This is a genomic window from Micromonospora sp. NBC_01392, from assembly GCF_045040125.1.
GTDB lineage: Bacteria > Actinomycetota > Actinomycetes > Mycobacteriales > Micromonosporaceae > Micromonospora.
The window spans coordinates 2,572,491-2,684,588 of record NZ_CP109549.1; the positions used below are offsets into that span (position 1 = coordinate 2,572,491).

The 112,098-nt window shown below is 73.4% G+C and carries 107 protein-coding genes (2 of these 107 running past the window's edge); 49 read left to right on the plus strand and 58 right to left on the minus strand.

Annotated elements, in window-relative coordinates:
• Both OG767_RS11770 and OG767_RS11775 read right to left on the minus strand, forming a co-directional pair.
• On the minus strand, positions 1-1,481 hold the 5' portion of the coding sequence (locus OG767_RS11770; protein ID WP_405093437.1) for a maltotransferase domain-containing protein. It extends 616 nt beyond the left edge of the window; only the first 1,481 of its 2,097 coding nucleotides appear in the window; it begins with the start codon at positions 1,479-1,481; the stop codon falls past the left edge of the window.
• 227 nt (positions 1,482-1,708) lie between these two features.
• A complete protein-coding gene (locus OG767_RS11775) occupies positions 1,709-1,843 on the minus strand; it encodes a GntR family transcriptional regulator (protein WP_405094196.1) in 135 nt (44 codons plus the stop codon).
• Between the two features lie 425 nt (positions 1,844-2,268).
• Between OG767_RS11775 and OG767_RS11780 the strand changes: the two genes are divergently transcribed.
• Positions 2,269-2,406 (plus strand): hypothetical protein, encoded by a 138-nt coding sequence (locus tag OG767_RS11780; protein ID WP_405093438.1) that lies wholly within the window; start codon positions 2,269-2,271, stop codon positions 2,404-2,406.
• Here the strand turns inward: OG767_RS11780 and OG767_RS11785 are convergent.
• Together OG767_RS11785 and glgA are read right to left on the minus strand one after the other, a co-directional pair.
• The gene (locus OG767_RS11785; protein ID WP_405093439.1) at positions 2,403-3,176 is read right to left on the minus strand and encodes a phosphotransferase family protein; all 774 of its coding nucleotides are present in this window, start codon (positions 3,174-3,176) and stop codon (positions 2,403-2,405) included. The two genes, OG767_RS11780 and OG767_RS11785, sit on opposite strands and share 4 nt — an antisense overlap.
• Positions 3,177-3,270: 94 nt before the next feature.
• Positions 3,271-4,476, minus strand: coding sequence for a glycogen synthase (gene glgA / locus OG767_RS11790; RefSeq protein ID WP_405093440.1), 1,206 nt, complete (start codon positions 4,474-4,476; stop codon positions 3,271-3,273).
• 94 nt (positions 4,477-4,570) lie between these two features.
• Between glgA and glgC the strand changes: the two genes are divergently transcribed.
• Together glgC and pgm are read left to right on the plus strand one after the other, a co-directional pair.
• Entirely contained in the window at positions 4,571-5,803 is a 1,233-nt protein-coding gene (glgC, locus tag OG767_RS11795; protein ID WP_405093441.1) for a glucose-1-phosphate adenylyltransferase, read from the plus strand.
• A 32-nt stretch (positions 5,804-5,835) separates the two neighbouring features.
• The gene (gene pgm, locus OG767_RS11800) at positions 5,836-7,479 is read left to right on the plus strand and encodes a phosphoglucomutase (alpha-D-glucose-1,6-bisphosphate-dependent) (RefSeq protein WP_405093442.1); all 1,644 of its coding nucleotides are present in this window, start codon (positions 5,836-5,838) and stop codon (positions 7,477-7,479) included.
• Between the two features lie 3 nt (positions 7,480-7,482).
• Here the strand turns inward: pgm and OG767_RS11805 are convergent, their stop codons facing one another.
• The gene (locus OG767_RS11805) at positions 7,483-8,349 is read right to left on the minus strand and encodes an NAD(+)/NADH kinase (protein WP_405094197.1); all 867 of its coding nucleotides are present in this window, start codon (positions 8,347-8,349) and stop codon (positions 7,483-7,485) included.
• 122 nt (positions 8,350-8,471) lie between these two features.
• Entirely contained in the window at positions 8,472-9,197 is a 726-nt protein-coding gene (locus OG767_RS11810; RefSeq protein WP_405093443.1) for a class I SAM-dependent methyltransferase, read from the minus strand.
• 377 nt (positions 9,198-9,574) lie between these two features.
• Between OG767_RS11810 and OG767_RS11815 the strand changes: the two genes are divergently transcribed.
• Genes OG767_RS11815 through OG767_RS11825 form a run of 3 tightly spaced genes read left to right on the plus strand, consistent with a single transcriptional unit; the run spans position 9,575 to position 12,280 of the window.
• Positions 9,575-10,276: a sugar transferase gene (locus OG767_RS11815; protein WP_405093444.1), complete on the plus strand. Its 702-nt coding sequence runs from the start codon at positions 9,575-9,577 to the stop codon at positions 10,274-10,276.
• A gap of 21 nt (positions 10,277-10,297) precedes the next feature.
• A complete protein-coding gene (locus tag OG767_RS11820; protein WP_405093445.1) occupies positions 10,298-11,236 on the plus strand; it encodes an NAD-dependent epimerase/dehydratase family protein in 939 nt (312 codons plus the stop codon).
• Positions 11,237-11,269: 33 nt separating this feature from the next.
• Positions 11,270-12,280 carry an NAD-dependent epimerase/dehydratase family protein gene (locus OG767_RS11825; protein WP_405093446.1) on the plus strand — a complete coding sequence of 337 codons (1,011 nt, stop codon included), beginning with the start codon at positions 11,270-11,272 and terminating at the stop codon, positions 12,278-12,280.
• Here the strand turns inward: OG767_RS11825 and OG767_RS11830 are convergent.
• Entirely contained in the window at positions 12,229-13,428 is a 1,200-nt protein-coding gene (locus tag OG767_RS11830; RefSeq protein WP_405093447.1) for a glycosyltransferase, read from the minus strand. The two genes, OG767_RS11825 and OG767_RS11830, sit on opposite strands and share 52 nt — an antisense overlap.
• Positions 13,429-13,500: 72 nt before the next feature.
• On the opposite strand from OG767_RS11830, the gene OG767_RS11835 reads away from it, so the two are divergent.
• The gene (locus OG767_RS11835) at positions 13,501-15,090 is read left to right on the plus strand and encodes a lipopolysaccharide biosynthesis protein (RefSeq protein WP_405093448.1); all 1,590 of its coding nucleotides are present in this window, start codon (positions 13,501-13,503) and stop codon (positions 15,088-15,090) included.
• On the opposite strand, the gene OG767_RS11840 is transcribed toward OG767_RS11835, so the two are convergent.
• The 4 genes from OG767_RS11840 to OG767_RS11855 all read right to left on the minus strand — a co-directional run bounded on the left by OG767_RS11840 (position 15,022) and on the right by OG767_RS11855 (position 20,439).
• On the minus strand, positions 15,022-16,275 hold the full coding sequence (locus OG767_RS11840; RefSeq protein ID WP_405093449.1) for a glycosyltransferase: 1,254 nt from the start codon (positions 16,273-16,275) through the stop codon (positions 15,022-15,024). The genes OG767_RS11835 and OG767_RS11840 overlap by 69 nt on opposite strands.
• Positions 16,272-17,507 (minus strand): glycosyltransferase family 4 protein, encoded by a 1,236-nt coding sequence (locus OG767_RS11845; protein WP_405093450.1) that lies wholly within the window; start codon positions 17,505-17,507, stop codon positions 16,272-16,274. Before OG767_RS11845 ends, OG767_RS11840 begins: the two co-directional genes overlap by 4 nt.
• 73 nt (positions 17,508-17,580) lie before the next feature.
• Positions 17,581-18,711: a DegT/DnrJ/EryC1/StrS family aminotransferase gene (locus OG767_RS11850; RefSeq protein WP_405093451.1), complete on the minus strand. Its 1,131-nt coding sequence runs from the start codon at positions 18,709-18,711 to the stop codon at positions 17,581-17,583.
• Between the two features lie 171 nt (positions 18,712-18,882).
• Positions 18,883-20,439 carry a hypothetical protein gene (locus tag OG767_RS11855; RefSeq protein ID WP_405093452.1) on the minus strand — a complete coding sequence of 519 codons (1,557 nt, stop codon included), beginning with the start codon at positions 20,437-20,439 and terminating at the stop codon, positions 18,883-18,885.
• A gap of 203 nt (positions 20,440-20,642) precedes the next feature.
• Here OG767_RS11855 and OG767_RS11860 point away from each other — a divergent pair, with 203 nt between their 5' ends.
• On the plus strand, positions 20,643-21,782 hold the full coding sequence (locus tag OG767_RS11860) for a glycosyltransferase (protein ID WP_405093453.1): 1,140 nt from the start codon (positions 20,643-20,645) through the stop codon (positions 21,780-21,782).
• Between the two features lie 64 nt (positions 21,783-21,846).
• A complete protein-coding gene (locus tag OG767_RS11865) occupies positions 21,847-22,854 on the plus strand; it encodes a DUF389 domain-containing protein (RefSeq protein ID WP_405093454.1) in 1,008 nt (335 codons plus the stop codon).
• Here the strand turns inward: OG767_RS11865 and OG767_RS11870 are convergent.
• The gene (locus OG767_RS11870; RefSeq protein ID WP_405094198.1) at positions 22,817-23,203 is read right to left on the minus strand and encodes a hypothetical protein; all 387 of its coding nucleotides are present in this window, start codon (positions 23,201-23,203) and stop codon (positions 22,817-22,819) included. The genes OG767_RS11865 and OG767_RS11870 overlap by 38 nt on opposite strands.
• Before the next feature lie 231 nt (positions 23,204-23,434).
• Positions 23,435-25,966, minus strand: coding sequence for a Tex family protein (locus OG767_RS11875; protein WP_405093455.1), 2,532 nt, complete (start codon positions 25,964-25,966; stop codon positions 23,435-23,437).
• Positions 25,967-26,137: 171 nt separating this feature from the next.
• Between OG767_RS11875 and OG767_RS11880 the strand changes: the two genes are divergently transcribed.
• Together OG767_RS11880 and OG767_RS11885 are read left to right on the plus strand one after the other, a co-directional pair.
• Positions 26,138-27,400, plus strand: a complete 1,263-nt coding sequence (locus tag OG767_RS11880; RefSeq protein WP_405093456.1) for a nucleotide sugar dehydrogenase — start codon at positions 26,138-26,140, stop codon at positions 27,398-27,400.
• 45 nt (positions 27,401-27,445) lie between these two features.
• Positions 27,446-28,957 carry a deoxyguanosinetriphosphate triphosphohydrolase family protein gene (locus OG767_RS11885; RefSeq protein ID WP_405093457.1) on the plus strand — a complete coding sequence of 504 codons (1,512 nt, stop codon included), beginning with the start codon at positions 27,446-27,448 and terminating at the stop codon, positions 28,955-28,957.
• Between the two features lie 7 nt (positions 28,958-28,964).
• Here OG767_RS11885 and OG767_RS11890 read toward each other — a convergent pair whose 3' ends face one another.
• The 8 genes from OG767_RS11890 to OG767_RS11925 all read right to left on the minus strand — a co-directional run bounded on the left by OG767_RS11890 (position 28,965) and on the right by OG767_RS11925 (position 37,853).
• Positions 28,965-29,609 (minus strand): NeuD/PglB/VioB family sugar acetyltransferase, encoded by a 645-nt coding sequence (locus tag OG767_RS11890; RefSeq protein WP_405093458.1) that lies wholly within the window; start codon positions 29,607-29,609, stop codon positions 28,965-28,967.
• A gap of 5 nt (positions 29,610-29,614) precedes the next feature.
• On the minus strand, positions 29,615-30,283 hold the full coding sequence (locus OG767_RS11895) for a sugar transferase (RefSeq protein ID WP_405093459.1): 669 nt from the start codon (positions 30,281-30,283) through the stop codon (positions 29,615-29,617).
• A gap of 108 nt (positions 30,284-30,391) precedes the next feature.
• On the minus strand, positions 30,392-31,537 hold the full coding sequence (locus OG767_RS11900) for an MBL fold metallo-hydrolase (RefSeq protein ID WP_405093460.1): 1,146 nt from the start codon (positions 31,535-31,537) through the stop codon (positions 30,392-30,394).
• An 83-nt stretch (positions 31,538-31,620) separates the two neighbouring features.
• Positions 31,621-32,568, minus strand: coding sequence for an SDR family NAD(P)-dependent oxidoreductase (locus OG767_RS11905; RefSeq protein WP_405093461.1), 948 nt, complete (start codon positions 32,566-32,568; stop codon positions 31,621-31,623).
• On the minus strand, positions 32,565-33,749 hold the full coding sequence (locus OG767_RS11910; RefSeq protein WP_281939415.1) for a zinc-dependent alcohol dehydrogenase: 1,185 nt from the start codon (positions 33,747-33,749) through the stop codon (positions 32,565-32,567). Before OG767_RS11910 ends, OG767_RS11905 begins: the two co-directional genes overlap by 4 nt.
• Before the next feature lie 678 nt (positions 33,750-34,427).
• Positions 34,428-35,189, minus strand: coding sequence for a succinate dehydrogenase/fumarate reductase iron-sulfur subunit (locus OG767_RS11915; protein WP_281939416.1), 762 nt, complete (start codon positions 35,187-35,189; stop codon positions 34,428-34,430).
• Positions 35,186-37,120, minus strand: a complete 1,935-nt coding sequence (locus OG767_RS11920; RefSeq protein ID WP_405093462.1) for a fumarate reductase/succinate dehydrogenase flavoprotein subunit — start codon at positions 37,118-37,120, stop codon at positions 35,186-35,188. Before OG767_RS11920 ends, OG767_RS11915 begins: the two co-directional genes overlap by 4 nt.
• A gap of 1 nt (position 37,121) precedes the next feature.
• The gene (locus tag OG767_RS11925) at positions 37,122-37,853 is read right to left on the minus strand and encodes a succinate dehydrogenase cytochrome b subunit (protein ID WP_405093463.1); all 732 of its coding nucleotides are present in this window, start codon (positions 37,851-37,853) and stop codon (positions 37,122-37,124) included.
• Positions 37,854-37,882: 29 nt separating this feature from the next.
• Between OG767_RS11925 and OG767_RS11930 the strand changes: the two genes are divergently transcribed.
• Positions 37,883-38,821 carry a LysR family transcriptional regulator gene (locus tag OG767_RS11930; protein ID WP_405094199.1) on the plus strand — a complete coding sequence of 313 codons (939 nt, stop codon included), beginning with the start codon at positions 37,883-37,885 and terminating at the stop codon, positions 38,819-38,821.
• Here the strand turns inward: OG767_RS11930 and OG767_RS11935 are convergent.
• Positions 38,818-39,396: a TetR/AcrR family transcriptional regulator gene (locus tag OG767_RS11935; RefSeq protein ID WP_405093464.1), complete on the minus strand. Its 579-nt coding sequence runs from the start codon at positions 39,394-39,396 to the stop codon at positions 38,818-38,820. The genes OG767_RS11930 and OG767_RS11935 overlap by 4 nt on opposite strands.
• Before the next feature lie 67 nt (positions 39,397-39,463).
• Between OG767_RS11935 and OG767_RS11940 the strand changes: the two genes are divergently transcribed.
• A complete protein-coding gene (locus OG767_RS11940; protein ID WP_107162663.1) occupies positions 39,464-39,955 on the plus strand; it encodes an FBP domain-containing protein in 492 nt (163 codons plus the stop codon).
• A 28-nt stretch (positions 39,956-39,983) separates the two neighbouring features.
• Here OG767_RS11940 and hrpA read toward each other — a convergent pair whose 3' ends face one another.
• Positions 39,984-43,979 carry an ATP-dependent RNA helicase HrpA gene (hrpA, locus tag OG767_RS11945; RefSeq protein WP_405093465.1) on the minus strand — a complete coding sequence of 1,332 codons (3,996 nt, stop codon included), beginning with the start codon at positions 43,977-43,979 and terminating at the stop codon, positions 39,984-39,986.
• A 127-nt stretch (positions 43,980-44,106) separates the two neighbouring features.
• Between hrpA and OG767_RS11950 the strand changes: the two genes are divergently transcribed.
• Together OG767_RS11950 and OG767_RS11955 are read left to right on the plus strand one after the other, a co-directional pair.
• Complete coding sequence (locus tag OG767_RS11950) at positions 44,107-44,580, plus strand: cytidine deaminase family protein (protein WP_405093466.1); 474 nt, start codon at positions 44,107-44,109, stop codon at positions 44,578-44,580.
• 62 nt (positions 44,581-44,642) lie between these two features.
• A complete protein-coding gene (locus OG767_RS11955; protein WP_405093467.1) occupies positions 44,643-45,476 on the plus strand; it encodes a phytanoyl-CoA dioxygenase family protein in 834 nt (277 codons plus the stop codon).
• A 10-nt stretch (positions 45,477-45,486) separates the two neighbouring features.
• Here OG767_RS11955 and OG767_RS11960 read toward each other — a convergent pair whose 3' ends face one another.
• Positions 45,487-46,419: a MerR family transcriptional regulator gene (locus tag OG767_RS11960; protein WP_405093468.1), complete on the minus strand. Its 933-nt coding sequence runs from the start codon at positions 46,417-46,419 to the stop codon at positions 45,487-45,489.
• A 119-nt stretch (positions 46,420-46,538) separates the two neighbouring features.
• Here OG767_RS11960 and OG767_RS11965 point away from each other — a divergent pair, with 119 nt between their 5' ends.
• Genes OG767_RS11965 through OG767_RS11980 form a run of 4 tightly spaced genes read left to right on the plus strand, consistent with a single transcriptional unit; the run spans position 46,539 to position 50,641 of the window.
• Positions 46,539-47,585, plus strand: coding sequence for a FecCD family ABC transporter permease (locus tag OG767_RS11965; RefSeq protein WP_405093469.1), 1,047 nt, complete (start codon positions 46,539-46,541; stop codon positions 47,583-47,585).
• A complete protein-coding gene (locus OG767_RS11970) occupies positions 47,582-48,727 on the plus strand; it encodes a FecCD family ABC transporter permease (RefSeq protein WP_405093470.1) in 1,146 nt (381 codons plus the stop codon). The genes OG767_RS11965 and OG767_RS11970 overlap by 4 nt, the downstream gene beginning before the upstream one ends.
• On the plus strand, positions 48,724-49,659 hold the full coding sequence (locus OG767_RS11975) for an ABC transporter ATP-binding protein (protein ID WP_405093471.1): 936 nt from the start codon (positions 48,724-48,726) through the stop codon (positions 49,657-49,659). Before OG767_RS11970 ends, OG767_RS11975 begins: the two co-directional genes overlap by 4 nt.
• Positions 49,660-49,696: 37 nt before the next feature.
• Positions 49,697-50,641, plus strand: coding sequence for an ABC transporter substrate-binding protein (locus tag OG767_RS11980; protein WP_281939437.1), 945 nt, complete (start codon positions 49,697-49,699; stop codon positions 50,639-50,641).
• A 99-nt stretch (positions 50,642-50,740) separates the two neighbouring features.
• Here OG767_RS11980 and OG767_RS11985 read toward each other — a convergent pair whose 3' ends face one another.
• Both OG767_RS11985 and OG767_RS11990 read right to left on the minus strand, forming a co-directional pair.
• Positions 50,741-51,637, minus strand: coding sequence for an endonuclease domain-containing protein (locus tag OG767_RS11985; RefSeq protein WP_405093472.1), 897 nt, complete (start codon positions 51,635-51,637; stop codon positions 50,741-50,743).
• A gap of 170 nt (positions 51,638-51,807) precedes the next feature.
• The gene (locus OG767_RS11990) at positions 51,808-52,455 is read right to left on the minus strand and encodes a hypothetical protein (protein ID WP_107160752.1); all 648 of its coding nucleotides are present in this window, start codon (positions 52,453-52,455) and stop codon (positions 51,808-51,810) included.
• Positions 52,456-52,912: 457 nt separating this feature from the next.
• On the opposite strand from OG767_RS11990, the gene abc-f reads away from it, so the two are divergent.
• Positions 52,913-54,553, plus strand: coding sequence for a ribosomal protection-like ABC-F family protein (gene abc-f / locus OG767_RS11995; protein WP_405093473.1), 1,641 nt, complete (start codon positions 52,913-52,915; stop codon positions 54,551-54,553).
• On the opposite strand, the gene OG767_RS12000 is transcribed toward abc-f, so the two are convergent.
• Both OG767_RS12000 and trmB read right to left on the minus strand, forming a co-directional pair.
• Complete coding sequence (locus tag OG767_RS12000; protein ID WP_405093474.1) at positions 54,531-57,035, minus strand: DEAD/DEAH box helicase; 2,505 nt, start codon at positions 57,033-57,035, stop codon at positions 54,531-54,533. The genes abc-f and OG767_RS12000 overlap by 23 nt on opposite strands.
• A 100-nt stretch (positions 57,036-57,135) precedes the next feature.
• Positions 57,136-57,762 (minus strand): tRNA (guanosine(46)-N7)-methyltransferase TrmB, encoded by a 627-nt coding sequence (gene trmB / locus OG767_RS12005; protein ID WP_405094200.1) that lies wholly within the window; start codon positions 57,760-57,762, stop codon positions 57,136-57,138.
• Positions 57,763-57,913: 151 nt separating this feature from the next.
• Here trmB and OG767_RS12010 point away from each other — a divergent pair, with 151 nt between their 5' ends.
• Together OG767_RS12010 and OG767_RS12015 are read left to right on the plus strand one after the other, a co-directional pair.
• A complete protein-coding gene (locus OG767_RS12010) occupies positions 57,914-58,471 on the plus strand; it encodes a hypothetical protein (RefSeq protein ID WP_405093475.1) in 558 nt (185 codons plus the stop codon).
• Between the two features lie 281 nt (positions 58,472-58,752).
• Complete coding sequence (locus tag OG767_RS12015; protein WP_405094201.1) at positions 58,753-59,397, plus strand: class F sortase; 645 nt, start codon at positions 58,753-58,755, stop codon at positions 59,395-59,397.
• 134 nt (positions 59,398-59,531) lie between these two features.
• Here the strand turns inward: OG767_RS12015 and OG767_RS12020 are convergent, their stop codons facing one another.
• The 4 genes from OG767_RS12020 to OG767_RS12035 form a co-directional block, all read right to left on the minus strand.
• On the minus strand, positions 59,532-59,756 hold the full coding sequence (locus tag OG767_RS12020; protein ID WP_405093476.1) for a GntR family transcriptional regulator: 225 nt from the start codon (positions 59,754-59,756) through the stop codon (positions 59,532-59,534).
• Positions 59,757-60,380: 624 nt separating this feature from the next.
• A complete protein-coding gene (locus OG767_RS12025) occupies positions 60,381-60,701 on the minus strand; it encodes an antibiotic biosynthesis monooxygenase family protein (protein ID WP_396770830.1) in 321 nt (106 codons plus the stop codon).
• Between the two features lie 20 nt (positions 60,702-60,721).
• The gene (locus tag OG767_RS12030) at positions 60,722-61,519 is read right to left on the minus strand and encodes an exodeoxyribonuclease III (protein WP_405093477.1); all 798 of its coding nucleotides are present in this window, start codon (positions 61,517-61,519) and stop codon (positions 60,722-60,724) included.
• A gap of 37 nt (positions 61,520-61,556) precedes the next feature.
• Positions 61,557-62,480: a proteasome assembly chaperone family protein gene (locus tag OG767_RS12035; RefSeq protein ID WP_281939447.1), complete on the minus strand. Its 924-nt coding sequence runs from the start codon at positions 62,478-62,480 to the stop codon at positions 61,557-61,559.
• A 389-nt stretch (positions 62,481-62,869) separates the two neighbouring features.
• Here OG767_RS12035 and OG767_RS12040 point away from each other — a divergent pair, with 389 nt between their 5' ends.
• The 3 genes from OG767_RS12040 to OG767_RS12050 all read left to right on the plus strand — a co-directional run bounded on the left by OG767_RS12040 (position 62,870) and on the right by OG767_RS12050 (position 64,748).
• Complete coding sequence (locus OG767_RS12040; RefSeq protein WP_405093478.1) at positions 62,870-63,724, plus strand: peptidase M23; 855 nt, start codon at positions 62,870-62,872, stop codon at positions 63,722-63,724.
• A gap of 92 nt (positions 63,725-63,816) precedes the next feature.
• Positions 63,817-63,966 carry a hypothetical protein gene (locus tag OG767_RS12045; RefSeq protein ID WP_199199904.1) on the plus strand — a complete coding sequence of 50 codons (150 nt, stop codon included), beginning with the start codon at positions 63,817-63,819 and terminating at the stop codon, positions 63,964-63,966.
• Positions 63,967-64,004: 38 nt separating this feature from the next.
• Positions 64,005-64,748 carry an EcsC family protein gene (locus OG767_RS12050; RefSeq protein WP_405093479.1) on the plus strand — a complete coding sequence of 248 codons (744 nt, stop codon included), beginning with the start codon at positions 64,005-64,007 and terminating at the stop codon, positions 64,746-64,748.
• Between the two features lie 15 nt (positions 64,749-64,763).
• On the opposite strand, the gene OG767_RS12055 is transcribed toward OG767_RS12050, so the two are convergent.
• Both OG767_RS12055 and OG767_RS12060 read right to left on the minus strand, forming a co-directional pair.
• The gene (locus OG767_RS12055) at positions 64,764-65,609 is read right to left on the minus strand and encodes a GDSL-type esterase/lipase family protein (protein ID WP_405093480.1); all 846 of its coding nucleotides are present in this window, start codon (positions 65,607-65,609) and stop codon (positions 64,764-64,766) included.
• A gap of 116 nt (positions 65,610-65,725) precedes the next feature.
• A complete protein-coding gene (locus tag OG767_RS12060; protein WP_405093481.1) occupies positions 65,726-66,325 on the minus strand; it encodes an antibiotic biosynthesis monooxygenase in 600 nt (199 codons plus the stop codon).
• A 161-nt stretch (positions 66,326-66,486) separates the two neighbouring features.
• Between OG767_RS12060 and OG767_RS12065 the strand changes: the two genes are divergently transcribed.
• Genes OG767_RS12065 through OG767_RS12085 form a run of 5 tightly spaced genes read left to right on the plus strand, consistent with a single transcriptional unit; the run spans position 66,487 to position 71,054 of the window.
• Positions 66,487-66,750, plus strand: coding sequence for a DUF6343 family protein (locus OG767_RS12065; RefSeq protein WP_107160622.1), 264 nt, complete (start codon positions 66,487-66,489; stop codon positions 66,748-66,750).
• Between the two features lie 11 nt (positions 66,751-66,761).
• Entirely contained in the window at positions 66,762-68,174 is a 1,413-nt protein-coding gene (locus OG767_RS12070; RefSeq protein WP_405093482.1) for an NADP-dependent succinic semialdehyde dehydrogenase, read from the plus strand.
• Between the two features lie 42 nt (positions 68,175-68,216).
• Positions 68,217-69,182: a TIGR03885 family FMN-dependent LLM class oxidoreductase gene (locus OG767_RS12075; protein WP_405093483.1), complete on the plus strand. Its 966-nt coding sequence runs from the start codon at positions 68,217-68,219 to the stop codon at positions 69,180-69,182.
• Positions 69,183-69,219: 37 nt separating this feature from the next.
• On the plus strand, positions 69,220-70,800 hold the full coding sequence (locus tag OG767_RS12080) for a Na+/H+ antiporter (protein WP_405093484.1): 1,581 nt from the start codon (positions 69,220-69,222) through the stop codon (positions 70,798-70,800).
• Positions 70,797-71,054, plus strand: coding sequence for a UBP-type zinc finger domain-containing protein (locus OG767_RS12085; RefSeq protein ID WP_405093485.1), 258 nt, complete (start codon positions 70,797-70,799; stop codon positions 71,052-71,054). The genes OG767_RS12080 and OG767_RS12085 overlap by 4 nt, the downstream gene beginning before the upstream one ends.
• A 1-nt stretch (position 71,055) precedes the next feature.
• Here the strand turns inward: OG767_RS12085 and OG767_RS12090 are convergent, their stop codons facing one another.
• The 3 genes from OG767_RS12090 to OG767_RS12100 all read right to left on the minus strand — a co-directional run bounded on the left by OG767_RS12090 (position 71,056) and on the right by OG767_RS12100 (position 73,818).
• Positions 71,056-71,589 carry a GNAT family N-acetyltransferase gene (locus OG767_RS12090; RefSeq protein WP_405093486.1) on the minus strand — a complete coding sequence of 178 codons (534 nt, stop codon included), beginning with the start codon at positions 71,587-71,589 and terminating at the stop codon, positions 71,056-71,058.
• Between the two features lie 12 nt (positions 71,590-71,601).
• Positions 71,602-72,909, minus strand: coding sequence for an MFS transporter (locus OG767_RS12095; RefSeq protein ID WP_405094202.1), 1,308 nt, complete (start codon positions 72,907-72,909; stop codon positions 71,602-71,604).
• A gap of 306 nt (positions 72,910-73,215) precedes the next feature.
• Entirely contained in the window at positions 73,216-73,818 is a 603-nt protein-coding gene (locus OG767_RS12100; RefSeq protein ID WP_405093487.1) for an HAD family hydrolase, read from the minus strand.
• Positions 73,819-73,879: 61 nt separating this feature from the next.
• On the opposite strand from OG767_RS12100, the gene OG767_RS12105 reads away from it, so the two are divergent.
• Together OG767_RS12105 and OG767_RS12110 are read left to right on the plus strand one after the other, a co-directional pair.
• Complete coding sequence (locus OG767_RS12105; RefSeq protein ID WP_405093488.1) at positions 73,880-74,395, plus strand: GNAT family N-acetyltransferase; 516 nt, start codon at positions 73,880-73,882, stop codon at positions 74,393-74,395.
• 104 nt (positions 74,396-74,499) lie between these two features.
• A complete protein-coding gene (locus OG767_RS12110; protein WP_405093489.1) occupies positions 74,500-75,030 on the plus strand; it encodes a DinB family protein in 531 nt (176 codons plus the stop codon).
• Between the two features lie 10 nt (positions 75,031-75,040).
• On the opposite strand, the gene OG767_RS12115 is transcribed toward OG767_RS12110, so the two are convergent.
• On the minus strand, positions 75,041-75,361 hold the full coding sequence (locus OG767_RS12115) for a multidrug efflux SMR transporter (protein WP_091067592.1): 321 nt from the start codon (positions 75,359-75,361) through the stop codon (positions 75,041-75,043).
• A gap of 89 nt (positions 75,362-75,450) precedes the next feature.
• On the minus strand, positions 75,451-78,060 hold the full coding sequence (locus OG767_RS12120; protein ID WP_405093490.1) for a glycoside hydrolase family 9 protein: 2,610 nt from the start codon (positions 78,058-78,060) through the stop codon (positions 75,451-75,453).
• 218 nt (positions 78,061-78,278) lie between these two features.
• On the opposite strand from OG767_RS12120, the gene OG767_RS12125 reads away from it, so the two are divergent.
• Complete coding sequence (locus tag OG767_RS12125; RefSeq protein ID WP_405093491.1) at positions 78,279-79,004, plus strand: PP2C family protein-serine/threonine phosphatase; 726 nt, start codon at positions 78,279-78,281, stop codon at positions 79,002-79,004.
• 6 nt (positions 79,005-79,010) lie between these two features.
• Here the strand turns inward: OG767_RS12125 and OG767_RS12130 are convergent, their stop codons facing one another.
• A complete protein-coding gene (locus tag OG767_RS12130; RefSeq protein WP_405093492.1) occupies positions 79,011-81,650 on the minus strand; it encodes an ATP-dependent RNA helicase in 2,640 nt (879 codons plus the stop codon).
• A gap of 259 nt (positions 81,651-81,909) precedes the next feature.
• Entirely contained in the window at positions 81,910-82,710 is an 801-nt protein-coding gene (locus OG767_RS12135) for a SigB/SigF/SigG family RNA polymerase sigma factor (protein ID WP_405093493.1), read from the minus strand.
• Between the two features lie 256 nt (positions 82,711-82,966).
• On the opposite strand from OG767_RS12135, the gene OG767_RS12140 reads away from it, so the two are divergent.
• Positions 82,967-83,701, plus strand: a complete 735-nt coding sequence (locus tag OG767_RS12140; protein WP_405093494.1) for a hypothetical protein — start codon at positions 82,967-82,969, stop codon at positions 83,699-83,701.
• On the opposite strand, the gene OG767_RS12145 is transcribed toward OG767_RS12140, so the two are convergent.
• On the minus strand, positions 83,650-85,239 hold the full coding sequence (locus tag OG767_RS12145; protein WP_405093495.1) for a phospholipase D family protein: 1,590 nt from the start codon (positions 85,237-85,239) through the stop codon (positions 83,650-83,652). The genes OG767_RS12140 and OG767_RS12145 overlap by 52 nt on opposite strands.
• 142 nt (positions 85,240-85,381) lie before the next feature.
• On the opposite strand from OG767_RS12145, the gene OG767_RS12150 reads away from it, so the two are divergent.
• A complete protein-coding gene (locus OG767_RS12150; RefSeq protein ID WP_405093496.1) occupies positions 85,382-85,510 on the plus strand; it encodes a hypothetical protein in 129 nt (42 codons plus the stop codon).
• Positions 85,511-85,572: 62 nt separating this feature from the next.
• Here the strand turns inward: OG767_RS12150 and OG767_RS12155 are convergent, their stop codons facing one another.
• Together OG767_RS12155 and OG767_RS12160 are read right to left on the minus strand one after the other, a co-directional pair.
• Complete coding sequence (locus OG767_RS12155) at positions 85,573-86,559, minus strand: pirin family protein (RefSeq protein ID WP_281939484.1); 987 nt, start codon at positions 86,557-86,559, stop codon at positions 85,573-85,575.
• An 11-nt stretch (positions 86,560-86,570) separates the two neighbouring features.
• A complete protein-coding gene (locus OG767_RS12160) occupies positions 86,571-87,053 on the minus strand; it encodes a MarR family winged helix-turn-helix transcriptional regulator (RefSeq protein WP_405093497.1) in 483 nt (160 codons plus the stop codon).
• A gap of 122 nt (positions 87,054-87,175) precedes the next feature.
• On the opposite strand from OG767_RS12160, the gene OG767_RS12165 reads away from it, so the two are divergent.
• The gene (locus OG767_RS12165; protein ID WP_405093498.1) at positions 87,176-87,763 is read left to right on the plus strand and encodes a DUF1684 domain-containing protein; all 588 of its coding nucleotides are present in this window, start codon (positions 87,176-87,178) and stop codon (positions 87,761-87,763) included.
• A gap of 54 nt (positions 87,764-87,817) precedes the next feature.
• On the opposite strand, the gene OG767_RS12170 is transcribed toward OG767_RS12165, so the two are convergent.
• A complete protein-coding gene (locus OG767_RS12170) occupies positions 87,818-88,405 on the minus strand; it encodes a general stress protein (protein WP_405093499.1) in 588 nt (195 codons plus the stop codon).
• A gap of 112 nt (positions 88,406-88,517) precedes the next feature.
• On the opposite strand from OG767_RS12170, the gene OG767_RS12175 reads away from it, so the two are divergent.
• The 3 genes from OG767_RS12175 to OG767_RS12185 are packed head-to-tail and all read left to right on the plus strand — an operon-like array spanning position 88,518 to position 91,666.
• Complete coding sequence (locus tag OG767_RS12175; protein WP_405094203.1) at positions 88,518-90,353, plus strand: glycoside hydrolase family 15 protein; 1,836 nt, start codon at positions 88,518-88,520, stop codon at positions 90,351-90,353.
• On the plus strand, positions 90,350-91,129 hold the full coding sequence (locus OG767_RS12180; protein ID WP_405093500.1) for an SDR family oxidoreductase: 780 nt from the start codon (positions 90,350-90,352) through the stop codon (positions 91,127-91,129). Before OG767_RS12175 ends, OG767_RS12180 begins: the two co-directional genes overlap by 4 nt.
• Positions 91,130-91,165: 36 nt before the next feature.
• Positions 91,166-91,666 carry a metallophosphoesterase family protein gene (locus tag OG767_RS12185; protein ID WP_405093501.1) on the plus strand — a complete coding sequence of 167 codons (501 nt, stop codon included), beginning with the start codon at positions 91,166-91,168 and terminating at the stop codon, positions 91,664-91,666.
• Positions 91,667-91,675: 9 nt separating this feature from the next.
• On the opposite strand, the gene OG767_RS12190 is transcribed toward OG767_RS12185, so the two are convergent.
• Entirely contained in the window at positions 91,676-91,903 is a 228-nt protein-coding gene (locus OG767_RS12190; RefSeq protein WP_405093502.1) for a DUF3072 domain-containing protein, read from the minus strand.
• 101 nt (positions 91,904-92,004) lie between these two features.
• On the opposite strand from OG767_RS12190, the gene OG767_RS12195 reads away from it, so the two are divergent.
• Positions 92,005-92,949 (plus strand): NAD(P)/FAD-dependent oxidoreductase, encoded by a 945-nt coding sequence (locus OG767_RS12195; RefSeq protein ID WP_405094204.1) that lies wholly within the window; start codon positions 92,005-92,007, stop codon positions 92,947-92,949.
• Between the two features lie 31 nt (positions 92,950-92,980).
• Here OG767_RS12195 and OG767_RS12200 read toward each other — a convergent pair whose 3' ends face one another.
• The 3 genes from OG767_RS12200 to OG767_RS12210 form a co-directional block, all read right to left on the minus strand.
• Positions 92,981-94,267 carry a cation:proton antiporter gene (locus OG767_RS12200; RefSeq protein ID WP_405093503.1) on the minus strand — a complete coding sequence of 429 codons (1,287 nt, stop codon included), beginning with the start codon at positions 94,265-94,267 and terminating at the stop codon, positions 92,981-92,983.
• 66 nt (positions 94,268-94,333) lie between these two features.
• Entirely contained in the window at positions 94,334-95,047 is a 714-nt protein-coding gene (locus tag OG767_RS12205; protein ID WP_405093504.1) for an HAD family hydrolase, read from the minus strand.
• A gap of 41 nt (positions 95,048-95,088) precedes the next feature.
• A complete protein-coding gene (locus OG767_RS12210) occupies positions 95,089-97,185 on the minus strand; it encodes a SpoIIE family protein phosphatase (RefSeq protein ID WP_405093506.1) in 2,097 nt (698 codons plus the stop codon).
• 201 nt (positions 97,186-97,386) lie between these two features.
• Between OG767_RS12210 and OG767_RS12215 the strand changes: the two genes are divergently transcribed.
• Positions 97,387-98,247, plus strand: a complete 861-nt coding sequence (locus OG767_RS12215; protein WP_281939506.1) for a mechanosensitive ion channel family protein — start codon at positions 97,387-97,389, stop codon at positions 98,245-98,247.
• 59 nt (positions 98,248-98,306) lie between these two features.
• Here the strand turns inward: OG767_RS12215 and OG767_RS12220 are convergent, their stop codons facing one another.
• Positions 98,307-98,669, minus strand: coding sequence for a DUF6401 family natural product biosynthesis protein (locus OG767_RS12220; RefSeq protein WP_396770893.1), 363 nt, complete (start codon positions 98,667-98,669; stop codon positions 98,307-98,309).
• A gap of 165 nt (positions 98,670-98,834) precedes the next feature.
• Between OG767_RS12220 and OG767_RS12225 the strand changes: the two genes are divergently transcribed.
• The gene (locus OG767_RS12225) at positions 98,835-99,281 is read left to right on the plus strand and encodes a hypothetical protein (protein ID WP_405093507.1); all 447 of its coding nucleotides are present in this window, start codon (positions 98,835-98,837) and stop codon (positions 99,279-99,281) included.
• On the opposite strand, the gene OG767_RS12230 is transcribed toward OG767_RS12225, so the two are convergent.
• From OG767_RS12230 to OG767_RS12250, 5 genes are all read right to left on the minus strand, one after another.
• The gene (locus tag OG767_RS12230) at positions 99,282-99,497 is read right to left on the minus strand and encodes a hypothetical protein (protein WP_405093508.1); all 216 of its coding nucleotides are present in this window, start codon (positions 99,495-99,497) and stop codon (positions 99,282-99,284) included.
• 159 nt (positions 99,498-99,656) lie between these two features.
• Positions 99,657-99,917, minus strand: a complete 261-nt coding sequence (locus OG767_RS12235) for a hypothetical protein (protein WP_107160680.1) — start codon at positions 99,915-99,917, stop codon at positions 99,657-99,659.
• Positions 99,918-100,018: 101 nt separating this feature from the next.
• Positions 100,019-100,480, minus strand: a complete 462-nt coding sequence (locus tag OG767_RS12240; protein WP_405093509.1) for an SRPBCC family protein — start codon at positions 100,478-100,480, stop codon at positions 100,019-100,021.
• A gap of 55 nt (positions 100,481-100,535) precedes the next feature.
• Positions 100,536-100,952, minus strand: a complete 417-nt coding sequence (locus OG767_RS12245) for a DUF2795 domain-containing protein (RefSeq protein ID WP_405093510.1) — start codon at positions 100,950-100,952, stop codon at positions 100,536-100,538.
• Positions 100,953-101,038: 86 nt separating this feature from the next.
• The gene (locus tag OG767_RS12250; RefSeq protein ID WP_405093511.1) at positions 101,039-102,016 is read right to left on the minus strand and encodes a YihY/virulence factor BrkB family protein; all 978 of its coding nucleotides are present in this window, start codon (positions 102,014-102,016) and stop codon (positions 101,039-101,041) included.
• Positions 102,017-102,159: 143 nt separating this feature from the next.
• Between OG767_RS12250 and OG767_RS12255 the strand changes: the two genes are divergently transcribed.
• Positions 102,160-102,564: a ChaB family protein gene (locus OG767_RS12255; protein ID WP_405093512.1), complete on the plus strand. Its 405-nt coding sequence runs from the start codon at positions 102,160-102,162 to the stop codon at positions 102,562-102,564.
• A 63-nt stretch (positions 102,565-102,627) separates the two neighbouring features.
• Here OG767_RS12255 and OG767_RS12260 read toward each other — a convergent pair whose 3' ends face one another.
• Positions 102,628-104,061, minus strand: coding sequence for an aldehyde dehydrogenase family protein (locus OG767_RS12260; protein WP_405093513.1), 1,434 nt, complete (start codon positions 104,059-104,061; stop codon positions 102,628-102,630).
• 70 nt (positions 104,062-104,131) lie between these two features.
• Between OG767_RS12260 and OG767_RS12265 the strand changes: the two genes are divergently transcribed.
• Positions 104,132-105,724: a phytoene desaturase family protein gene (locus OG767_RS12265; RefSeq protein WP_405093514.1), complete on the plus strand. Its 1,593-nt coding sequence runs from the start codon at positions 104,132-104,134 to the stop codon at positions 105,722-105,724.
• Positions 105,725-105,828: 104 nt separating this feature from the next.
• Here the strand turns inward: OG767_RS12265 and OG767_RS12270 are convergent, their stop codons facing one another.
• Both OG767_RS12270 and OG767_RS12275 read right to left on the minus strand, forming a co-directional pair.
• A complete protein-coding gene (locus OG767_RS12270) occupies positions 105,829-106,596 on the minus strand; it encodes a polyprenol monophosphomannose synthase (protein WP_281939525.1) in 768 nt (255 codons plus the stop codon).
• A 90-nt stretch (positions 106,597-106,686) separates the two neighbouring features.
• The gene (locus tag OG767_RS12275; RefSeq protein ID WP_405093515.1) at positions 106,687-107,133 is read right to left on the minus strand and encodes an SRPBCC family protein; all 447 of its coding nucleotides are present in this window, start codon (positions 107,131-107,133) and stop codon (positions 106,687-106,689) included.
• A 114-nt stretch (positions 107,134-107,247) separates the two neighbouring features.
• Here OG767_RS12275 and OG767_RS12280 point away from each other — a divergent pair, with 114 nt between their 5' ends.
• The 5 genes in view from OG767_RS12280 to OG767_RS12300 are tightly spaced (at most 11 nt apart) and all read left to right on the plus strand, a layout consistent with a single transcriptional unit that may run on beyond the window.
• A complete protein-coding gene (locus tag OG767_RS12280) occupies positions 107,248-108,888 on the plus strand; it encodes an HAD-IIIA family hydrolase (RefSeq protein ID WP_405093516.1) in 1,641 nt (546 codons plus the stop codon).
• A complete protein-coding gene (locus OG767_RS12285; protein WP_405093517.1) occupies positions 108,885-109,859 on the plus strand; it encodes a glycosyltransferase in 975 nt (324 codons plus the stop codon). Before OG767_RS12280 ends, OG767_RS12285 begins: the two co-directional genes overlap by 4 nt.
• Positions 109,844-111,061 (plus strand): glycosyltransferase, encoded by a 1,218-nt coding sequence (locus OG767_RS12290; protein ID WP_405093518.1) that lies wholly within the window; start codon positions 109,844-109,846, stop codon positions 111,059-111,061. Before OG767_RS12285 ends, OG767_RS12290 begins: the two co-directional genes overlap by 16 nt.
• Complete coding sequence (locus tag OG767_RS12295; RefSeq protein WP_405093519.1) at positions 111,061-111,735, plus strand: SIS domain-containing protein; 675 nt, start codon at positions 111,061-111,063, stop codon at positions 111,733-111,735. Before OG767_RS12290 ends, OG767_RS12295 begins: the two co-directional genes overlap by 1 nt.
• Before the next feature lie 11 nt (positions 111,736-111,746).
• Positions 111,747-112,098, plus strand: the 5' portion of a protein-coding gene (locus OG767_RS12300) for a PfkB family carbohydrate kinase (protein ID WP_405093520.1). The gene runs 1,139 nt beyond the window's last position; 352 of the gene's 1,491 nt are visible here — the first part of the coding sequence; its start codon is at positions 111,747-111,749; its stop codon lies beyond the right edge, outside the window.

A 112,098-nucleotide genomic window follows, 5' to 3' on the forward strand; every position in this document is an offset into this window, starting at 1 on the left:
CTGAGCAGCGCGGCCAGCACCGCCCGGATCTTGAACATCGGCGGCCCGCCATGCTGCAACGACTCGTGCAGGATGTCGGGCGTGTTGGGCCAGAAGTTCGGCCGCATCCAGTCCGCCGAGGCGACCAGCTCCTCGCAGTACTCCCGCATCTCGGCCGCCGTCGTGCGCCAGGTGAAATAGGTGTACGACTGGGTGAAGCCGACCTTGCCCAGCCCGTGCATGATCGCCGGGCGGGTGAACGCCTCGGCCAGGAACAGCACGTCCGGGTCGACGCGCTTCACCTCGGCGATCAGCCAGTGCCAGAAGTCGAACGGCTTGGTGTGCGGGTTGTCGACCCGGAAGATCTTCACGCCCTCGCCGACCCAGTGCCGGACCACCCGCAGCACCCCGGCCCGGATGCCCTCCGGGTCGTTGTCGAAGTTCACCGGGTAGATGTCCTGGTACTTCTTCGGCGGGTTCTCCGCGTACGCGATGCTGCCGTCGGCCCGGGTGGTGAACCACTCCGGGTGCTCGGTGACCCACGGGTGGTCCGGCGCGCACTGCAACGCCAGGTCCATCGCCACCTCCAGGCCCTGCTCGGCGGCGGCGGCGACGAAGTCGCGGAAGTCCTCCGGCGTACCCAGGTCGGGGTGGATGGCGTCGTGGCCGCCCTCGGCCGCGCCGATCGCCCACGGCGAGCCCACGTCGTCCGGCCCGGCGGTGAGCGCGTTGTTGCGGCCCTTGCGGTTGACCCGGCCGATCGGGTGGATCGGCGGCAGGTAGAGCACGTCGAAGCCCATCGCGGCCACGCCGGGCAGCCGGTCGAGCGCGGTGACGAACGTGCCGGAGCGGGCCGGCGCGTCCACGGTGGCCGGGATCGCGCCCTCGGAACGGGGGAAGAACTCGTACCAGGCGGAGAACAGCGCGCGCGGCCGGTCCACCCACAGCGTCCGCTCGTCGCCGGTGGTGACCAGCTCACGGACCGGGTACGCCCAGAGCAGCGGCGCGAGGTCCAGCGCCGCGCTCACCCGGTGGGGCAGGCTCTTGGCGTCGTCGGTCAACGCCTTGACGGCTGCCCGCACGCGCTCCTGGTCAGCCTTCGGCACCACGTCGAGCGCGGCCGTCAGCACCCGCGCGCCCTCGGCCAGGTCGTTGGCCAGCTCGGCCGGCCCCTGCCCGGCGGCCAGCTTCTTGGTCACCGCGTTCTGCCAGGTGAGGTATGGATCTCCGAACGCCTCGACGGCGAACCGCCACTCGCCGACCGCGTCCGGGCAGATGGTGGCGTGCCAGCGGTCCTGCCCCGGCTCGCCGGGACGCATCCGGGTGAACGGGCGAGCCGCGCCGTCCGGGCCGAGCCAGACCACGTTGCAGCCGAGCGCGTCGTGGCCCTCGCGGTAGGCGCGGGCCGACACCGGCACGACCTCGCCGACCACCGCCTTGGCCGGGTAGCGACCGCAGGCGACGACGGGGGAGACGTCTTCGATCGGGAACCGTCCAGTCACCCGCTCAACCTACTGCGCGAGATCGTCTCGCGCTCGGCAGCGTCCCCGATGCCCCCGTCGGTGCCCCACCGCCGCGCGATGGGCGTCTCCGGCGCGCGCGGGCACCCATCGCGTGCCGGCCTACCAACTTGATGGCGTGGACGGTTCGCCTCGTGACTCGTCCACGCCATCAAGTTGGTAGCGCTGCGCGCACACCCATTGCGCCGCTACGGCGTCTCGCACCCGGCTCAGGCGGGTGGTTTCGGGGCCACGAACGAGCCCTTGCCCTGGTGCGTGATGATCCAGCCCCGCTCGTCGAGGATTCGCAGTGCGTATCGGACCGGCCAGGCACTCGACTGGTACCGCTCACGCAGTTCGGCGATGACGGCGACTTGTCGCCGGGATGCAGGGTGCCCGCACGGATCGAGGCCGTGACATCGGCGATGATCTGCTCATACAGCGGTGTCTGCGGCATGGGGGCACCACCTCTCGTCAGCGATCCGATCTTCGCACTCGGAGTGACGCGCCGTAACCGGGTGCCCGGGTCACTCCGAACCGAACGCGCGGCGCTGACCCGGCGGCAGTACGCCTACGGCGGGACGGTCGCGTTGCTCGTACTCGCTCTGCTCCTGCTGGGTTTGTTCCGGTGAGCGGGACGGGCCGGCGGTGAACGCGCTGCCGGTGGGTCGCCGCGTCGCCCAGGCTCGCCGCCGCCCAGGGGAACGGGGCCTCCGCCCGCGATCTGCTCGACCGCGCGGAGCGGGCCGGCGACAAGGAAAACAGCCGGGCGGCGATCGAGGCCGCGCGGGTGGTCGCCGAGGCGGCGCTCGGCGAGGTCACGGCGGCGACGGTACGCCACGAGCGGCTGACCGCCGACGACGAGTGGCGGTGGTTGCCGGCCGCCCCGCCCGGCCTGCCCCGTCCCGCCGCAGGCCGGCCCGCCTAGGGTTCCCGCATCCGGGCCCGGAGCACGTCGAACTCGCATCCCGGCGCGTCCGGGTCGAAGCCGTGCTCGATCAGCCAGCGCGACGCCACCAGGCTGCGCAGCGACCACCAGGCGCGGATCGCCTCCCGGTCCGCGCCGGCGCCGTAGCCCGCGAGCAGGTCGTCCAGGCGTTCCTCGTGCCCGAGCGTCAGCGTCGCGAGGTCGGCCATGGCGTCCCCGGGAGCGGCCTCGGACCAGTCGATGACGCCGGTGACCTCGTCGCCGTCGACGAACACGTGGGTGATCTGGAGGTCGCCGTGGACGAACACCGGTTTCCGCGGCCGGAGCGCGGCCCCGGCGATCTCCCGGTTACGCCGGATCACCTCGGCGGGCAGGACGGCATTGGCGAGCAGCCACGCGCACTCGCGGTCGAGTTCCGCCGCCACGTCGTCGAGCCGGCGGCCCGGCCACGGCGGCAACGGCGCGTCGTGCAGCCGCCGGACGGCGGCGCCCGTGGCGGCCCACGCCGTCGGCGACGCGGCCGACGGTTCGCCGAGGAGGCCGAGCGCCGTGCCGGGCACGGCGGCGATCGCGAGTACGGGCGGCTCGTGCCAGCGGACCGCCGGGGTCGGTATCGGCGCGAGGGCCATCGCCCGCACCTCGATGTCGGCGTGCGACGGGTCACCGTCGATCTTCAGGAACACGTCGCCGACGCGCAGCGTCACGCGCTGGCGGTGGGCGACGACGACCTCGACGTCCTGCGTACCGGACGTCCCGGCGGGCTCTGCCATGTCGGCCATCCTGACCCGGACGGCCGCCGATGTCGCCGGAGTTTGCCGGCCGGTCGACACCTGTCAACAAGGGGCCCCGCCTCTACCGGAGGCGTTAAGAAGGGGCCCCTCCTTTCACGGAGTGATAGAGGGCGAGGGTTTGGGTGGCGATTGCGGGCCAGGAGAAGTGGTCGACGGCGCGCTGTCGGCCTGCCGCGCCGAATGCCGCGATCCGCGCCGGGTCGGCCAGCAGTTCGTTCATCCGGGCGGCCAGGTCGGCCACGAAGCGTTCCGGGTCCCGTGGCGTGCCGGAGCCGTCGGTGGCCTGCTCGATCGGCACCAGCAGCCCGGTCTCGCCGTCGGCGACGACCTCCGGGATGCCGCCGGTGGCGGTGGCCACCACGGCCGTCTCGCAGGCCATCGCCTCCAGGTTGACGATGCCCATCGGCTCGTAGACGGACGGGCAGACGAAGATCGTGGCGTGCGTGAGCACCTGGATCACCTCGTGCTTGGGCAGCATCGCCGCCACCCAGACCACGCCGGAGCGCTTCGCCCGCAGCTCGGCGGCCAGCTCCTCGACCTCGGCGCCGATCTCGGGGGTGTCCGGCGCGCCGGCCAGCAGCACGAGCTGGGTGTCGGTGGGCAGCTCCCGGGCCGCGCGCAGCAGGTACGGCAGGCCCTTCTGCCGGGTGATCCGCCCGACGTAGACCACGCTGGGTCGGGCCGGGTCGATGCCGAGCCGGTCGAGCACGTCGGTGTTCCGGTCCGGGGCGTACTGCGCGGTGTCGATGCCGTTGTAGACCACCCGGACCCGGTCCGGGTCCACCGCCGGGTACGCGGTGAGCACGTCGCGCCGCATGCCCTCGCTCACCGCGATGATCGCGTCGGCGCTCTCGTACGCGGTCCGCTCGCACCAGGAGGAGAGCGCGTACCCGCCGCCGAGCTGTTCGGCCTTCCACGGGCGCAGCGGCTCCAGGCTGTGCGCGCTCACCACGTGCGGCACCCCGTGCAGCAGCTTCGCGGTGTGCCCGGCCAGGTTGGCGTACCAGGTGTGGCTGTGCACCACGTCGGTGCCGGCGGTGCCGGCGGCCATCTCCAGGTCGACGCCCATGACGCGCAGCGCGGCGTTCGCGCCGGCCAGCCCGGCCGGCTCGGGGTACGCGGTGACGCCCGGCTCGTCGCGCGGCGCGCCGAAGCAGTGCACCCGCACGTCGGCGAGGCGGCGCAGCTCGCGGGCCAGGTACTCCACGTGCACCCCGGCCCCGCCGTAGACCTCCGGCGGGTATTCACGGGTGAGCAGGTCGACGCGCATCGGTGCCATGCCCGCACCCTAGTGCAGACCGCCGGATCGCACCGGGTACGCAAGTGTGGCCGTCCGAGTGGTGAAGTCGCGTCCGGGTGGATAGCGTCTGACCATGGCTGCCAAGGTGCTCGCGATCGTCCTGGCCGGCGGGGAGGGCAAGCGCCTGATGCCCCTGACCACCGACCGGGCGAAGCCGGCCGTCCCCTTCGGCGGGATGTACCGCATGGTCGACTTCGTCCTCTCCAACCTGGCGAACGCCGGCTTTCTCAAGATCGTCGTGCTGACCCAGTACAAGTCCCACTCGCTGGACCGTCACATCACCAAGACCTGGCGGATGTCGACGCTGCTCGGCAACTACGTCACGCCGGTGCCGGCGCAGCAGCGCCGCGGCCCGTGGTGGTTCGCCGGCTCGGCCGACGCGATCTACCAGAGCTTCAACCTGATCAACGACGAGCAGCCCGACTACGTGATCGTCTTCGGCGCCGACCACATCTACCGGATGGACCCCCGGCAGATGGTGGAGGACCACATCGCCTCCGGCGCCGGGGTGACCGTGGCCGGCATCCGCCAGCCGCTGAGCATGGCCGACCAGTTCGGCGTGATCGAGGTCGGCGAGGACGGCAAACGGATCCGGGCGTTCCGGGAGAAGCCCACCGACGCGGTGGGGCTGCCCGACGCGCCCGACCAGATCTACGCCTCGATGGGCAACTACGTGTTCTCCACGGGCGCGCTCTGCGAGGCGGTCGAGCGCGACGCGGAGGACAAGACGAGCAAGCACGACATGGGCGGCAGCATCATCCCGATGCTGGTCGAGCGCGGCGAGGCCAACGTCTACGACTTCAAGGACAACGAGGTGCCGGGCAGCACCGACCGGGACCGCGGCTACTGGCGCGACGTGGGGACGCTCGACTCCTTCTACGACGCGCACATGGATCTGATCAACGTGCACCCGGTGTTCAACCTCTACAACTTCGACTGGCCGATCTACACCGACCAGCCGCCGTACCCGCCGGCCAAGTTCGTCCACCAGTGGGGCGAGCGGGTCGGCCGGGCGGTCGGCTCGATGGTCTCGCCCGGCGCGGTGGTCTCCGGCTCGCTGGTGGAGAACTCGGTCGTCTCGCCGAAGGCCAAGGTGCACTCCTGGGCGCACGTCGACGGCGCGGTGCTGATGGAGGGCGTGGAGATCGGCCGGCACGCGGTCGTCCGCCGCGCGATCCTGGACAAGAACGTCTACGTTCCGGAGGGCGCCGAGATCGGCGTCGACCTGGAGAAGGACCGCCAGCGCTACACCGTCTCCGACAACGGCATCGTCGTCATCGGCAAGGGCCAGCGCGTCGAGCCCTGACCGGCCCCATCCAACCCGAGGAGGATCCCGCAGTGGCCCACCCCCGTGCCGGGCAGCCCGCCGAGCCCGCCGACCTGGTCGACGTGCCCCGGCTGGTCACCGCCTACTACGCCGAGCACCCGGACCCGGACGACCCGGCGCAGCAGGTCTCCTTCGGCACCTCCGGGCACCGCGGGTCGAGCCTGCGCAACGCGTTCAACTCCGACCACATTCTCGCCGTGACCCAGGCGCTCTGCGACTACCGGCGGGAGCACGGCGTGGACGGGCCGCTGTTCCTGGCCCGGGACACCCACGCGCTCTCCGCGCCGGCCGAGGTCGACGCGCTGGAGGTGCTGGCCGCGAACGACGTCACCGTGCTGCGCGACAGCCGGGACGGCTACACCCCCACCCCGGCGGCGTCGCACGCCATCCTCACCCACAACCGGGGCCGCACCAGCGGGCTCGCCGACGGCATCGTGATCACGCCGTCGCACAACCCGCCGTCCGACGGCGGGTTCAAGTACAACCCCACCAACGGCGGGCCGGCCGACACCGACGTCACGAAGTGGATCCAGGACCGCGCGAACGCCATCCTCGCCGCCGGGCTCAAGGAGGTGAAGCGCATCCCGTACGCCCGGGCCCGCGCCGCCGACACCACCGGGGAGTACGACTTCCTCGCCCGGTACGTCGACGACCTGCCCGCCGTGCTGGACATCGACGCGATCCGGGACGCCGGGGTGCGCGTCGGGGCCGACCCGATGGGCGGGGCGAGCGTCGCGTACTGGGGGGAGATCGCCGAGCGGCACCGCCTCGACCTCACGGTGATCAACCCGGAGGTGGACCCGACCTGGCGGTTCATGACGCTCGACGGCGACGGCAAGATCCGGATGGACTGCTCCTCGCCGAACGCGATGGCCTCGCTGATCGCCGCCCGGGACCGCTTCGCGGTCTCCACCGGCAACGACGCCGACGCCGACCGCCACGGCATCGTCACGCCCGACGGCGGGCTGATGAACCCCAACCACTACCTGGCGGTGGCGATCGGCCACCTGTTCCGTACCCGGGAGCGGTGGAGCCCGGCCGCGGCGGTGGGCAAGACGCTGGTCTCCTCCTCGATGATCGACCGGGTCGCGGCCGACCTGGGCCGGCCGCTGCTGGAGGTGCCGGTCGGCTTCAAGTGGTTCGTGCCCGGCCTGCTCGACGGCACGGTCGGCTTCGGCGGCGAGGAGAGCGCCGGCGCGTCCTTCCTGCGCCGCGACGGCAGCACCTGGACCACCGACAAGGACGGCATCCTGCTCTGCCTGCTGGCCGCCGAGATCATCGCGGTGACCGGGCGCACGCCCAGCGAACACTGGGCCGAGCTGGCCGAGCGGTTCGGCGCGCCCGCCTACGCCCGGATCGACGCCCCGGCCAGCCGGGAGCAGAAGGCCGTCCTCGGCAAGCTCTCGCCGGAGCAGGTGACCGCCACCGAACTGGCCGGCGAGCCGATCACCGCCACGCTCACCAGCGCCCCGGGCAACGGCGCGTCGATCGGCGGGCTGAAGGTGACCACCGAGTCGGGCTGGTTCGCGGCCCGGCCGTCGGGCACCGAGGACGTCTACAAGATCTATGCCGAGTCGTTCCAGGGGCCGGAGCACCTGGCCCGCATCCAGGACGAGGCGAAGTCACTGGTCGACGGCGTGCTCGGCACGGCCTGACGGTCAGCGGTCCGGGGGCAGCTCACGGCGGTTGAGCTGCTCCCGCAGCCCGTCCGGCAGCAGCTCGCGGAGCTGGTCGGGCAGCAGCGGCAGGTCCAGCAGGCTCAGCTTGAGCTGGTTGCGTTCCTGGTAGCGGCGCGGGTCGAGGCGGACCACCCGGCCGGCGTCGCGGACGTACCGGACGTGCACCGACCCGCCGGTCGCGGCCTCGCGGATCAGTAGCCCGTCCATCTCCACCGCCACCGGCGCCGAGTCCGGGCGCAGCTCCAGGTGGACGCTCTCGTGCGGGGAGAGCAGCACCGACCGGGAGATCCCGGCCATCGGCGCCGACGGCGTCACCACCAGCGCCTCCGTGGCCGGCGAGACCAGCGGGCCGCCGGCGGCGTAGCTGTACGCGGTCGAGCCGGTCGGCGTGCTCACCACGATCGCGTCGCACCGGTAGTAGCCGTACCGCTGACCGTCCACCGCGAGCGTGGCGGTGACGAAGCCGGCCCCCGGCTGCCGGACCAGCGCGATGTCGTTGAACGCCACCACGTCGTCGCCGCACACGTCACAGGCCAGGCAGGCGTGCGACTCGATGGTGAAGTCGTGCGCCACCAGCCGTTCCAGCGCCCGGGGCAGATCGGGCGGCTGCACCTCGACCAGGAAACCGACCCGGCCCAGGTGCACTCCGAGCACCGGCTTCGGGTCCCGCACGGCCAGCCGCAACGCGCCGAGCATGGTGCCGTCCCCGCCGATGCTGATCAGCGCGTCGCTCTGCGCGGCCAGCGCGTGGGCGGGCACCGCCGCCACCGAGGGCGGCACGCGGTGCCGGTCCTCGACGCGTACGGCAAGCGTCTTGCCGTGCCGGGTGGCCCAGCCCACGATCATCTCCACCACCTCGGAGACGTCCCGAGTCGGGTGCAGCACCAGCCCGAACACATACCCCGCCACCGATACAGCTCACCACACCGGCGGGCGGCCCGCCGGGTGTACGGCCGCGACCGCGCGACTCAGCGGGAGGTGACGAAGACGAGCTGCTCACCGGGCCAGGGCTCGGTGATGCCGTGGCGGTCCAGGAGCGTCATGCCGCGGGCCTCGATCGCCTTCACCAGGTCGTCGGTCTCTTTCCAGGCGGTGGCGGCCCACGCGTCGAAGGCCGCGTCGGCGACGCCCTGCTGCGCGTCCACGATCAACCGACCGTCGGGCCGGAGCACCCGCCGGATCTCGTCGACCGTGCGGTCCAGGTCGAGCGCGTGGTCGAGGGCGTTGCAATAGACGGCGTCCACGCACCGGTTGGGGAAGACCAGATGGTGGAAGTCGCCGTGCAGCACCCACGGGTTCTCCTCGCCGGGGTTCAGGTCGATGCCGACGGCGAAGGCGCCCACGTCGTGGAACGCCTTGACCTCGGTGCCGAGCCGGGCAGCGAGGCAGAGCACCGATCGGCCCGTCCAGTCCTCCCCGGCCAGCCTCGCGGCCAACGCGGCGCGGAACCTCCGGTCGTACTCCGACAGGTCCAGCAGCGCGAGCTTGCTGCGTTGGTGGGCCACGTACGACTTGTACGAGCGGTAGCGGCGACTGGTCACGAGCTGGTCGGCGTCCGCTGGTTGCCAGGACCGCGCGTCGCGGACGAACCAGGCCAGGCCGGCCCAGGCCCGGCGGTCCAGCAGGACCCGGGTGGTACGCACGGGGCGTCGGACGGCCTTGGTGACGGTCCTGGCGAGGGTGCGCGCGCTCATCGTGCTCCTTCCGGGTGATCGCGATGCGGAGCGTGGATCACCATCCGACCTGCGGGTGGCGTTCGACCCGCTCCTGTCGTCCTACCAACGGTCGTCGTCCGGTCCGGTGATGGGCGGCCGGAGGATTTGTCCCTTTAGCGAGGTTGCGCCGCCTCGGCCGCTCGCACCGACGGACGTGACCTCCTGCCGCGGTGGTCGTTAGGTGGTGGGTCGGGTGGGAACGGATGAGCGTTCTTGGGGACCAAACTCCCGCTTTGCCCCACTTGGTGGCGGTCAATCGCACAGAATGTCCACGGTGTGCATCGCAGGAGACGACAAGGAGAGTCCACGTGCCAGGTGACGGTGGGTCGCTGCGGGATCAGCCGCCGACGCGGCCGATGACTGCACACGCTCGCCCCCCGGAGCGGCGGTCCCGCCCGTACGACACGGTCAAGCGGGTGATGGACGTCGCGCTGGCCGTCGTCCTGCTCGTCCTCGCGGCCCCGCTCATGCTGCTGGTGGCGGGCGTGATCCTGGCGACGCACGGGCGTCCGGTGCTGTTCCGGCACACCCGGCCGGGCTTGGACGGCGCGTTGTTCGACGTCGTCAAGTTCCGCACCATGCTGCCGTTGGATCCCCGCCGTGGCCTGGTCACCGACGCCGACCGGCTGACCCGGCTCGGGGCCTGGCTCCGCGCCAGCAGCCTGGACGAGCTGCCGGAGCTGTGGAACGTGCTCCGCGGCGAGATGAGCCTGGTGGGCCCCCGCCCGCACCTGGTCAGCTACCTGGAGCGTTACACCCCGGAACAGGCCCGCCGCCACGAGGTCCGCCCCGGTCTGACCGGTCTCGCGCAGGTGCGCGGGCGCAACGCGTTGAGCTGGGAGAAGAAGTTCGAGTACGACCTGGAGTACGTCGACCGGCGGTCCCTCGCCCTGGACCTGCGGATCCTCGCCGAGACCGTCAAGGTGGTGCTGCGTCGGGAGGGCATCTCGGCACCCGGCACCGTCACCTGGCACGAGTTCATGGGCACCCCGAGCGAGCGTGACGCCAGTGACCGTCGCTCGTCCCCGGCGGCGACATCGGCACGTTCGTCCGGCTGATCTCGACACGACGGGAGCCCCATGGTCAGGATCCTGCTCTTCGGCGCGTCCGGCTTCATCGGCCGTGCGGTCCGGGTCGTCCTCGCGGAGCACTTCACGGTCGTCGCGCCGAGCCGGCGGGAATGCGACCTCGTCGCGCTGGACCGGGCGGACCTGATCGCGTTCATGCGACGGGTACGACCCGACGCGGTGGTCAACTGCGCCGGGCGGATCGTCGGCACCGCCGCCCAGTTCATCGAGGCGCACACGCTGGTCACCGCCAAGCTGATCGAGGGGGTCGAGGCGGTCTCGCCGCGGACCCGGCTGGTCCGGATCGGCTCGGCGGCCGAGTACGGGATCATCCCGTACGGCGGCGACGCGGCCGAGACGGATCCGGCCCACCCGGTGAGCGAGTACGGGATCAGTCAGCTCGCCGCGACCGACCTGGTGCGACTGGCCGCCGGTCGTCCCCAGGTCGACGCCGTGGTGCTGCGGGTCTTCAACCCCGTCGGACCGGGTTCGCCCCACGGCACGGTGCTGGGGCGAGCCGCCGACCTGCTGAAAGCCGCGTCGGCCAGCGGAGCCGGACAGATCGAGCTGGGGCTCAGCGACGCACACCGCGATTTCGTCGACGTCCGCGACGTGGCGGGGGCGGTGCTGGCGGCGCTGCGGGCCGATCGTCTGCCGGCGCCCGTCTTCAACGTGGGCAGCGGCCGGGCGGTCGCCGTCCGGGAGGCCGTCGAGATGCTCGCCCGCCAGGCCGGGTTCACCGGGCACATCGTCGACGGGCTGCGATCACCGGCCGCCGAGCGGTCCGCGGCGGTGCCCTGGACCCGGGCCGACATCAGCCGGGCCGCCGACGCGCTGGGGTGGTCTCCCCGGCACTCGCTGGCCGACTCCCTGGCCGGACTGTGGGCCGGACGGCTGGGTGCCCCGGCCGCGCCGAACGACACCCTCGCGTTCGAGTCGGTCACCTCCTGACACCGACTTCCACCTCGACGAAGGAGGACATTGTTGAGTACGACCCGCGTACTGGTCACCGGCGGTGGTGGCTTCGTCGGAAGCAACCTCGTCCGGGCCGCCCTGGCCCGGGGTGCGTTCGCCGACATCCGGGTGATCGACGACTTCTCCGTCGGCCTGGAGAGCAACCTGGACGGTTGCGACGTGGAGGTGATCCGCGGCTCGATCCTCGACCCGTCGGCGCTCCACCTGGCGATGGCCGACCGGGACGCCGTCGTGCACCTGGCCGCCCTGCCGAGCGTACCGCGCTCGCTGCGCGACCCGATGGCCTCGCACGCCGCCAACGCCACCGGCACGCTGGCGGTCCTCGATGCCGCCCGGCACGCCCAGGTGGGCCACGTGATCGTCGCCTCCTCGTCGTCGGTGTACGGCAGCAATCCGGCGCTGCCCAAGAGCGAGACGGACTGGACCCGACCGCTGAGCCCGTACAGCGCCAGCAAGCTCGCCACCGAGGCGTACGCCTTGGCGTTCCAGTCCAGCTTCGGCCTGCCGGCCCTGGCCTTCCGCTTCTTCAACATCTACGGCCCCGGCCAACGTCACGACCACGCCTACGCCGCGGTGATCCCCCGGTTCGCGTACGCGGCACTCGTCGGTGAGCCGCTCACCGTGCACGGTGACGGCGGCCAGTCCCGGGACTTCACCTACGTGGAGACGGTCTGCCAGGTGCTGATCGACGCGGTGCTCCGTCGGGTCGCGCATCCGCAGCCGGTGAACCTCGCCTTCGGCACCCGCACCGACCTGCGCACCGTGCTGGACGAACTCCGCCTGCTCGTGGACCGGCCGCTCACCGTTCGGCACGAGCCGCCCCGGCCCGGGGACGTGCGGCACTCCCAGGCTGACAACCTGTTGCTGCGAGAGCTGTTCCCCGGCATCCGCCCGGCGCCCTTCGCCGACGGCCTGCGCCACACGGTGGAGTGGCTGCGGTCCCGGCTCGGCCCGCTCACCGCCCGGGTTCACGGCGAGGTGGCCCCCAGCGGCTCGCTCAGCGCGCGTACCGTGCGGTAGAAGTCGGACCGGCGGGTGTCGAGCACGTCGGCGCGGTAGTCCTGGGCGCGCCGCAGGTTCCGCCGCGACGCCTCGGTCAGCCGCGCCGGATCGGCCACCAGCGCCCGGATGCGCTCCGCCAGCGCCGCCGGGTCGTCCGGCCGGACCAGGACGTCCTCGGCCAGCAGCTCGGGGATGCCCCCGGCGGTCGAGCCGATCGCCGGCAGGCCCCGCGCCATCGCCTCGATCAACGCCCGGGGCAGCCCCTCGGTGCGCGACGGCATCACGAACACGTCCGCCCGGTCCAGCACCTCGCGCAGGGCCCTGGGGGAGGACACCCAACCGGCGAACGTGACCTGCTCGGCCACTCCTCGTTCGTCGGCGTACCGGCGCAGCTGGTCGGCGAACCGCCCCACGCCGACATGGGTCAGTTCGTGCCGTTCGCCGGTGCGGTTCAGCTCGACGAGCGCGTCGATCAGCGTGTCGACGCCCTTGTACATCTGGTCGAGCGAGCCGACGCAGAGCAGCCGGGCCGCCGGCAGGGCCGCGGTGTGCACCCGCGGTTCGTCGACGTACGCCTCCGCGGGCAGGTCCACCGACGAGATGCTGACCGAGGGCGCGCCGGCGGCGGGCGGATACCGTCGTTGGAGCGTGTGCTCGGTCTCGTAGGAGACGGCGGCGGCGGAGCGGCACTGCTGCTGCATGGTGGTGGTGGCCCAGTAGCGCAGGGCCGGCCGCGCCGGGTGCTGCACCCCGCCGGGGGCGAACAGGTCGTAGGGATCCCCGATGACCTCGACGGCATATGGCCGACCCCGCCGTCGCAACCGACTGCTGGCGACCGCGGCGATCGGTGAGGGCACCCGGAGGATGACCGAGTCGGCGTCCACCACCGCCCGGGCGATCGCCTGCCGGATCGCCACGTTGTGCCGGGCGAACTGTGCCGGACCCTCGTAGTACGGAACCGCCCACACCTCGACGCCGGGTCCGTCCACCCGGCCGGCGTCGGGCGGCGCGGCGTCGACATGGCGTACCCGGGACACCAGCCGGACCTCGTCGAAGGCGGCCAGATAACGGGACCAGATCGAATGGTCGGGTCCGGCCTCGATCCAGGTGCGGCCGTCGGGCGTTCGCAGCAGCCGGTACTCCGACGTGACGACGACTTTGGACATCAGTTCTCCCGTCGAGAGTCGGACCGGCTTGTCACCGGGCGCCATCAGCGTTCTATCAGAAGAGTCAGGCGGTTGTTGTCGCTTCCTCGAAACAGGACGGACATTCACGCGCCTGGACGATTGCTGCGGTTCTGCCCGTCACTTTCCACCCGACAAGATCGTTGCACCGGACGGTGCGGCAGGCTGGGCGTGGCCGTTCCATTTCGGGGGTTCAAGGGGGAATTCGGTGTTCTCGTTCGTCGGACTGCCAGGAAGGCCGTGAACCGGGGCTATGTCGGCGCGCACGCCGCCGCCGAGGCGGCCACGCCGCGGGACCGCGCCGGTCAGCGGGCCGACGGAGCCCGGATAGCTGACCCGGGCAAGGTGCTCTGGGCCATGCTCGGCCTGGGCGTGGCGTCGGTGGCCCAGTGGGCGGTCATCACGCTGCTCGCCCGCTTCGGCACCCCGCACATGGTGGGGCAGTACGCCTTCGGCCTCGCGGTCAGCGCGCCGGTGATGCTGGTGGCCGGCCTCGGCCTGCGTACCGTCCTGGTCACCGAGACGCAGGGGCGCTTCGACTTCGACGACTACCTGCGGCTGGGTGTCGTCGCGGCGCTGGTCGGGCTCGTGCCGCTCACCCTCATCGCCGGTGTGCGAGGGTCCGCCGACGGCGTGATCATCATGCTCGTCGGGCTCGCCAAGGCGATCGACGGGATCGGTGAGATCTACTTCGGGTTCTTCCAGCGGCGGCTGCTCATTCGAACGATCAGTGTCGCGATGATGGTCAACAGCTTTCTCACGCTGCTGTTGATGGGATGCCTGCTGCTGCTCACCGGCAATGCGGCGTGGGCGACGCTCGGCTCGGTCATCGGGTCGACCATCGGGTCGATCGCCTACTCCCGCCGGGCGGCCCGTCGACTGACCGGACCCTCGGTGCCGGGCGTCGGCGGAAAGGCGTGGCGGCACTCTCGACTGCTGCTGGTGATCGCCTTTCCGGTGGGGCTGTCCGTGGGGCTCAACTCGTTCACCACAAACATTCCTCGATACATTCTGGAGCGGCAGCAGGGTACCGCCGCACTCGGCATCTTCGCTGCGCTCAGCTACGTGGTGCTGGCCGCCAACACGTTCTTCTCGGCGGTCTCGCAGACGGTGTTGCCCCGGATGGCTCAGCTCCACCAGGCCGGTCACCACCGCCGGCTGGCAGCGCTGACCGGGCGGCTGGTTCTCGCCTGCCTGGTTCTCGGCGCCTGCGCCTGTCTCGTTGCCGCGGTGGTCGGTGGGCCGGCGCTGAGGTTGCTGTACGGAGCCGAGTATGCCGACTACACCGGCGTCCTCGTCGTCCTCACCGTCGCGGTTGCGTTCAGCGGGACGCTGTTCTTCATCAACACCGCGTTGCTCGCCGCCCGACGATTCGGCACCCAGCTGACGGCGAGTGTCGCGATGCTGGGGCTCAACATGGCCGTCAGCCTCCTGCTGGTTCCGGCGTACGGCCTCGTCGGCGCCGCGTGGACGGTGGTGGTCGCCCTCGTCGTCGAGACCCTGATCAAGGTCGTGATGCTGATCCGGTCGCTCTCGATCCGCCCCGGGTCGAGGGCTCCGGGTGCCGGCCGACGGTCAGGTCTGAATCCTGGCGGGACCCGGCACGTCGGCCCGCAGCATCGGCGGGGACGGATCCGCGCCTGAGGACGGCCGGGACATCGCGTCCCGCACCATCTGGTAGAAGCCGTTGCGTCGAGGCTCCAGGGTCTCCCGGGAGAACTGACGGGCCCGGGCCAGGTTCCGTGCCGAGGCCGCATCCATGCGAGCGGGATCGTCGAGCATCAGGGCAATGGCCGTGGCCAGGGCCGAAGGATCCCCCGGAAGCACCGTGTCAGCCGCGGGCAGGAGTTCGGGGATGCCACCGACCCGCGTGCCGATGGCCGGCAGAGCGCGTGCCATGGCCTCGATCAGCGCGCGCGGCAACCCTTCCGTCCGCGACGGCATCACGAACAGGTCCGCGCGGTCGAGCTGTTCCCGGAGCGGGGTGCCGGGGGCGACCCATCCGGCGAGCGTCACCCGGTCGGCCACGCCGTGCTCGGTGATCAGACGATGCAGCCGGTTCCGGTACTGACCCTCACCGAGGTGCACGAGTCGCACACGCACCCCCCGGGCGGCGAGCTGCGCCACCGCGAGGACGAGCGTGTCGACCCCCTTGTACATCTGCTCGAGCGTGCCCACCGCGACGATGGTGGGTACGACACCGACCTGCCTGACGAACCGTCGAGGACGAGCCACGAATGCCTCGGCCGGCAGATCGATGCTGGACACGGCGACGGTCGGCACGCCCGGCGCGCTGGGATACCGGGCCTGGAGGTGCGACTCCGTCACGTACGACACGGCTGCCGCGGCGCGGCACTCCCGCCGCAGCCGCCCTGTTGCCCGGCGCCGCAACAGCGGGCGGAGGGGATGCCGGATGACGCCCTTGGCGAAGACGTCCCAGGGATCACCCACGACCTCCACGGCGAACGGTAGTCCCTGCCGGACGCGGGCCGCGCACAGCAGCGTTCCGAGGACGGACGGGACCCGGAGGATCACGGCGTCGTCCGCGGTGGCGGCGGCCCCGACCGCGCGGCGTACCAGGTGACGTCGACGGAGATACTGCCAGGGACCGAGGTAGTAGGGCACCGCGTGGACCTCGACGCCCTCGCCGTCGACCCGTCGTCGGTCGGCCGGAGGCTCCCGCTGGTCCCGGACCCGGGCCACGACACGGACCTGGTCGAAGGCGCTGAGGTAGCGTCGCCAGAAGCGGTGGTCGGCTGTGGTGGACGTCCACACACTGCCGTCCGGGGTCCGGATGAGCCTGCTCTCCGTGGTGACCACGACCCTCACTCGGCGGTCTCCAAGGAAGAACGTCGAGTGCCGGCCACCGGGCGTCGCGGGCGATCGGGCGCATGTCGCTCGACGGCCTCTTCGATGAGGTCGACCATCCGGTGTTCCGCCCGCTGCCTGTCGAAATGCTGCTCGGCGTATCGGCGGGCATGGTCGCCACGGGTGTCCAGCCGCCCGGCCGCGTACTCGCGGTACGCCACCTCCAGGCCTTCGGCCAGTGCGTCGACGTCGTCTCGTGGCACCACCCAGCCGGACCGCCCGTCCACGGTCTCCGGCAGTCCACCCGCATCGCTGACCACACTCGGCACCGACATGGCGCTGGCCTCCACCGGGGCCCCGTGCCCCTCGGACAGGGACGGGCTGACGCTGAGGTTCGCCGCTCGGTAGGCCGGGCGCACATCCTCGACCGAGTTCAGCCACGTCACGCTCGGATCGGCGATGACGTCGAACCGCCGGATCAGCTCGTCCCGATGCGCCACCCCGATCCGGTTGGTGCCGCCGCCGACCAGCAGGAGGTGCGCGTCGGGCCGGCGGGCCCGGAACGACCGCCATGCCGCCAGCAGCACGTCGTGGCCCTTGATGCCGCGCCGACTCGTGCCCAACCACCGTGGTGGATAGACGAAGGCGACCATGATGACCACGAAGCCCGACAGCGGCAGGCCGAGGTCGGCCCGGGCCTTTGCCCGCTCCCGGTCCCGGTGTGACGGGGGCCGGTAGCGGGAGATGTCGACCCCCACCGTCACCGCGGGACGGCGCTCGCTCGACAGGCCGAGCTCTCCGTACAGTCGGGAGGTGTAGGCGGTGCCGCAGATCACGAGATGGTCCAGGCGGCAGAGCACCCGTTCCACCGCGCGGATCACGGGCGACTCGAGGAACAGCGGGCCGACCACCGTGTGCACCCGGCAGAACCCGAGCCCCAGGGAGGCGATTCGGGCGGCGAGGGCGGCGGCGTACAGGTGATGGTTCACCACGTCGGGCCGCAGCTCACGCAGGAGCCGGCGGAGCTGCCACAGTTGGCGCACCGTGGAGGGGGTCGGACGGAAGCGGAAGCTGAAGGGGGACGGCACGGTCCGTACGCCGATCTCGTGCAGGCGTTCGGTGAGTCGGCCGGGGCCGGCCGGAAGGACGACGATGGGCTCGTGCCCACGGTCGCGCAGGGTGGCCGCCTGCGTGGCGACCCAGGCGCCGCCCACATTGGTCTTGACGATGATGGCGATGCGCAGACCGCTCATGGCGTACCTCCTCGGGCGAGGGCTGCGGAACGTCCGACGGGCACGGCGCCAGGCTCGGCTGGAGCCGCCACGGTCACCCACGCTCCAGGAACCGCTCGATGGTCCGGAAGACGTGTGCCTCCTGTGAGTCGTCCATGGCCGAGCCGCTCGGTAGCGCGAGACCGTGGGCGAAGAGTCGGTCCGACACCCCGTTCAACGCTGCTCGGGCGCCTGCGTAGACCGGCTGGCGGTGCATCGGCTTCCACAGCGGGCGGGTCTCGATGTCGGCGCGGGAGAGTGCCGCCGCGAGGTCGGCGGCGGGCCAACTCGACCGTTCGGGATCGACCACGACACAGGTCAGCCAACAGTTGCTCTCGACGTCACCTTCGCCGAGCAGTCGCACTCCGGGTATGGCAGCGAAGAACTTGGCGTACCGCTCGCGCAGTTGCCGGCGGCGTGACCTCATCTCGTCGAGCCGGGTCAGTTGGGCCCGGCCGAGAGCGGCCAGCAGGTTGCTCAGCCGGTAGTTGTAGCCGACCTCGTGGTGCTCGTAGTGCACGACCGGCTGCCGGGACTGGGTGGCCAGATACCGGCACCGCTCCACCAACTCGCCGTCGTCGGAGACCAGCATCCCGCCACCGGAGGTGGTGATTATCTTGTTGCCGTTGAAGGAGAAGACTCCGGCACGTCCGAACGAACCGGCCGGGCGCCCGCCGTGGGCCGCACCCAACGACTCGGCGGCATCCTCCAGCAACGGAACCCCGGCCGCGTCGCACACCGGGACCAGGCGGGTGTAGTCGGCGCAGGCGCCGAAGAGGTCGACCGCCATGACCGCCGCTACGCTTCGGCCCTCAGCCCGCAGCGTCTCCAGCAGCGCGGCGAGAAGCGCGGGATCGATGTTGCCGGTGTTGGGCTCGCTGTCGACGAAGACGGGCTCGGCACCGGTGTAGACCACCGCGTTCGCGCTGGCCACAAACGTCATGGTGGGTACGACGACGACCTGGCCCGGGCGGACGCCGAGGGCGAGCAGCGCGAGATGCAGCGCAGCGGTGCCCGAGCTGACGGCCACGGCGTGGGCGCAGCCGGCTCGCTCCGCGATGTCCCGCTCGAAAGCGGTCACCTCGGGACCTACCGGCGCGATCCAACCGGACCGCAGGGCGTTGATGAGATAGGACTCCTCGAGCTGCCCCACGTCGGGCGGGGACAGATGGACCCGGCCGCTCATGCAGTCTCCCGTCACGATGGTGGACACCCTCGGGGGTTCATAGCAAGGATGAACAGATCTTATCCGACATATACCTTGAAACCGGTCATAATTCGCTCAACGGGTAGCCGAAAGATGATCGGCCCACTTCCGTGGCGGCCCGACACTCGCGACGGCATCAGGCCCCTGCGGCTAGACGACCGACGTGACCGGTGCTCGCCGGTGCCGGCCCGCCAGTTCGTCGCGAACGGGCCCCGGTAGGGATGGCGAGACGCGAGCGAGCTCGTGGGGAGCGGTGTGGGTTCGGCGGGAGAAGAAGACGACAGTGACCAGCGGCAGCGCGATCTTCACGAGGTACCAGAGCAGATTGTCGAGGTCGCTGCCGAGGGCAAGGATCACGATCACCCCGGCGATGCCACTCATGACCGCCACCCCGGATTCTCTGCTCAACCGGGCGCCGAGGTAACGGCGGCGGGCTGTCCGGACCACGGCGGCCAGCACGGCGAACGAAGCTACCGAGCCGGCCGGACCGAAGTTCAGCAGCGCCTCCCCGGCAAGGCCGTAGATGCGGGACGATCGCCAGCCGGAGTCGAAGGCGCCTGTGCCCATCAGCATGTCGGTCCCGGCCTGCACCTTGTCGCGCATCCACTCCGGACGTGAGGCGTCGGGAATCATGAACGCCGCGGCGCCGACGTAGGTGAGGCCGTAGCTCAACGGCGCGTATCCGGCCTGTTCATGGTGAAGAAGAACCGCTTGGATATCGGACCGGCCGAGGTCGCCGAGCAGCATGGTCGGCATGGTCCGCCCCGTCTCGTCGCCGAGTTCGGTGACCGAGGTGGCTCCTCTGGTGGCGAACAGGATCTCGCTACCGGCGCTCTTGTAGACGCCATAGGCGTACATGAAGACCAGGAACGAGATGCCCATCGCGGCAAGTGCGCGTCGAGTGACCGGCCGCACCGCCAGGTGCACGACGATCAGTCCGATGAGCAGAGGCCAGATCGTGTTACTGCGTGAGCCCCGCAGACCGCCGACGGCGAACTGCGTGATCGTGAACACCAGGAACAGTGCGGACAAGGCGGCCGGCCGCCCCGTCAGTGCCACCCGGAAGCGCACCACCGCCACGACGAATCCGACAAGCGGGAACGACTCGCCGATGAGGAGCAACCACCCGTAGCCGATGAAGGAATCGCGATCGTCGGCTGCTGCCGACACGTAACCGCTCAGGCCGCCGAAATGGATGATGACGGCGATGAAGCCGGCCAGGCCGACCGCGAACGCCAGCCACCCGAGCTGGACGAACACCCGATCGTTCAGCTTCCGTGCGACGCGCGGGCTCCGTGTCGACGGCACCCGGAGGTTCAGGACCACGCGGTAGACACACAGGCCCAACGCGTTCAGCGTCGCCATCGCGCCGAGCCCGGCCTTCCAGTCGGGAAGCGGTTCGATGAACCTGGGCCAGTAATCGAGCATGACGTGCAAGATCGGCGCCAGATAGAAGAAGTGGAATCCGAACAGGCCGACCAGCGCCCGAGGGTCGAATGTGTCCAGGCGCCGCGCCGCCCAGTCCACCACGTCCGGCGCGATCAGCATGCCGCAGATGGTGACCGGGATCATGTACCAGTGCAGGAGTCGTGCATCGAATGCCATGAGGAGCAGGCTGATCAGGGTGGGCAGGATGACGGCGAAGAGCCACGGGTCACCGCCCCTGGTGGTCCCCTTCATGCCGTTGTTGCCGATCATCAGCGCCATCCCCGTATGCGTCCTGCCGCCTTCCCGCACCGACGACCGTGATCGCAGACGCGGCCTGCCGTATGGCTAACGGAACCAGGCGTGGAAAGTTGTGAGGGAATCTGCGACGAACTGAAATCGTGAAAAGGGCCTTGTGCCCGCACCTCTCCCTCTACCCTCCAGCCAGGTCGAGTCGTACGTGACGATCAGCAGGGAGGGCCGAGATGGCCACCGTCATCCCGACCGGGGCCGCGGCGGCGACGCCCCCGACCGCTGGCCGACCCGCCACTCGCACGGTCGTCTTCGTGGCGGGCGTCGGCATGACGCTCACCAACATCGTCGCGCCCGTCGCGCGGTCGCTCGCCGACCGTGGCATCCGGCGGGTGGCGGTGGCCGGGCGTGGTTCCGTCGGCCCCGAACTGCTGGCTTCCTTCGACGACGTCCGCGAGGTGACGCCGTTCCGCCGGGGGCGACCGTCGGAGATCGTACGGGCGGCCGGAGACCTGCGTCGCATCGTCCGCGAGGAACGGGCGGCCCTGCTGCACCTGCACTCGCCGTTCGGCATCGCGGTGGGCCGGCTCGTCGCCCGCAGCAGCCGGACCCGCCATCTGGCGGTGGTGAGCGGTACCCTCTTCGGCGTCCCGGGGTTGTCCGGCCGCCTCTTCACCGTGGCCGAGGCGGCGTCCGCGTGGTGCACGCCCACCTACGTCACCCTTAACCCGGAGGACGAGCGCAGCTACCGTCGTCTCGCGCCCTGGAGCCGGGTCCACCGGGCGCCGTGCGGCGCGGCCGGTGTGGACCCGACGCAACTGCGCCTCGATGACGCCGGGGACGCGGCGCCGAGGGACCGCCCACCCCGGGTGCTGGTGCTCGGCCGCCTCACCCCGGACAAGAACCTCGACCTGGCGGTCGCGGCGTGGCGCCGGGCCCGGTCCCACCGGCCCGGTCTCGAACTACGCATCGTGGGGTCGTCGCCGCCCGGCGAGAGGGCGTGGACGCCACCGGCCGAGCCGGGGGTGAGTGTCGGTACGTGGACCTCCCGGCCGGGTACGGAACTCGCCCGGGCCGACGTGCTGCTCTCCACCAGTGGCCGGGAGGGTCTGCCGATGACCCAGGTGGAGGCGCTCAGCCTCGGCACGCCGGTGGTGGCGGTGCAGAACCGGGGCAGCCGCGCGCTGGCCGAGCAGGTGGAGGCGGGGTTCACGTTGGTGCCGGCCCGCGCCGAGGCGGTGGCGGACGCGCTGCTGGACCAGCTGCGGGCCAAGCGGGTGGTGGTTCCGGCCCAGGTGCTGCGGAACTGGGAACGGCAGTCCGTGGTCGACTTCCACGTCCGGCTGATCCTGCGGGAACTCGGGGTCGGGTGAGGTCCGGCGGCGCGGTGTAGGGTGCGACGACCTGTGTCCCGACCGGCCGTCCTGGAGTTTGCCCGTGCTGCACCTGAGGGTGATCGCGCCCGGCGACCGGTCGTCGGCCGTCGTCGACCTGTTGGCCGCCGACCCCGGCGTGACGCACCTCGTGGTGCTCCCCGGCGCCGCCCGTGAACCGGCCGGCGACTACGTCACCTGCGACGTGGTCCGGGAGAGCGCGGACGGGGTGCTGCACAAGCTGCGGGAACTCGGCGTCGAGGCGCACGGGGCGATCGCCGCCGAGGACGTGGAGCTGACGCTCTCCGCGGCGGCCGACCGGGCCGCCGACGAGGCGCCGGGGCACGGCGAGGACGCGGTGGTCTGGGACGAGATCGCGGCGAAGACCGGCGAGCAGACGGTGCTCACCGGCACCTTCCTCGCCCTGATCACCGTGGCCACCATGATCGCCGGCATCGGCGTGCTGCTCGACCAGCCCATCCTGATCGTCGGCGCGATGGTGGTCGGCCCCGAGTTCGGCCCGCTCGCCGCGCTCTGCGTGGCGCTGCTGCGCCGTCAGCCCGGCGTCGTCGGCCGCTCGGTGCAGGCCCTGACCGTCGGCTTCCTCGTCGCCATGGTGGCCACCGTGTTGAGCACCTGGGCGCTCACCGCGGCCGGTCTGGTCAGCCGGGACATGCTGCTCGACGAGCGCCCGCTCACCGACTTCATCTGGCGGCCGGACGCGCTCTCCTGGGTGGTCGGGCTGCTCGCCGGTGTCGCCGGCATGCTGTCCCTGACCTCGAAGAAGTCCGGCTCGCTCGTCGGCGTGCTGATCTCGGTGACCACCGTCCCGGCGGCCGCGAACGTGGCGGTCGCGGCCGGCTACGGGGTGTGGCACGAGGCGGCCGGCTCCGCTCTCCAACTGGTGATCAACCTGGCCGCCATCGTGCTGGCCGGGCTGCTCACGCTGGTCGTGCAGTTGTGCTGGTGGCGGCGGGTGGCACGGCGGGCCGGGCGGGGGGTGCCGCGGCAGCGGGCCGACCGGCCGACGCCGGTCACCGCCAGTCGTCGCCCGCCTCGAGACGCCGGCTGAGCAGCGTCGCCAGCGGAACGGACTCGCCGTCCCGGCCACCCCGGCCCACCACCAGCGGGGGCGCGCTCGGCGGCGGCTCGGCCCCGAACAGCCGCGCCCCCAGCCTCGGCGGCACGCTGAGCAGGTAGAAACGCCCGTCGGTGTCCACGGCCCGGCTGCGCGCCCGGTCCACGTACCAGCCGGTGATCCGGGTGCGGTAGCGACCGCGGCCGTCGTGGGCGGTCGCTACCAGCCGGTCGGTCGCCAGGCCGCGCCGCCGCGCCTCGGCGGCGAACGCGGCCACCAGCTTCGCGGCCTCCGCCTGCTCCGCGGCGCGTTCGCGGGCGTCGGCCGCCGCGTGGGCCGCCATCGCCCGGCGCTGCCGCTCCCGCCACTGCGCGTCGTCGTCCACACCCACGCCCGCGAGGGTACGCCCGCGCGCCCCACGACCGCCGGGTCGGGCGGTCCCCGCCCGCGTGGACCGCGCCCGCTCGGGTCTGGCGGCACTACCCGTCTCGCGGCGCTGTCGAGCTGAGTCGTTCGTGACATCACCGCTGAGTCGTTCGTGCTCTCAGCTCGACAGCGCCGCGACCGGCGACGGTCAGGCCAGTCCGGCGCGGCGCAACGCCTCCGCCATGGCGTCGTTGACCGGCGCGGAGGCGCCACCGCCGCGCCCCTGACGCGGCTGCGAGCCGCCCCGGTCCGCACGCTGGCGGCCGCCGCCTCCGCCTTGCCCGCCGCCCTGCCCACGGTCCTGGCCACCCTGCCCGCCGCGCTGGCCGCCGCCCTGCCCACGGTCCTGCCCGCCGGCCTGTCCGCCCCGTTGGCCGCCGGCCTGCCCGCGACCCGGACGGCCACCGCCCACACCGCCTCGGCTGCCGTCCGCACCGCCTCGGCCGTCGCGGTCCCGCCGGCCCTCGCCGCCGGCCGGGCGTCCGCCGCCGGTCGGCGCCTCGTCGTCCAGGCGCAGCGTCAACGAGATCCGCTTGCGCGGCACGTCCACGTCGAGCACCCGCACCCGGACCACGTCGCCGGACTTCACCACGTCGCGCGGGTCCTTGACGAACGTGTGCGACATGGCGGAGACGTGCACCAGGCCGTCCTGGTGCACGCCCACGTCGACGAACGCGCCGAACGCGGCCACGTTGGTGACCACACCCTCCAGCACCATGCCGGGCGTCAGGTCGCCGATCTTCTCGACGCCCTCGACGAACGTCGCGGTGCGGAACTCCGGCCGCGGGTCGCGACCGGGCTTCTCCAGCTCGGCCAGGATGTCGGTGACGGTGGGCAGGCCGAACGTGTCGTCCACGAAGTCGGTCGCCCGCAGGCCGCGCAGGATGGCGGACCTGCCGATCAGCGCGCGCAGGTCCTGCCCGGTGGAGGCGAGGATGCGGCGCACCACCGGGTACGACTCGGGGTGCACGCTGGACGAGTCGAGCGGGTCGTCGCCGCCCGGGATGCGCAGGAAGCCGGCGCACTGCTCGAACGCCTTCGGGCCGAGCCGGGCCACCTTCTTCAGCGCGGTCCGGGTGCGGAACGGCCCGTTCGCGTCCCGGTGCAGCACGATGTTCTCCGCCAGCCCGGCGCCGATCCCGGAGACCCGGGTGAGCAGCGGCGCGGAGGCGGTGTTGACGTCCACGCCGACCGCGTTGACGCAGTCCTCGACGACGGCGTCGAGGGAGCGGGACAGTTTCACCTCGGACAGGTCGTGCTGGTACTGCCCGACGCCGATCGAACGCGGGTCGATCTTCACGAGTTCGGCGAGCGGGTCCTGGAGACGCCGGGCGATGGAGACCGCTCCGCGCAGCGACACGTCGAGCCCCGGCAGCTCCTGCGAGGCGTACGCGGAGGCGGAGTAGACCGACGCGCCCGCCTCGGAGACCACCACCTTGGTCAGTGTCAGCTCGGGGTGTTGCTTGATCAGGTCACCGGCCAGCTTGTCGGTCTCCCGGCTGGCGGTGCCGTTGCCGATCGCCACCAGCTCGACGCCGTGCGTCGCGGCCAGCGTGGCGAGCGTGTGCAGCGACGCGTCCCACTGCCGGCGCGGCTCGTGCGGGTAGATCGTGTCGGTGGCGACCACCTTGCCGGTCGCGTCGACCACCGCCACCTTGACGCCGGTGCGCAGGCCCGGGTCGAGACCCATGGTGGGCCGCGCGCCGGCGGGCGCGGCGAGCAGCAGGTCACGCAGGTTGGTGGCGAAGACCCGGACGGCCTCTTCCTCGGCCGCCTGCCAGAGCCGCGTCCGCAGGTCGGCGGCGAGGTGGATGAGGATCCGGGTACGCCAGGCCCAGCGCACCGTGTCGGCCAGCCACCGGTCGGCGGGCCGGCCCTGGTCGCTGACGCCGAACCGGCCGGCCACGGCGGCCTCGTAGCGGCTGGGCCCGGTGACGGTGTCGGCGTCGTCCTCGGCGTCCGGGGCCATGGTCAGCTCCAGCACGCCCTCCTTCTCGCCGCGGAACATGGCGAGAATCCGGTGCGACGGCAGTTTCGGGTACGGCTCGGCGAAGTCGAAGTAGTCGGCGAACTTGGCGCCGGCCGCCTCCTGGCCCTCGCGTACCCGGGAGACCAGCCGGCCCCGCGACCACATCTGCTCGCGCAGCGTGCCGATCAGGTCGGCGTCCTCGGCGAAGCGCTCGATCAGGATGGCCCGCGCCCCGTCCAACGCGGCGGCGGCGTCGGCCACGCCCTTCTCCGCGTCGGCGAAGCCGGCCGCGGTGGCGCGCGGGTCCTGCGCCGGGTCGGTGAGGAGCGTGTCGGCCAGGGGCTCCAGCCCGGCCTCGCGGGCGATCTGCGCGCGGGTCCGCCGCTTCGGCTTGTACGGCAGGTAGATGTCCTCCAGCCGGGACTTCGAGTCCGCCGCCAGGATCTGGGCTTCCAGCGCGTCGTCGAGCTTGCCCTGACCGCGGATCGACTCCAGCACCGCGGCGCGCCGCTCGTCCAGCTCCCGCAGGTAACGCAGCCGCTCCTCGAGCGTGCGCAGCTGCGCGTCGTCGAGGGTGCCGGTGGCCTCCTTGCGGTAGCGGGCGATGAACGGCACGGTGGCGCCGCCGTCGAGCAGGTCCACGGCCGCCCGCACCTGACGCTCGGCGACGCCGAGTTCCTCGGCGATCCGCTGGTGCACAGACTGAGTCACGATCTTGCTCCGCCTCTTCCCGGTGAGTTCGTCGTGCATTCTGCCCGCCGGCGCCGACAGCCGCGCAGCCGCCCGATGACAAAGCCGACTAATAACATGAAAGCGTCCCTGGGCTGCCAACCGTGCCTCTAGCCTCCAACCAGGAATTTCTACTCCTGTCTGGAGAACCGGGTGAGCACGGAGAAAGTGGTCGTCATCGGTCAGGGCTACGTCGGTCTTCCCCTGGCCGTACGCGCCGTCGAGGCCGGCTTCGACGTGGTGGGCCTGGATGTGGACGCCGACCGGGTCAAGCGGCTCGCCTCGGGGGAGTCCTACGTGGAGGACATCCCGGCCGAGCGCCTCGGCCGGGCCCTCGGCAGCGGCCGTTACCGCCCGAGCACCGAGTACGCCGACGCCGAGGGCTTCGACGTCTGCGTGATCACGGTGCCGACCCCGCTCCGGGACGGCACCCCGGACCTGAGCTTCGTCGAACAGGCCGGCCACCACGTCGGCCCGTACGTGCGGCCGGGCGCCACGGTGGTGCTGGAGTCGACGACGTACCCGGGCACCACCGAGGAACTGCTGCGCCCGCTCCTGGAGACGGCCAGCGGACTGCAGGCGCCCGGGGACTTCCACCTCGGCTACAGCCCGGAACGCATCGACCCGGGCAACCCGACCTGGCGGCTGGAGAACACCCCCAAGGTGGTCTCCGGCGTGGACGCCGCCGCGCTGGAGCGGGTGGACGGCTTCTACCGTCGGATCGTGGCCCGGACGGTGCCGGTGCAGTCCACCCGGGTCGCGGAGCTGACCAAGCTGATCGAGAACACGTTCCGCCAGGTGAACCTCGGGTTGATCAACGAGCTCACGATCCTCTCTCACCACCTCGGCATCGACGTCTGGCAGGCGATCGACGCCGCCGAGACGAAGCCGTTCGGCTTCATGCCGTTCCGGCCCGGGCCCGGCGTCGGCGGCCACTGCCTCCCGATCGACCCCTGCTACCTGTCCTGGCAGGTCAAGCGGCGGCTGGGCCGGCAGTTCCGGTTCATCGAGCTGGCCAACGACGTCAACCACGAGATGCCCGAGCACGTCACCCAGCGGATCATGGCCGGCCTCAACCGGGCCGGCCGGGCGGTCAGCGGCGCCCGGCTGCTGATGCTCGGCCTGGCGTACAAGAAGAACACCGGCGACATGCGTGACTCGCCGGCGGTGGACGTCGCGCGCCGGCTGTGCGACCTCGGCGCGGACGTGCGGGCCGCCGAGCCGTACGCCGAGCCGCACCAGATCCCCGCCGGCGTGCTGGTCGTGCCGCTTACCGAACACGAGGTCGACGCCGCCGACGCGGTGATCGTCGCGACCGACCACGACGTCTTCGACTACGAGATGGTGGCCGGCCGGGCCCGCTACGTCTTCGACGCGCGGAACCGGTGTTCGGGACCGACAGTGGAGCGGCTCTAGGAGCACCCCGTCCCGACCGTCGACGGCTGCGCTAGCGTGGCGATCATGGAGGCACCTGCGGATCCACGGGCCCGGCGACTCTTCGGGGGCAGCGCCCGGGCGCTCGGCGACCTGGCCGCCGGTCCGTTCCGGGCCGACCGGGACCGGATCGTCGGCTCGCCGTTCTTCGCCCGGCTGAACGGCGTCACCCAGGTGATCAGTCCGGGCGGCTCCGGGCTGCTGGTGCACAACCGGCTCACGCACAGCCTGAAGGTGGCCCAGGTGGCCCGCGCGATCGCCGAACGGCTGACCGCCGACCCGGCGCACCGGGACCTGCTGGAGAAGCTGGGCGGCTGCGACCCGGACGTGGTCGAGGCCGCCGCGCTCGCCCACGACCTCGGACATCCGCCGTTCGGGCACCTGGGGGAGCGGGTCCTCGACCGGCTGGCCCGGCAGCGGCTGGGGCTGCCGGACGGCTTCGAGGGCAACGCCCAGTCGTACCGGATCGTCACCAGCACCGAGATCCGCGGCGCCGCGACCACCGGGCTGGACCTGACCGCCGCGGTCCGGGCGGCGATGCTGAAGTATCCGTGGACCCGGCTGGACCACCCCGACCCGCATCCGCGACACCTCGACCCGGCGCCCCGGGGCGCCGCGCCGCCGCCGGACGACCCGGAGAGCGGGTCGCTGAAGTTCGGCGCGTACCGCACCGAGCTGGACGACCTGCGGGCGGCCCGGGAGCCGTTCGCCGGGCGTATCCCGGACTGGCAGCAGACGCCGGAGGCGTCCGTGATGGACACCGCCGACGACATCGCGTACGCCATTCACGACGTGGAGGACTTCTACCGCGTCGGGGTGCTCCAGCAGGGCGCGGTGGCCGCCGAGCTGATGGCCTGGCAACGTGAGTGCGGGCACCTGCGGTCGATCACCGCCTCGGCGCTGGACACCGCGGGCCGGCGGCCCGGCGCGGCGATCGAGCGGCTGCGCCGCCAACTGCACCGCAAGGACGGCTGGATCGCCGACGACGAGGCGTTCGCCGCGGCGGTCGAGCACGTCCGCGAGGAGCTGGTGGAGGGGCTGCTGGCGTTGCCGTTCGACGGCTCGATCGAGGCGGAGCAGTACGTCGCCCGCTTCTCCGCCCGCTGGTCCACCCGCTTCGTGGACGCCATCACGGTGACCCCGGAGCCGGACGTCCGCTCCGGGTACGTGCTGCTGGGCAAGGCGCAGTGGCACGAGGTGCAGGTGCTCAAGTTCGTCCACCACCGGTTCGTGCTGGCCCGCCCCGACCTGGCGCTGCACCAGCGCGGCCAGGCGCGGCTGCTGGACACGCTGGTGGAAGCGCTCTGGGAGTGGCTGCTGGACCCGGAGGAGGAGTCCCGACTACCCCGCCGGCTGCACGACCTGGTGGAGCTGGCCGAGGCCGAGCTGCACCCGCGTACCCCGGACCGGATCGGTCGGGCCCGGGGCCGGGCCATCGTCGACTTCGTCGCGCAGCTCACCGACGGTCAGGCGGTGGCGATGCTGGACGCGCTCTCCGGGCGTTCCGGCGCGTTGTGGACCGACGCGTTCGTGCTCTGAGGCCCGCTCAGCGGGCCGGCACTCCCTTGACCACGAGGCCGGGCGACACGTCGCGCACCACGCAGGCGCCGGCGCCGACCGTCGCGCCGGCCCCCACCCGAAGGCCCGGCAGCACCACGGCACCCGCTCCGACCAGCGCTGCGGTGTCGAGGCGGCAGTCGCCCGAGACGGCCGCGAGAGGGTGCAGGGAGACGTAGTCACCGACCACACAGTCGTGGGCGAGGGTGGCGTTCTGGTTGACGTGCAGGTGCCGGCCGACGGTGACTCCGGTGGTGATCCGGCCGCCGGCGAACACCACCAGCCCCTCGGCCGACACCAGGTCCGGGCCGACGGTCGCGTCCGGGTGTACGAGACTGGCCGCGGGCAGGCCGAACAGTTCGACCCGCGTGCCGACGACCCGCCGGATCCGTGGGTCGCCCAGGCCGAGGACGACGTGGGTCGCCGGCGACAGGTGCCCGAGCGTGGCCACGGTCCCGAGGTAGGGGACGCCTGTCGACTCGACGCGCTTACGGTTCCGCTCCGACGGGTCGTCGTCGACGAAGCCGACCAGCCGCCAGGGCGGCCGGTTCGACGCGGCGTTGACCGCGGCCACGACCTGCGCGATCTCCCGACCGTGACCGCCGCATCCGACGATGACGAGGTCAAGCCCCACCGCCGCTACCGTCCCGCCGTCGCCGGTTCGGGCTGCTCCGGCGCGGTGCCGCGGAACTCGTGCGCGGTGGCGGTGCCGGGTGCGTTGATTCCTCGCCGGCGGAGCACGGCCACCGCCGTCCGGGCCAGGATGCGGGCATCGAGGCTGAGGCTCCAGTGGTCCACATACCGGAGGTCGTAGGCGAACCGCTTCTCCCAGTCGAGCTCGTTGCGGCCGTTGACCTGCGCCAAGCCGGTCAGCCCCGGTCGGACGGCGTGGCGCCGGAACTGCTCCGGTGTGTAGAGACCGCGGTAGCTGGTCGGGAACGGGCGAGGACCCACGAGGCTCATGTCCCCGCGCAGGATGTTCCAGAGGCTGGGCAGTTCGTCCAGGCTGGTGGACCGCAGCCACCGCCCCAACGGGGTCAGCCGGAGCTGGTCGTCGTCGGGCGAGAAGGCGTGGCCGTCGCCGGCCATGGAACGAAACTTCACGATGGTGAACTCGCGGCCCCGCCAGCCGATCCGCCGTTGCCGGAAGATCACCGGGCGGCCCAGGCCGAGCAGCACGGCGACCGCCACCGCGGCCAGCACCGGGGCCATGACCAGCAGGGCGGTCGAGGCGACGACGACGTCGACGACCCGCTTGACGGCCGCGACGCCGCCCCGGGACGAGGTGGGTGTTGCGGGATCTACCACGCCTGGGGAGAGGCGAACCTGCATGCTGTCCTCCGGCCGCTGACTCGTCAGCGAACAGAGTACGCAAAAATAGGCCGAAGAGTGCCTTGTCTGTCTTTTTCCGCCAAGTCAGGCGATCGCCTGCCACCAGCCGTCCACCGCCGGCGGCTCGTCCACCACGACCCGCTCGCCGGGGCGCGGCACCGCCAGCCGGACGCCCCGCGCCTTCGCCTCGGCCCAGAGCCGGTCCACCGGCTCCGACCAGTCGTGCAGGGCCAGGTTGAACGTGCCCCAGTGCACCGGCACCAGCAGTTCGCCCCGGACGTCGAGGTGGGCGGCGACCGCCTCCTCCGGGAACATGTGGATGTTCGGCCAGGCCCGGTCGTACGCGCCGATCTGCATGAGCGTGACGTCGAACGGGCCGTGCTCGGCGCCGATCGCGGCGTAGCCGTCGAAGTAGCCGGAGTCGCCTGTGTAGAACAGCTTCCGCCGCGCGCCGGCCACCACCCAGGAACTCCAGAGCGTGCCGTCGCGGCGCAGCCCGCGCCCGGAGAAGTGCTGCGCGGCGGTGGCGGTGAGCGTCACGCCGCCGACCCGGTGGCGCTCCGACCAGTCCAGCTCGACGATGCGGTCCCCCGGCACGCCCCAGCGTTCCAGGTGGGCGCCCACGCCGAGCGGCACCAGGAACGGCGCGGACTGGTGGGTCAGCAGCCCCCGGACCGTCGCCATGTCCAGGTGGTCGTAGTGGTCGTGCGAGATCAGGACGGCGTCGAGCCGGGGCAGCTCGTCGAGGCGGACCGGCGGCTCGTGGATGCGTCGCGGGCCGACCAGCGCCGACGGTGAGCACCTGTCGCTCCACACCGGGTCGAGCAGCACCCGGTGGCCCTCGATCTCCACCAGCGTGGAGGCGTGGCCGTACCAGATCACGTTCAGCTCGTCGGCCGGGTCGGCGGGCGTGGCGTCGGTCGGGCGCAGCAGCGGCACGGCGCTGCCCGGCCGCCGCTTCTGCTTGCCGAAGATCAGCTCCCGGACCAGGTTGCGGCCCGGGTCGGCGACCATTGTGGCGTTCGTGCCGGTCGGGTTGTGGAACGTGCCGTCGCGGAACCGCGGTGACCGGGCGGCGCGTTCCGCCCGGGCGCCGGTGAGCCGGCCGCCGAGCTGGGCCGGCACGTCACGCGCCGCCCACGCCAGCCCGGCCACGGCGGCCAGCCCGGCGAGCCGCCACCCCCGCCCGCCGCCTGCCGTGCCCGGTTCGCGTTCCGTCGGTGCCCGCATGGTCGTCCCCTCCGCCGTGTCCCGCAGTACACGGTAGCCACCGCCGTCCCCGTCCGTGGAACGACGGGCGTGGGGATGCTGACTCAGCTCAACCGCCGCCGTACCGCCGACCCGACCATCGCGGTCGCCCCGCCCACGGTCCGGACCACCCGCGACAGGTCGGGCAGCCAGCCGCCCCGGACCGCCTCGCCGGCCGGGTTGGGCGTGAACACCACGCCCTCGGTCGGCGGCACCGGCCGGCCGGTGAGCCCGCCGAGCCGCATCAGCGGGCCGACCAGCACGTCGTAGACGGCCGGCAGCGCGGTGAAACCGACCCGCATGACCAGGTTGACCCGGCCCACCGAGATCTCCCGGCGGGGCTTGTCGGCGCAGTGCGCGATGGCCCGGGCCACCCGCTCCGGGGTGGTGATCGGCAGCGGTGGCCGCCCGATCCGTCCCACGTAGTTCGCCGCCTGCTGGTAGACCGGGGTGTCCACGCTGCCGGGGGTGACCAGGCAGACGTTGACGCCGGGCAGGTCCCGGGACTCCTGCTGCAACGCCCGGGCCAGCCCGTGCAGGCCCCACTTGCTGGTGACGTACCCGCTCATGTAGGGCGCGGTGATGTGACCGAGCACGGAACCGGTGAGGATCAGCGTGCCCGCACCGGCCTCCTTGAAGTGCCGCAGCGCCACCCGCGCCACCCCGGCGGAGCCCAGCAGGTCGGTGCGGACCACCTGCTCGAAGACCTCCGCCGGGATCTCCTCGAAGCGTCCGTACGCCATCACGGCGGCGGTGTGCACCCAGACGTCGATCCGGCCGAACCCGGCGACCGCGGTCGCCGTCAGCGCGTCGAGCGCCCCCGGTTCGGTGACGTCGGTGGGCACGACGCGCACGTCCGCCGCGCCGGCGTCGGCGCACTCCCGGCGTACCTGCTCCAGGGTTTCGGGCGCGCGGGCCGCGAGGACCAACCGGTCCCCGCGGCCCGCGAACTCCCGGGCCGCCGCCCGGCCGATCCCACTGGTCGCGCCGGTGACGACCACCGTCCGGGTCACGGCGCGAGCACGACCTTGACGCAGCCGTCCTCCTTCTTCTGGAACATCTCGTACGCCTGCGGCGCCTGCGCCAGCGGCAGCCGGTGGGTCCGCAGGTCCTCGACGCCCAGCGGGTCGTCGTCGCCCGCCAGCAGCGGAATGATCTCGTCCACCCAGCGGCGCACGTGACACTGGCCCATCCGCAACTGGATGCCCCGGTCGAACATCTCCATCAGCGGCATCGGGTCCTGCTCGCCGCCGTACACCCCGGAGATCGAGACGGTGCCGCCGCGCCGGACCGCCTTGAGCGCGGCGTGCAGCACCACCAGCCGGTCCACGCCGGCCGCGTCGATCATCGGCCGGGCCAGCTTGTCCGGAAGCAGGCCGGCGGCGGCCTGCGCGATCTTGCCGACCGGCGCGCCGTGCGCCTCCATGCCGACCGCGTCGATCACCGCGTCCGGGCCGCGCCCGTCGACCAGGTCGATGAGCGCGCCCGGCACGTCGTCGAGCTGGCTGACGTCGAGCACCTCGATGCCGTGCCGGCGGGCCATCTCCAGCCGCTCCGGCACCAGGTCCAGGCCGATCACCCGGCCGGCGCCGAGGTGCCGGCCGATCCGGGCGGAGAACTGCCCGACCGGGCCGAGGCCGAACACGGCGAGCGTGCCGCCGGGCGGGGTGTCCGCGTACTTCACCGCCTGCCAGGCGGTGGGCAGGATGTCGGAGAGGTAGAGCCAACGCTCGTCCGGCCCGGTGTCGGGGATCTTGATCGGGCCGAACTGGGCCTGCGGGACGCGCAGGTACTCGGCCTGGCCGCCCGGGACCGAGCCGTAGAGCGAGGTGTAGCCGAACAGCGACGCGCCCTTGCCCTCGGCCGTCACCTGGGTGGTCTCGCACTGGGCGTAGAGCTGCCGCTCACACATCCAGCAGTGCCCGCAGGAGATGTTGAACGGGACGACCACCCGGTCGCCCTTCTTCAGCCGGGTCACCCCGGAGCCGACCTCCTCGACGATGCCCATCGGCTCGTGGCCGAGGATGTCGCCGGGCTTCAGGTACGGCCCGAGCACCTCGTACAGGTGCAGGTCGGAACCGCAGATGGCGGTCGAGGTGATCCGGACGATCGCGTCGGTCGGCTCCTCGATCCGGGGGTCCGGGACGTCCTCGACCCGGACGTCGCGCTTACCTTGCCAGGTCAGTGCCTTCATGCCTGAATGTCCCTCCTCGGTGCCGTCCATGGGACTGCTACCCGCGAGACATCACTTGAACCGGCGTCCGTCGCGCGGAGTCCCGGCCGTGTCGGCGGGGTGCCGGATCCCGGAACGCCGGGGCGATGGTCCGACGCGTCGTCCCACCGGTCCGAGCGTCGTCGGGCGCTCGGATGGGCAGTGGCGCCCAACAAGCCTGATGGCGCAGGTGGTTCACCGCGCCCGCCGGACGGACTGACGATGATCGACACCAGCTCGCCGAAATGGCGGTATCCCGGCCCGTGCGATACCGCCACCTCGGCGAGCTGGTGTGGATCAAGGCGCCGAAGGTCATCACGCCGGCGAGTCGGCGTGGGAACGCGCTGTTCCCGATGGCCCGCCACCGCGTCCGGGGCTTCGGCCGCTGCTCACCCGATGCATCGGTGCCATCAAGTTTGTAGCGACCGAGGAGCGCCCCTCCACGTACTGCGCCGTCCACGCCCGCACCGCCGGCCGCCAGGCCGCGCCCGCCCTTTCGACCCGGCCGTAGCCGGCTCGAAACATGCAGGACCGGCTCGCGTCGCGTGTGGGAACGGGCCGGGCGGGCGGGTCGCGGCGGTTCGCGTACCCCGGGAAACGGCGACCGCCGCGCCCCCTGGTGCGGGGCGCGGCGGTCGCGTGGGTTCGAGGCCGGGCGGGTCAGGAGCCGGGGGTGCCGGCCCGCTTCGTGGTCGCCTTGAGGTAGTCCCGGTTGAGGCGGCCGATGGTGTTCAGCGGGATGCCCTTCGGGCAGGCCGAGGCGCACTCGCCGATGTTGGTGCAGCCGCCGAAGCCGGCCTCGTCGTGCGCGTCCACCATGCCGATCACCCGGGTGTAGCGCTCGGGCTGCCCCTGGGGCAGCAGCGAGAGCTGGGTGACCTTGGCGGCGGTGAACAGCATGCCGGAGCCGTTCGGGCAGGCCGCGACGCAGGCGCCGCAGCCGATGCAGGCGGCCGAGGAGAACGCGGCGTCCGCGTTGTCCTTCGCCACCGGGGTGGAGTGCGCCTCCGGTGCGCTGCCGGTCGGCGCGGTGACGTAGCCACCGGCGGCGATGATCTTGTCGAACGCGTTCCGGTCCACCACCAGGTCCTTGATGACCGGGAAGGCCCGGGCCCGCCAGGGCTCGATGTCGATCGTGTCGCCGTCGGAGAACTGCCGCATGTGCAGCTGGCAGGCGGTGGTGCCGCGCTGCGGGCCGTGCGCCTCACCGTTGATCATGAGGCTGCACATGCCGCAGATGCCCTCACGGCAGTCGTGGTCGAACGCGACCGGCTCCTCGCCGTCGAGGATCAGCCGCTCGTTGAGCACGTCGAGCATCTCCAGGAAGGACATGTCCGGGGACACGTCCGGCACCGGGTAGGTCACCATCCGACCCTTGTCCTCGGGGCCCGTCTGGCGCCAGATGCGCAGGGTCAGGTTCACTTGTAGCTCCGCTGCGAGGGGTGGACGTATTCGAAGGTCAGGTCTTCCTTGTGCAGCACGGGCTCGCCGGTGCCGGTGTACTCCCAGGCGGCCACGTACGCGAACCGGTCGTCGTCGCGCTGCGCCTCGCCGTCCGGCGTCTGGTACTCGGCCCGGAAGTGGCCGCCGCAGGACTCCTCGCGGTGCAGGGCGTCGATGCACATCAGCTCGGCCAGCTCGAAGAAGTCGGCCACCCGGCCGGCCTTCTCCAGCGACTGGTTGAGCCCCTCACCGTCGCCCGGGACGCGGACCCGCTGCCAGAACTGCTCGCGCAGCGCCCGGATCTCGGCGATCGCCTTGCGCAGCCCGGCGTCGGAGCGCTCCATGCCGCAGTGCTCCCACATGATCTGGCCCAGCTCGCGGTGGAACGAGTCCACCGTGCGGTCGCCGTTGACCGCGAGCAGCCGCGTGATCCGGTCCTCGACGTCGGTACGCGCCGCGACCGCCTCCGGGTGGCTGGCGTCGACCTTCTCCATCGGGTTGGCGGCCAGGTAGTTCGCGAGGGTGCTCGGCAGCACGAAGTAGCCGTCGGCCAGGCCCTGCATCAGCGCCGAGGCGCCGAGCCGGTTCGCGCCGTGGTCGGAGAAGTTCGCCTCGCCGATCACGAACAGGCCGGGGATGGTCGACTGGAGGTCGTAGTCGACCCAGAGGCCGCCCATCGTGTAGTGCACGGCGGGGTAGATCCGCATCGGCACCTCGTACGGGTCCTCGCCGGTGATCCGCTCGTACATCTCGAAGAGGTTGCCGTACTTGGCCTCGATGGCCTTGCGGCCGAGCCGGTCGATGGCGTCGGCGAAGTCGAGGTAGACGCCGAGGCCGGTGGGGCCGACGCCGCGTCCCTCGTCGCAGACGTTCTTCGCGGCGCGGGAGGCGATGTCGCGGGGGACCAGGTTGCCGAAGGACGGGTAGATCCGCTCCAGGTAGTAGTCCCGCTCGTCCTCGGGGATGTCCCGCGGGCCCCGGTCGTCGCCCTTGGCCTTCGGCACCCACACCCGGCCGTCGTTGCGCAGCGACTCGCTCATCAGGGTCAGCTTCGACTGGTGGTCGCCGGAGACCGGGATGCAGGTCGGGTGGATCTGGGTGTAGCAGGGGTTGGCGAAGTAGGCGCCCTTGCGGTGCGCCCGCCAGGAGGCGGTGACGTTGCAGCCCTTGGCGTTGGTGGAGAGGTAGAAGACGTTGCCGTAGCCGCCGGAGGCGAGCACCACCGCGTCCGCCATCTCGGTGCTGATCTCGCCGGTGACCATGTCGCGGACCACGATGCCGCGCGCCCGGCCGTCGACGACCACCAGTTCGAGCATCTCGTGGCGGGCGTTCATCTCCACGTTGCCCAGGCCGATCTGCCGTTCGAGGGCCTGGTACGCGCCGAGCAGGAGCTGCTGGCCCGTCTGGCCCCGGGCGTAGAAGGTGCGCTGCACCTGGGCGCCGCCGAACGAGCGGGTGTCGAGCAGGCCGCCGTACTCGCGGGCGAACGGGACGCCCTGGGCGACGCACTGGTCGATGATGTTGACCGAGACCTCGGCCAGCCGGTGCACGTTCGACTCCCGGGAGCGGAAGTCGCCGCCCTTGACCGTGTCGTAGAAGAGGCGGTGCACCGAGTCGCCGTCGTTGCGGTAGTTCTTGGCGGCGTTGATGCCGCCCTGGGCGGCGATCGAGTGGGCCCGGCGCGGGCTGTCCTGGTAGCAGTAGGACTTGACGTGGTAGCCCTGCTCGGCCAGCGTCGCCGCGGCGGAGCCGCCGGCCAGGCCGGTGCCGACCACGATCACGGTCAGTTTCCGGCGGTTGGCCGGGTTCACCAGCTTCATCTCGAAGCGGTGGCGGTCCCACCGGGTCTCGACCGGGCCGTCCGGGGCCCGGGTGTCGGCGATCGGGTCGCCCTCGGTGTACAGATCCATGTCAGGCCACCAATCCGGTGAGTACGGCGAACGGGACCACCAGGTAGCCGGCGCAGAGCACGACGGCGAAGACGAGCGCGGCGGCGCGGGCCCGACGCTCGACCCGCGGCGTCTGCTGGCCGAGGCTGCGGAACGCGCTGAACGCGCCGTGCCGCAGGTGGAAGCCGAGGGTCACGATGGCGAGCGTGTAGAAGAGGGTGACGTACCAGCGCTCCGGGGCGAAGTCGGCGACCACGTTGCCGTACGGGTTGGCCGGGTCGCCCTGCGGGTTCAGGTGACCGGTGGTCAGGTCCAGGATGTGGTAGATCACGAAGAGCAGGATGATCACACCACCCCAGCGCATGGTGCGGGCCGCGTAGTTCACGTGGATCTTCCGCCGGTGCGCGTACGCCACCGGGCGGGCGGCCCGGGCGCGCATCGCGAGCACGGTGGCCGCGCCGATGTGGGCCAGCACCGCCACGGTGAGGATCGTGCGCTGGATCCACAGGTACCAGGTGGTGGGCAGCAGCGGCGTGCCGAGGTCCCGCAGCCAGTGCGCGTAGTGGTCGAACGACGTCTCGCCCGTGAAGATCTTCAGGTTCCCGAGCATGTGCACGATCAGGAACAGCACCAGGAGGATGCCCGTCACCGCCATGACGGCCTTCAGGCCGACGTTGGAACGGATGGGCGACCGAGTTTTCGTGATTACCACACGACCGACGCTAGGAGCACTTCGATCAGGCGTCCAATGCATCGAAATCACAGTCTTGATAGCCGTAAGCTATAGAGATGCAGCTCCATCAGCTCCGGTACTTCGTTGCGGTCGCAGAAGTACGACATTTCACCCAGGCGGCCGATGTCGTCGGCATAACGCAGCCCTCGTTGAGTAAGCAAATTCACGCCCTGGAGGCCGACCTCGGGGCGCCCCTCTTCGAGCGGGTAAGGGGCAACATCACGCTCACCACGGCCGGCGAGGTGCTGCTGCCGCTGGCCAAGCGGATCCTCGCCGACGTGGACACCGCGACCCGTGAGGTGCAGGAGCTGGTCGGGCTGCGCCGGGGGCGGGTCCGGCTCGGGGCCACGCCCAGCCTGGCCACCTCGCTGGCGCCGCCGGTGCTCCGCCGGTTCCGCGACGCCCACCCCACCGTCGACCTGCGCGTCGAGGAGGGCGGCTCGCAGGATCTCGTCCGCGACATGCTCCGCGGCGACCTCGACCTCGCGCTGATCATCATGCCGTCCGGCGGCGCCGATCCGGGGTTGCGCGTCGACCCGATCCTGCGGGAGAGCCTGGTGGTCGCCTCGGTCGACCCGCTGCCGGGCGTCTCGGCCGGCGGCGAGCTGCGCATCACCGACCTGCGGGACCAGCCGCTCGTCATGTTCCGCGAGGGCTACGACCTGCGCGACGCCACGCTCCAGGCGTGCCGGGCGGCCGGCTTCGAACCGGCCCTGTCGGTGGACGGCGGGGAGATGGACGCCGTGCTCAGCTTCGTCGAGGCCGGGCTCGGCGTCGCGCTGGTGCCCGGCATCGTGGTGGCCCGCCGGCCCGGCATCCGGGTCACCCGGCTCGCGCCGCCCGGCGTACGCCGCACCATCGCAGTGGCCCGCCGCCGGGACGTGGTGCCCACCCACGCCGGCCGCGAGCTGCGCCGCATCCTCCTGGAGTACGTGCACGACGCGACCGCCACCGACCGGCTCCCGGCCGGGGTGGAGCCGCTGGCCTAGCTGGCGGCAGCCGTGGGCCAGGTGCGCAGCATGGCGTCGACGGCGTCCAGGACCCGGGCCCAGCTCTCCGGCGGAGCCGGCGGGCTGTGGTCGAAGCCGCCCCCCATCTCCAGCCCGACGAAGCCCTGGAAGACGCTGCCGAGCAGGCGGACGGCGTGCGTCTGGTCCGGCTCGGGCAGGTGGTAGCCGCGCAGGATCGCCCGCATCATCTGGGCGTGCCGGACGCCGGCGCTGCCGGCGGCGGTCGCTGGGTCGAGCCGCAACTGGGCCGCCGCCCAGCGGCCCGGGTGCTCGTGGGCGTAGTCGCGGTAGGCGTTCGCGAAGGCGGTCAGCGCGTCCTTGCCGGCCCGCCCGGCGAGCGCGTCGGCGGCCCGGTCGGCGAGTTCGCCCAGCGCGAGCAGCGCGATCCCGGTCCGCAGGTCCTGGGAGTTGCGGACGTGCGAGTAGAGGCTGGCGACCGTGACGCCGAACCGTCTGGCCAGCGCCGACACGGTCACCTGGTCGAAGCCCACCTCGTCGGCCAGCTCCGCCCCGGCCCGGATCAGACGTTCCTGACTGAGTCCCACGCGGCCCATGTGCCTCCCCTCACCTAGACCCATTATGCCTTTGCCTAATACCTTTAGGAAAATTACCCTCGGGTGTATGACTCCGCTGACCGAACCCGAGATCCGGGCCGCGTTCGTGAACTGCACCAAGGGTGAGGCGAAGCGGCTGCACGTCCCGCGTGACCTCGGTGCCCGCCCCTGGGACGATCTCGACTTCCTCGGCTGGCGCGATCCGCAGGCGCTCGACCGCGCCTACCTCGTCACCGTCCTGGACGACCGCCCGACCGGTCTGGCCCTGCGCCGCCCCAGCCCCGGACCCGGGCTACGGCGCCGCAACATGTGCTCGGTGTGCCTGACCAACCCGGCCGGCGGCGTCAGCCTGATGGTCGCGCGCAAGGCGGGCAAGGCCGGGCAGCAGGGCAACTCGGTGGGCATCTACCTCTGCGACGACCTCGCCTGCTCGCTCTACGTGCGGGGCCGCAAGGACGCCGGCCCCGGCGCCCGCCTGCCCGAGTCGCTGACCCTGGCGGAGAAGATCGACCGCACCGTGTCGCACCTCACCGCCTTCATCACCCGCGTCACCACCTGACCCCCGCCCTCCCGGCCGGACGGGAGGGTCAGCGGGCTTCGGCGTCGTCCATGGCGCGGTAGATGCGCTGCTCGGAGACCGGGTACGGGGTGCCGAGCGCCTGGGCGAACACGTTCACCCGCAACTCCTCGATCATCCAGCGGATCTGGCGGGCCGCCGTCGAGCCGCGCCGGGCCGGCGGCAACGCGGCCAGCATGTCCTGGTACTCCTTCTGCACCACCGCGATGCGGTCCTGCTGCTGCTTGTCGCGCTGCGGGTTGCCGGGCAACCGGTCCAGCCGGCGCTCGATCGCGGTCAGGTAGCGCAGCAGGTCGGGCAGGCGGGCGTAGCCGGCCTCGGTGAGGAAGCCGGCGTGCACCAGGCCGGTGAGCTGGGCGCGGATGTCGGCGAGCGCGGCCACCACGGCCAGGTTGCGGGTGGCGCCGAGCCGCTGCTCCACCGCGTACGAGGCGGCCAGCACCTGCCGGGCCCGGGCCATCACCTCGACCACGGTGTCGACCAGGTCGGCGCGGACCCGCTCACGCAGCGCGGCGAAGCCGTCGGCGTCCCAGGCCGGGCCGCCCGCGTCCGCCATCAGCTTGTCGATGGCGGCGCCGGTGGCGTCCTCGATCAGCGCCGGCACCCCGCCGTGCGGGTTGCGGGACAGCGCCAGCTTCGCCTCGTTGCTCAGCCGACCCTGGAGGAACCGCGCCGGCGACGGCAGCGTCAGCCGCAGCAGTCGACGGGTGCCGGCCCAGTGCGCGGCCTCCTGCTCGCCGTCGGAATCGAACACCTTCACCCCGACGGTCGTGCCCTCGTCGACAAGCGCCGGGTATGCGGTCACCGCGAAACCGGCACGCACCTGCTCGATGGTGCGGGGCAGGCTGCCGATCGACCACTCGGTGAGCCCGCTGCGGGCCACGTCCGGCGCGGCGGCGGCGACGACCTGGCGTACCTCCTGGCGGAGCCGGCGTTGCAGCGCCGGCAGGTCCTTGCCCTCGGCGACCGGCTTGTCGTCGTCGCCGAGCACCCGGAACGTGACCCGCAGGTGCGGCGGCAGCCTGCCCACGTCCCACGCGTCCGGCGGCACGGTCACCCCGGTCATCCGGCGCAGTTGCCGGGTCAGCGCGGCGAGCAGCGGCTCCTCGCCGGGCGTGATGGCGGCCAGCGCCGCCCGCGCGTAGTCGGGCACCGGCACGAAGTTGCGCCGGACCGGCTTGGGCAGCGAGCGGATCAACGCGATGACCAGTTCCTCGCGTAGCCCCGGCACCTGCCAGTCGAAGCTCTCCGCCGGCACCTGGTTGAGCAGCGGCAGCGGGATGTCCACGGTGACGCCGTCGGTGGGCGCGGTCGGGTCGAACGTGTACGTCAGCGGCAGCGTGACGCCGTCGGCCCGCCACTCGTCCGGGTAGTCCTCCTCGTCGACGCCGCCGCGGCCGGCGTTGACCAGCAGCTCGCGGGTGAACGTGAGCAGGTCCGGCTGCTCCCGGCGGGTCTTCTTCCACCAGGTGTCGAAGTGCCGGCCGGAGACCACCTCGGCGGGGATCCGCTGGTCGTAGAAGGCGAAGATGGTCTCGTCGTCGACCAGGATGTCGCGTCGTCGGGCCCGGTTCTCCAGCTCCTCGACCTCGGTCAGGAGCTTCTGGTTGTCCCGCCAGAACTGGTGGTGGGTCTGCCAGTCGCCCTCCACAAGCGCGTGCCGGATGAACAGCTCCCGGCTCAGCGCCGGGTCGATCCGGCCGAAGGTGACCTTGCGGGAGGTGACCAGCGGGATGCCGTAGAGCGTGACCTTCTCGTAGGCCACCACCGCGGCCTGCTTCTTCTCCCAGTGCGGCTCGCTGTAGCTGCGCTTCACCAGGTGCTGGGCCAGCGGTTCGACCCACTCCGGCTCGACCCGCCCGGCGACCCGGCCGAACAGCCGGGACGTCTCGACCAGCTCGGCGGCCATCACCCACCGCGGCGGCTTCCGGAACAGCGCCGAGCCGGGGAAGATCACGAACTTCGCGCCGCGCGCGCCGAGGTACTCGTGCTTCTGCGCGTCCTTGAGCCCGAGGTGCGACAGCAGGCCGGGCAGCAGCGACTGGTGCACCTTCGGGGTGTCGATCTCCTCCGGCAGGTCCGCGCCGGCGCCGCGCCGGCCCTCACCCTTCTCCGAGGTACGCAGCACCTGGCGCACCTGGCTGACGATGTCCTGCCACTCGCGCACCCGCAGGTAGTTGAGGTATTCCGCCTTGCACATCCGGCGGAACGCGCTGGAGGACAGCTCCCGCTGCTTCTCCCGCAGGTGACGCCACAGGTTGAGGTACGCGACGAAGTCCGACTCCTTGTCGGCGAACCGGGCGTGCGCCTGGTCGGCCTGGGCCTGCCTGTCGGCGGGGCGTTCGCGCGGGTCCTGGATGGAGAGCGCGGCGGCGATCACCACCACCTCGGTGGCGCAGCCGTTGCGTTCGCCCTCGATCACCATCCGGGCCAGCCGCGGGTCGACCGGGAGCTGGGCCAGCCGCCGGCCCAGCGCGGTCAGCCGCTTCGCCGGGTCGGCCTCGGTCGGGTCGAGCGCGCCCAGCTCGTGCAGCAGGTTGACGCCGTCGGTCACGTTGCGCCGGTCCGGCGGGTCGATGAACGGGAACGCGGCGACGTCGCCGAGCCCGATCGCGGTCATCTGGAGGATGACCGAGGCGAGGTTGGTGCGCAGGATCTCCGGGTCGGTGAACTCCGGGCGGGAGTCGAAGTCCGACTCGTCGTAGAGGCGGACGCAGATGCCGTCGGAGGTGCGCCCGCAGCGCCCCTTGCGCTGGTTGGCGCTGGCCTGGGAGACCGGCTCGATCGGCAGCCGCTGCACCTTGAGCCGGCTGGAGTAGCGGGAGATCCGGGCGGTGCCCGGGTCCACCACGTACTTGATGCCGGGGACGGTCAGCGAGGTCTCCGCGACGTTGGTGGCCAGCACCACCCGGCGGTTGCTGTGCGCGGCGAAGACCCGGTGCTGCTCGGCGGTGGAGAGCCGGGCGAACAGCGGCAGGATCTCGGTGCCGAGCAACGAACGTCGGGACTGCACCAGTTTGCCGAGCGCGTCGGCGGTGTCCCGGATCTCCCGCTCGCCGCTGAGGAAGACCAGGATGTCACCCGGCCCCTCGGCGGCCAGTTCCTCGACCGCGTCGCCGATGGCCTGGATCTGGTCCCGGACGTTCTCCTCGTCGGCCTCGTCCTCGCCGTCGGCCTCGGTGACCTCGACCAGCGGCCGGTACCGCACCTCCACCGGGTAGGTGCGACCGGAGACCTCCACCACCGGCGCCGGGTTGCCGTCGGCGTCGGCGAAGTGCCTGGCGAACCGGTCGGTCTCGATGGTCGCCGAGGTGATGACCACCTTGAGGTCGGGCCGGCGGGGGAGGAGCTGGCGCAGGTAGCCCAGGATGAAGTCGATGTTGAGGCTGCGTTCGTGTGCCTCGTCGATGATCAACGTGTCGTACTGCCGGAGCATCCGGTCGGTCTGCAACTCGGCCAGCAGGATGCCGTCGGTCATGAGCTTGACCAGGCTGTTCTCGCCCACCTGGTCGGAGAAGCGGACCTTGTAGCCGACCACGCCGCCCAGCTCGGTGCCGAGTTCCTCGGCGATCCGGTCGGCGACCGTCCGGGCGGCCAGCCGCCGCGGCTGGGTGTGCCCGATCAGGCCGGTGACACCGCGTCCCAGCTCCAGACAGATCTTCGGGAGCTGGGTGGTCTTGCCGGACCCGGTCTCGCCGGCCACGATCACCACCTGGTGGTCCCGGATGGCGGCGGCGATGTCGTCCTTGCGCTCGCTGACCGGAAGCTGCGCCGGGTAGGTGACGGTCGGCACCGCGGCCCGCCGGGCCGCCAGGCGCGCCTCGGCGCGGGCCACCTCGGCCCCGATCTCGGCCAGCGCCGCCTCCCGCCGCTGCGGGTCCCGCAGCTTCCGCGCGCCGTCGAGCCGCCGCTGGAGCCGGCGCTGGTCGCGGAACATCAGGGGGCCGAGGCGGCGGTGCAGGTCGCGGGTGGTCTCGGGAGCGGCGGGTACGGCTGGATTCTGCATGTCGTCGCCAAGGATAGGCAGCCGCGCGGCGGACCGCTCCCGGGTTACCCGCGCGTGGGCGTGCCGTCCGGGCACGACGTCCCGGCCCGGATAGGGTTGCCGCCGACGAGGTCGACGAGGGGCGGGGATGATCATGCGGGACACCGACCGGGCGCTCGTGCAGGCCGCCACCGCCGTCGCGAAGCTCCGCTGCCGCAGCGAGAACCACACCGTCGCGGCGGCCGTGCGCAGCGCCGACGGGCGGGTGTTCAGCGGCGTGAACGTCTACCACTTCACCGGTGGCCCGTGCGCCGAGGTGGTGGCGCTCGGCGCGGCGGCCACCCAGGGGGCCGGCGAGCTGGAGGCGATCGTCGCGGTGGGGGACCGGGGGCGGGGCGTCATTCCGCCGTGCGGGCGCTGCCGGCAGGTGCTGCTCGACTACTTCCCGTCGATCCGGGTGATCGTCGGGCCGCCGGACGGGCTGCGCGCGGTGCCGGTGGCCGAGCTGCTGCCCGAGACGTACGTCTGGTCGGACCACCAGCTCGACGCGCCGGCCGTGCCGCGTACCGGGGTGTGGCCGCAGCCGGTGGTGCCGGTGAGTCGCCAGTCCGCGGAGGACTGAGTTCCGCGCTTGCGGCCGCTTTCCAACGTGGTAATACTCGGGTCCCGTCCTCAGGAGGCCCGATGACGCCCTGTTCCGCGCCCGACGACGAGACCCCTGTCGAGGCGCTCGGCGACCTGTACCGCGACGGCATCACCGCCTGCCGGGGCGCCTTCGAGGTGGACTGGGTGAGGCGGGTCGGCGAGGACGTCGAGGCCGCGTTCGCCGAGGCCCGGTCCCGGCCCGACGGCGCGGTCGGCCGCGGCCCCGAGCGCTGGTACGTCGAGATCCACCCCGAGCAGCTACGCGGCTTCGTCGACCTGGTCACCCACCCCTGGGTGGTCTCGGTGTGCCGGGCCGTGCTCGGCCCGGAGTACGAGATCGTCGAGCTGGGCTTCGACATCCCGTTCCCCGGCGCGAAGACGCAGCCCTGGCACCGCGACTTCCCGATGCCCGAGGAGACGCGGCTGCGCCGCCGGCTCACCTCGCTGGCGTTCAACCTCACCACCGTCGACACGGTCGAGGAGATGGGCCCGTTCGAGATCGCCCCGGGCACCCAGTGGGACGACGGCCGCGCGTTCGACCACGAGATGTTCCCGCCGAAGGACCGGTACCCGCGCTACGAGGCCCGCGCGGTGCGCAAGTACCCGAAGCGCGGCGACCTCTCGGCGCGCTCCGCGCTCACCGTCCACCGGGGCACGCCGAACGTCAGCGACCGGGCCCGCCCGGTGCTGGTGCTCGGCGTCGACGCCCCGGGCGCGGGCAACGCGGCCCACCACGACCTGGCCGTCACCCGCCCCTACCGGGACGCGCTGCCCGACCTGGTCCGCGACCACCTGCGCTGCCCGGTGGTGGACACGCTCGTCCCGATCCGCCAGAAGCACACCATCGAAGGACTGGTGATGGGCGCGGAGTAGGGCCGCCGCGTCAGCCGTCGCCCGCTCGGGCGCGCAGTGCCCGGATCGCCCAGTCCAGCACCGGCGCCAGGCTCTCGGCCGGCGGCCACCCGTTCACCACCGAGAGCAGGTGCTCGTACCGCTCCCGTCGAGGGTCGTGGGCAGCCTCCAGCCGGTCCAGCAGCCGCCGCCGCAGGTCCGCGTCGTCCGGCCGGCCGCAGAGCCGGGCGTAACGGGCCGTCGCCCGGTCCAGGGCCGCGTCGGCCCGGGGCGAGGCCGGGTCCACGCCCGCGGCCAGCGCCGGGGCCGCCTCCTCCCGGACCACGGCGACCGCGTCCCGGCGTACGCCCTCGATGCCCGCGCGGTCGGCCGCGTGCAACTCGGCCAGCCGGCGCAGGGCGGCCCGGAAGCCCGGGTCCAGCGCCAGCTCGGCCAGCTCCACCCAGGCTTCCCACCGGGCGTCGTCCGCGTCGGCGGGCAGTTCCGGGGTGAGCGAGCGGCGGACACCCACGAAACCGGGATCGGTCAGGCCGGTGAAGGTGGCGTCGAGGAACTCGTCGACGAGCCGCCGGCGTTCCCGCTCGGCCAGCCCGGCCAGCCGACGCAGCAGGTCGGCCTGGGCCGGGGTGGATCCCCGTCGGGCGATCATGGTCAGCACCGCGCGACGCGACCGCAGCACGCGGATCTGCGCGGCCAGGGCGTCCGCGTGCGTCGCGGCGGCCTCGGGCAGGGTGACCTCCAGGGCCACCACCCGGCGCACCGTGGCCAGGTCGACGCCCAGCTCGCGCAGCGTCCGCACCAGGTCGATCCGGGCCGCCGCCTCGGGACCGTAGCGGCGGTGACCGGTCGGGCCCCGGTCGGTCGCCGGCACGATCCCCCGGTCGGACCAGAACCGGATGGTCTTCACCGGCACGCCTGTCCGCCGGGCCAGGTCGCCGATCGAGTAGCGCTCTCCACCGTCCATGTCGCCCACCCTGCCGCCTCCCCCCGGTGGAGGCGCAAGCCCATCGACAACGCCGAGTTAGGCGTGCCTTACCTGGTCAGTTAAGGTAAGGCGTACCTAATCGGAAGGCGAACACCCCCGTGACCACCGTCGCCGTCCGGCCCGCCCGGGCCGACGCCCCCGCCCGCCCCGGCGCGTCCCGCCGCGTCGCGGTCACGTTCGCGGCGGCGCTCCTGCTCGTCGCCGCGCTGCTGGCCAGCCTGGCGCTCGGCAGCCGCCACCTGCCGGTCGACCAGGTGTGGCACGCGCTGGTGGCGCCGGACGACGGCGACGCCACCACCGTGGTCCGCGAGCTGCGGGTGCCGCGTACCGCCCTCGGGCTGGTCGTCGGGCTCGCGCTCGCGCTGGCCGGGGTGCTGTTCCAGGCCGTCACCCGCAACCCGCTCGCCGAGCCGCGCATCCTCGGCGTCAGCGCCGGCGCGTCCTTCGGCGTGGTGCTGGCCATCGCCGTGTTCGGGGTCGGCACGCTGGCCGGCTACGTCTGGTTCGGCATCGCCGGCGCGCTGCTCGCCGGGCTGCTGGTGTTCGCCATCGCCAACCGCACCCGCGACGGCGCCAGCCCGGTCACGCTCGCGCTGGTCGGCGCCGCGCTCGACGCCGGTCTCGGCGCCATCGTGTACGCGCTGCTCAGCATCGACGCCCGCACGTTCGAGGAGTACCGCTTCTGGGTGGTCGGCGGGCTCACCGGCCGGGACGTGGGCGTCGCCGGGCAGGTGCTCCCGTTCGTGCTGGCCGGCGTGCTGCTGGCCGCGCTGGCCGCCCGGGGCCTGGACGCGCTCGCCCTCGGCGACGACGTCGCCCGCGGGCTGGGGCACCGGGTGGCCCTGGTCCGGCTGGCCGCCGGCGGTGGTGGGGTGCTGCTCACCGGTGCCGCGGTGGCCGCCGCCGGCCCGATCGCGTTCGTCGGGCTGGCCGTGCCGCACCTGGCCCGGGCCCTGGTCGGCGCCGACCACCGCTGGACGCTGCTGGTCGCCGCGCTGCTCGGCCCCGCGCTGGTGCTGGCCGCCGACGTGGCCGGCCGACTGGTCGCCCCACCCGGCGAGATCCCCGCCGGCATCATCACCGCCCTCCTCGGCGCCCCCCTGCTAGCCATCCTGGTCCGCCGCGCCAAGGTCGTCACCTCATGACCACCCCCACCCCCACCCCCACCCCCCGCGATCTTGCAGTTGCTGCCCCGGCAAAGCGGACAAGTGCCGCGCCGGACGGGCCGCAACCGCAAGATCGCCGAGGGCCGGGTGGGGCGCTGGCCGGGAAGGCGCTGCTGCGCGTGGGGCCGGTGGCGATGCCGTTCCGGTGGCGGGCGGTGGTCGTGGCGGGGGTGCTTCTGGGACTGCTTCTCGGGGCGATGGTGGTCAGCCTCTCGCTCGGGACGCCGTACGTGGCACCGGGTGACGTGCTGCGGTCGTTGTCCGGGGCGGGCACGCCGTACGACCTCGTGGTGCGTGACCTGCGACTGCCCCGCGCGGTGCTCGCGGCGCTGGCCGGGGCGGCCTTCGGGGTGGCCGGCACGCTGATCCAGAGCGTCGCCCGCAACCCGCTGGCCAGCCCCGACGTCATCGGCGTCACGCAGGGCGCCGGGCTGGCCGCCACGGTGGCGCTGACCAGCGGGGCGGCGGCCGTCCTGGTGGCCCCGGCGGCACTGCTCGGCGGCCTGGCCGCGGCGGTGCTGGTGTTCGCGCTCGGCGCGCGGCACGGCCTGGCCGCCCAGCGGTTCGTGCTGGCCGGCGTGGCGGTGGCGTTCGCGTTCCGGGCGCTCATCGAGGTGGTGATGCTCACCGCCGACCCGATCGACGGCCTACGCGCCCAGCTCTGGCTGATCGGCACGCTGGCCGGCAAGGGATGGACCGAGGCGGCCTGGATCGCCGGCACGCTCGCCGTGCTGCTGCCGGTGCTGCTCTGGGCCGGCTGGGCGCTGCGCGGCTCCGCCCTGGACGACGACACCGCGCGGGGGATCGGGCTGCGCCCGGTGGCCCGGCGGATCGGCCTGGCCGGCACCGGCGTGCTGGCCGCCGCCGCGGTCACCGCCCAGGTCGGCGCCGTGGACTTCGTGGCGCTCGTCGCGCCGCAGGTGGCCCGCCGGCTGGTCCGCGCGGAACGGCCGCCGATGCTCTGCGCCGCGCTGCTGGGCGCGCTGTTGCTGGTACTCGCCGACCTGGCCGGCCGGCGCCTGTTCGCGCCCACCCAGTTGCCGGCCGGTGTGCTGACCGCGGCCATCGGCGGCCCGTACCTCATCTTCGTGCTGCTGCGTACCCGAGGGAGGCGGTCGTGACCGCGCTGCTGTCCACCCGCGACCTGGTCGTCGGCTACGAGGGCCGGACCGTGCTGGACGGGCTGGAACTCGACCTGCCGGCCGACGCGTTCACCGTGATCGTCGGCCCGAACGCCTGCGGCAAGTCGACGCTGCTGCGCACCATGGCCCGGCTGCTCACCCCGCGCCGCGGCGCGGTGCTGCTCGACGGTACGCAGATCCGCGACCTGCCCACCCGGGACGTGGCGCGGCGGCTCGGCGTGCTGCCGCAGAGCCCGCTGGTGCCCGAGGGGATCACCGTGGCGGACCTGGTCGGGCGCGGCCGGCAGCCCTACCAGCGTTGGTGGCGGCAGTGGTCGACCGAGGACGGGCGGGCCGTCGACGAGGCGATGCGGCTGGCCGACGTGACCGCGCTCGCCGACCGCCCGGTGGACACGCTCTCCGGCGGGCAGCGCCAACGGGTGTGGATCGCCATGACGCTCGCCCAGGACACCGACGCGCTGCTGCTGGACGAGCCCACCACGTTCCTGGACCTGGCCCACCAGGTGGAGGTGCTGGACCTGCTGCACCGGCTGCGCGCCGAACGGGGCCGGACCGTGGTGGCCGTGCTGCACGACCTCAACCAGGCCGCCCGGTACGCCGACCACCTGGTCGCCATGCGCGACGGCGCGGTGGTCGCGGTCGGCCCGCCGCGCGAGATCCTCACCGCCGACCTGGTCCGCGACGTGTTCGGGCTCGACTGCGTGGTCGTGCCCTGCCCGGTCACCGGCGCCCCGCTGGTGGTGCCCGCCCGCACCCACACCCCGGCCGCCCGCACCCGGCCCTCGGTCGCTCCGGGCGGCACGTCGGCCGCCCCTGTCCGGACCCCGGACGTTCCGGCCGGCCGCACCCAGACCTCGGCCGCTCCGGCCGGCACGCCGGCCCCGGCCGGCGCCCCCGTCGGCGACGCCTGAGCGTGCCGACCGCACCCGCACCACGGAAAGGAACCTGATGCGTCGCCTCGCCGCCGTACTCACCACCGCTCTCGCCCTCGGCGTCGGCCTCACCGCCTGCGGGGAGAGCGACCCCGTCGCCGACGCCGGCACCGGGGAGACCCGGGAGATCACCCACGCGATGGGCGCCACCAAGGTGCCGGCCGCGCCGAAGCGCGTGGTGGTGCTCGACACCGACAAGATCGACACCGCGCTGTCGCTGGGCGTCACGCCGGTCGGCGCGGCCACCGCCGGCGAGGCGAAGAGCTGGCCCACCTACTTCGGCGCGGAGAAGCTCACCGGCATCACCGAGGTCGGCGTGCTCACCGAGCCGGACCTGGAGGCGATCAACGCGCTCAAGCCGGACCTGATCCTGGGCAGCAAGTTCCGCCAGGAGAAGTTCTACGACGAGCTGTCCGCCATCGCGCCCACCGTGTTCACCGAGAAGGTGGGCGTGACCTGGAAGGAGAACTTCCTCCTCGACGGCCGGGCGCTCGGCAAGGAGCAGGAGGCCAAGGACCTGCTGGCCACGTACGAGAAGCGGGCGAAGGACGTCGGCGCGAAGCTCGGCGACCCGGGCGCGCGGAAGGTTTCCATCGTGCGCTTCATCCCGGGCAACATCCGGGTGTACGGGCCGGACTCGTTCTCCGGCATCGTGGTCGGTGACACCGGCCTGGGCCGCCCCGAGCGGCAGCGCCTGGACGGCAAGGAGGACAAGCGGTTCGACCTGGTCAGCGCCGAGCGGGTGAACGAGGTCGACGGCGACGTGGTGTTCGTGACCGCGTACGGCGAGAAGGCCGCCGCCGAGCAGGCGAAGGTCACCGCCGGGAGCCTCTGGCAGGGCCTGTCCGCGGTCAAGGCGGGCAAGGCGCACGTGGTCTCCGACGAGACGTGGATGACCGGCATCGGCGTCACCGCCGCCAACAAGATCCTCGACGACCTCGAAAAGCACCTCCCCGCCTGACCCCCACCCCCACCCCTTTCGGGGGCGCTGATTCACGGAAAGAGTGGCTGTTCGACGCCGGACAGCCACTCTTTCCGTGAAAGCGCGGCGGCCGTGCGGTCACCGGGGGCGGCGGGTGGCCAGGGCGGTACGGATTTCGGTGAGCACGCCGTCGAAGTCCTCGGCCATGCGTTTCGCGGTGACGTGCAGGACGAGCCAGTCGTCGCCCAGGATCTGATTCAGGCGGCGGCGGTCCCGGTGGAACTGTTCGGCGTCGTGGTGCCAGAGCCCGTCGTACTCGACGGCCACCTTGCGGTCGGGCCACGCGAGGTCGACCCTCGCCACGAACCGTCCCTGCCGCGAGATGACGTGCTGGGTCACCGGTCGGGGGAGGCCGGCACGGATCAGTCGAACTCGCAGCCGGGACTCGGGTAACGACTCCGCGCCGCCGTCGACGAGCTGCAACGCCTCGGCGAACCGGCGGACGCCGCGTTCCGCACCGCGTCGTCGCTGGTACGCCGTCAGCTCGGCGTGATCGGTGACGCCCCGACGGAGCAGCGCGTCGATGTGCGCCACCGCCTCCACGACGTCCAGCCAGCAGGCGAGGTCCCAGCAGGTGCGGACCGGTGTGGTGACCGGCGCCCGGTCGACCCGGAACACCTCACCCTCCCGCCAGTTCGCCACGTGGATGCGCAGGCCGGCCACCGGTCCGAAGCGGGCCGACGGCTCCACCAGCACCTCGACGGGTTCGTCGGGACGGGGCTGGGGTCCGCCGAGCAGAGCGACCGCCGAACGGCCGGCGATGGCGCAGCCCGGAGGGAACAGCCACGACGCGGCCGCCCGGGCGCGCATGACGTGCGAGATCTCCAGTCGCGCATCGGCGTAGACGTTGTGGAACAACTGCCGCCAGGCGCTGCTGCGTAGGTCGTTCCTGGTGAGCAGTCCGAGATGAACCACTTCCCGCGCGAAGAACATCTTGCCGACGAGTTCGGCCGGCCGACGAGGAGGACGAACCACCCCCCAACCCTCCCGCCTCCCCCACCCCGCCGAAACCCCCTGTGGACAACCCTCCCCGCCGCCTTGCGCTTTCACGGAAAGAGTGGCTATTCGACGTCGAATAGCCACTCTTTCCGTGAATCAGTGCGCTGGCGGGGCGGGGGAGGGGGAGGGGCGGGGGCGGGGGAGGGTCAGGCGGCGGTGGACCAGATGGCGCGGAACGCGGCGGCCTCGCCGGCCAGCCACTGCTCGATCCGCTCGGGCTTGGCGTCGGCCGGCATGCGGTGCGCCTCGCCGCGCCGCACGTCGACCAGCACCGGCTCGGCGTGCGGCAGCACCGCGTCCATGTGCCGGGCCATCAGGTGCAGCGTGGCAAGCGTCGCCTCCTCGCTCGGCGGCGCCTCGTCGAAGTGCAGCCGGATCGCCTCGGCCCGGCCGTCGGCGAAACGTACGCCGAACTGTGGGTTGATCTTCACGGGGAGGTCGCCCAGCATCGCCAGCGCATCCCGGGTCTGGGCCAGGTCGACGCCGGTCGGCTCGCCGAGCGAGTGCAGCCAGCGCGTCGCGCCCGGCACGAGCGCCTCGTAGAGCGGGCGCCAGCGTGGCTTGACCACGTCGGCGACCTGGGCCAGGTGGGTGCCGCCGGTGTGGAACGCGACGTCGGCCTTGAGCGCCTTGACGAACTGCCCGTGCGGGTTGAAGCCGTGCCGGCTCGCCCGCTGCCGGCGCAGGCCGCCGACGAACGTCGCCTTGGTGGGGCCGGTCCGGTCGACGTAGCGGGTGAAGCCGAGAAGGGTGGCGTAGGGGGTGAGAGGGGCGGCTGAGGTGGGCGCAGTCACGAGCATCCTCCCAGGTCAAAAGCTCGTTTAGTACATACATTCTAATCGACGGGTGTGACATCGCCCAGGGTCTGGAGGTGCCCGCGTACGCGGATGGCGCAGAACGCCCGCGGTGGCGGCACGCCCCGTCGCGGCCGGCCTGTCGACGCCGGCAGACCGCCGGCAAACGGGTTGTCGGTTCGTCCGGTTCGTGTAAACATGACGGCGTGATCTACTGACGCGCACCCAGCCCGCCCCCCATGTCCTGCGGCCGTTGAGCCCGGGCGGGCAGTCGATCCCTTTCGATCCGACCACTGGTGTTCGCGTGTCCACGGTGTCTGTTGCTTCGCATGCCCGTGTGCGGGCGACGGTGTCGTCGTCGCCCTCCCACGACCGGTGGCTGCGCCGACGCCGGAGACGTCCCCGAACCGGCCCTGCTCGACGGGCGCGTCGGACCTGATCACCGGGAAGGAGTCCCATGTCCACCCAGCTCGCGCTGCGCGCGGTGAGCAAGGCGTACGCCCACGGCCAGGTGCTGGACGCGGTGTCCGGCACGGTCCGCGACGGCGAACGGGCCGCCGTGGTCGGTGAGAACGGCGCCGGGAAGTCCACCCTCCTGCGGCTGCTGGCCGGGCAGGAAGCACCGGACGAGGGCGAGGTCGTGGTCACCGCCGACGGCGGGATCGGCCATCTCGGCCAGGTCCTCGACCTGCCGGACGCGGCCACGGTCGGGGACGCGGTCGACGCGGCGCTCGCCGACCTGCGCGACCTTCAGCGCCGGATCACCGAGGCGGAGCAGGCCCTGAGCGCCGGCGAGGACGGGCTGCTCACCGCGTACGGGGAACTGTCGACCGCCTTCGAACTGCGCGACGGATACCGGGCCGACGCGCGGGTACGGGCGGCGATGTCCACCCTCGGGATCGGCGAGCTGGCGCCGGAGCGTGCGCTCGGCACGCTCTCCGGTGGGCAGCGGGCGCGGCTCGCGCTGGCCGGGGTGCTGTCGGCGGAGCCGGAGTTGCTGCTGCTCGACGAGCCCACCAACCACCTCGACGAGGCGGCGCTGGCCTGGCTGGAGGACCGGCTGCGCCGGCATCGGGGCACGCTCGTGGTGGTGACCCACGACCGGCTGCTGCTGCGGCGGGTGGCCACCACCATCCTGGAGGTCGACGGGGACCGGGCCACGGTGGTGCGCCACGGCGACGGGTACGCCGGTTACCTCGCCGAGAAGCGGGCGGCGCGGCAACGGTGGGAGCAGTCCTACGCGGCGTGGACCGCCGAGATCGCGCACTGGACCGGGTGGGCGGCGACGACGGCGTACCGGGTGGCGCCCGGCCGGGCCATCACGGACCACAACAAGTGCAAGTACCACGGCGACGGCCGCCGGGTCCAGGCGTCGATCTCCACCCGGGTACGCAGCGCGGCCGAACGGCTCGACCGGTTGCGCGCCGAGCCGGTGCCCCGGCCACCGGAGCCGCTGCGCCTGCACGCGCCGCTGGACGCGGCGGTCCGGGAGGGCACCGTGCTCGCGGCGCACCGCGTGCGGGTCGCCGGCCGGCTCCGGGTGCCTGCGCTGACCGTCGGCGCCGGTGAGCAGGTGGTGGTCACCGGGCCGAACGGCGCCGGCAAGTCGACCCTGCTCGACGTGCTGGCCGGTGTGCTGACCCCGGACGAGGGGTCGGTGGAGCGCCGGGGGCGTCTCGGGTACCTGCCGCAGGAGAGCACGTTCAGCGTGCCATCGCGCGACCTGCTCTCGGCGTTCGCGTCCGGCCGCGCCGGCAGCCGGGAGGAGCAGGCCGAGCGGTTGGCGTCGCTGGGCCTGTTCCGCGCCGCCGACTTCGGCAAGCCGGTCGGCGCGCTGTCCGTCGGGCAACGCCGCCGCCTGGCGCTGGCCCGCCTGCTGGCCGGCGAGGCCGACGTGCTGCTGCTCGACGAGCCCACCAACCACCTGTCGCCGGCGCTGGTCGAGCAACTGGAGCAGGCGTTGGCCGAGTATCCGGGCGCGGTGGTGGTGGTCTCGCACGACCGGATGTTCCGGAAACGCTGGACCGGCGCCGAGGTGGCCCTGACGGCCGGCCGGCTCCTTCGGCCGGGTCGGGTCAGAGCTGGCCGACGTCGGTGACGCGGACCACCGCCGCGCCCACCTCGTCCGAGGCGGCCAGGTCGACCTCCGCGCTGATGCCCCAGTCGTGGTCGCCGTCGGGGTCGTCCAGGATCTGGCGTACGGTCCACCGCTCCCGGCCCTGCTCGATCATCAGCAGCGCCGGCCCGCGCGCGTCCGGCCCCACCCCGATCGAGTCGTACGCCTCGAAGTACGGCTCCAGCGCGTCGGCCCACGCGTCCGCGTGCCAGCCGTCCCCGGCGTCCAGCTCGGCGAGCAGGTCCCAGCGGCGCAACGCGGCCAGCTCGACGCGACGGAACAGCGCGTTGCGCACCAGCACCCGGAACGCCCGCGCGTTACGGGTCACCGCCGGCGGCCGGTCGTCCAGCGAGGCGGCCACCTCGACCACGTCGGACGGGTTGCGCAGCCGCTCCCACTCGTCGATCAGACTGGAGTCGACCTGGCGGACCAGCTCGCCCAGCCACTCGATGAGGTCGACCAGCTCCTCGGTCTTGGCGTCCTCCGGCACGGTCTGCCGCAACGTCTTGTACGCGTCCGCGAGGTAGCGCAGCACCAGCCCCTCGGAGCGGGACAGCCCGTAGAACTGGACGTACTCCGGGAACGTCATGGCCCGCTCGTACATGTCCCGGACCACGGACTTCGGGGCCAGTTCGTGGTCGGCGACCCACGGGTGGCCCTGCCGGTACATCTCGTACGCGCCCGCCAGCAGCTCGGCGAGCGGCTTGGGCCAGGTCACCTCGTCGAGCAGTTCCAGGCGGGCCTCGTACTCGATGCCTTCGGCCTTCATCGCGGCGACCGCCTCGCCGCGGGCCTTGAACTGCTGCGCGGAGAGGATCTGCCGCGGGTTGTCCAGGATCGCCTCGATCACGCTGAGCACGTCCAGCGCGTACGCAGGGGACTCCCGGTCGAGCAGCTCGATGGTGGCCAGCGCGAGCGGCGACAGCGGCTGGTTGAGCGCGAAGTCGAGCTGGAGGTCGACGGTGAGGCGTACCCGGCGGCCCTGCTCGTCCGGCTCGGGCAGCTCCTCGACCACGCCGCCGGCGCGCAACGCCCGGTAGATGGCGATGGCCCGGCGGATGTGCCGCCGCTGGGCGGCCGGGTCCTCGTGGTTGTCGGTGAGCAGGTGCCGCATCGAGGCGAACGCGTCCCCGGGGCGGCCGATCACGTTGAGCAGCATCGAGTGGCTGACCTGGAAGCTGGAGGTGAGCGGCTCCGGCTCGGCCTCGACCAGACGCTGGAACGTCGGCTCACCCCAGCCGATGGAGCCCTCCGGCGGCTTCTTCTTCACCACCTTGCGGCGCTTCTTCGGGTCGTCGCCGGCCTTGGCGAGCGCCTTCTCGTTCTCGATCACGTGCTCGGGCGCCTGCACCACCACCCGGCCGATGGTGTCGAAGCCGGCCCGTCCGGCCCGGCCGGCGATCTGGTGGAACTCGCGGGCCTTGAGCAGCCGGGTGCGGATGCCGTCGTACTTGCTGAGGCCGGTGAAGAGCACGGTGCGGATCGGCACGTTGATGCCGACGCCGAGCGTGTCCGTACCGCAGATGACCTTGAGCAGGCCGGCCTGGGCGAGCGTCTCCACCAGGCGGCGGTACTTCGGGAGCATGCCGGCGTGGTGCACGCCGATGCCGTGCCGGACCAGCCGGGACAGCGTCTTGCCGAAGCCGGAGGTGAACCGGAAGTTGCCGATCGCGGTGGCGATCATGTCCTTCTCGGCGCGGGTGCAGACGTTCACGCTCATCAGCGCCTGGGCGCGTTCCAGCGCGGCGGCCTGGGTGAAGTGCACCACGTACACCGGGGCCTGCCTGGTCTCCAGCAGCTCTTCGAGCGTCTCGTGCAGCGGCGTGGTCGCGTACGAGAAGAGGAGCGGGACCGGTCGCTCGGCCGAGCGGACGACGGCGGTTGGCCGGCCGGTGCGCCGGGTCAGGTCGTCGACGAAGCGGGTGGTGTCGCCGAGCGTGGCCGACATCAGCACGAACTGGGCCTGCGGCAGCTCGATGATCGGCACCTGCCAGGCCCAGCCCCGGTCCGGCTCGGCGTAGAAGTGGAACTCGTCCATGATCACCTGGCCGACGTCGGCGCGGCGGCCCTCCCGCAGCGCCAGGTTGGCCAGGATCTCCGCGGTGCAGCAGATGATCGGGGCGTCGGCGTTGACGCTGGCGTCGCCGGTGAGCATGCCGACGTTCTCCGCGCCGAAGACCTCGCAGAGCGCGAAGAACTTCTCCGACACCAGCGCCTTGATCGGCGCGGTGTAGAACGTCGTCCGGTCGCCGGCGAGGGCCGCGAAGTGCGCCGCGATCGCCACCAGGCTCTTGCCTGAGCCGGTCGGCGTATTCATGATCAGGTTCGCGCCGGAGACGATCTCGATGACCGCCTCCTCCTGGTGGGGGTAGAGGTCGAGACCGCGCTCGGACGCCCAGGAGGCGAACGCGTCGTAGAGCGTGTCGGGGTCGGCGGTCTTCGGCAGCGCGGCGGTGAGAGTCATGGCGGCTCCCATCGTGCCTGGGCGGTGCCATGCCGCGCCAACCGGGTTCAGCGCGGGGGTTCCCGGCCGGCTTCAGCGTCCCGGCTTAAGAACCTCGGCTTCAGCGCCGCCGGTGGATCAGGTCGAAGACGTCCCGGCCGGCGGTCAGCGCGCGCCGCTCGAACTTGGTCACCGGTCGGTGCGCCGGGCGGGGAGCGTAGCCACCGTGCACGTCGACCAGCTCCGGATCGGCGGTCAGCGTCGCCCGCATCGACTCGGCGTACTCGGCCCAGTCGGTGGCGCAGTGCAGCGTGCCGCCCGGCGCCAGCCGGGACCGCAGCAGCGCCACGTGCGCCGGCGCGATGATCCGGCGCTTGTGGTGCCGGGTCTTCGGCCACGGGTCCGGGAAGTAGACGTGCACCGCGTCCAGGCACCCCTCGGGCATGGCCCGGACCAGGTCCAACGCGTCGCCCTCGGCGACCCGCACGTTCTCCAGCCGGTGCCGTTCCACCAGGTCCAGCAGGTTGGCGATTCCCGGCGTGTGCACCTCGACCGCCAGATAGTGTCGGCTCGGGTCGGCCGCCGCCATCGCGGCGGTGGCGTCGCCCATGCCGGAGCCGATCTCCAGCACCAGCGGCGCCCGCCGTCCGAACAGCGCCGCCGGATCGCACGGCCCGTCGAGGGCGGCGATCTCCAGGCCGTACGCGGGCCAGAGCCGGGTCAACGCGTCGCGCTGCCGGTCACTCATCCGGCCGCGACGCGGATGGAAGGTGCGGATGCGGGCGGTGGAGACGTCGGTGGTGGTCACAGCGACCCGAGCCTACGCGACCGACGCGGCCGTTCGGATGTGAGGTGCGGCCGGGGGTGAGAGGATTCATTCCCGTACGCCGGGAGGGTTCATGGGGTCAGTCAGGGGACGCGCGGCGCTGCTGGTCGCGGTCGGCGCGTGCGCCTTCCCGCTGCTCGACGCCGTGCCCGCCCGGGCCGAACCGGTGCCCGAGCAGCCCGCCGGTGATGTGATCTTCGTGGAGGTCACCCCGGGCACGGTCGAGCCGGGTTTCCTGGTCGGCATCCGGGCCAGTTGCCGGGACAATTCGGTGCCCGCGATCGTGGCCTCCGACGCCTTCGGCAAGATCCAGGTGCAGCCGCAGCGCGGCCTGCTCACCGCCTCGCCGATGGTCAACGAGCGCACCCGACCCGGCAACTACCGGGTCAAACTGGAGTGCCCGAGCGGGGAGACCGCGTCCACCATGCTCCAGGTCGTCAAGCGGGCCCAGCCCACCCGGCCGCCGAGTCACCCGCCCAGCCACTTCCCCAGCCGCGGCCCGGCGACCGGCTTCGGCGGCACCGCCGGCCCCGGCCTCGGCGGCCTGCTGGTGCCGATCGGGTTGGCGCTGACCATGGTCGGCGCCGGTTTCGGCGTAGCCGCCTCCCGTCGGCACGCCGCCGGGCGCTGAGGCCCGCCATGGCCGACCACGCCGCCCCGCCGCCCGCCGGTTCCCGGCGCTCCGGCTGGCCGTTCCTCGCGCTGCCCCCGCCCGCCGCCCCGCCGCGATCCGGCACCGCGCCGTCCCACTCCGGCGGCTTCCGTTCCGCCGCGCCGGCCACCGGCTCCCGGTCGGCCACCGCGCCTCCGGGCGGCTCGGGGCCGTGGAACCCGCCTCCGGCCGGGCCGCCCCCCGTGCGCTCCTGGCCGGTCGATCCGCCTACTGGCGGTGGGTCTCCGTCCGGTCCGCCGCTGGGCTCTTCGCCGAGGCGGGACCGGGGCCGGAGCCCTTGGTCGAAGCCGCTGGCTGTGGTGCTGGTGCTGGTCGGCGTGTTCGCCGTCGGGGCCGGGCTCGGTCGCACCGCCGGGCCGTTCGACTGGGCCGAGGCGTCGGCCGGGTCGAGCGTGGCCGCGCCCGCGCCGGCCACCACACCGGCCCGGAAACCGGTGGGCCGGCCGGTCCGCCTGTCCGTGCCGGCCATCAAGGTCGACGCGCCGGTCACCCCGGTCGGTCAGGCGCGGGACGGGTCGGTGGACGTGCCGCCGCTTACCGAGACCGACCAGACCGGCTGGTACAACCGGGGCGCGGTGCCGGGGGAGCCGGGGCGGGCGATCATCGTCGGTCACGTCGACAGCAAGAGCGGGCCGGCGGTGTTCTACCGGCTCCGCGAACTCAAGCCAGGCGCGCTGATCCGAGTGACCCGCACGGACCGCACCGTGGTGTCGTTCACCGTCGACAGCGTGGAGTACTTCGACAAGGCGAAACTGCCCGCCGGCCGGGTCTACGGCGACTCCGGCCCGGCCGAGCTGCGCCTGATCACCTGCGGCGGCACGTGGCTCGGCGGTCGCACCGGCTACGAGGACAACGTGATCGTCTTCGCCACCCGCACCCCCTGACCGGGCTACCCTCACGAGATCTTGGAACGAAACGGCCCCGGTGGGGGCCAGTTCCTACCAAGATCTCTGGCGATCCTGAGCAGTGGTCGGGATCTTCCGGATGCTGAGAGGAGGCATACGAGTCGGCGACGTGCTTACTCGGACCCAGCGACGTAGACACCCTTCCCGGGGTGTCCCACCACAACGCCACGATCTTTGAGAATGGTGGTGACTCGGTTGATCGTGGAGATGTGCACGCCGTAAGAATCGGCCAGCTCGCGGGTCGAGGGCAACTTGGCGCCGGGAGCAAGCTCCCCGGATTTGATCTTCTCCGTGATCTCGTTCGCTATGCGCCGGTAGTCGACTCTCTCCGTCGGCATGAGGTGATCTCCGTTGGTTCCCTGGCTTCGGCAGGCCAATTTGATCACGGCCGAACCGGCACCAGCAAGTTTCCTGATTCACCGAGCGCCATTGGTTGCTTACTCCTACAAGTTGGAATAGGTTGCTGGCTGAGTCGGGTTCCCTGGTTTCGGCAAACTCCTGGGTTCCTGCCTCGCCTGCCCACCTGGGGGAGCACGACGCATGGACTCTGCCTCCCAGGTGGGGCCTGGTCATGCTCGCGTGGGGAGGGTGGTTTCGCGATGCCGATGGATGACCCTGATGAAGGCTCGACGTTCCGCAAGCTGTTCGAGGTCAGGCGGACGCTTGACGCCCACTTCCGGCGGCCAGCACAACGCCGCGGAGACCAGGGTGCATGAGCTGCGTCGACTTCTTCAGCTGTGCTCAATTGGACTGGGCGATCACGGAGTTCGTCGGTGTCTTCACGAGAATGGAGTCCAAGCGCTGACACCAGTCGATCGCGTTGACCTTTACGCCGAGCGGAGCGCGGGACCGAAGCTGGGATCAGCTGGTGATCATGAAGTTGGCGGCGACATAGCGGACGCCGAGTGCCGCCAACCTCATGATCACCGGGTCGGGCGGGGCGGGGCGGGGCGGGGCGGAGGTCAGGGGGTGTGGGGGACCTGGAGGGCCACCTCGAACTCCAGGAGGGTGGCGCCGGTGGCCACCGGCTTGCGCGGTTCGGCGCCCTCGGGGGTGGCGTGCGCGGCCCGGGACGAGCCCTGCGCCCACGCCTGGTACGCCTCCTCCGTCTCCCACCTCGTGTAGACGAAGTAGCGGGTCTCGCCGGCGACCGGGCGGAGCAGCTCGAAGCCGAGGAACCCGGGGGAGTTCTCCACCGCGCCGGCCCGGGCGGCGAACCGCTTCTCCAGTTCCTCGCCGGCACCGGGCGGGACGTCGATCGCGTTGATCTTCACGACTGCCATGCCGTCCAGCCTACGGCGACTCAGAACGCCTCGACGGCGGGCGTCAGGTCGGCGTCGACCACGATCGGGGCATGGTCGGAGGGGCCCTTGCCCTTGCGGGCCTCCCGGTCCACGTACGCGGAGCGGACCGCGCGGGCGAACGGCGCGGTGGCGTACACCAGGTCGATCCGCATGCCCTTGTTCTGGTGGAACATGCCGGCCCGGTAGTCCCAGTACGTGTAGGGGTGCGGGCCCTTCATCGGGGTGGGCACCACGTCGCTGAGCCCCAGGTCGCGCAGCGCGGCCAGCGCGGCCCGCTCGGCCGGCGTGACGTGGGTGGAGGTGGCGAACAGCGCCGGGTCCCAGACGTCGGCGTCGGTCGGCGCGACGTTGAAGTCACCGCAGACGGCGAGCGGCCGGGCCGCGGCCACCTCCGGCTCCAGCGCGTCGCGCAGCGCCGCGAACCAGGCCAGTTTGTACGCGTAGTGCGGGTCGTCAAGGGTGCGGCCGTTCGGCACGTACACCGACCAGACCCGCACCCCGTCGCAGGTGGCGGCGATGGCCCTCGCCTCCGGCGCGGGGAACCCGGGCTCGCCGGGGAAACCGACCGCCACGTCGGCCAGCCCGACCCGGGACAGCACGGCCACGCCGTTCCACCGTCCGTCGCTGTGGCTGGCCACCTCGTAACCCAGCGCGCCCACCTCGGCGACCGGGAACGCCCCGTCCGGGCACTTCGTCTCCTGGAGACAGAGCACGTCGGGCTTCGTGGTGCCCAGCCAGTCGAGCAGCCGGGGCAGGCGGGCCTTCACCGAGTTGACGTTCCAGGTCGCCAGGCGCATGACTCCAGCCTGCCGCATTCCGGCCCGCTCCGCCCGGTCAGCGTTCCGGGGTGTCGCCCGGGCGGGTCTGCTCGGCGAGGAAGCGTTCCAGCTCGGCGCCGAGTTCGTCGGCGCTGGGCAGCGGGCCGGTCTCGGTGGCGAGCAGGCTCTTCTCGCCGCGACCCCGGGCGAACGCGTCGTACTGCTCCTCCAGCGCCTGGACCAGCGTGGCCGCCTCGTCGGTCTGGGCCACCTGGCGGTCGATCTCCACCCGGATCGCCTCGGCCGCGGTGCGCAGGCCGTCGCGCGGCAGCAGCAGGCCGGTGCCCTTGGACACGGCGGCGAGCAGCGCCTCGGCGGCGGCCGGGTACTCGGTCTGGGCGACGTAGTGCGGCACGTGCGCGGCGAAGCCCAGCGCGTCGCGTCCCTGCTCGCCGAGCCGGTACTCCAGCAGGTGCCCGACGCTGGCCGGCACCTGCACCTTCTGGAGCCAGGGCTCGTGCCCGGCGATCAGCTCCGGCCGGGTGGCGTGCGCGGTGACGCCGCTGGGCCGGGTGTGCGGCACCGCCATCGGGATCGAGTTGAGCCCGACGGTGAGCCGGACGTCGAGGCGGGCGGACAGCCCGGCGACGGCGGCCACGAACCGCTCCCACTGGAGGTCCGGCTCGGGGCCGGTGAGCAGGAGGAACGGCGTCTCGTCGTCGTCGTGCAGCAGGTGCAGCTCGACTTCCGGGGCGTCGTAGTCGGCCCAGTGGTCCTCGACGAAGGTCATCACCGGTCGGCGGGACCGGTAGTCGAACATCTGGTCGATGTCGAAGCGGGCGATGGTGCGGGCGTCCAGGGAGGTGAGCAGCTGTTCCCGGGCCAGCCGGGTGGCGCTGCCGGCGTCGACGAAGCCGGTGAGCGCCTGGATCAGCACCGGCTGGCCGAGGTCGTCGGGCAGCTCGTCGGTGAGTTCGTAGAGCTCGTGTGGGTCGAGCACCGGTGGGTCCTCCCTGTCGCCGCGTACGGGGGGCGTCGCGCGAACGCGTCCCCGATTCGGCAAACGTACCGGGGGGAGTGGTCCATTCCGTTACGGACCCGTCGACCGCCCGGAGCGTGATCACAATTCGGCCACGGCTCGGTCCGGCGGCCCATGGCGGATCGCCCGAACGGACGAGTTAGTCGATCATCGGCCGGTCCGCCGCCGGCCGCGTGCTTCCTGCCCGGGCCGACCGGCTGCGCGGCGGACCGGCGGTTGGCCCGTTCCGCGAGGTCGGCACCGTGCTGGGCGGGCCCGTACGCGAATGTCCCGCGGCGTCCCCCCGAAGTGTGGCGAGGGCCACTCGTTGAGCCTGGGTGATCCCTATTTGCCCTGTCTAGCCTCGTCGGATGCGTGACAACGGCACCCCCGACGACCCGAACAGCCCCGGCCGCCCGGCTGACCGTTTGGACGATACCCCGTCAACCGAATGGACAACCACTGCCTCGACGGCTACCCGGCGTACCCGCCTGCGGGCCCTGCTGAACCCCCGCGCCCGGCTGGTGGTCGCCGCCGGCACGGCCTGCTGCCTCGGCCTGGTCGGCGTCAGCCAGCTCGACCTCGGCGCCCCGGACCGCGCCGCGAAGCCCGCCCCCGCCGTGGAGTTGGCCGAGCGTGCGGCGTTGGACGCGGCCTCCCGCGGCCTGGCCCGGCCGAGCACCGCCCCGACCACCCCGAGCGCCAGCCCGTCCCCGTCCCTGTCCGCGACGCCGAAGCCGAAGGTCAAGTCCACGCCGAAGGCGAAGCCGAAGCCGAAGCCACGCCGGATCGTCCCGGTCGCCGGCCTGAACCGCACCCAGATGGACAACGCCACGAAGATCGTGCGGGCCGGTCGGGAGATGGGTGTGCCGCGCCGAGGGCTGGTCATCGCGGTGGCCACCGCGATGCAGGAGAGCACGCTGCTCAACTACGCCAGCGGGGTGCTGCCCGAGTCGCAGAGCTACCCGCACCAGGCCGTCGGCTGGGACCACGACTCGGTCGGGCTGTTCCAGCAGCGGCCGAGCAGCGGCTGGGGCACGGTGGCCCAGCTGATGGACCCGGAGTACGCCACCCAGGCGTTCCTCGCCGCGCTGGAGGAGATCCCCGGCTGGCAGGACCTGCCGCTGTCGGTCGCCGCCCAGGCGGTGCAGATCTCGGCGTTCCCCGACGCGTACGCGCAGCACGAGTGGCTGGCCGGCGAGGTGGTGGCGGAAGTCCTCGGCTGACCGAACTGGACGGTTGCCGGACGGCCGGTCCGGGTACCAAGGGGTTGCCGGTTCCAGGTACACATGAGGGGGACCGCGAACAGGAGGACACCATGTCGCTGATGCAACGGATCACCACCTTCCTGCGGTCGCCGCGTGGTCAGCAGTTGGTCGACCGGGGCCGGCGCGAGATCGCCAAGCCGGAGAACCAGGCCCGGCTGCGGCAGCTCGCCAGCCGGCTGTCGTCGACCCGCCGTCGCTGACCGGCCCACCCCCCGCCGTACGAGCCCCGGAGCGTCCCGTGACCGACCCCGCCCCCGTCGACGGGGAGCCCACCGCCGTCCCCGCCGCCCCGGTCCCGCCGGTGGAGGCGCCCGAAGCGCCGCCGGCCACGCTGTGGGACCGGATGCGGGAGGACCCGCAGTACGCGCCGGAGCACCTGGCGCTGGAGGCGGTGCGCCGGCTCGGCCCCGAGGCCGCGCAGTGGGCCGCCCGGGCGCGGGCGGAGCGGCCGGACGCACCGCCCGAGCAGCTGGCCGACCAGGCGGTCCGCAAGTTCGTCAACCACGCCCGGCTCTCCGGTGCGGTCTCCGGCGCCGCCGGGCTGCCGGGCGCGGTGATCGACGTGGGCGTGCTGGCCTGGACCCAGGCCCGGCTGGTGCTGCACGTGGCCGCCGCCTACGGCGTCGACCCGACACACTCCGACCGGGCCACCGACCTGCTGGTGCTCCAGCGGGTGCACAAGGCCGCCGAGACCGCCCGGCTGGCGCTGGGCGTGGCCGCCGGCCGGGAACGCGCGGGCGCGTTGTTCGGCTCCGCCGGCAACCGGGCGCTGGGTCGGGTGATGCTCCAGCTCGGCGTGCGGCTGGCCCGGATGGCCGGGGTCCGCGCCGCCAAGCGGATGTTCGCCAAGGTCGTCCCCGGCGCCGCGATCATCCTCGGCACCTGGGCCAACTCGTCGGCCACCAAGGAACTCGCCGACCGGGCCCACGCGCTCTACCGGGTGGCCGGCCCACGGCAGCTCCCGGGCCCGCGCCAACCCTGACCGGGTCGGTCGGTCTCAGTCGCGGGCCCAGCCGGAGGCGTTCCAGGCCACCTCGGCCAGCCGGCCCTGGCCGGCCGCGTTCGGGTGGAACCAGTCCAGCGCGTTGACCTGGTCCAGGCCGAACCGGTGGCGGTGCACCGCGCCGCCGTCCCAGCGGCAGCGTGAGCCGTACGCGCGGCAGGCGGCGCGCAGTTCGTCGTCGTACGCCTCGATCCGGGCCTTGACCTTGGCCCGGCGGGCCGTCGCGGCCGGCGCGGTCGACGTGGCGTCGGCCAGCAGCGCCGGGCAGACGCCGCGCGACCAGGCTCGGACGGCCCGCGACTCGGTGTGCCCGAGCTGCCAGAGGCGGTAGAGGTCGGGGATGCTGACCACCAGCACCCGTGCCTTCGGCCGGCCCTTGCGCACCACCGTCAGCGCCGCGTCGACCTGGTCCCGGAACGTGTCGACCGGGGTCATCGCGTCGACCCCGGCCCGGCACACGTCGTTCGCGCCGATCAGCACGGTGACCAGGTCCGCCTTGTCGCGGACCGCGGACCGGGCCTGGTCGGCGAGCCCGGCCGCGCGGGCGCCGGGCTCGGCCCGGTTGTACGCCCGCAGCGCCGGCGCGTCCGCGCGCAGCCGGCGGTAGACGCTCTCCACCCGCAGGCTGTCCCCGCTCGACCACGAGTTGCGTTCACAGCTCACCAGCACCAGGCAGGAGCCGAAGCCGGTGGTGACCGAGTCGCCGAGCGCGGTCAGCACCCGGGGGTCACCGGGCCGGGGCGTGTCGGACGGGCGGGGCGACGCCGAGCCGGAGCCGTCGCAGGCCAGCGCCACAAGCGCCGCGACGCAGGCGAGCGCGGCGATCCAGCGTCGAGGCATGCGGGTTCCCCCGTCCGGTGGCGCGAGGCGGCGCGTCGACCCTATGCGCCTCGGCCGTCCGTACGGAAGGTCTGTCGCCCATCTTTCATTGACACCGGTCGTTCACATTCGCGGGATCAGCGCCGCCAGGGTGCCGGCTGGCCGTGCAGCCACCAGTGCAGCGCCCGGGTGATCCGCGGCAGCACCAGGTAGGTCATCAGCGGGGTCAGCACGAGCGTCATCAGCAGCGTCCGCCCCGCCAGCGGCACGTCGGCGACGAACCGGGCGGTCAGCAGCGTGGCGGTGAGGCTGAGCGGGAAGAACGCCAGCCAGATGGTGACCGCCTGCTTCCAGCGCGGCGGCGCGGTCGGGGCCGCCGGCTCGGCCGCCCCGACGGTCTCCACCACGTGGTCCACCGGCCGGTCGAACCAGCCCTCGATGCCGGTACGGCGTTCCACCCGGGTGTGCTCGACGATGCCCTGCGCGGAACTGAGCCACCAGTGCCGCTGCGGGGAGTCCTCCCAGCCACGCAGCGTGTCCGAGTCGGCGAAGCGGTACATCACGTGCCACTCGGCGGAACCCGGGGCGCTACGGACGAAGCCGGCGCCCAGGAACCCCGGGAAGCTCTCCGCGAGCGCCGTGCCGGCCCGCATCCACGCCACCATCTCCCCGGTACGCGCCGGGTCGGCGCGCCGCGAGACGGCGACGGTCACGGGCACCGCCTGCATCGTGGTCATGCCATCCTCTCCACCGCCGCGGGATCTCCGCCGGAACCGGCAGACCGATCCAACGCGTTCACCCCGCTGTCGCATCCGGCGCGTGCCCGCTCCGTGGCCGGGATCACCGGTCGCGCCCGCCGCACCGGTTAACCCCGGCCGAGCCGGGGTAGCCGGGAAGGATGACCCGATCACAGCCCCGCCGCGCCCGTGGCACGGTCGGACACGCGAACAGCGCGCTGAACCTGCGCCTCGTGCTGGCCCTGTTCGGTGTGGTCGTGATGACCGTCCTCGCGGTGTTCGCGTTCGCCGCCGACCTGGCCTGGCTGGGCGTCGTCTGCGCGATCCTCGCCGTGGTGGCCGTGGTCGATCTGGTCGTCATCCAGCGCCGTCGCGCCGCCCGCCGCCGGGAGGAGCCGGGCGTGCGGCACTCGCTGTTCGAGTGACAGGAGTCGCCATGCCCATCGCCACCACCAATCCCGCCACCGGACAGGTGCTCAAGACGTACGACGCGATGTCGGACGAGCAGGTCGACGCCGCGATCGAGCGGGCCGACCTCGCGTACCGGCAGTTGCGGGACACCACCATCGCGCAGCGCGCCCGGTGGCTCACCGCCGCCGCCGACCTGCTCGACGCCGAGCGGGACTCCACCGCCCGGCTGATGACCACCGAGATGGGCAAGACGTACGCCGCCGCGAAGGCGGAGGTCACCAAGTGCGCCACCGCCTGCCGCTTCTACGCGGACAACGCGCCGGCGATGCTCGCCGACGAGCCGGCCGACGCCGCGGCGGTCAAGGCGAAGCGGGCGTACGTCCGCTACCAGCCGATCGGCGCGGTGCTGGCGGTGATGCCGTGGAACTTTCCCCTCTGGCAGGTGATGCGCTTCGCCGCCCCGGCCCTGATGGCCGGCAACACCGGCCTGCTCAAGCACGCCTCGAACGTGCCGCAGACCGCGCTCTACCTGGAGGACCTGTTCCGCCGGGCCGGTTTTCCCGAGGGCGCGTTCACCACGCTGCTGGTCGGCTCCGACGCGGTGGACCGCATTCTCAGCGACCCCCGGGTCCGCGCCGCCACGCTCACCGGCAGCGAGCCGGCCGGCCGCTCCATCGCGCAGATCGCCGGCCGGGAACTCAAGAAGACCGTGCTGGAACTGGGCGGCAGCGACCCGTTCGTGGTGATGCCCTCGGCCGACCTGGACCAGGCCGCCGAGGTGGCCACCACCGCCCGCTGCCAGAACAACGGCCAGTCCTGCATCGCCGCCAAGCGGTTCATCGTGCACACCGACGTCTTCGACGCGTTCGCCGAGAAGTTCGCCGCCCGGATGGCGGCGCTGCGGGTCGGCGACCCGATGGACGACGGCACCGACGTCGGCCCGCTGGCCAGCGAACGCGGCCGGGACGAGGTGCACGACCAGGTGGCCGACGCGGTCCGGCAGGGCGCCACCGTGCTCTGTGGCGGCGAGAAGCCGACCGGGGACGGGTGGTTCTACCCGCCGACCGTGGTCACCGACCTGCGGCCGGAGATGCGGATGTGGGGCGAGGAGGTGTTCGGCCCGGTCGCCGGCCTCTACCGGGTCGGCTCGTACGACGAGGCGATCGAGGTGGCCAACGGCACCAGCTTCGGCCTCGGCTCGAACGCCTGGACCACCGACCCGGCCGAGCAGGAGCGCTTCGCGGTCGACCTCGACGCCGGCAACGTGTTCGTCAACGGCATGACCACGTCCTATCCACAACTGCCGTTCGGCGGCGTGAAGAACTCCGGTTACGGCCGCGAGCTGTCCGCGCTGGGCATGCGCGAGTTCTGCAACACCAAGACGGTGTGGATCGGCGAGGGTGAGGCCGGCGCGGGCGCCGGCGCGCACGCCGAGTGAGGTGCGGTTGGCCGGCTGCCGTCATGGGTAGGAGTGCTGCCCATGACGGCGTTCGGGTTCCACGCATCCCATGAGCAGATCCACCCGGCGAAGCTGCTGGAGGCGGTGGTCCACGCCGAACGGGCCGGCTTCGACGCGGCCATGTGCTCCGACCACTTCTCCCCGTGGAGCGAGCGGCAGGGCCAGTCCGGGTTCGCCTGGTCCTGGCTCGGCGCCGCGCTCCAGGCCACCAACCTCTCCTTCGGCGTGGTCAACGCGCCCGGCCAGCGCTACCACCCGGCGATCATCGCGCAGGCCATCGGCACGCTCGGCGCCATGTACCCCGGTCGCTTCTGGGCGGCGCTGGGCACCGGCGAGGCCAGCAACGAGCACATCACCGGCGACGTCTGGCCCCGCAAGGAGCTGCGCAACGCCCGGCTGCGCGAGTGCGTCGACGTGATCCGGGCGCTGCTGGCCGGCGAGGAGGTCAGCCACGACGGGCTGGTCACCGTGGACCGGGCCAAGCTGTGGACCCGCCCCGAGGAGCCGCCCGCGCTGGTCGGCGCCGCGGTCAGCGTGGCCACCGCCCGCTGGTGCGCCGAGTGGGCGGACGGGCTGATCACGGTCAACGCGCCGGTCGACCACCTCCGGCAGATGATCGACGCCTACCGGGACGCCGGCGGGCGCGGGCCGCTGCACCTCCAGGTGCACGTGAGCTGGGCGCCCGAGCAGGCCGAGGCCGAGGCGATCGCGTACGAGCAGTGGCGCAGCAACGTGTTCGCGCCGCCGGTCTGCTGGGACCTGGAGACCGCCGAGCACTTCGACGTGGTCAGCGCCGACGTGCCGATGTCGAAGGTCACCGACACCGTCAACGTCTCCGCCGATCTGGGCCGGCACGTCGGCTGGCTGGAGGAGTACGTCGAGCTGGGCTTCGACCAGATCGCCCTGCACCACGTGGGCAAGGAACAGCGCGCGTTCCTCGACGCGTTCGGTGCCGAGGTGCTGCCGAAGGTACGCCCGACCGCGTGATCACGGGCCGGCCCGGGGACGCCTAGGCTCGTACCCCATGGAAGCTCTGTTCGAGGTCGTGGTGTTCCTGGCGATCGCCACGTTCGGGGCGGCGCTGGCCCGCCGGCTCGGGTTGCTCGCGCCGATCCTGCTGGTGGTGCTCGGCCTCGCGCTGTCCTTCCTGCCGTTCTTCCCGCACGTGCGGCTGGAACCGGACCTGGTCCTCGTCGGCATCCTGCCGCCGCTGCTCTACGTGGCGGCGGTGAACACCTCGGTGCCGGCGTTCCGGCTCAACCTGCGGCCGATCCTGCTGCTCGCCGTCGGGCTGGTGATCTTCACCGCGTTCGTGGTGGGCACCGTGGTGCACCTGTTCCTGCCCGACCTGCCGTACGCGATCTGCGTGGCGCTCGGCGCGGTGGTGGCGCCGCCCGACGCGGTCGCCGCCACCGCGGTGGCCCGTCGGGTCGGCCTGCCCCGGCGGGTCGTCACCATTCTGGAGGGCGAGAGCCTGGTCAACGACGCCACCGCGCTGGTGCTGCTGCGGGTGGCGATCGTCGCGGCCACCGCCACCACCGGCGGCGTCGGCGTCGGCTACGTGGCCCGGGAGGTGCTGATCGCCGCCGGCGGCGGCGTCGTGGTCGGGGTGCTGGGCGTGGTGGTCTTCGGCTACCTGCACAAGCGCATCACCGACCCGGTGCTGGACAATGCGCTGTCGCTGATCGTGCCGTTCGCGGTGGTGTACGCCGCCGAGGAGATCCACGCGTCCGGCGTGGTCGCGGTGGTGGTGACCGGGCTCGGCATCGGCCACAAGCTGCCGATGCTCATGTCGGCCGGCTCCCGCCTCCAGGTGACCGCGTTCTGGCGGCTGATCCAGTTCCTGCTGGAGGGGCTGGTGTTCCTCCTGGTCGGCCTGCAACTGCCCGAGGTGGTGCGCGACCTCGACGAACCGGTCGGCTCGCTGGTCGGGATCACCGCCGCGGTGCTCGCCGCCGTCTTCCTGTCCCGGTTCGTCTGGATGTTCCCGGCCACCTACCTGGCCCGGCTGGTGCCCCGGATCCGGCAGCGCGACCCCGCGCCGCCGGTGCAGTTCCCCATCGTCATCGGCTGGGCCGGCATGCGCGGCGTGGTGACGTTGGCCGCCGCGCTGGGTCTGCCGCTCACGCTCGCCGACGACCGGCCGTACCCGCGTGCGCTGCTGATCTGGCTGGCCTTCGCGGTGATCGTGGCCACCCTGGTCGGGCAGGGCGCCACCCTGCCGTGGCTGGCCCGGCGGCTGCGGCTGCCCCCCGACGACCCGGTGCAGGACGCGCTCTCCGCCGCCGGCGTGCAGCAGCGGGCCAGCCGCGCCGCCCGGGAACGGCTCGACGCGCTGGCCGGCGACGCGCCCGAGGCGGTGGTGGAACGACTGCGCGGGTTGACCACGTCCCGCGCCAACCTGGCCTGGGAACGGCTCGGCGGCACCGACCGGGAGACCCCCTCCCAGGCGTACGCGCGGTTGCGGCAGGAGATGATCGACGCCGAGCGGGAGGTGTTCCGGGCCGCCCGCGACTCCGGCCAGATCCCGGAGGAGGTGCTCACCCGCGCCTACCGTGATCTGGACCTGGAGGAGTCGCTGCTACGACAGGAGGTTCTCGAATGAGCTGTCCGCACCTGACCGGGGCGGGCGACGCCGAGCCCGCCACCACCACCGAGTGCCCCGACTGCGTGGCGGTCGGCAACCGGGACTGGGTGCACCTGCGCGCCTGCCTGAGCTGCGGGCACGTGGGCTGCTGCGACTCGTCGCCCTACCAGCACGCCAGCCAGCACTTCCGGTCCACCGGGCACCCGGTGATGCGCTCGATCGAGCCGGGGGAGTCGTGGCGCTGGTGCTTCGCCGACGAGGAGATCGGCTGACTCAGTCGAGCCGCCGGGCCAGCACCTGCCCCGGCCACGGCGGCCGACCCGGTCGGATCACCGTGAACGGCTGGGTGGCGGTGAAACCGCAGCCCTCGTAGAAGCGCACCAACGCCCGGTCCGCGCTCCGGAAGCAGTCCACCCGCAGCAGGCCGAGCCCGCGTTCGCGGGCCAACTCCGCCGCGTGCGCCAGCAGCCGCGCGCCGACCCCCCGGCCCGCGTACGCCCGGTCGGTGACCAGCAGGTTGACGTACAGCTCCGGCTCGGTGGCCGGCGGCACGTGCTCGGTCGCGTCGCCGACCACAAGCGCGCCGACGACCGTGCCGTCTATCTCGGCGAGGTGCAGGCCGCCGCCGTGAGCGTAGGCGTCGGCCCGGGCGATGTGCCGCGTGTCGGTCGAGACCGGGTCGACGCCCCACTGCTCGGGCCGGCCGCGTTCGACCAGCCACGCGATGGCGCTGTCGAACAGCCGCAGCACGGTCGGCGCGTCCGCCGGGCCGCCGGGCCGGATGGTGATGCTTCCCCGTTCGGTCATCCCGTCATCCTGCTACCCGGGGGTGACCGGCTGCCCGGTCGGTTCTCCGGTGGGCGCCGGCCGGCTCGCCACCGCACGGCGGACCAGCGCCGGGGCGGCCAGCCCGACGACGGCGTACAGCGCGCCGAGCACCAGCCAGCCCACCCCGCCGCCGCCCAGCACCAGCAGCGTCAGCAGGCCCCGACCGAGCGCCTGGGCCAGCCCGGCGAGCAGCCCGTCCGCCCCCTGGTAGGCGCCGATCGACCCGGGCGGGGCCAGGTCGTAGGCGAGGCCCGCGCCGGCCGCGCCGTGCCACAGGTCGCCCACCGTCCACACCGCGGTCGCCACCAGCAGCAGCACCACTGTCGGGAGTGCCGGCAGCGCGGCGGTCACCGCGTACAGCGGGGTGGCGGCGGCCAGCACCAGCCCGGCCCGGCGCAGCTTGCGGGCCGCCGGGGCGGCGGTGTCCGCGCCCCGGCTCAGCCGCACCGCCAGCAGCACGGTGAGCACCGTGTTGGTGAGCAGCACCGCGGACACCACCGGTGGTGGCGCCCCGGCGGGACCGACCGTCCACAGCGGCACGACCAGCACCAGCGCGGTCACGTGCGTGCCGAGCAGCGCGGACGCGCCGCTCACCGCCAGGAACCAGCCGTCCCGCAGCGGCCGACCCTGCCGCAACGCCCCGGCCGCCCGCGTAGCGGCGTCGCCCGTCGCTCGCCGACCGGCCCCGTCGGCCGCCCGCCGCCCCGCGCCGCCGGCCGGCCGTTGCGCCGGCAGCCGCAGCAGCAGCGCCGCCGAGAGCAGATAGGTGACCGCGTTGCCGACCACGAGCACCTGGTACGCCCGGTGGGTGTCCACCGCCAGCGCGATCCCGGCCAGCGCGGTCCCGGCGCTGATGCCCAGGTTGGCCACCGCACGCAGGGTGGCGAACGCGTGCACCCGGCCGGTCGGGCCGCCGACCGCGGCGACAAGCGCCGCCCGGACCGCCAGGTTGCCGGCCGCCAGCAGCGCCTCCGGCACCGCCACCACCAGGAACGCCGGCAGCGAGTCGACGAGCAGGTACGCCGCCGCGGCGAGCGCCTGGCCCACCTGGAGGGCGGCGCGCAGCGTACGCGGGTCCCACCGGTCCGCCAGCCCGCCCAGCGGCACGCTGGCGGTCAGCCCGACCAGGCCGGCGACGGTCAGCCCGGCGCCCACCGAGGTGGCGGAGAGGCCGACGTCCCGGGTCAGGTACAACGCGCCGCCGGCCAGCCAGAGCCCGGTGCCGACGGTGTTGGCCAGGGTGGCGGACGCCAGCGTGCGCAGCGGGCCGGACGGCGGAAGCGGCGAGACGCGTGCCATCAGCGTCCGGCGGGCGCCGGGCCGAGGGACGGTGTCCTCCGACGGCGGCGTCCCGTTGACGGTCATGACAGCGACGCTAGGCCCGGGCACACGCCCGACGGGTGCCCCGACCGGGGCGACACCGATCACATCGGACGGCACGGCCGGGGGCTCGAGCGCTCGGGCGTGTCGGCGCCGGCAGGATGGTGGCGTCGCGAGCGATATGACAACAGGTCATAAATATGACCGAGCGGTATATCGTGTCCATCCGCATGGTCTCGCTGACGCGTCACGCACCGTGACGCCGGGCGGGCCCTTTCGGCACGGTCACCGAGTGGCCGACCGCTCCCGGGGGTACGGCACCCGGACCGACGCCATGCCCGCCGCCGTCGCGGCCGCCACGCCGAGATCGGTGTCCTCGAAGACGAGACAGCCGGCCGGCTCGACGCCGAGCCGTCGCGCGGCCAGCAGGTAGCCCTCCGGGTCGGGCTTGGGCCGCGTGCAGTCCTCGGCGCAGACCAGCGTGTCGAACCGGTCGAGCAGGCCCAGCGTGGTCAGCGAGGCGGTCACCGACTCCCGGGTGCTGCCGGAGACGACCGCGAACGGCAGCCGCCCGTGCGCGTCCTCGATGTGCGCCAGCACCTCGGGCACGGCGCTGACCCCGGGCAGCAGTTCCTGGAACAGGTCCTCCCGGCGACGGGCCACCGCCTCGACCGGCATGGCCAGGCCGTGCCGCCGGTTGAGGTCGACGACGATGTCGGCGACCGGCCGGCCGCCCCAGGCGTAGAACAGGTCCTCCGGCAACTCGCAGCCCCACTCGGCCAGCGCCGCGCACCAGGCGCGGTGGTGCACCGGCATCGAGTCGACGATCGTGCCGTCGCAGTCGAACAGGTACGCGCGGAAGTCGCCGGCCGGCAGGGGGAGAGCCACCGGTGCAGCGTACGCCGAAAACCGTTCGCGTCCCCGCGCCCGCTCTGCCAGGGTCGGCGCCGTGCCGCACCGCAGCAGAAGCGCCCGCGCCGACGAACTGACCGGGATCCAGCGGATCGAGGTGGCCTCCGGCGCCCCGTTCCGGGAGATCGGCATGCACCTGGTGGCGGACATGCCACCGCTGCCCTTGGACGCGCTGGCCGCCGGGCAGCGCGCCGGCCGGCTGTGGGTGGCGGTCGACGCGGCCGACCGGCCGATCGCGTTCGTGCTCGTCGACCTCGTCGACGGGGCGGCCCACGTCCAGCAGCTCAGCGTCGACCCGGCGTACGCGCGGCGCGGCATCGGACGGGGCCTGCTCGACGAGGTGGCCGGTTGGGCGACGGCCGAGGGGTGGCCGGCGTTGACGCTGACCACGTTCCGGTCGGTGCCGTGGAACGCGCCGTACTACGCGCGCTGCGGGTTCCGTGAGCTGGCCGAGGCGGAGCTGACCCCGGGGCTGGCCGGGTTCCTGGCGGCCGAGGCGGCGCTCGGCTTCGACGCGACCGACCGGGTCGCGATGCGCCGGCCGGTCGACTGAACCGCCCGCCCGCTGGCGGGGCGGCCACCGGGTCGCACGCCGTGCCGTGCGACCGGGGCGGGTAATCGATCGCCCGGACCGCGCCGCCGTGCCACGATCGGCCGGTGACCCTCACCACCCCCGCCCTGCTGCGCTGGCAGTTCGAGCTGACCTGGTCGTTGTGTGAGCACCACCTCGACAGGCTGGACGCGGCGGATTTCCTCTGGGAGCCGGCGGCGCTCTGCTGGACGATGCGCCGTGGCGCGGACGACGCCTGGCGTCCCGACTGGGCCGACGTCGAGCCGGACCCGGTCCCGGCGCCCACGATCGCGTGGCTCACGTGGCATCTCGGGTGGTGGTGGTCGGTCGCCGGGGACCACCTCGGCCGGCGGCCGGCGCGGCAGCGTGACGACGTGGTGTGGCCCGGGCCGGGGGAGGAGACCATCTCCTGGTTGCGTGGCCTACGGACGGAGTGGACGGACGCGCTCGGCCGTCTGACCGCCGCCGACCTGGCGCGGCCCGCCGCGTTCCCGTGGTCGGCGGACGCCGGGCTCACGGTCGCGCACCTGGTCGGCTGGGTCAACGCCGAACTCATGAAGAACGTGGCCGAGATCGGTCAACTCCGGTTGCTGCGCGCGGCCTCCGGGCGACCCTGACGGCCGTGGCTCAGTGGGCGCCGCCGAGGTTGAGCACCACCACGCCGGCGATGACCAGCCCGGCCCCGACGACCTTGGTCACGCTCAGCGGCTCACCCAGGAACGCCGCGCCGACCGCCATGATGGCGGCGGTGCCGAGCCCGGACCAGATCGCGTACGCCACGCCGACCGGGACGTCCCGCACCACGAGGGCGAGCAGCCCGAACGCCGCCAGGTAGCACGCCACCAGGCCGACCGTGGGCCAGAGCCGGGTGAAGCCGTCGCTCGCCTTGAGCAGGCTGGTGCCGATCACTTCGGCGGTGATCGCGAGGGCCAGGAGCAGGTACGCCATCGGAGGACCGTACCCGCCGACGTCGCCGACCGGGCGGTGACGACGCCGGACGGGCGCCGCCACCGCACGGTCGCGGGGACGGGAACGGGTCAGGAGACGGTGCAGGCCTTCCCGTTCAGGGTGATCAGGGTGGGATCGGGGTTGGGGGCGCCGGCGGAGGTGCCGTTCAGGCCGAACGTGGTGGACGCGCCCGGTGCCAGTTTGGCGTTCCACGCCAGGTTCTTCGCGGTCACCGTGGCGCCGCTCTGGGCGACCTGCGCCGACCAGGCGTGGGTCACCTTCTGGTCGCCGGTGAAGGCCCAGCGCAGGCTCCATCCGTTCACCGCCGACGTGCCGGTGTTGCGCACCGTCACCTGGGTGGTGAAGCCGGCCGGCCAGCTCCCGTGGGTGGAGTAGGTGACCGCGCAGGTGGGCGCCGGCACCGCCGCCGCGTCACCCTGGTCGGCCAGGAACGACGCGAGCCAGGCCAGCGCCGAGTTCCAGTTGATCGCCACCTCGTTGGTCGCGTACGAGTTGATGTCGTCGACGTAGCAGAACATCGGCGCGCAGCCGGCGAGCAGGTTCGCCGCGTACGGGTCCTGGAGCGCGGCGTTCGGGCCGCCGGCGAGCGAGCCGGCCGGCGGGGTCGGCAGGTCCGGGTTGAGCTGGTGGCCGAAGATCCGGCTGTGCTGGTTGTGCGCGTTCTGCTCGCCCCAACCGGTCACGTAGGACATGTTCAGCGCGTTGCGGCCGAACAGGTAGTCGGCGGCCTGCACCGCGCCGTCCCGGTACTTCGCGTTCCGGCTCAGGTCGAACGCGGTGGCCAGCACGATCGTGTTGTTCACGATGTTGCTGTTGCTGCCCCAGACGTACGCGTCGGCGGTGCCGGGCATCGGCAGCCCGTACGCCTGGTCGGCGATCGTGGCCAGGTAGCGGTCCGCGGCGGCGGTGATCGACGCGCGGATGCGGGTCTTCTCCGCGGCCGGCAGCGCGTTGGGCACGGTGGCCAGGTCGAGCCGGCCCAGCGCGGCCACGCTCTGCCAGCCGAACGCGCCGTTGGGGGTGAACACGTCGGCGGTGTGCAGCGGCGAGCCGGTGACGTCGGCGAGGTACGCCTTGTCGCCGGTGGTCAGCCACAGCTCGACCGCGGCCCAGTAGAACTCGTCGGTGACGTTGTTGTCCTCGTACGCGCCACCGCCGGTGCCGTCGCTGGCCGAGGCGTAGATCGCCGGGTGCGCCTTGGCCGCCGCGTACGCGGTCTTCGCGGCCGTGCCGCAGCGGGTCGCGTACGCGGCGTCGTACGGGGCGAACAGCCGCGCGCACTGGGCGGCGACGGCAGCCAGGTTGAGCGTGGCCGCGGTGGACGGTGGGTGCAGCTCACGCACCTGCGGGTCGTCCTGCGGGGCGAGCGGGAGGCCGGTCCAGTTCTGGTCGTGGATCTTGTGGTGGACCATTCCGGCCAGCGGCTTGCCGGCCGGCACCTGCATGCGCAGCAGGAAGTCCAGCTCCCAGCGGGCCTCGTCGAGCACGTCCGGCACGTCGTTGCCGCGCTCGGGCACCCGCAGCGTGGCATCGCCGAGCGCCGCGCCGCCGTCGGCGGTCTCCGCCGTCTTGGTGCGCTCGAACGTGTTGAGCAGCTGGTAGGTGGCGATGCCGCCGTTGACCACGTACTTGCCGTGGTCGCCGGCGTCGTACCAGCCGCCGCGCACGTCCAGCTTGTAGTCGCAGACGCCGGGCTGGCAGGGCACGTCGGTGTCGCCCTTGTTGGGGGCGACGTCGAGGTGGCCGGCGGGGCGGGCGTACTCGTCGCCGATCAGGTCGCCGTCGATCGCGATGCCGCTGCGCTGGGCGTAGAAGAACTGGAGCGAGTCGGCGCGCAGCCGGTCGTAGACCGTGCCGGAGATGTCGAACGGGTGGCTGGTCTCCCCGTCGACGGTCAGCGTGTAGCCGGTTCCCGGCGTGCGGTACGCGGAGAAGTCGACGGTCTGCACGTTCTGCGCCGACGCCTCGTCCACGCCGCGCGGCGTGCTCTCGCCGCTGGCCACCACGGCCCCGGCCGCGGACGTGAGCTGCCAGGGCAGCGCCCCGGTGGCCTCGGTGACCACGGTGGCGTGCTTCGGGCCGCCGGGCAGGTAGCCGACCTGGTTGACCCGGACCCGGGGACCGGTGTCCGGCTCGTACGGCGGGGCCGCCTCGCCGCCGCGCAGCGACACGTTGTCGAGGCAGAACGTCTGCGCCTGCGCGCTGCCGCCGACCTGGAAGATGAGCTGCGCGCCGGCGTTGTCGGCCGGCGCGGTGAACGTGGTGGTGACGTGCTTCGCGGTGCCGGTGGCGGTGGCGTCCACGCTGGCGTACGTGGTGTACGGGGCGCTGCCGAGCTGGAGCACCGCCTTGAGCGCCGCCCCGGGGGTGGCGGAGACGTCGAAGGAGAGTTCGTACTCGGCGCCGGAGATCAGCGGCACCGCGTCCTGGCCGATGCCGGCGTCCCAGGGGTTGGCCGTGCCGGCGGCGACCGTGGTGCAGAGCCGGCCGTCGGTGACCGCCAGCTCACCGGTGCCGTAGGAGAACCAGGGGGAGACGCCGGCGCTGAAGTCGCCGTTGCGGAGTTGTTCGGGGGCGTCCGGTGGCACCTCGGCGAGGGCCGGGCCGGCGGTGGCGCCGGTGAGGGCCAGGGCGGCGGTCGCGGCGAACGCGACCAGCCGACGACGGGAACGGGTCACGGAGGGTTCCTTCCGTGCTCGGGGGTGACGGTGGGGGAGCGACGAGAGCTGGGAGCGCTCCCAATATCAGGCCGATGTTTCCATCGCGTTCCGTCGCTGTCAATCGATCCGGTCCGATGGCGGGCGTGCGCCCACGCGCAGTGAGATTCACCGCGCCACGTACGATGGTGGTGATCTCCTAGAGACAACCGAGCCCTCGACCTGGCAGGCTGCGTCCCATGACCCTGAAGCTTCGTTCCGCCGGAGCGAGCGACCGTGGGCTGATCCGCAGCGGCAACCAGGACGCCCAGCACGCGGGCCCCTGGCTGGTCGCGGTCGCCGACGGCATGGGCGGCATGGCGGCCGGCGACCTGGCCAGCCGCATCGCGATCGACGCGATCGCCCCGCTGGACGTGGAGACCCCGGAGGACGCGCTGGTCGCCGCGCTCCAGGGTGCCATCGAGCGGGCCACCGCGGGCATCCGCCGGGCGGTCGAGGAGGACCCGGAACGCCAGGGCATGGGCACCACGCTGACCGCGTTGCTGTTCGCCCGCACCGGAAGCTGCCTGGCGCTGGCACACGTCGGCGACTCCCGGGCCTACCTGTTCCGCGACGGCGTGCTCAAGCAGGTCACCCGCGACGACACGTTCGTGCAGATGCTCGTCGACCAGGGCCTGATCACCCCCGACCAGGCGAGCAGCCACCCCCGGCGCGCCGTGGTTACCCAGGCGTTGCAGGGCGACCAGGTCTCCCCGGCGTACGCCACCATGGTGCCCCGGGCCGGTGACCGCTGGCTGCTGTGCAGCGACGGCCTCTCCAACGTGGTCCGCGCCGACACCCTCACCGAGGTGCTCGGCGAGGGCCTGGACCGGGACGCCTGCGCGGCCCGGCTCATCGACCTCGCGCTGCGCGCCGGCGGGCCGGACAACATCACCGTGGTGATCGCCGACGTCGTCGAGGAGTGAGCCCGGTCAGCGCCGGCGCGGGCTGGCCCGGCGGGTCGGCTCGGCCGTCGTCGGGTCCTCCGGCCACGGGTGTCGCGGGTAGCGCCCGCGCAGCTCCGCCCGCACCTGGGGATAGCCGTTCCGCCAGAACGAGGCCAGGTCCGCGGTGACCGCCACCGGCCGTCCGGCCGGCGAGAGCAGGTGCAGCAGCACCGGCACCCGCCCGTCGGCGATCCGGGGCACGTCCCGCCAACCGAACGTCTCCTGAAGCTTGACCGCGAGCACCGGCGCCGCCGCATCGGCGTAGTCCACCCGGATCCGCGAGCCGCTCGGCACCGGCAGCCGCTCCGGCGCCAGCTCGTCCAGCCGGGCCGCCTGCCGCCAGTCGAGCAACCGGCGTAGCGCCGTGGTCACGTCGACGCGGGCCAGGTCGGCCCGGCGGCGCGCCCGGCCCAGCTCCGGCCCGAGCCAGCCGGGCGCGGCGGCGAGCAACGCGGCGTCCGACACGTCCGGCCAGTCGTCGCCGAGCGCCTGCCGGCAGAAGGCCAGCCGGTGGCGCAGCGCGGTCGCCTCCGGCGTCCAGCGCAGCAGCCCCGGACCCTCCTGCCGCAGCCCGTCCAGCACCGCCGCCGCGACCAGTTCCGGCTCGGGCGCGGCGAGCGGCCGGTCGACCAGCTCGATCGCGCCGAGACGGACCACCTCCCGGGCCACCACCTCGCCGCCGGACCAGGCGACCTCCCGCCCGTCGCGCAGCAGCGCCGCGCCGGCCTCCCGCGCGGTCGCCTCGTCGACCGGCGCGGCCAGCCGGACCCGGGCGGCCGGCGCGCCGGGGGAGCGGTCGGCGACCGCGACGGCCAGCCACGTCGACCCGGCCAGCCCCGACCCCGCCGCCAGCTCCGCGGCGGTGCCACCGGCCATCAGGTACGCGGACCCGCCGGGCCGCCGCACCCGGGCCAACCGTTCCGGGTACGCCAAGCCGGCCAGCAGCCCGGCGGCCAGATCGTCCGGCAGGCGCTCCGGCCGGCCGCCGGCTGTCTGTCCGGGCTGTTCCGGCCGGCCGCCGATGTCTCCGGCGGGCCGGTGCGGTGGTTGGCCGGTCGGCGCTTCGGGCTCCGGCCGGCTGTCGGCGGTGCGGGCGGGCAGGGCGGCGCGCAGCCGGCGTACCTCGGCGCGCCACCGAGCGGTGGCGGCCGGGTCGGTGCCGGCGCGCAGTCGGCGCCACCGGGCCGGCAGGTCGTCCCCCACGCCGCCCGACGACTCGTCGGCGAGCACCGCCACCACCTCGGCCGCCCGGTCGGCGCCGACCCGCCGCGCGCCGTCGAGCAACGCCCGGGCCAGCCGGGGATGGGCGCCGACCGACGCGATCGCCCGCCCCCGGGACGTGATCCGGCCGTCGGCGTCGACCGCGCCGAGCGTGCCCAGGGTCTCCCGGGCCACGGCCAGCGCGGCCGGCGGCGGCGGATCCGGCAGCGCCAGGCCGCTGCCGTCCGACGTGCCCCAGGCGGCCAGCTCCAGCGCGAACCCGGTCAGGTCGGCGGTGGCGATCTCCGGTTCGGGCTGCGGGGCGAGCCGGGCGTGCGTCGCCTCCGACCAGCAGCGGTAGACCGCACCCGGGGCCTCCCGCCCGGCCCGCCCGGCCCGCTGGGTGGCCGCCGCCCGGGACACCGGCACGGTGACCAGCGCGCCCAGCCCGCGGGCCAGGTCGGTGCGCGGTACCCGGCTCAGCCCGGCGTCCACCACCACCCGCACCCCCGGCACGGTCAGGCCGCTCTCCGCCACCGCGGTGGCCAGCACGACCCGCCGCCGGACGGTTCCCGGGTGGGCGGTTCCTCGGCCGGACGGTGGGGCCAGCGCGGCGTCCTGGGCGGCGCCGGAGAGCCGGCCGTGCAGCGGCAGCACGGCGACCGTGTCGCGCAGGTCGGCCAGTCGCCCGGCGACGGCCGCGATCTCGCCGGCCCCGGGCAGGAAGACCAGCACGTCGCCGACCCGCTCGCGCAGCGCCCGGCGCACCGTGGCGGCCACATGGTCCAGCAGCGCCGGGTCCACCCGGCCCGCGCCGGGTGGGGCGATCGGGCGCGGCGGTGGCGCCCACACCCGGTCCACCGGGTGCAACGCGGCCTCGGCACGGACGACCGGGGCGGGCACGCCGCCGCCGAGCAGCGCGGCGAACCGGTCCGCCTGCGGGGTCGCCGACATCGCCAGCAGCCAGAGGTCCGGACGCAGGGTGGCCCGGGCCTCCACGCTGAACGCCAACGCCAGGTCGGCGTCGAGTTGCCGCTCGTGACACTCGTCCAGCAGGACCGCGTCCACCCCGGGCAGCTCCGGGTCGTGGTGCAGCCGGCGTACCAGCAGGCCGGTGGTGACCACCTCGACCCGGGTGCGGGGCCCGCTCCGGCGCTCGCCCCGGACCGCGTACCCGATCCGGTCGCCGACCCGCTCGCCGAGCAGGGCGGCCATCCGGTGCGCGGCGGCGCGGGCGGCCACCCGCCGGGGCTGGGCGATCACCACCCGCCCGGTGACCGCGTCGGCGACCGCCAGCGGTGCGGTGGTGGTCTTGCCGGTGCCCGGCGGCGCCACCAGCACCCCGGCGCCCGCCGCGCGCAGCGCCTCGACGAGCGCCGGCAGCACCGGCCGGACCGGCAGGTCGAGAGGAACGTCGGCGAGCACGCCCCCACTCTCGCACCCACCCCCGGAACAAGCACGGGCCCCCTGTTAACGCCTGCGGTAGAGGTAGGGCCCCCTGTTGACGCCCGCGCTGGAGGCGCGGCCCGTACGCGCCGATTCGTCCACGGCCCGGAACGGAAGCCTCGGGCCGAGGCGAGTGAGAAGGGGCACCATCTCTACCGGAGGCGTTAACAGGGGGCCCGTGCTTGCATCCGGGCACGGAAGGGCCCGGCCGGCGCATCGCCGACCGGGCCGAGAGCCGCTAGTACGTGCCGTGGAGCTGGCCGCGCAGCTTGGTCAGCGCCCGCGCCAGCAGCCGGGACACGTGCATCTGCGAGACGCCGATCTGCTCGGCGATCTGCGACTGGGTCAGGTTGCCGTAGAAGCGCAGCGTGAGGATCCGCTGCTCGCGCTGGTCGAGCGTGGCCAGCGCCGGGCCGAGCGCGACCCGCATCTCGGCCAGCTCGAACTCGCCGTCCTCGCCGCCGAGCAGGTCGCCCAGCTCGGTGGCGCGCTCGCCGTCACCGGTGGGGGTGGACAGCGACACCGCGTTGTAGGCGCGGGCGCCTTCCAGGCCCTCCAGCACCTCTTCCTCGGTGACCTTGAGGTGGGCGGCGATGTCGGCGACCGTCGGCGACCGGCCGAGCGTCTGGAGCAGGGTGCTGTTGGCGTCGGAGATCGCCAGGCGCAGCTCCTGGAGCCGGCGCGGCACCCGGATGTCCCAGGTGCGGTCGCGGAAGTGGCGCTTGAGCTCACCGATGATGGTCGGGATGGCGTAGCCGGCGAAGTCGACGCCGCGGGACGGGTCGAACTTGTCGATCGCCTTGATCAGCCCGATCGCCGCGGTCTGTGCCAGGTCGTCGGTGGGCTCGCCCCGGCCGCTGTAACGGTGGGCGAGGTGGTTGGCCAGCGGGAGCCAGGCCTCGATGGCGCGGTCGCGCAGGGCGGCCCGCGAGGGGTGGTTCGGGGGCAGCGCGACCATCGCGTCGAGCAGATTGGCGGCGCTGTCGGTGAGTGAGCGGGGGTCGAGCTTCGCGGGTGCCTTGGTCGTCGGGGCGGTCATGGTGGTCCTCCCTGCACCTCGTCCGCGGAGAAAAAGAAGAGACGCTTTGGTTTAGGTTTAAGTAGTCCGTTCGGGAGCAACACTAGCCTGATCGGCTAACAGAAATCCAGCCGAAAGTACGATGCACTTAAGGCGCATCGGGGTAGGAAAGGTCCTTATCGGGCGATACCCGTCGGGGTGGAGTGTCGACTTTCTGTCGTTGTCCCGCCAATGGGACCGCCCGTAGCGTCCGTGGGGACACGTCTACGGAGGCACCGTGCTCGATCCCGCCGCGCCGCAACTCGTCATCAACGCCCGGACGCTGCTGTTCAGTTGGCTCCCGGCGGACCCGGGCGCGGCCGAGGCGCTGGTGCCGACCGGGCTCCGCCCGCATCCGCAGCGGCAGGTCTTCCTCAACCAGTACGTGGTCGACGACGACACGCAGACCTCCGGCTTCGGGGCCTACTCGCTGACCTACCTGGGCGTCTCCCTGGCGGACATGGAGCCGCCGGACCGGGAGACCCCCGGTGGCTGGTGGACGCACTACCTGGCCTCCAGCAACCGCGTCCGGCAGTACGCCGCCGCGCGCGGCGCCCCGGCCGCCGACGGGACGACCCGGCTCGACCTGCGGGGCGGGTGGCTCACGGCCGAGACCTGGGTCGACGACCGCCCGCTGATCCGGGTCACCGCCCGCGTCGGGCACACCGGCACCGACGCGCGCAGCGGCCACCACCGCTACCTCACCCGCCACCACGGGGAGCTGATCGTCACCGACTACCCGTACGTGGCCGAGCCGGTGTCACCGTTCGAGATCGAGTCGGTGGAGTTCCTGGCGCCCGACCATCCGGTCCACGCGCTACGCCCGGCCAACCCACTGGACGTCTGCTGGGGGTTCTACTCGCCCCGGGTGTCCTTCGCCTACCCGGCCCGGCCGGGTGCGCCGGGCGAGCCGGCGGCACGTCACCAGGTGCCGGCGCGTCGGGCCCGCAGCGGTCTGCCGTCCGGGTCGTAGACCAGCCGGTACGCGGGCAGCGCCCAGATTCGCGTACGCCAGGGCAGTCGCTCGGGACGGTGCGGCCGCAACCGGCCGGGCGGGCGGGGACCGACGCGGCCGCCGTCGTGCCAGCGGTCCAGCGCGTCCGCCGCCGCGGTGATCGCCGCCACCGCGTCCGCCGGGTCCAGCAGGTCGTCGTCCTGTGCCCCGTCCGGGTCCCGGTCCAGGTGCTCGCGCCACAGCCGCAGCCGCAGGTCCCGGGCGAAGGCCCGGGCGCCGTCGCCGAGGCCGGCCGGGTCGGCGGGGGCCCGCTCGTCGCGGGTGTCGTCGAGCACCGCGCAGGACAGCTCACTGTCGTGGGTCCAGGAGCGGCGGTTGAAGTTGTCGCTGCCCACGCTGGCCCAGACGTCGTCCACCACGCACACCTTGGCGTGCACGTAGACCGGGGTGCCCTCGTGGTTCTCCACGTCGAAGACGTGCACCCGCTCCGGGGCGGCCCGCTGACAGAGCGAGAGCGCCTGCTCCCGGCCCACCATGTTCGGCGGCAGCGCCCACTTGCCGTCCACGTCCGGGTGCCGGGGCACCACCGCCACCAGGTGCAGCTCCGGGTGCTCGCGCAACGCCTGGGCGAACAGCTCGGCCACCTCGGTGGACCAGAGGTACTGGTCCTCCAGGTAGATCAGCCGGCGGGCCCGGCGGACCGCCTTGGTGTAGCCGCGGGCCACGGTGCGCTCGCCGTCCGGGGCGAAGGAGTAGCGCGGGCGGACCGCCGGATAGGTGCGCAGCACCTGGATGTGGTGCGGGCCGCAGGGCGGCGGGTCGGCGGGCTGCTCGGGCAGCGGATCCGGGGTGAGGTCCGAGCCGCGCAGCCGGTCCCGCAGGTAGGCCAGCGGGTTCTCCGAGTCCAACGGCATCGGGTCGGTCCACCGCTCGCGGAACGTGGTGTCCAGCGCGCCGACCACCGGGCCGCGCACCGCGAGCTGCACGTCGTGCCAGGGCGGGGTGGGCCCGTACCGGGGGGACATGCCCACCGGTTGCGGATCGCCGGCGTGCGCGGCGTCGTCGCGCCGGCTGTGGCACAGGTCGATGCCGCCGGCGAACGCGATGTCGCGTTCCGGCTCGTCGGGGTGGCGCAGCACGACCAGCTTCTGGTGGTGCGATCCGCCGCGGCGGACCCGCTGGTCGAGCAGCACCTCGCCGCCGGCGGCGCGGATCGTCTCGCTGAGGTCGCGGTTCTCCGCCTCGCTGTAGGAGAGCGTGTCGAGGTGGGAGCGCCAGAGCAGCCCCTTGACGATCACCCCGCGCTGGGCGGCCCGCGCGAACAGTTGGGCCACGGTCGGCCCGTCGGGGCGCATCCGTTCGTCCGGGTCGCCCCGCCAGTCGGTGAAGAACAGGTGGTCGCCGTCGCCCAGCGCCTCCACCTCGCTGACCAGCCGGTCAAAGTACGCGGATCCGTGAATCAGCGGCTCGGCGAGGTTTCCATCCGTCCAGACGGGTAACTCAGACCGTGGGTTGGCGCGTTCCTGTGCGGTGAGGAACCAGTCCCGCAGGGTCACGTTCCAGCCTCCCGAGGTCGACGACAGTCCTCACACGGTAGGACCCCCGGACGGGCCCCGCACCACGACGCAGCAGGTCGGCGGCGGTACGCGCCTGGGGTACCCCGGGCCCCTGGATCGCGAAACCCAAGGAGGCACAGACATGCCCGCCGAGACGACGAACACCGTGACCGACGGCCGCGACCAGGCGGTGGAGGGGGAGCGGGGTGCGCTGCTGGCGGTCCTGTTGATGGTGATCCTCGGGGTGGCCGGGATCTTCGCCGTCTCCTGAGCCGCGCCGGGCGCCCCGGCGAACCGGAGCGCCCGCGCTGGCCGGTGGCCCTGACCGCCCGGTCAGGGGCGGTCACCCTGACCGTCGCTGTGCGGCAACCGCCCGGTCGGGATCACCCCGAGCCGGCCGGCCTGGAAGTCCTCGACCGCCTGGATCAGCTCGGCCCGGGTGTTCATCACGAACGGGCCGTAGTGCGCCACCGGCTCGCGGATCGGCTGGCCGCCCATCAGGTAGAGCTCCAGCGCCGGGGTGTTGCCGTCCTGCGTCCGGTCGGCGGTGATCCGCAGCGCGTCGCCGGGCCCGTGCACGGCGAGCTGACCCAGGTGGATCGGCTGCCGGTCGGTGCCGACCGTGCCCCGGCCGGCCAGCACGTAGACGAGCGCGTTGAAGTCCGGTCGCCAGGGCAGGCTCAGCTCGGCCCCGGGCTGCAACGTCACGTGCGCGATGGTGATCGGCGTGTGGGTCGAGCCCGGCCCCCGGTGCCCGGCGATCTCGCCGGCGATCACCCGGATCAGGCCGCCGCCGTCGGGCGTGGTGAGCAGCGCCGACTCCCGGCCGCGGATGTCCTGGTAGCGCGGCGCGCTCATCTTGGCCACCCGGGGCAGGTTGACCCAGAGCTGGAGACCGTGGAACAGGCCGCCGCTCATCACCAGCTGCTCCGGCGGCGCCTCGATGTGGAGCAGGCCGCTGCCGGCCGTCATCCACTGGGTGTCGCCGTCGGTGATGGTGCCGCCGCCACCTGTCGAGTCCTGGTGGTCCATGATCCCGTCGATCATGTAGGTCACCGTCTCGAAGCCCCGGTGCGGATGCCACGAGGTGCCCTTCGGCTCACCCGGCGCGTAGTCCACCTCGCCCATCTGGTCGAGGTGGATGAACGGGTCGAGATCGGTCATGGAGACCCCGGCGAAGGCGCGGCGGACCGGGAAGCCCTCGCCCTCGTAGCCGCTGGGCGCGGTGGTGACCCGGCGGACCGGGCGGTAGCTGGTGGACTCGTCGAGCTTCGGCAGGCGGGGCAGGACGAGGACGTCGTCGACGGTGATCGCGGGCATCACGGGCTCCTTTACTTGTCGGCCGGGGTGGACGACGCGACGCGGTCGGCGCGCAGGCGCCGGCCGAGCCGCTCGAAGACCCGGGTGAGGCAGGCGACCTCGGCGTCGTCGAGGTCGTCGATCAGGTGGGTGCGCACGGAGCGCAGATGGTGCGGCGCGGCCTCGCGCAGGGCCAGCAGGCCGGCCGCGGTGAGCACGGCCTCGCTGCCGCGCCGGTCGGCCGGACAGGACTCCTTGGCCACCAGGCCGCGCTTCTGCATCGAGGTGACCTGGTAGGTCAGCCGGCTCGGGGAGAACACCAGCCGGTCGGCCAGCTCACCCATGCGCAGCCGCTGCCCCGGCGCCTCGGAGAGCAGCACCAGCACGTGGTAGTCGGCGAAGCTCAGCTCGCTGGCCGCGCGCAGGTCGTCCTCCAGCTGGGTGAACAGCCGCTGGCTCGACTCGATGTAGGCCCGCCAGCAGGCCATCCGCTCCGCGTCCAGGCTCTCCGTCATGCCGCAAAGGTAGCACTATTTAAAATTTAAACAAGTGCCTTCGGCGTGGCCGTCAGCACAGTCCCGTCCGCAGGAAGTCGATCGGTCGAAATTTGAAGCGACCACCCGGCTAGGGTCGGGGGATGGATGACCTCGACGTGCTCGACTGGCGGGAGCGGGTGGCCGGGCTCTACCTGTCCGACCTCGACCTGGGCGGGTTCCGGGCCGCCCGGGACGAGCTGTTCCGCAGCCACCCGAGCAGCCCGGTGCCACCCGCCGACCGGGCCGGCTTCACCGGACTGCGCTGGTACCCGCCGGACCCGGCCGCCGTGGTGGAGGCGCCGTTGCGGCCCGCCACCGGCGCGTTGAGCATCGACACCGGCGGGCCCGACGGGGTGGTCGACTACCGCCGGGTGGCGGTCGCCGAGACACCCTGGGGGCCGCTCACCCTGTGGTGGATCGACGCGTACGGGGGCGGGCTGTTCGTGCCGCTGCGCGACGCGAGCTGCGGCGACGGGTCGTACGGCGGCGGGCGCTACCTGACCGACACGGTGAAGGGCACGTTCGGGCGGGGCCTGACCGTGCTGCCCGGCAACCGGGTCCGGCTGGACGCCAACTACCTCTACAACCCGAGTTGCGCCTACGACGACCGGTGGGCCTGCCCGCTCGCCCCGCCGGAGAACCGCCTCGACGTGCCGCTGCGCGCCGGGGAGCGGGCGTACCACGAGTGACGCGGAACGGGAGGGCCCCGACCGGGACCCTCCCGCGGGTGGCCGCCGGCCTCCTCAGCGGGCGGTGGCCCCGGTGGGCGTCAGGTGCATCCGGCCGAGCATCTGCCGGGCCTGCTCCGCCAGCTCCGCGTCCACGGTGACCGCGTACTGGCTGGCCCGCAGCGAGCTGGCCGAGGTGAAGTCGCGCTGCCCACCGCTCATGGCGTGCGCGACCGCGCCGAACACGGCACCCCAGATCGCGCCGATCACCAGCCCGACCAGGATCACCGCCAACCAGTTGCCGGCCGTGAAGATGCCGAAGAGCAACCCGATGAACAGGCCGAACCAGGCGCCCGTGCCGGCGCCCAGCAGGGCCGCCCGGCCCGTGGTGAGTCGCCCCATCACGGTCTCCACAAGCGTCAGGTTGGTGCCGACGATCGACGTCCGTTCCACCGGGAACCGGTTGTCGGCCAGATAGTCCACCACGCGTTGGGCGGACGGATAGTCCGGGTACGAGCCGATCGTGACGGTCGGCGGGCCGGCCCGCGGCCCGTGCCCGTCCCCGCCCGGCGGCGTCGGGCGACCGCCCGGGCCGGACGGGAGGTTGTCGCTGCCCGGCATTCCGGGTTGCCAGGCCGCGGTCGGAGTCGAGGGTCTGGTCATGAGCATCCTCCTTCGTCAACCCGCCGCGTTCCCGACACCGGCGAGCGGTAACGCGCCGGCCGGCACCGATCCCGGCGACGCATGGCGACGGCGAGGCCGGGTAGCCAGCACCGTGCGGACCGGACGGATCAGTGAGCACGGCTTCCTCGCCGACGGGCGCAGCGCCGCCCTGGTGGACACCGCCGGCGCGGTCAACTGGTGGTGCCCGGCCCGGTTCGACGGGCCGTCGGTCTTCGGGCGGCTGCTGGACGACGACGCCGGGCACTGGGCCATCCATCCGGAGGGCGAGTTCACCAGCACCCGGTCCTACCTGGACGACGCGCTGGTGCTGCGTACCGTCTTCACCACGCCGACCGGGACGGTGGCGGTCACCGACGCGTTGGCGCTGGAGCCCGGCGCGCGCGGACACGACGTCGGGCTGCGGTCGCCGCGGGTGCTCGCGCGGCTGGTCGAGGGGACCGGCGGCGAGGTGCCGATGCGGGTGGCCTACGCGCCGCGGTTCGAGTACGGCCGGGTCGGCGCCTACCTCACCGAGCGCGACGGGGTGGTGGTGGCCACCGCCGGCGCGTGCCGGCTGGAGCTGCGCGCCGACGTGGACCTGACGTTCGCCGACGGGACCGCCGTCGGTCGGTTCACCGCCCGCGCCGGCAGCGTCCACCACTTCACCCTCGGGTACGCCCCGACGTACGCCGGTGGGACGCCGACGCTGCCCGACGCCGCCGAGGTGGTGGCCGGGACGGTCGCCGGCTGGCGGTCCTGGGCCGAGCTGCACTCCTACCGGGGGGAGTACCGCGACCTGGTCCGGCGCAGCGCGCTCGTGGTGCAGGGGATGACCTACGGGCCGAGCGGCGCGGTCGTCGCGGCGGCCACCACCGGGCTGCCGGAACAGCTCGGCGGGGACCGCAACTACGACTACCGTTTCGTCTGGCTCCGCGACTTCAGCCTGACGCTCCAGGCGCTTTGGCGGGCCGCCTGCCCGGACGAGGCGGACCGGCAGTTCACCTGGGTGGCCCGGGCGATGGGCCGGCTCGGCGACGCGCCCGCCCCGATCATGTACGGGGTCGAGGGGGAGCGGGACCTGACCGAGCACGACCTCGACCACCTCGCCGGGTACGCCGGCAGCCGGCCGGTGCTGGTCGGCAACGACGCCTGGCGGCAGCGGCAGAACGACGTGCTGGGCGAGGTGCTCGACGCGGCCTGGCTGATGCGGCACTACCTCGACCCGATGTCACCCGACGTGCGCCACCTGCTGTGCACGCTCGCCGACCAGGCGGTACGCGACTGGCACCGGCCGGACGCCGGGATGTGGGAGGCGCGCGACGCCGAGCGGCACTACGTCTCGTCCAAGGTGCAGTGCTGGACCGCGCTGGACCGGGCGGTGCGGTTCGGGCCGCGGCTCGGCGACCCGGCCGACGTGGCCCGCTGGGCGGCGGCCCGGGACGAGGTCCGGGCGGCGGTGCTCACCCGGGGCTGGAACGAGCGGGTCGGCGCGTACACCGGCGCGTTCGACTCCGACGACCTGGACGCCTCGGTGCTGGTCATGCCGCTCGTCGGGTTCCTGCCGGCGGACGATCCGCGGATGCGCGCCACGATGGACGTGATCGAGCGGCGGCTGTCCCACAACGGGCTGCTGCGGCGCTGGGACGGTGACCCGGCCGGCTTCGTGATCTGCTCGTTCTGGCTGGCCGGTTGCCTGGCCGAGGCGGGCGAGCTGGACCGGGCCCGGCGGTTGTTCGAGCAGCTCGCCGCGCGCACGAACGACCTCGGCCTGTACGCCGAGCAGATCGACCAGGTCACCGGCGAGCAGCTCGGGAACTTCCCGCAGGCGTTCTCGCACATCGGCCTGATCAACGCCGCCGGCCGGATCACCGAGGCCGCCGCGCGGTTCGCGCACGACCGACCGGCCGTGCCGATTGGCGCGGCCCGCACGGAGGGAGCACGCGGATGACCGGACGGCTGGCGGGCAAGACCGCCCTGATCACCGGCTCGGACTCGGGCATCGGCCAGGCCACCGCCATCGAGTTCGGCCGGGAGGGTGCCGACGTGGTGGTGCACTACCTGCACGACCACGCCGGGGCGAACCACACCCGGGCCGAGATCGAGTCGGCCGGTGGGCGGGCCGTGGTGGTGCAGGGCGACATCAGCGTCGAGCACCAGGTCGATGCGATGTTCGACGAGGCGCTGGCCGAGTTCGACCGGCTGGACGTGCTGATGAACGACGCCGGCGTGGACGCCTCCGGCATCCCGGTGGCCGACCTGGACACAGAGACCTGGGACCGGTGCATCCGCACCAACCTCTACGGCATGTTCTTCTGCTGCCGGCGGTTCGTCCGGCACCGCCGGGACGTCGGCGGCGGCGGAAAGATCATCAACATCACCTCGATCCACCAGGAGGTGGCCCGGGCCGGCGGCGCGGACTACGACGCCAGCAAGGGCGGCATGCTGGAGCTGGCCAAGAGCCTCGCGCTGGAGGTCGCCCCGATGCGGATGAACGTCAACAACATCGGGCCCGGGATGGTGCTCACCCCGTTCAACCAGGAGGCCATCGACGACCCGAAGTACCTGCACGAGCAGGTGCAGAGCATCCCGTGGAAACGGGCCGCCGAGCCGGCCGAGATCGCGAAGCTGGCGGTGTTCCTGGCCAGCGCCGACGCCGACTACGTGACCGGGTCGACGTACTTCATGGACGGCGGCCTGATGCAGAACCAGGGCCAGGGCGCCTGAGCGGCGAAGCCGCGCCGGGTGCGGGAGGATGGCGCGGTGAAGCTGGTCGTCATGGCGGACACGCACGTGCCGAAGCGGGCGCGGGACCTGCCGGAACCGCTCTGGGCGGCGGTGGACGCCGCCGACGTGGTGGTGCACGCGGGGGACTGGGTGGACGAGGCGCTGCTGGACGCGCTCGAGGCCCGGTCGCGCCGGCTGGTCGGCGTGTACGGCAACAACGACGGGCCGGCGTTGCGGGCCCGGCTGCCCGAGGTGGCCCGCGTCGAGCTGGCCGGGCTGAAGGTCGCGGTGGTGCACGAGACCGGGCCGAAGACCCGGCGGGAGGAGCGGTGCGCCGCCGCGTACCGCGACTGTGACGTGCTGGTCTTCGGCCACTCGCACATCCCGTGGGACACCGTCGCGCCGGGCGGGTTGCGGCTGCTCAACCCCGGCTCGCCCACCGACCGGCGGGCCCAGCCGTACGCGACCTACCTGACCGCCCGGGTGGCGGCGGGGCGGCTCGACCGCGTCGAGCTGCACCGCCTCCCCCCGCGCTGATCGCCGGTCTCAGCGCCCCCGGCCGGTCTCCGCCTGGAGCTCGTCGATCCGTCGGGACGCCTCCGCCTTGGTCAGCCCCTCCGGCACCGTCTCGCCCGCCTCCTGGGCCAGGGTGTGCAGGTAGGACTCCTGGGCCGCGGTGGGCGGCTCGTCGCCGGTCACCCAGTCGTCCGGGTCCTTGACGGCGGCGTCCGGGTTCACGTTCACGGTGGTGCGGTCGTTGGTGCGGTCGGCCATGATGATCACCCTTTCTCGAACGGATGTGCCATTACCCCCGTGCCGGCGGGTTCATGCCGGCCGGCACCTACGATCAACTGATGACAGCGGACCGGGCGGGTGTGGTGGTGGTCGGCGCGGGCATCGCCGGGGTGGCGTGCGCGACCGAGCTGGCTCGGGCTGGCATCCCGGTCGAGGTGCGCGAACGCGCCCGGGTGACCGGTGGGCGCATGGCCAGCAAGCGCTTCGACGGACGTCCCGCCGACCTGGGCGCCGCCTACTTCACCGTCGACGACCCGGACTTCGCCGCCGTGGTCGCCGGCTGGCAGGCCGCCGGGCTGGTCCGGGAGTGGACCGACACGCTCGTCGCGTACGGGCCGCGCGGGCGGGAGAAGGTGACCGGCCCGATGCGCTGGGCCGCCCCCCGCGGGCTGCGCTCGCTCGTCGAACACCTGGCCGCCGACCTGCCGGTCACGCACGACCGGCTGATCATGATGGTCGAGCCGGGACCCCGGGTGGACGGCCGGGCCGCCGAGGCGGTGGTGCTCGCCATGCCGGGCCCCCAGGCCGCCCTGCTGCTCGACCCGGCGCTGGAGACGGCCACCCGCGCGGTGGCGACCCAACGCTGGTCGTCCACGCTCTCCGCGGTGCTGCACTTCCCGTCCCGCCGCTGGTCCGACTTCCGGGGCGCGTTCGTCAACGACCACCCGGTGCTGAGCCTGGTCTGCGACGACGGCGACCGGCGTGGCGACGGCGCCCCGGTGCTGGTCGCGCACACCACGCCGGCGTTCGCCGCCGGCCACCTGCTGCAACCGACCGCCGCCCGGCCGGAGATCGAACAGGCCGTCCGGGACCTGCTCGGCCTGCCCGAGCCGGCCCTGTCGACCCACGTGCACCGCTGGACGTACGCCCGGCCGGTGGCGAACGGCGCGGACGGCACGTTCCACCTGGACGACGACGGGATCGGCCTGGCCGGCGACGCGTTCGGCCGGCCACGGGTGCAGAGCGCCTGGCGGTCCGGCCACGATCTCGGTCGGGCGTTGGCCGCCCGGCTGCGCGGGGACTGACCCGCCACCCCCGCCGGCCGCCGGGGATCGCTCAGCCGGCCGGCACCGGCTCCTTGCCCGCACCGGTCTCGGTGCTGTCCCGGGTGCGGTCGCCGGCCCGGTCCAGCAACTGCATGACCGGCGTCGCGGCGACCCCGTGGGCCACCACCGAGACCACCACCACCAGGCCGACGGTGGCCCAGAGCAGCTCCGCCTGCGGGAAGTCCGTCTTGCTGGTGGCGTACGCCAGGTAGTAGAACGACCCGACGCCGCGGATGCCGAACGCCGAGATCACCCAGTGCTCGGCCGGCCGGCCCGGCGCACCGCGCAGCGACAGCCAGCCGACCAGCGGCCGGATCACCAGCACCAGGCCCAGCCCGACCAGCGCCGCCGGCCAGGTGAGCGGTGCCAGCAGCCCGCCGATCACCGCGCCCCCGAACAGCAGCAGCAACAGCACGGTGAGCAGCCGTTCCACCTGCTCCGCGAAGTCGTGCAGCACGGAGTGGAACTCGCTGGTGCGCTCGGCGGCCCGGATCGCCCGGGCGGCCACGAAGACCGCCAGGAAGCCGTACCCGCCGATCACCTCGACCAGCCCGTACGCGAGGAACGTGGCGGCCAGCGCGAGGAACCCCTCGGAGTGCTTGGCCAGCCGCAACGTGCTCGGGGCACGGAAGAACAGCTTGCCGAGCAGCCAGCCGACCAGCAGGCCCCCGCCCACGCCGGCGGCGAGCTTGTAGACCACGTCCACGGCCACCCACTCGGCCAACCAGTCCGACGGGGCGAGGCTGGTGCTGGCGATCGCGATGGCGGCGTAGACGAACGGGAAGGCCAGACCGTCGTTCAGGCCGGCCTCCGAGGTGAGCGCGAAGCGCACCTCGTCCTCGGAGTCCTCCACGTCGGTCGGCTCACCCACCTGCACGTCGGAGGCGAGCACCGGGTCGGTCGGCGCGAGCGCCGCCCCGAGCAGCAGCGCCGCCGCCGGCACCAGGCCGGCCCACCACCAGCCGAGCAGCGCCACCGCGGCGATGCACAGCGGCATGGCGATGGCCAGCAGCCGCCAGGTGGACGACCAGCGGGCCCAGCTCAGCGGCCGGTCGATCTTCAGGCCGGCACCCATCAGGGCGACGATCACCCCCACCTCGGTGAGGTGGGTGGTCAGCTCCGGCGAGCGCAGCGGATCCGGTGTCGGCAACCCGGTCGGCAGCGCGAAGACCAGCATGCCGAGCCCGAGGAACGCGATCGGCATCGACAGTGGCCGCTTCTCCAGCACCCGGGGCAGGATGCCCGCCAGCAGCGCACCGACGCCCAGCAGAGCGAACGCGACATCGACCGGTTCCACGACCCCACCCTTCGGCCGCCCGGCGGCCGGGCGGAGGTGGTCAGCAGTGCCCCGAACCGGTGCCGGCTAAGCCTTTCGACGCAGTGGTGTTGACCGCTGGCTCAGCCCGAGGGAACCGATCGCGCTGTCCGGCAGCCCGTCGAGCAGCTCGGCCGGGTCCTCGTACACCGCCACCGCGCCGGCGCCCGCCAGCTCCGCCCGGCCGGTGCCGCCGCAGGTCAGGCCGATGCAGGGGATGTCCAGCTTGCCGGCCGCGGCGACGTCCCAGACCGAGTCGCCGACGAACACCACCCGCTCGGCGGCCAACCCCGACTGTCGCAGCGCGGCGGCCAGGATGTCGGGGGCGGGCTTGCTCTCCTTCGCGTCGGCCGAGGAGGTGACCGTGTCGATCACGTCGTCGGCGTCCAGCGCGGCGCGCAGCACGGCCACCTCGTGCTCGGCCGCCGAGGTGGCGAGCACCACCCGCAGGCCCCGGTCCGCGCAGGCGTGCAACAGCTCCCGGGCCCGGGGCAGCGGGGCGAGCCGCTCCCAGTACTCCGCGTAGAGCGCGTCGTGCGCGTCGCGCAGGCGCCCGTCGGCGTCGGTGTCCCGTTCGGCGCCGAGCAGGTGGTCGAGGAGCTTGTCCGAGCCCATGCCGATGGACCGGTGGATCCGCGCCATCGGCACCCGGTGGTCGGCCTGGCGCAGCGCCTCCCACCAGCTCACCGTGTGCAGGTAGGTGGAGTCGATCAGGGTCCCGTCGACGTCGAAGAGGACGCCGTGGCGCGTGTCGTCGGTCATGGCGTGCCTCCTACCCGGGACGGACGCGGGCGACGCCCGGCTCACCCGGCCGGAATGAGGATCTCGAACCAGACCGTCGAGCCGCGTACGGTCGGGTCGGTGCCCCACGCGTCGCTCAGCTCCTCGATCAGGCCGAGCCCGCGGCCACGGCTGCTCAACGTGTCGGTCTGGGCGCGGGTGACCTGCCCCCGGGTGCCCGAGTCGGCGACCGACACCAGCAGCCGCTCCGCGCTCAGGTCGATCTCGACCCGGGCGGCGGTGCCGGCGTGCAGCAGCGCGTTGGTGGTCAGCTCGCTGGTGCAGAGCACCGCCGCGCCGACCACCGCCTCGGGCACCTGCCACTCGGTGAGCTGGGCGGTCAGCCAGTGCCGGACCCGGCTCGGCGCGGTCGGCTCCGCCGGCACCTCCATGCCGGCCGACCGGCTGGGCCGGACCGCGTGCTCCACCGCCAGCACGGCCACGTCGTCCTCGGTGGCGCCCGGCACAGCGGCGGTCGCGACCGCGCACAACGCCCGGGGGTCGCTGCCGCTCGCGGCGCTCACCGCCGCGCCCAGCCCGGCCAGCCCGGAAGCCAGGTCCTGCCAGCGTCGCTCCACCACGCCGTCGCTGTAGAGCAGCAGCGTGTCGCCGGGGCGGAACGGCACGGTGACCGGGCGCGGGACGCCGCCGAGGCCCAGCGGTGGGCCGGGCGGCACCTCGACGAACTCCGCGGCCGGGCCGGCGCCCGTCCGGCCGCGCCGGATCAGCGGCGCGGGATGGCCGGCGCTGGCCAGCGTGACCAGCTCCCGGTCGGCGTCGACCACCCCGAACACGACGGTGACGAACAGCTCGTGCGTGCCGCCCTCGACGCCCAGGCTCGCCACCAGCCGGTCCAGACCGCCGAGCACCGCGTCCGGCCGGGGATCGGACAGGGCGAGCGCGCGCAGCGCGGCGCGGACCTGACCCATCCGGGCGGCGGCCTGCACGTCGTGCCCGGCCACGTCGCCCAGCACCACGCCGAGCGCGCCGGTGGGCAGCAGGAACGCGTCGTAGAAGTCGCCGCCGGCGGCGTTGCCGTCGACGCCCGGCTCGTAGCGGGCCGCGATGCGCAACCGGGGCAGGTCGGGCAGTTGCTCCGGCAGCATGCTGCGTTGCAGCAACTGGGCGGTGCCGTGCTGCGTCTCGAAGCGGCGGGCCCGCTCGGCGGCCTGGCCGATCAGCTCCGCGGACGCGGCCAGCAGCGCCCGTTCCGCCGGCGACCAGGGACGTGGCGTCTGGTAACCCACGGTGAGCGCGCCCCGGACCACGGTCGAGCGCAGCGGCAGCGCGGCGAGCGCCCGGATCTTCTCGTCGTGCCGGTCCACCGCGACGTCGCGCAACGGCTGCCCGTCGGCGGTGAACGAGGGCACGCCGCTGCGCGCGGTGACCACCGCCGGCATCGTCGCGTCGGCGCTCATCCGCCGCCACAACGGCGGCAGCCGCTCGTCGGCCTCGTCGAGCAGCTCGCCCCGGATCCGGCGGACCAGCCGCCAGGTGGCGCCCTCGTCGACCACGAAGGAGACCCGGTCGGCGTCGAACGAGTGCAGGCAGTAGCGCAACGTCACCCGGGCCACGTCGTCCAGCGTGAGCGTGCCGGAGAGCGCCGCGGCGAAGTCGCTGAGGCTCTGCAACTGCCGGGTGAGCTGGGTGGTCTGCGCCGAGACGGTGAGCACGCCGACGATGCGGCCGGTGGAGTCCCGGACCGGGGAGTGGCCGCGGGTGAACACCGCCGGCTCGGCCGGGCCGGCGCCCTGCCGGTCAGCCGGCAGCACCGCCTCCCGCTCCAGGAACGGCTCGCCCTGCCGGTAGACCCGCGCCAGCGCCTCGCCGGCGCCGGCCTCCCGCCACACCTCGGCGAACACCTCCGCCGCCGGCCGGCCCAACGCGTCCGGGTGCCGGTCGCCGATCAACTCGGCGTAGCCCTCGTTGTAGAGCAGGACCAGGTCGTCACCGAGGAGCAGGGCCATCGGTACGGGGGAGGACAGCACCACGTCCGCCACGGCGCGCACCGCCGGGTCCCACTGCTCCGGGGCGCCCAACGGCGTACCGGCCCACGGGTGGGCGGCCGCTCCCGGAGTGGGGGCGGACGGCGTGGGAATCCGACCGACGGTGCCTGGCATGACCGCAGCCTAACCGGCGGGTGGCCGACGGGTTCCGATCATGCGGCCACCGTCGCCACCGGTCACCGTCGGCGTGAACGTTAAGGGCAGGTCAGGGCCGGTTCGGCGGGTCATGTCGGGAAATTGCCCCGGTCCGGCCCGGCGTGCTGCCCAGAGCGACGGGTATGCGGGCGGCGCAGTTCACGCGACAGGAGGGACATCATGCCGAAAACCCTCGCGGTCGGCCAGGTCGACATCAGTGCGGCCTGGACCGACTTCTGGAGGTCGGTGCTGCTCTTCGTACCGAGGGCCATCGCGTTCATCGCGATCCTCGTGGTGGGTTGGCTCATCGCCCGAGCCGTCCTCAAAATCGTGGACGCGGCACTGGAACGGGTCGGGTTCGACCGCGCCGTGGAACGCGGCGGGATCAAGCGCGCCCTGGAACGCACCAAGTACGACGCCAGCGACATCCTGGCCAGACTGGCCTACTACGCGGTCCTGCTGTTCACCCTTCAGTTCGCCTTCGGGGTGTGGGGACCCAACGCGATCAGCGACCTGATCCGCGGGGTGGTGTCCTGGCTGCCGCGGGCCTTCGTGGCGATCGTCATCGTGGTGATCGCGGCCGCCATCGCCAACGCCGTCCGGCAGTTGGTGTCCGGCGCGCTCGGCGGGCTCTCGTACGGCCGGATCCTGGCCGACGTGGCGGCGTTCTTCATCCTGGCGCTCGGTGTCATCGCGGCGCTGAACCAGGTGGGCATCGCCACCACGGTGACCACGCCGGTGCTCATCGCGTTCCTCGCCACGGTGGCGGGAATCCTGGTCGTCGGTGTCGGCGGTGGTCTGATCAAGCCGATGCAGAACCGCTGGGACGGCTGGCTGGACCGGGTCTCGGAGGAGTCCCGGGCGTTCCGGCAGCAGCGGCAGGGGCAGCAGACCGGCCGCGGCGACTACGAGCGGCGGATGGCCGACCGGGGCGGACAGCCGGCCCCGACCGGACCGCAGTCGTCCATGTCGGGCGCGGGCACGTACCGCTCCGGCGAGCGGGGCGACGAGACGCAGCAGTTCCGTCGGCCGGGCGGCTGACGGCAGCACGGGTGACGGGGGGTGTCCGCGGGGCGATCGCGGGCGCCCCGCGCCGTGTCTCAGGCCAGGTGGCGCGGGTCCAGCGCGCGGGCCAGCAGGCAGACCGCGAGCAGCCGGGTGAGCAGCCAGCCCGGTGCCGACCAGTCGACCGGCCCGACCGGCGGCGTCCAGCCGTGCTCGGACGCCGCCTCCCGCAGCCCTTCGGCGTACCCGGCGAGCGCCGCCACGGTCAGCGGCCGGCGGTCACCGTGCAGGCTGTCGCGTACCCCGGCGGCGTGCTGGTCGACCTCGGCGAGCAGCCCGGGGTTCAGGCGGGCCGCGGCCAGGCCGGCGGTGCCGACGGCGGCGGTGAGCGTGGTGAGGGTCGACCGTGCGGCCACCGCCGCGGACGGGGTCGCGACCCGGTTGTTCGGCACGCGCATGGGGACCGAGGCTAGCCCCGCGCGGACCGGGGCGGCCTCGGCCGACCGGCCGATGCCCGGCTCGTCCGGGCGACCCGGCCCGCCTCGGCCCCGGGGATTGAGCCGCCCGCGGCGGGGCAGAAGGGAACCACGCAGACGACGCAGCCGAGTCCGCGGAGGCACACGATGGGACAGCAGGTCGACGGACCGGACCGGGCGCACCGCCGGCCGGACGGGGTGAGTGACGCCACGGTCGAGGCACTGGGCAAGCTCGGCGAGGCGCTGGAGTGCGTCGAGCGGGCCCGCGGCCACCTCTACGAGCTGCACCAGCTCATCGGCCACGCCGATCTGATGCTGGACGAGGCGGTGGAGCGGTTCCGCTCCGCCGGCCACCCGAGCATCGCCGAGCGGATCGACCGGGACCTGCTCGGCCGCAACGTGATCGCCGGTAGGTGGACGTTCCAGATCGTCGAGGACTTCGACGACGGCTACCACGCGCTCTTCCGGGAGGTGGACCGGCAGGCCCGGGACGAACTGGTGGGCGGCCGGCGGCACCTCTACGAGGCGGAGATGAAGGAGCGACGCCGCAGCCGGGGGCGGCCGGGGCACGAGGCGCGCCCGGCCGAACGGTGATCAGTCGAAGGAGCGTGCCTGCGCCGGGCGGCGGCGCCGGGCACCGTCGTCGGCGATGATCACGGTCGCGACCATCAACGCGACCACCACGCTGAACAGCCAGGAGCTGTCGTCGCTGAACTTCGCCGCAACGGGAGCCTGGACGGCGGCGAGCAGGAAGCCCAACCAGGCGAGGCGGCGCTGACGAGTGGAGAGGAAAGCGGAGCCCTGATCCATTCCGAAATTCTTACGCGCCGGACCCGGAGTGCTGCCAGCCGTTCGGCCGATTCTGGATGCGCTGTCCGTTTTCCCGGCCGTCCGTACGATAATTCTTGTCGTTTCGGTCGATGCGCGCTCCCGGTTCCGGGCACTCGACGGTGCCCGGAACCGGGGTGCTCAGATGCTGTCCGGTCCGGTCCGACCGGTGGTGGACGGCCGGTACGCCCGATCCGCGTCGGTCATCTCCCGACGCTCGGCCTCCGCGCCGGCGCCCCGGTCCACCGCCTCCGGACCGTGGCCGAACGCGGCCTCCTCGCCGGCGTCGTTCCCAGTGGCGTCGTCGGCCTGGCCGTCCAGCGTCGACCGGGCGATCGCCTGGTCCAGCTCGTGCAGGGGAGTGCGGTCCTCGTCGCGCCACTGGCGGTCGTTGTCGGTCATTCCCCTGCGGTACCCGGGCCGGATGATCGCAAACGGACCACCGGCACGGCGATGGCCACCGGCGGAGCCGGCGGCCATCGGGGTTCGTGCGGGGGAGACGCTCAGGGGGTGGGGCGGTCGACCGCGCCGCGCCAGGCGCCGGTCTCCTGACCGCGCCGCTCGATGAACTGCTTGAACCGCTCCAGGTCGCCCTTGGCCCGGCGGTCCACCACGCCCAGCTTGTCGCCGGCCTGCTCGACCACGCCGTGCGGCTCGAACTCCATCTGCAACGTGACCCGGGTGTGCCCCTCGTCGAGGCGGTGGAAGGTCACCACACCGGCCTGCTGGGTGCCGCCGGTGGACCGCCACGCCACCCGCTCGTCCGGGAGCTGCTCGGTGATCTCGGCGTCGAACTCGCGCTTCACGCCGGCGATCTCCACGGTCCAGTGCGTCATCGTGTCGGAGAGCTGCCGGACCTCCTGCACGCCCTCCATGAAGTGCGGGAACTCCTCGAACTGGGTCCACTGGTCGTACGCGGTCCGGATCGGGACGTCCACATCCACGTGTTCCATTACGCCGCTCATGTCGGGGTTCCTCCTGTTCCGCCGGTGTGCTGTCGCGAACCGTGGGCCGGCCCGCTCACCAGCGCGTCGTCTCGTTCCTGTGCCCGAGTGCGGCCCACACCTCGGAAACCGTCTGGTAACGCGTGTCGCCCGGCAGGCCCTCCAGGGCGGCGACGATGTCCGCCGGCGCCTCGTTCTGCCGGGCGTTGGCCACCAGCGCGTCGCGGTCGCCGGGCAGCGCCGCCATGCCGATGAACCGACCGAGCCGGCTGCGCGCCTCCACGTCCGTGGAACTCATCCCCTGCGGGGAGCCGGTACGCAGGTCGCCGGCCGGCGCCGTGGTGGCCTCCGGCTGGTCCTCGCCGGACGGCTCGGCCTGGCGGAACTCGTCGACCCGGGCACCACCCGTGCCCGGACCCTGGACCAGGCCGCTGACCTCGCTGCTCATCTGGTCGTCGACCCTGGGCGAGTGCTTGCTGCTGCCACGTTCCATGCCCTCAGTGATGCCCCGGGGGACCGCCGGTAAACCGGGGCCGGTCCGGCGAGCCGGTCATCCGGCCGGCAACCGGGCGGGCGGTCTCAGGAGTCGGCCGGCGCGCGGGGCGGCAGCACCGGCTCCGCCGGGTCCTCGACGCCGGCCTGTATCGCCCGACCCCGCTGCAACTCCGCGTTGACCTGCACACCGAGCATCAGCGCGCAGTTCGACAGGTAGAGCCAGACCAGGAACGCGATCACCGCGCCGAGACTGCCGTAGGTGACGTCGTACGAGCCGAAGTTCGCCACGTAGAGGCCGAAACCGAAGGACGCCAGCACCCAGGCCACCAGCGCCAGCCCGCCGCCCGGGGTGAGCCAGCGGAAGCGCGGCTGCCGCACGTTCGGCGCGATCCAGAACAGCAGCGACAGCAACGTCATCGCGACCAGCGCGAGCAGCGGCCACTTCGTCACCGACCAGGTGGTCCGGGCCAGGCCGCCGGCGTGCAGCCGGTCGCCCACCGCGTCGGTGACCGGGCCGCTGACGATCAGCCCGGTGGCCACCACCGCCAGCAGCAGCATGGTCACCGCCGCCATGCCGATCTGGAGCGGGCGGAGCCGGTAGAACGGCCGGCCCTCCTGGACCCCGTAGATCGCGTTGGAGGCCCGGGTGAACGCGCCGATGAACCCGGACGCGGACCAGAGTGCGCCGAGCAGACCGAAGCTCAGCAGCGCCTTCGCCGGGCCCTGCTGCTCGACCACGGTGCGCACCACGCCGACGAACGCGTCGTTGCCGACGACCGAGCCGGCGCCGATCTCCCGGGCCAGGTCGATCACGGTGTCCACCGTGCGCGGGCCGTCGGAGACCAGCCCGACCAGGGCCACCACCACGATCGTGGACGGAAAGAGCGCCAGCACCCCGTAGTAGGTGAGCGCGGCGGCCCAGTCGGCGCAGTTGTCCTTGACGAAGCCCTGGCCGCTGCGCAGCAGCACGCCCCGCCAGGTACGCCAGTCGAGCTGGCGCATCCGGCGGGGGAAGCGGGCGCGGGCCGCGCCGTCGACAGTGGGTGGTGTCGTCGCCGTCATGACCGCCTCCTCCAGCGCCCGATGCGCCACCGGGGCGTGGCCGGGCGGTACCCCCCGGTGGAAATCGACAAACCGTGCGCCGGTTTGTCCCCCGGACCGGGGGGAACGACAGGGGATACCCGATCGAGACGGAGGTGGACGAGATGCCCGGGCGCGAGGTGTTGCCCAGCACGTTGAAGCGCTCTCCGGCCAAGGCGCAGCGGACCTGGGAGAAGACGCACGACTCGGCGGTCGAGACGTACGGCGAGGGGGAACGCGCGCACCGCGTCGCCTTCGCCGCGGTCAAACACGAGTACGAGAAGGTGGGCGACCACTGGGAGGCCAAGGGCCGCAAGGGGCCGAGCGACAGGCAGGCCGCCGGCGGCGGCCCGGCCCGGCGCGCGCCCACGGCCGGCGGGGTGGACGCCAACGCCACCAAGGACCACCTCCTGTCGGTGGCGAAGAAGCTCGACGTGCGGGGCCGCTCCCGGATGACCAAACCGGAGCTGGTGCAGGCGATCCAGAAGGCGAACAACACCGCCACCCGCAAGGCCCGCGGCGGTCGCTGACCCGCCAGGGGTACGACGAGGGAGCCCGGGACCGCGCGGTCCCGGGCCCCGCCGTGCGGGTGCTCACCAGTGGCCGCCGCCCGGCGCCTCCAGGTGGACCACCTTCACGGTGCTGAACTCGTCGAGCAGTTCCGGGCCGTACCCGAAGCCCTGGCCGCTGCCCCGGCGCGGCTGGGCGGCCCCGCCCGGCGCGCCACCGAACACGGCGTTGACCTTGACGGTGCCCACCGGCAGCTCCCGCCAGGCCCGCTGCGCGTGGCTCATCGAGCCGGTCAGCACGGTGGCGGCCAGCCCGTACGGCGAGTCGGCCGCGCACCGTAGCCCCTCGTCGAACGAGTCGACCACCACCACCGGGGCGACCGGGCCGAACGTCTCCTCGCGCACCAGCGTCATCTCGTGCCGGCAGCCGTCGACCACGGTGGCCGGGTAGAACGCGCCCGGCCCGTCCGGCGCCGCGCCCCCGGCGCGGATCCGCGCGCCCTGCGCCGCCGCGGCGGTGACCTGCCCGTGCACGTGGTCCCGGTGCCGCCTGTCGACGAGCGGGCCGAGTCGGGTCCCCGGGTCGCGGCCGGGGCCCACGACGAGCGCCTCGGCGCGGGCCACCAACGCGTCGACGAACTCCTCCGCGACGTCGCGGTGCACGTAGACGCGTTCCACCGCGACGCAGATCTGCCCGGCGTTGGCGAAGCAGCCCAACGCCGCCTGCTCGGCCGCCCAGACCGGGTCGACGTCGGCGTCCACCAGCAGCGGGTCGCTGCCACCGTTCTCCAGCAGCACCTTCGCGCCGGTCCGCGCGACCGCGGCGGCGATCGCCCGGCCGGTGGCGGTCGAGCCCACGTGCGCCACCACGTCCAGCTCCTGCCCGGCGAGCGTCGCGCCCACCTCGCCGCCGCCGGTCAGCAACGACAGCACGCCGGCCGGCAACGCCGCGTCCAGCGCCCGGGCCAGCAGCCAGCCGGTGCCCGGGGTGCGTTCGCTCGGCTTGAACACCACCACGTTGCCGGTCACCAGCGCCGCGCCGAGCAGGCCGCAGGAGACCGCCACCGGATCGTTCCACGGCGTGATCGCGGCGACCACGCCGCGCGGCTCCGGGGCCATGAAGTCCACCGCGGCGTGGCCGCCGTGCAGCGTCCGGCCGCCCCGCAGCGGGGCCAGCTCGGCGTACTGCCGGAGCGTGCCGACGCCCGCCGCCACGCCGCCGCGGGCGTCGTCGAGCGGTTTGCCCATCTCCGCGGTGGTCGCCTCGGCCAGCTCGTCGGCCGCCGCCTCGACCGCGTCCGCGGCCCGGTGCAGCGCGGCGGCCCGCTCGGCCGGGGCGGTCGCCGCCCACTCCGCCGCCGCGCCCCGGGCCGCCTCCACCGCCTTGGCCACCTCGTCCGCGCCGGCCACCGGCGCCCGGGTCACCGGCGTCCCGTCGGCCGGATCGTGGACGACCAGCTCGCCGCCCTCGCCCCCGGCGCCCCACACCCCACCTATCAGCTGCGCAACCGTGTACATGCGCGTGGTTGCCCCGGCCCGGGCGAGGCAAACGCGTTTCCGCCGCCGGGCGGCCGGGTAGGCGCAACGGATGACTTCCACCGCCGACGCCGTCGTCATCGGGGCCGGGCACAACGGGTTGGTGGCGGCGAACCTGCTGGCCGACGCGGGCTGGGACGTGCTGGTCCTGGAGGCCACCGAGGCGCCCGGCGGCGCGGTGCGTTCCGCGTACGTGACCGCCCCGGGCTACCTCAGCGACCTGTACAGCTCCTTCTACCCGCTCGGCTACGCCTCCCCGGTGCTGCGCGGGTTGAACCTGGACCGCCACGGCCTGTCCTGGACCAACGCCCCCGACGTGCTGGCGCACCTGCTCCCCGACGGGCGGGCCGCGGTGGTCAACCGCGACCTGGACACCACCGCCGCGTCGCTGGAGGCGTTCGCCCCCGGCGACGGGGAGCGCTGGCGGCACGCGTACACCGACTGGCTCCAGGTGGCGGAGCCGATGCTGGACGCCATCACCAGCCCGTTCCCGCCGGTCCGCGGCGGGGTGGGCCTGCTGCGCCGGCTGCGGGTCGCCGGCGCGCTGCGGCTGGCCCGCCGGCTGGTGCTGCCGGTGCGCAAGCTCGGCGCGGAACTCTTCCAGGGCGAGGGCGGGCCGGCGCTGCTGGCCGGGTGCGCGCTGCACACCGACCTGTCCCCGGAGGAGGCCGGCTCCGGCGTGTACGGCTGGCTGCTCGCCATGCTCGGCCAGCAGGTCGGCTGGCCGGTGCCGGTGGGCGGCGCGCAGCGGATCACCGACGCGCTGGTGGCCCGGCTGGTGGCGCGCGGCGGCCGGATCGAGTACGACGCCCGGGTCGAGCGGGTGCTCACCGCCCGGGGCCGCGCCATGGGGGTGCGGACCGCGGACGGGGCGGACTGGCGGGCGCGCCGCGCCGTGCTCGCCGACGTCCCCGCCCCGGCGCTCTACCTGGACCTGGTCGGCGCGGCGGCGCTGCCGCCCCGGCTGGTCGAGGATCTGGCGCACTTCAAGTGGGACGGCTCCACGCTTAAGGTCGACTGGGCGTTGTCGGCGCCGGTGCCGTGGCGGAACCGGGACGTCACCGGCGCCGGCACCGTGCACCTCGGCGCGGACCTGGACGGCCTCACCACGTACGCCGCGGCACTGGCCCGGGGCGAGGTCCCGACGGATCCGTTCCTGCTGGTCGGGCAGATGACGGTGGCCGACCCGAGCCACTCGCCGCCGGGCACCGAGTCGCTGTGGTCCTACACCCACCTTCCGTTCCGCCGGAACTGGCGGGCCGAGGAGATCGCCGGGCACGTGGAGCGGATGGAGGAGGTGCTGGAGGCCGCCGCGCCGGGCTTCCGCGCGTCCGTCGTCGGGCGGCACGTGGCCGGTCCGGCCGATCTGGAGGAGGCCGAGCCGAGCCTGGTGGGCGGCGCGTTGGGCGGCGGCACCGCGGCCGCGTACCAGCAGCTCTTCCTGCGACCGGTCCCGGGACTCGGCCGGGCGGACACTCCGGTGGACCGGCTCTACCTGGCCAGCGCCTCGGCCCACCCGGGCGGCGGGGTGCACGGCGCGCCGGGCGCGAACGCCGCCCGCGCCGCGCTGGCCCGCGACCGCGCGTTCACCGGCCAGGTGTACGTCCGCGCGATCGCCGCCGCCCACCGCACCGTCTACCCCTGACGCCCCCCACTTGTGGCGCGCAGATTCACGGAAAGAGTGCCCATCCCGACCGCGATAGGCACTCTTTCCGTGAATCTGCGGGGAGAAGAGGGGAGGGGGAGAGATCAGGAGTCGATGTTGCGGTGGCGGGTGCGCAGCTTGAACGGCATCAGCGCGCTCTCGATCTTGGTGGCCGTGGTCATCTTCGAGTCGCCCTCGCGGCGCTCCTCGAAGCGGATCGGCACCTCCAGGATGGTGTGACCCAGCTTCGTGGCGAGGTAGTGCATCTCCACCTGGAAGCTGTAACCGTTGGACTGCACCCGGTCCAGCCCGATGGCGCGCAACGCGTCGGCCCGCCAGATCTTGAAGCCGGCGGTCAGGTCGCGGATCCGCACCCGCAGCAGCGTGTGCACGTAGAGGTTGGCCCAGCCGCTGAGCGCGCGACGGTAGAGCGGCCAGTTCTCGTCCAGCTCGCCGCCGGGCACGTAGCGGGAGCCGATGACCACGGACGCCTGGGTGGAGAGCAGCGCGCCGAGCATGCCGGGCAGCGCCTCCGGCGGGTGCGACATGTCCGCGTCCATCTGGGCGACGTACTCCGCGCCGTCGTCGATAGCGCGACCGATGCCGTCCACGTACGCCCGGCCGAGGCCCTCCTTGCCGGGGCGGTGCACCACCAGCACCCGGTCCGGGTGCTCGATGGCCAGCTTGTCGGCGACCTCGCCGGTGCCGTCGGGGGAGTTGTCGTCCGCGACGAGCACCTTCAACCCGGGCAGCGGCAGCGCGAGGAGGCGCTCGACCAGCACCGGGAGGTTGCCCGCCTCGTTGTAGGTCGGAACGACGACGGTCAGGCGCGCGTCCGCCCACGGGGAGGGCAAGTGCACGGGTTCGATCATCACGGACTTCCTCGGTCGGCCGACAGGTTCACCTGAGAGGGTAGCCAGTCCGCTTTCCGGCGTCCGCACAGACGCCCCGCGATCGACCGCTCACCGCTCCGACTTCTGTCGCGTCGCGATGTCGGAGAGCCGGGCCAGCGTCTCCCGGTTCCGTAGATGCAGCACGAGGTCGTTCAGCTTGGTCCGGACCCACCGCAGCGGTCCGGCCGCGAAGTCCTCGCCGAGGGTGACCCGGGTCCGGCCGTCGTCCAACGGCTCCAGGACGAACGCCACGACCGCCTCGCCGGCCGGCCAGAGCCCGGCGCGCAGCACCAGCCGATGCGGCGCCTGACACTCCAGCACGGTGGACCTGTCCTGGAGCGAGAACGGCCACGGGCCGGCCCGGTGGTGCAACCGGCTGCCCACCCGGGGCCAGGTGTCGTCCACGTCCCGCACGTGGGCGGTGCCCACCACCCAGTCGCTGTACGTCCAGCCGTCGGCCAGCACCTCGAAGACCCGGTCCGGGGACGCATCGATCACTTTTTCCACAACCGCCACGAGTGTCCGGTACCCCGGGGCGGCCGTCGCTAACGGCAGCCGGGTTAGCTTCTCGGAGGCGGCGGGTAACCGGGGCTGACGTTTACTCCTCGGGGGGTCGGGAACCCGCCGCCCGTGCGACGGGACCACGAGCGGGATCAGTGCAGGTCAGCCCGGGTTTACCCGGGTGCTGACCGGCTCCCGTCCGGCCTGTACGAGGCGGTGCTGCTGGACCGCGACGGCACGTTGGTGGAGGACGTGCCGTACAACGGTGACCCGGAGAAGGTCCGGCCGGTGCCGGGCGCCCGGGAGGCGTTGGACCGGCTGCGCGCGGCCGGGTTGCGGCTGGCGGTGGTGACGAACCAGTCGGGGCTGGCTCGGGGGTACTTCACGGCCGCCCAGATGCACGCGGTACACGCCCGGGTCGAGGAACTGCTCGGCCCGTTCGACCACTGGGCGATCTGTCCGCACGCGGAGCCGGACCGGTGCGGCTGCCGCAAGCCGGCGCCGGGGCTGGTGCACGCCGCCGCGCGTGCGCTCGGCACCACGGCGAGCCGGTGCGTGCTGATCGGGGACATCGGCGCCGACATGGCCGCCGCCGCGGCGGCCGGCGCCGCCGGCGTCCTGGTGCCGACGCCCGCCACCCGCGCCGCCGAGGTGGCCGCCGCGCCGACCGTCGCGGCCGACCTGCCGGACGCGGTGGACACCGTGCTGACCCGGATGCGGCTGGTGGCCGCGCCGGCGCCCGAGGGTCGGCGTCGCGCCGGCACCGTGCTGGTGGTCCGCAGCGACGCGGCCGGGGACGTGCTGGTCACCGGTCCCGGCATCCGGGCGGTCGCGGCCGGCGCCCGCCGGGTGGTGCTGCTCTGCGGCCCTCGCGGCCGGGCCGCCGCCGACCTGCTGCCCGGCGTCGACGAGGTCATCGAATGGCCGTTGCCCTGGATCGACGCCCCCGCCCCACCGGTCGACCCCACCGCCATCCGCGCGCTCACCGACCGGCTCGCCGCCGTGCACGCCGACGAGGCGGTCGTCTTCACCAGCTTCCACCAGTCCCCGCTGCCCCTGGCCCTGCTGCTGCGCCTGGCCGGCGTGCCCCGGATCAGCGCCGTCAGCGACGACTATCCCGGCGCCCTGCTCGACGTGCGCCACCGCGTCCCGGTCGGCGTACCCGAACCCGAACGCGCGCTCTCCCTCGCCGCCGCCGCCGGCTTCCCGCTGCCCGAGGACGACGAACCCGCGCTGCGCCTGCGCACCGACGGGTTGCCGCAGGTCCCGGCGGCGGCCGGAGCGCCCGGCTACGTGGTGCTGCACCCGGGCTCCTCGGTGGAGACCCGGGCCTGCCCGGTCGAGCTGGCCGCCCGGGTGGTCCGGGTGCTCGGCGCCGCCGGCCACCGGGTGGTGGTCACCGGCGGGCCGGACGAGCGGGAGCTGACCGCGCGGGTGGCCGCCGCCGGCGGCGTCGACCTGGGTGGCCGGACCGGGTTGGCCGAGCTGGCCGCCGTGATCGCCCGGGCCGGCGCGCTGGTGGTCGGCAACACCGGTCCGGCGCACCTGGCCGCCGCGCTGGGCGTGCCGGTGGTCAGCCTGTTCGCCCCCACCGTCCCGTTCGGCCAGTGGGGACCGTACCGGGTTCCGACGGTCCGCCTCGGCGACGCGGGCGCGGCCTGCCGGGACACCCGCGCCACCACCTGCCCGGTCCCCGGCCACCCCTGCCTCTCCGCGGTCGAGCCGGGCCGGGTGCTGGAGGCGCTGCGGCTGCTCGGGGTGGCCGGATGAACATCCTGCTGTGGCACGTGCACGGGTCCTGGACCACCTCGTTCGTGCACGGCAAGCACCGCTACCTCATCCCGGTCAACCCGGCACGCGACGCCTACGGACTCGGCCGGGCGCGCACCTACCCCTGGCCCGACAACGCCGTCGAGGTCACCCCGGAGCAGCTCCGCACCACCGACGTCGACGTGGTCGTCCTGCAACGCCCCGAGGAACTCGACCTGGCCGCCCGGTGGCTCGGCCGCCGCCCCGGCCGCGACCTCCCGGCCGTCTACGTCGAACACAACACCCCCAAGGGCGACGTCCCGAACACCCGCCACCCGATGGCCGACCGCGACGACCTGCTGCTCACCCACGTCACCGGATTCAACGAACTGTTCTGGGACAACGGCGCCACCCGCACCACCGTGGTGGAACACGGCGTCGTCGCGCCCGCCGTCGAATGGACCGGCGAACTGGACCGCCTCGCCGTGGTGATCAACGAACCGGTACGCCGGTGGCGGGTCACCGGCACCGACCTGCTCGCCCGGTTCGCCGCGGTCGCCCCGCTGGACGTCTACGGCATGAAGGTCGCCGGGCTCGCCGCCCACCTCGGGCTGCCCGAGGACCGCCTGACCAGCCACGACGACGTGCCGCAGCACGCCATGCACGCCGAGCTGGCCACGCGTCGCGCCTACCTGCACCTGTGCCGCTGGACCTCGCTCGGGCTCAGCCTGATCGAGGCCATGACCATCGGCATGCCGGTGATCGCGCTGGCCACCACCGAGGCCGTCGAGGCGGTACCGCCGGACGCCGGAGTGCTCTCCACCCGGGTCGACGTGCTGCTCGACGCCGCCCGGGGCCTGCTGGACGACCCGGCGGCCGCCCGCCGGGCGGGCGCGGCGGCCCGGGCCGCCGCCCGCGACCGCTACGGCCTGGAGCGTTTCCTCGCCGACTGGGACCGGCTGCTGGAGGAGGAAGTATGCGCATCGCGATGATCTCCGAACACGCCAGCCCGCTCGCCGTCCTCGGCGGGGAGGACGCCGGCGGCCAGAACACGCACGTCGCCGAACTCTCCGCCGCGCTGGCGGCAGCCGGACACGACGTCCGCGTCCACACCCGCCGCGACGCGGTGGACCTGCCGGTGACCGTGGCCGCCCCGGACGGGTACGAGGTGGTGCACGTGCCCGCCGGCCCGGCCGAGCCGGTGGCCAAGGACGACCTGCTGCCGTACATGCCGGCGTTCTCCGACTGGCTGACGGACCGGTGGCGCACCGGCGACTGGCAGCCCGAGGTGGTGCACGCGCACTTCTGGATGAGCGGGCTGGCCGGGCTCGCGGCGGCCCGGCGCGCCGGCGTGCCGATCGTGCAGACGTACCACGCGCTCGGCACCGTCAAACGCCGCCACCAGGGCGCCCAGGACACCAGCCCGCCGGGCCGCGTCGACCACGAACGCGAGTTGGGCCGCGCGGTGGACCGGGTGGTCGCCCAGTGCCAGGACGAGGTCGCCGAACTGGTCCGGCTCGGGGTGCCGCGGTCCCGGATGACCGTTGTGCCGTCGGGGGTGAACCTGTCCACCTTCGACCCGCTGGGCCCGGTCGCCGACGCCGACGGCGGCCGGGCCCGCATCCTCACCGTCGGACGGCTGGTCGAGCGCAAGGGTCTCCAGGACGTCATCCGCGCCACCGCGCTGGTGCCGGACGCCGAGTGCGTGGTGGTCGGCGGGCCGCCCGCCGGGCTGCTGGAGACCGACCCGTACGCGATGCGGTTGCGGGCGCTGGCCCGGTCGCTCGGCATCGCCGACCGGGTACGCCTGGTCGGCGCCGTGCCCCGCGAGGAGATGGGCCGCTGGTACCGCTCCGCCGACGTGCTGGTGGCCGCCCCCTGGTACGAGCCGTTCGGGCTCACCCCGCTGGAGGCGATGGCCTGCGGCGTACCGGTGATCGGCACCGCGGTCGGCGGGCTGATCGACACGGTGGTGCCCGGCCGCACCGGCGACCTGGTGCCGGCCCGCGACCCGGCGGCGCTCGGCGCGGCGATCCGGGGCCTGCTGGGGGACCGGATCCGCCGCTTCGCCTACGCCACGGCGGCGCTGGAACGGGCTCGGACCCGCTACTCGTGGGCCACCGCGGCCGAGCGCCTCGGCACGCTGTACGGCGAGGTGGCCGGCGTGCGTCGACCGACCCGGGTGGTCGCCTGATGACGGCCGCCCCGACGGCCGGCGGGACGGTGCTGGCGGACCACCTGACCCGGCTGGCCGGCGCGTTGCCGCCGTTGCGCGAGGCGGAACAGCTGCTCGCCCGCTGGGGCGGGGAGCTGGCGCACCGCCTCGCCGCGGGCGGTCGGTTGCTGGTGGCCGGCAACGGCGGCAGCGCCGCCGAGGCCCAACACCTCACCGCCGAGCTCGTCGGCAAACTCCGCGACGACCGCCAACCCCTGTCCGCCATCGCCCTGCACGCCGAGACCAGCGCCCTCACCGCCATCGCCAACGACTACGGCTACGACGAAGCCTTCGCCCGCCAGGTCCGCGCCCACGGCCGACCCGACGACCTCCTCCTCCTGCTCTCCACCAGCGGCACCAGCACCAACCTCCTGACCGCGGCCCACGCCGCCCACGACACCGGCCTGCGCTGCTGGGCCTTCACCGGACCCGCCCCCAACCCCCTCGCCGACCTCTGCCACGAGCGGCTGGCGGTCGACTCACCGGACGCCCAGGTGGTGCAGGAGCTGCACCTGGTGGCCGTGCACGTGCTCTGCGAGTACGTCGACCGGGCGTTGCCGGCGGCGCTGGCCGCCCGGGCCCCGGCCGGTCCGGTGCGCACCGGCGTCGAGGTGGTGCTCGGCGACCCGGCTCCGGAGGTGCAGGCCCGATGAGGAGGTCGAGCATGGCGGGACCCGTGGTGGTGCTCGGTGACACGCTGCTGGACCGGGACGTCGAGGGGGCGGTGAACCGGCTCTGCCCGGACTCCCCGGTGCCGGTGCTCGACGAGACCGCGTCCGTCGACCGTCCCGGCGGGGCCGGCCTGGCCGCCGTGTTCGCGGCCGCGCTGGGCGCCGAGGTCGCGCTGGTCACCGCCGTCGCCGACGACGCCGGCGGGGCCCGGCTCGGCACCCTGCTCGCCGCCGCCGGGGTGCAGCTCTACGCGCTTCCGCTGGCCGGGGCCACGCCGGAGAAGGTCCGGCTGCGGGCGCGCGGGCGGGTGCTGCTGCGCCACGACCGGGGTGGGCCGACCGGGG

Excerpts from the sequence above, each read along its gene's own strand:
- OG767_RS11785 (WP_405093439.1), bottom strand. The coding sequence starts at position 3,176 with ATGGCAGAGCCCGCCGGGACGTCCGGTACGCAGGACGTCGAGGTCGTC.
- glgA (WP_405093440.1), bottom strand. The coding sequence starts at position 4,476 with ATGGCACCGATGCGCGTCGACCTGCTCACCCGTGAATACCCGCCGGAG.
- glgC (WP_405093441.1), top strand. The coding sequence starts at position 4,571 with ATGGCTGCCAAGGTGCTCGCGATCGTCCTGGCCGGCGGGGAGGGCAAG.
- OG767_RS11805 (WP_405094197.1), bottom strand. The coding sequence starts at position 8,349 with ATGATCGTGGGCTGGGCCACCCGGCACGGCAAGACGCTTGCCGTACGC.
- OG767_RS11810 (WP_405093443.1), bottom strand. The coding sequence starts at position 9,197 with ATGAGCGCGCGCACCCTCGCCAGGACCGTCACCAAGGCCGTCCGACGC.
- OG767_RS11815 (WP_405093444.1), top strand. The coding sequence starts at position 9,575 with ATGACTGCACACGCTCGCCCCCCGGAGCGGCGGTCCCGCCCGTACGAC.
- OG767_RS11820 (WP_405093445.1), top strand. The coding sequence starts at position 10,298 with ATGGTCAGGATCCTGCTCTTCGGCGCGTCCGGCTTCATCGGCCGTGCG.
- OG767_RS11830 (WP_405093447.1), bottom strand. The coding sequence starts at position 13,428 with ATGTCCAAAGTCGTCGTCACGTCGGAGTACCGGCTGCTGCGAACGCCC.
- OG767_RS11845 (WP_405093450.1), bottom strand. The coding sequence starts at position 17,507 with ATGAGCGGTCTGCGCATCGCCATCATCGTCAAGACCAATGTGGGCGGC.
- OG767_RS11850 (WP_405093451.1), bottom strand. The coding sequence starts at position 18,711 with ATGAGCGGCCGGGTCCATCTGTCCCCGCCCGACGTGGGGCAGCTCGAG.
- OG767_RS11855 (WP_405093452.1), bottom strand. The coding sequence starts at position 20,439 with ATGGCGCTGATGATCGGCAACAACGGCATGAAGGGGACCACCAGGGGC.
- OG767_RS11860 (WP_405093453.1), top strand. The coding sequence starts at position 20,643 with ATGGCCACCGTCATCCCGACCGGGGCCGCGGCGGCGACGCCCCCGACC.
- OG767_RS11870 (WP_405094198.1), bottom strand. The coding sequence starts at position 23,203 with ATGGCGGCCCACGCGGCGGCCGACGCCCGCGAACGCGCCGCGGAGCAG.
- OG767_RS11885 (WP_405093457.1), top strand. The coding sequence starts at position 27,446 with ATGGAGGCACCTGCGGATCCACGGGCCCGGCGACTCTTCGGGGGCAGC.
- OG767_RS11900 (WP_405093460.1), bottom strand. The coding sequence starts at position 31,537 with ATGCGGGCACCGACGGAACGCGAACCGGGCACGGCAGGCGGCGGGCGG.
- OG767_RS11910 (WP_281939415.1), bottom strand. The coding sequence starts at position 33,749 with ATGAAGGCACTGACCTGGCAAGGTAAGCGCGACGTCCGGGTCGAGGAC.
- OG767_RS11920 (WP_405093462.1), bottom strand. The coding sequence starts at position 37,120 with ATGGATCTGTACACCGAGGGCGACCCGATCGCCGACACCCGGGCCCCG.
- OG767_RS11925 (WP_405093463.1), bottom strand. The coding sequence starts at position 37,853 with ATGCATTGGACGCCTGATCGAAGTGCTCCTAGCGTCGGTCGTGTGGTA.
- OG767_RS11935 (WP_405093464.1), bottom strand. The coding sequence starts at position 39,396 with ATGGGCCGCGTGGGACTCAGTCAGGAACGTCTGATCCGGGCCGGGGCG.
- OG767_RS11940 (WP_107162663.1), top strand. The coding sequence starts at position 39,464 with ATGACTCCGCTGACCGAACCCGAGATCCGGGCCGCGTTCGTGAACTGC.
- hrpA (WP_405093465.1), bottom strand. The coding sequence starts at position 43,979 with ATGCAGAATCCAGCCGTACCCGCCGCTCCCGAGACCACCCGCGACCTG.
- OG767_RS11950 (WP_405093466.1), top strand. The coding sequence starts at position 44,107 with ATGATCATGCGGGACACCGACCGGGCGCTCGTGCAGGCCGCCACCGCC.
- OG767_RS11955 (WP_405093467.1), top strand. The coding sequence starts at position 44,643 with ATGACGCCCTGTTCCGCGCCCGACGACGAGACCCCTGTCGAGGCGCTC.
- OG767_RS11960 (WP_405093468.1), bottom strand. The coding sequence starts at position 46,419 with ATGGACGGTGGAGAGCGCTACTCGATCGGCGACCTGGCCCGGCGGACA.
- OG767_RS11970 (WP_405093470.1), top strand. The coding sequence starts at position 47,582 with ATGACCACCCCCACCCCCACCCCCACCCCCCGCGATCTTGCAGTTGCT.
- OG767_RS11980 (WP_281939437.1), top strand. The coding sequence starts at position 49,697 with ATGCGTCGCCTCGCCGCCGTACTCACCACCGCTCTCGCCCTCGGCGTC.
- abc-f (WP_405093473.1), top strand. The coding sequence starts at position 52,913 with ATGTCCACCCAGCTCGCGCTGCGCGCGGTGAGCAAGGCGTACGCCCAC.
- OG767_RS12000 (WP_405093474.1), bottom strand. The coding sequence starts at position 57,035 with ATGACTCTCACCGCCGCGCTGCCGAAGACCGCCGACCCCGACACGCTC.
- trmB (WP_405094200.1), bottom strand. The coding sequence starts at position 57,762 with ATGAGTGACCGGCAGCGCGACGCGTTGACCCGGCTCTGGCCCGCGTAC.
- OG767_RS12010 (WP_405093475.1), top strand. The coding sequence starts at position 57,914 with ATGGGGTCAGTCAGGGGACGCGCGGCGCTGCTGGTCGCGGTCGGCGCG.
- OG767_RS12020 (WP_405093476.1), bottom strand. The coding sequence starts at position 59,756 with ATGCCGACGGAGAGAGTCGACTACCGGCGCATAGCGAACGAGATCACG.
- OG767_RS12025 (WP_396770830.1), bottom strand. The coding sequence starts at position 60,701 with ATGGCAGTCGTGAAGATCAACGCGATCGACGTCCCGCCCGGTGCCGGC.
- OG767_RS12030 (WP_405093477.1), bottom strand. The coding sequence starts at position 61,519 with ATGCGCCTGGCGACCTGGAACGTCAACTCGGTGAAGGCCCGCCTGCCC.
- OG767_RS12040 (WP_405093478.1), top strand. The coding sequence starts at position 62,870 with ATGCGTGACAACGGCACCCCCGACGACCCGAACAGCCCCGGCCGCCCG.
- OG767_RS12045 (WP_199199904.1), top strand. The coding sequence starts at position 63,817 with ATGTCGCTGATGCAACGGATCACCACCTTCCTGCGGTCGCCGCGTGGT.
- OG767_RS12055 (WP_405093480.1), bottom strand. The coding sequence starts at position 65,609 with ATGCCTCGACGCTGGATCGCCGCGCTCGCCTGCGTCGCGGCGCTTGTG.
- OG767_RS12060 (WP_405093481.1), bottom strand. The coding sequence starts at position 66,325 with ATGACCACGATGCAGGCGGTGCCCGTGACCGTCGCCGTCTCGCGGCGC.
- OG767_RS12065 (WP_107160622.1), top strand. The coding sequence starts at position 66,487 with ATGACCCGATCACAGCCCCGCCGCGCCCGTGGCACGGTCGGACACGCG.
- OG767_RS12070 (WP_405093482.1), top strand. The coding sequence starts at position 66,762 with ATGCCCATCGCCACCACCAATCCCGCCACCGGACAGGTGCTCAAGACG.
- OG767_RS12075 (WP_405093483.1), top strand. The coding sequence starts at position 68,217 with ATGACGGCGTTCGGGTTCCACGCATCCCATGAGCAGATCCACCCGGCG.
- OG767_RS12080 (WP_405093484.1), top strand. The coding sequence starts at position 69,220 with ATGGAAGCTCTGTTCGAGGTCGTGGTGTTCCTGGCGATCGCCACGTTC.
- OG767_RS12085 (WP_405093485.1), top strand. The coding sequence starts at position 70,797 with ATGAGCTGTCCGCACCTGACCGGGGCGGGCGACGCCGAGCCCGCCACC.
- OG767_RS12090 (WP_405093486.1), bottom strand. The coding sequence starts at position 71,589 with ATGACCGAACGGGGAAGCATCACCATCCGGCCCGGCGGCCCGGCGGAC.
- OG767_RS12095 (WP_405094202.1), bottom strand. The coding sequence starts at position 72,909 with ATGGCACGCGTCTCGCCGCTTCCGCCGTCCGGCCCGCTGCGCACGCTG.
- OG767_RS12115 (WP_091067592.1), bottom strand. The coding sequence starts at position 75,361 with ATGGCGTACCTGCTCCTGGCCCTCGCGATCACCGCCGAAGTGATCGGC.
- OG767_RS12125 (WP_405093491.1), top strand. The coding sequence starts at position 78,279 with ATGACCCTGAAGCTTCGTTCCGCCGGAGCGAGCGACCGTGGGCTGATC.
- OG767_RS12135 (WP_405093493.1), bottom strand. The coding sequence starts at position 82,710 with ATGACCGCCCCGACGACCAAGGCACCCGCGAAGCTCGACCCCCGCTCA.
- OG767_RS12150 (WP_405093496.1), top strand. The coding sequence starts at position 85,382 with ATGCCCGCCGAGACGACGAACACCGTGACCGACGGCCGCGACCAGGCG.
- OG767_RS12155 (WP_281939484.1), bottom strand. The coding sequence starts at position 86,559 with ATGCCCGCGATCACCGTCGACGACGTCCTCGTCCTGCCCCGCCTGCCG.
- OG767_RS12160 (WP_405093497.1), bottom strand. The coding sequence starts at position 87,053 with ATGACGGAGAGCCTGGACGCGGAGCGGATGGCCTGCTGGCGGGCCTAC.
- OG767_RS12165 (WP_405093498.1), top strand. The coding sequence starts at position 87,176 with ATGGATGACCTCGACGTGCTCGACTGGCGGGAGCGGGTGGCCGGGCTC.
- OG767_RS12170 (WP_405093499.1), bottom strand. The coding sequence starts at position 88,405 with ATGACCAGACCCTCGACTCCGACCGCGGCCTGGCAACCCGGAATGCCG.
- OG767_RS12180 (WP_405093500.1), top strand. The coding sequence starts at position 90,350 with ATGACCGGACGGCTGGCGGGCAAGACCGCCCTGATCACCGGCTCGGAC.
- OG767_RS12190 (WP_405093502.1), bottom strand. The coding sequence starts at position 91,903 with ATGGCCGACCGCACCAACGACCGCACCACCGTGAACGTGAACCCGGAC.
- OG767_RS12205 (WP_405093504.1), bottom strand. The coding sequence starts at position 95,047 with ATGACCGACGACACGCGCCACGGCGTCCTCTTCGACGTCGACGGGACC.
- OG767_RS12210 (WP_405093506.1), bottom strand. The coding sequence starts at position 97,185 with ATGCCAGGCACCGTCGGTCGGATTCCCACGCCGTCCGCCCCCACTCCG.
- OG767_RS12215 (WP_281939506.1), top strand. The coding sequence starts at position 97,387 with ATGCCGAAAACCCTCGCGGTCGGCCAGGTCGACATCAGTGCGGCCTGG.
- OG767_RS12220 (WP_396770893.1), bottom strand. The coding sequence starts at position 98,669 with ATGCGCGTGCCGAACAACCGGGTCGCGACCCCGTCCGCGGCGGTGGCC.
- OG767_RS12225 (WP_405093507.1), top strand. The coding sequence starts at position 98,835 with ATGGGACAGCAGGTCGACGGACCGGACCGGGCGCACCGCCGGCCGGAC.
- OG767_RS12230 (WP_405093508.1), bottom strand. The coding sequence starts at position 99,497 with ATGGATCAGGGCTCCGCTTTCCTCTCCACTCGTCAGCGCCGCCTCGCC.
- OG767_RS12235 (WP_107160680.1), bottom strand. The coding sequence starts at position 99,917 with ATGACCGACAACGACCGCCAGTGGCGCGACGAGGACCGCACTCCCCTG.
- OG767_RS12240 (WP_405093509.1), bottom strand. The coding sequence starts at position 100,480 with ATGAGCGGCGTAATGGAACACGTGGATGTGGACGTCCCGATCCGGACC.
- OG767_RS12245 (WP_405093510.1), bottom strand. The coding sequence starts at position 100,952 with ATGGAACGTGGCAGCAGCAAGCACTCGCCCAGGGTCGACGACCAGATG.
- OG767_RS12250 (WP_405093511.1), bottom strand. The coding sequence starts at position 102,016 with ATGACGGCGACGACACCACCCACTGTCGACGGCGCGGCCCGCGCCCGC.
- OG767_RS12255 (WP_405093512.1), top strand. The coding sequence starts at position 102,160 with ATGCCCGGGCGCGAGGTGTTGCCCAGCACGTTGAAGCGCTCTCCGGCC.
- OG767_RS12260 (WP_405093513.1), bottom strand. The coding sequence starts at position 104,061 with ATGTACACGGTTGCGCAGCTGATAGGTGGGGTGTGGGGCGCCGGGGGC.
- OG767_RS12265 (WP_405093514.1), top strand. The coding sequence starts at position 104,132 with ATGACTTCCACCGCCGACGCCGTCGTCATCGGGGCCGGGCACAACGGG.
- OG767_RS12270 (WP_281939525.1), bottom strand. The coding sequence starts at position 106,596 with ATGATCGAACCCGTGCACTTGCCCTCCCCGTGGGCGGACGCGCGCCTG.
- OG767_RS12285 (WP_405093517.1), top strand. The coding sequence starts at position 108,885 with ATGAACATCCTGCTGTGGCACGTGCACGGGTCCTGGACCACCTCGTTC.
- OG767_RS12290 (WP_405093518.1), top strand. The coding sequence starts at position 109,844 with ATGCGCATCGCGATGATCTCCGAACACGCCAGCCCGCTCGCCGTCCTC.
- OG767_RS12295 (WP_405093519.1), top strand. The coding sequence starts at position 111,061 with ATGACGGCCGCCCCGACGGCCGGCGGGACGGTGCTGGCGGACCACCTG.